Source organism: Streptomyces sp. NPDC001020 (assembly GCF_053599115.1).
Window position 1 is genome coordinate 108,991 of record NZ_JBSFLQ010000009.1, and the last position, 112,064, is coordinate 221,054.

Here is a 112,064-nt window from a genome sequence, read left to right on the forward strand (position 1 = left end):
CAAGGCGCGCCGCACGCCGAAGCAGTGATCCGCTTCCGTACAGCACGGCGGCCCGGCACCCCCCGAGCGGGTGCCGGGCCGCCCTGTGCGGGAACCGTGCGTCAGCGCACGAACACGCTCGCCTGGCTCGCCAGGTCCAGGAAGTACTGCGGTGCCACGCCGAGCGCCAGCGTGACCACCACTCCCGCCCCGATCGCCGTCAACGTCAGCGGCGAGGGAACCGCCACCGTCGGCCCCTCGGGGCTCGGCTCGCTGAAGAACATCAGGACGATCACTCGGATGTAGAAGAACGCGGCGATCGCCGACGAGATCGCACCGATCACGACCAGCGGAATCGCCCCGCCCTCCGCCGCCGCCTTGAACACCGCGAACTTCCCGGCGAAGCCGGAGGTCAGCGGGATACCCGCGAAGGCCAGCAGGAACACCGCGAACACGGCCGCCACCAGAGGGGACCTGCGCCCGAGCCCTGCCCACTTGGAAAGGTGGGTCGCCTCGCCGCCCGCGTCGCGGACCAGGGTCACCACGGCGAAGGCGCCGATCGTCACGAACGAGTACGCGGCCAGGTAGAACAGGACCGAGGACACGCCGTTGCGGGTGGTCGCGATGACACCCGCGAGGATGAACCCGGCGTGCGCGATCGACGAGTACGCCAGCAGCCGCTTGATGTCGGTCTGCGTGATCGCGACGATCGCGCCGCCCAGCATGGTGACGATCGCGACGGCCCACATCACCGGCCGCCAGTCCCAGCGCATGCCCGGCAGGACCACGTACAGCAGCCGCAGCAGCGCGCCGAACGCTGCCACCTTGGTCGCCGCCGCCATGAAGCCGGTCACCGGGGTCGGAGCGCCCTGGTACACGTCCGGCGTCCACATGTGGAACGGCACCGCGGCCACCTTGAACAGCAGGCCCATCACGATCATCGCGGCGCCGATGAGGAGCAGCACGTCGTTGCCCATGGTGTTGGCGAGGGCCGGGTCGACGTTCGTGACCGTGCCGTCGACGACCTGCGCGATGGTCGCGTACGACACCGAGCCTGCGTACCCGTACAACAGTGCGATGCCGAACAGCGTGAACGCGGAGGCGAACGCGCCGAGCAGGAAGTACTTGACCGCGGCCTCCTGCGAGATGAGCCGCTTGCGGCGGGCCAGGGCGCACAGCAGGTACAGCGGCAGCGAGAAGACTTCCAGGGCGACGAAGAGGGTCAGCAGATCGTTCGCCGACGGGAAGACGAGCATGCCGCCGACCGCGAACAGCAGCAGCGGGAACGCCTCGGTCGTCGTGAACCCGGCCTTCACGGCGGCCTTCTCGCCCTCGCTGCCCGGCACGGACGCGGCCTGCGCGGCGAACGAGTCGACCCGGTTTCCGTGCGCCGCCGGGTCGAGGCGCCGTTCGGCGAAGGTGAACACGCCGAGCAGACCGGCCAGCAGGATCGTCCCTTGCAGGAACAGGGACGGTCCGTCGACCGCGAGCGCGCCCATCGCGGCGATGTGCGCCTTCGTGGTGCCGTACCCGCCCGCCGCGAGGGCCACCACCGCGGCGAACGCGGCGGCGAGAGCGACGACCGAGACAAACACCTGGGCGTAGTAGCGGGACTTGCGGGGGACGAACGCCTCGATCAGCACCCCGACGAGCGCGGCACCGATGACGATCAGCGTCGGCGACAATTGGCCGTATTCGATCTTCGGGGCCTGGAACTTCGAGATCGGATCGACCGCGGTTGTCCACAGGCTGTGGACGGCTGTTGTACTCATTTGGCCGCCTCCACCGCGGGCTTGGGATCGGTTTGGTGTACGTCGGACATGGTGTGCTGGACCGCCGGGTTGACGATGTCGGCGACCGGCTTCGGGTAGACACCCAGGAAGATCAACAACGCGATCAGCGGGGCGACGACCAGGAGTTCACGTACCCGCAGGTCCGGCATCTCGGCGACGTCCGCCTTCACCGGGCCCGTCATCGTCCGCTGGTAGAGGACGAGGGTGTAGAGAGCAGCGAGCACGATGCCGAGGGTGGCGATGACGCCGATCGCCGGGTGTCGCGTGAACGTTCCGACCAGGACCAGGAACTCACTGACGAACGGCGCGAGCCCCGGCAGCGACAGGGTGGCCAGGCCGCCGATCAGGAACGTGCCGGCCAGCACCGGCGCGACCTTCTGCACGCCTCCGTAGTCCGCGATCAGACGCGAACCGCGGCGCGAGATCAGGAAGCCCGCCACCAGCATCAGGGCGGCGGTCGAGATCCCGTGGTTGACCATGTAGAGCGTCGCACCGGACTGGCCCTGGCTGGTCATCGCGAAGATGCCCAGGATGATGAAGCCGAAGTGGGAGATGGACGCGTACGCCACCAACCGCTTGATGTCCCGCTGGCCGACCGCGAGCAGTGCCCCGTAGATGATGCTGATGAGCGCCAGGACGAGGATGACGGGCGTCGCCCACTTGCTCGCCTCCGGGAACAGTTGGAGGCAGAAGCGGAGCATCGCGAACGTGCCCACCTTGTCGACGACCGCCGTGATCAGCACGGCGACCGGGGCGGTGGCCTCCCCCATGGCGTTGGGCAGCCAGGTGTGCAGCGGCCACAGGGGCGCCTTCACCGCGAAGGCGAAGAAGAAGCCGAGGAACAGCCAACGTTCGGTGCTGGTCGCCATGTGGAGCGAGCCGTTCGCCCGCGCCTGCACGATCTCCGGGAGTGAGAAGTTCCCCGCCTGCACGTACAGGCCGATCACCGCGGCCAGCATGATCAGGCCGCCGGCCAGGTTGTAGAGGAGGAACTTCACGGCCGCGTACGACCGTTGCGTGGACGCCGCCTTCTCGCCGTGCTCGTGAGCGTGGTCCCCGAAGCCGCCGATGAGGAAGTACATCGGGATGAGCATGGCCTCGAAGAAGATGTAGAAGACGAAGACGTCGGTGGCCTCGAAGGAGATGATCACCATCGCCTCGACGGCCAGGATCAGAGCGAAGAAGCCCTGCGTCGGCCGCCAGCGCCGACTCCCGGTTTCCATCGGCTCGGCATCGTTCCAGCCCGCCAGGATCACGAACGGGATCAGCAGCGCGGTCAGGGCGACGAGCGCCACCGCGATGCCGTCCACGCCCAGCTCGTACCGCACCCCGAAGTCCTTGATCCAGGCATGGGACTCGGTGAGCTGGTAGCGGGCACCTCCCGGCTCGAAGCGGACCGCGGTCACCGCCGCGAGGACGAGGGTCGCGAGCGAGACGACCAACGCAAGCCATTTGGCGGTGGTGCGCCGGGCGGCCGGTACGGCGGCCGTGGCGATCGCCCCCACGGCCGGGAGCGCCGCCGTCGCTGTCAGCAGAGGAAAGGACATCGCTATCAGACCGCCCTCATCAGCAGGGTCAGGGCGACGAGCACCGCCGCGCCGCCGAACATCGAGACCGCGTACGACCGCGCAAAGCCGTTCTGCAGCCTGCGGAGCCGTCCGGACAGGCCGCCGAACGAAGCCGCCGTGCCGTTGACGACGCCGTCGACCAGGGTGTGGTCGACATACACGAGGGAGCGCGTGAGGTGCTCTCCGCCACGGACGAGGACGACGTGGTTGAAGTCGTCCTGGAGAAGGTCGCGGCGGGCCGCCCGGGTGAGCAGCGATCCGCGCGGGGCGACGGCCGGCACGGGACGGCGGCCGTACTGGGCGTAGGCGATGCCCGCCCCCACGACGAGCAGCACCAGGGTGGCGACCGTGACCGTCAGGGCGCTGACCGGCGAGTTGCCCTCCGAGTGCCCGGTGACGGGCTCCAGCCAGTTCATGAAGCGGTCGCCGATCGAGAAGAACCCGCCCGCGAACACCGACCCGACGGCGAGCACGATCATCGGGATCGTCATCACCCGGGGCGACTCGTGCGGGTGCGGCTCGTTGCCGTGCTCGTCGGGCTGCCAGCGCTTCTCACCGAAGAACGTCATGATCATCACGCGCGTCATGTAGTACGCCGTGATGGCCGCGCCCAGCAGGGCGGCGCCGCCGAGGATCCATCCCTCGGTACCCCCCTTGGCGAACGCCGCCTCGATGATCTTGTCCTTGGAGAAGAAGCCGGACAGGCCCGGGAAGCCGACGATGGCGAGGTAGCCGAGGCCGAAGGTCACGAAGGTGACGGGCATGTACGGCCTGAGGCCGCCGTACCTGCGCATGTCGACCTCGTCGTTCATGCCGTGCATGACCGAACCGGCGCCGAGGAACAGCCCGGCCTTGAAGAAGCCGTGCGTCACCAGGTGCATGATCGCGAAGACGTAGCCGATGGGGCCGAGGCCCGCGGCGAGCACCATGTAGCCGATCTGCGACATGGTCGAGCCGGCCAGCGCCTTCTTGATGTCGTCCTTCGCGCAACCGACGATCGCACCGAAGAGGAGCGTGACGGCGCCGACCACGGTGACGACCAACTGTGCGTCGGGCGCCGCGTTGAAGATCACCCCGGAGCGGACGATCAGATACACACCCGCGGTCACCATGGTCGCGGCGTGGATGAGGGCCGAGACCGGGGTCGGACCTTCCATGGCGTCCCCGAGCCAGGACTGCAGCGGCACCTGGGCGGACTTGCCGCACGCGGCCAGCAGCAGCATCAGCCCGATGGCGGTGAGCTTGCCCTCACTCGCACTGTCCGCGCTGTGGAAGACCGGCCCGAAGGCGAAGGTCCCGAACGTCGTGAACATCAGCATGATCGCGATGGACAGGCCCATGTCGCCGACACGGTTGACGAGGAATGCCTTCTTCGCGGCGGTCGCGGCACTGGGCTTGTGCTGCCAGAAGCCGATCAGCAGGTACGAGGCGAGACCGACGCCCTCCCAGCCGACGTACAGCAGCAGGTAGTTGTCGGCGAGGACGAGCAGCAGCATCGCCGCGAGGAACAGGTTCAGATAGCCGAAGAAGCGGCGTCGGCGCTCGTCGTGCTCCATGTACCCGACCGAGTACAGGTGGATGAGCGAGCCGACGCCGGTGATCAGCAGGACGAACGTCATCGACAACTGGTCGAGCCGGAAGGTGACGTCGGCCTGGAAGCCGGCCACCGGGATCCAGCTGAACAGGTGCTGGGTCACGGCGCGCTGGCCGGCGGCCTTGCCGAGCATGTCGGCGAAGAGGACGACACCGAGCACGAAGGAGGCACCGGCCAGCACCGTGCCGAGCCAGTGGCCGACCGCGTCCAGCCTTCTGCCGCCGCACAGCAGGACGGCCGCTCCGAGCAGGGGCGCCGCGATCAGCAGCGCAATCAGGTTCTCCACGATTCAGCGACCCCTCACAGCTTCATCAGGCTGGCGTCGTCGACCGAGGCCGAGTGGCGGGTACGGAACAGCGACACGATGATCGCGAGCCCGACCACGACCTCCGCGGCGGCGACGACCATCGTGAAGAAGGCGATGATCTGACCGTCGAGGTTGCCGTGCATCCGGGAGAAGGTGACGAACGCGAGGTTGCAGGCGTTGAGCATGAGCTCGATGCACATGAACACCACGATCGCGTTCCGTCGGATCAGCACGCCGGTCGCGCCGATCGTGAACAACAGGGCCGCGAGATACAGGTAGTTGACCGGGTTCACTTCGACGCCTCCTCGGTCCTCTTGCGCGTCGGCCGCTCGTCCTCGGCCCGCTCCAGGCGCTCGGTGGCGCGCTGTTCCAGGGCCTTGAGGTCGCTGAGGGCCTCGTGCGAGACGTCGCGGATCTGACCGCGGTCCCGCAGCGTCTTGTTGACGGTCAGCTCGGACGGGGTGCCGTCCGGGAGGAGGCCCGCGATGTCCACCGCGTTGTGCCGGGCGTAGACACCGGGCGCCGGCAGCGGCGGTACGTGCTCGCCCTCTCGTACGCGCTGCTCGGACAGCTCGCGCTGGGTCCGGGCGCGCTCGGTGCGCTCGCGGTGGGTGAGCACCATGGCGCCGACCGCGGCCGTGATGAGCAGGGCGCCGGTGATCTCGAAGGCGAACACGTACTTGGTGAAGATGAGAGCGGCCAAGCCCGGCACATTGCCGTTGGCGTTCGCCTTGCCGGTTCCGGCGAAGTCCTTCAGGGACGCGTTGGCGATTCCCGCGAACAGCAGGACGCCGAAGCCGACCCCGCACAGCAGGGCCAGCCAGCGCTGGCCCTTGATGGTCTCCCGCAGGGAGTCCGCCGCGGTGACGCCGACGAGCATCACCACGAACAGGAACAGCATCATGATCGCGCCGGTGTAGACGACGATCTGCACGATCCCGAGGAAGTAGGCCCCGTTGGCGAGGTAGAACACCGCCAGGACGATCATGGTGCCGGCCAGGCAGAGCGCGCTGTGCACGGCCTTCTTCATGAAGACGGTGCACAGGGCGCCGATCACCGCCACGGTGGCGAGGACCCAGAACTGGAAGGCCTCCCCGGTGGAAGTGGTGTAGGCGGCGAGCTGCGTGTTCATGCGTCAGCCCCCTGTTCTTCGGCCGCGCCCGCAGGGCCTGCCGTGTGATGCTGTTCGCCCTTGGAGACGGCGTCCTGGCGCACCGTGCCGGGCGCGGCCTCCGTCACCAGGCCCCGGTAGTAGTCCTGCTCGTCCATCCCCGGGTAGATGGCGTGGGGGGTGTCGACCATGCCCTCTTCGAGGCCGGCGAGCAGCTGTTCCTTGGTGTAGATGAGGTTGGCTCGGCTGGAGTCCGCCAGCTCGAACTCGTTCGTCATCGTCAGTGCGCGCGTGGGGCACGCCTCGATGCACAGGCCGCACAGGATGCAGCGGGCGTAGTTGATCTGGTACACCCTCCCGTACCGCTCGCCCGGGGAGTAGCGCTCCTCTTCCGTGTTGTCCGCGCCCTCCACGTAGATCGCGTCGGCGGGGCAGGCCCAGGCGCACAGCTCACAGCCGACGCATTTCTCCAGGCCGTCCGGATGGCGGTTGAGCTGGTGCCGGCCGTGGAACCGCGGAGCTGTGGTCTTCTTCTGCTCCGGGTACTGCTCGGTCAGCCGCTTCTTGAACATGGCCCTGAAGGTCACGCCGAAGCCGGCCACGGGGTTCTGGAAACCGGGCTTGGTCTCCTTCGGCTCCTCAGCCATCGGACGCCTCCTTTCCATCCGAAGTTCCGTCACTCACAGTGTCCGTGCCGCCACTGACAATCAGCTCCCGCTCCCGTCGCGAGCGGCGTCGCGGGACCGACGGAGGCGTCTGTCCCGGCAGCGGCGGTACCGGGAAGCCACCCGCCATCGGGTCGAAGGCAGCGGTCTCCTCGGCGGGATGCGCGTCCTCCTTCACCTTCGCGCCGCGGAACATGTCGACGAGGAACGACAGCAGCAGCACCACCAGGACGCCGCCGCCGAGGTACACGACCAGATCGCTGAAGCCGTAGTTCTCGTTGCGCAGCGCACGCACGGTCGCGACGAGCATCAGCCAGACCACGGACACCGGGATGAGGACCTTCCAGCCGAGCTTCATCAGCTGGTCGTAGCGGACGCGCGGGAGCGTGCCGCGCAGCCAGATGAAGAAGAACAGCAGCAACTGGACCTTGATGACGAACCAGAGCATCGGCCACCAGCCGTGGTTCGCGCCCTCCCAGGCGGTGCTGATCGGCCACGGGGCCCGCCAGCCGCCCAGGAAGAGCGTGGTCGACACGGCGGAGACCGTCACCATGTTCACGTACTCGGCGAGCATGAACATCGCGAACTTGATCGACGAGTACTCGGTGTTGAAGCCGCCGACCAGGTCACCTTCGGACTCCGGCATGTCGAAGGGTGCGCGGTTGGTCTCGCCGACCATCGTCACGATGTAGATCACGAAGGAGACCGGCAGCAGCACGATGTACCAGCGGTCGTGCTGCTGCTCGACGATCGTCGACGTCGACATCGACCCCGAGTAGAGGAACACGGAGGCGAAGGCGGCGCCCATGGCGATCTCGTACGAGATCATCTGCGCGCAGGAGCGCAGACCGCCGAGGAGCGGATAGGTGGATCCGGAGCTCCAACCCGCCAGCACGATGCCGTAGATGCCGACCGAGGCGACCGCGAGGATATAGAGCAACGCGATCGGCAGGTCGGTGAGCTGCATCGTCGTACGGTGGCCGAAGATCGAGATCTCGTTGCCGGCGGGCCCGAAGGGGATCACCGCGATCGCCATGAAGGCCGGGATGGCCGCGACGATCGGTGCGAGGACGTAGACCACCTTGTCCGCGCGCTTGACGATGACGTCTTCCTTGAGCATCAGCTTCACGCCGTCGGCGAGCGACTGGAGCATGCCCCAGGGACCGTGCCGGTTGGGGCCGATGCGCAGCTGCATCCAGGCGACGACCTTGCGCTCCCAGACGATGGAGAACAGCACGGTCACCATCAGGAAGGCGAAGCAGAAGACCGCCTTGATGACGACCAGCCACCAGGGGTCGTGGCCGAACATGGAGAGGTCTTCAGCGGCGAGGTACTGGCTCATGCCTTCGCCTCCTTGGGGGCCTCGGCGACGGATGCGGCCGGGCCGATGCGAACGAGGGCGCCGGGCAACGCACCCGTGTCGGATGTGACGCCGTCGCCCGTGGAGTTCAACGGGAGCCAGACCACGCGATCGGGCATCTCGGTGATCTGCAGCGGGAGTTCCACGGTGCCGGACGGGCCGCTCACGGACAGCCGTTCGCCGTCCCCGACGCCGACCTCGGCGGCGGTGGCGGCCGACAGACGCGCGCGAGCGGCGTGCCGCGTACCGGCGAGCGCGTCGTCGCCCTCCTGCAGGCGGCCCTGGTCGAGCAGCAGCCGGTGCCCGGCGAGCACCGCCTCCCCGGTGGCCGGGCGCGGCAGGTCGTCGGTGGTCGCCCGGGGGTCGGTCGCACGCGGCCCGTCCCAGGTCCCGAGCCGGTCCAGCTCCGCGCGCACAGTGCGCAGATCGGGCAGCCCCAGATGGATGTCCATCGCGTCGGCGAGCATCTGGAGCACACGCGCGTCGGTGGGTGGCAGGGGGCGGGTCATCTGGTCGGGCTTGAGCGCGGCTTCGAAGGTGCGGGCCCGTCCTTCCCAGTCGAGGAAGGCACCGGCCTTCTCGGCGACGGCCGCGACGGGCAGCACCACGTCCGCGTGTTCGGTGACTTCGCTGGGCCTCAGTTCGAGCGAGACCAGGAAGTCCACCGTGGAGAGTGCGGCACGCGCGCGTGCCGGATCGGGCAGGTCGGCGACCTCGACGCCCGCGACCACCAGCGCCCGCAGTTCGCCGCCGGCCGCGGCCTCGACGATCTGTGCCGTGTCGCGGCCGTAGCGGTGCGGGAGCGCCGCGACGCCCCAGGCGGCGGCGACCTCGTCCCGGGCGCGCGGGTCGGTGGCCGGGCGCCCGCCCGGCAGCAGTGAGGGCAGCGCACCCACCTCGATGGCGCCGCGCTCCCCGGCCCGGCGCGGAATCCAGACGAGCTCGGCGCCGGTCGCCACCGCGGTCCGTACGACGGCGGTGAGCCCGCCCGACACACCGGCGAAGCGTTCACCGACGACGATGACCGCGCCCTCGGTGCGCAGCGCCTCGGCCGCCCGTGCGCCGTCCTCACCCAGGCCCGTCTCGTTCGCCAGCGCGTCCAGCCACTCGGTCTCGGTACCGGGCGCGGCGGGCAGGAGTGTGCCGCCGGCCTTCGTCAGGCCCCGGGTGGCGTGCGTGGCGAGCGAGAAGACCCGCTGGCCGTGCCCCCGCCAGGCCTTGCGCAGCCGAAGGAAGACACCGGGTGCCTCCTCCTCGGCCTCGAACCCGACGAGCAGGACTGCGGGAGCCTTCTCCAGCGAGGTGTACGTGACGCCGTTGCCGTCGAGGTCGCGTCCGTGTCCGGCGACCCGGGCGGCCAGGAAGTCGGCCTCCTCGCTGCTGTGCACGCGTGCGCGGAAGTCGATGTCGTTGGTGTCGAGCGCCACGCGCGCGAACTTGCTGTACGCGTAGGCGTCCTCGACGGTGAGCCGTCCGCCGGTCAGCACACCGGACCGGCTGCGCGCGGCCAGCAGGCCCTGTGCCGCGGCCTGAAGGGCCTCGGGCCAGGAGGCGGGCTCCAGCTCACCGGACTCGCGCCGCACGAGCGGCCGGTCGAGCCGGTCCTTGAGCTGCGCGTACCGGAAGGCGAACCGCCCCTTGTCGCAGATCCACTCCTCGTTGACCTCGGGGTCGACGGCCGCGAGGCGCCGCATGACCTTGCCGCGACGGTGGTCCGTGCGGGTCGCGCAGCCGCCGGAGCAGTGCTCGCACACCGAAGGCGACGAGACGAGGTCGAAGGGGCGGGAGCGGAAGCGGTACGCCGCCGATGTGAGGGCGCCGACCGGGCAGATCTGGATGGTGTTCCCGGAGAAGTACGACTCGAAGGGGTCTCCCTCGCCGGTGCCGACCTGCTGGAGCGCGCCCCGCTCGAGCAGTTCGATCATCGGGTCGCCCGCGATCTGGTTGGAGAACCGGGTGCAGCGGGCGCACAGCACGCACCGCTCGCGGTCGAGCAGTACCTGCGTGGAGATCGAGACGGGCTTCTCGTATGTGCGCTTCTTGCCCTCGAAGCGGGACTCGGCATGGCCGTGCGACATGGCCTGGTTCTGCAACGGGCACTCGCCGCCCTTGTCACAGACCGGGCAGTCCAGCGGGTGGTTGATGAGCAGCAGCTCCATCACACCCTTCTGGGCCTTCTCGGCGACGGGCGAGGTGAGCTGGGTGCGCACCACCATGCCGTCCGTGCACGTGATGGTGCAGGATGCCATGGGCTTGCGCTGGCCCTCGACCTCGACGATGCACTGACGGCAGGCACCGGCCGGATCGAGCAGGGGGTGGTCGCAGAAGCGGGGGATCTCGATGCCGAGCTGTTCGGCGGCGCGGATGACCAGGGTGCCCTTGGGCACGCTGATCTCGATGCCGTCGATCGTCAGTGTGACGAGGTCCTCCGGCGGGGGGACCGCCTGACCGCTCCCGGCGGAAGCGTTGGTCGTCATGGTCATGCGTTCACCTCCGCGGGCTTGTCCGCCCAAACCGTGGACTTGGCCGGGTCGAAGGGGCAGCCTCGGCCCGTGATGTGCGCCTCGTACTCCGCGCGGAAGTACTTGAGGGAGGAGAAGATCGGTGAGGCGGCGCCGTCGCCGAGGGCGCAGAAGGACTTGCCGTTGATGTTGTCGGCGATGTCGGCGAGCTTGTCGAGGTCGGCCATCGTGCCCTTGCCGGCCTCGATGTCCCGCAGCAGCTGCACCAGCCAGTACGTCCCCTCGCGGCAGGGGGTGCACTTGCCGCAGGACTCATGGGCGTAGAACTCGGTCCAGCGGGTGACGGCGCGGACCACACAGGTCGTCTCGTCGAAGCACTGCAGGGCCTTGGTGCCGAGCATGGAACCGGCGGCGCCGACTCCCTCGTAGTCGAGCGGGACGTCGAGGTGCTCGTCGGTGAACATCGGTGTCGAGGAGCCGCCCGGTGTCCAGAACTTCAGTTGGTGGCCGGGCCGCATGCCGCCGCTCATGTCGAGGAGTTGACGCAGCGTTACGCCGAGCGGGGCCTCGTACTGTCCGGGGCTCGCGACATGGCCGCTGAGCGAGTAGAGCGTGAAGCCCGGGGACTTCTCGCTGCCCATCGACCGGAACCATTCCTTGCCCCGGTTCAGGATCGCGGGAACCGAGGCGATCGACTCGACGTTGTTCACAACAGTCGGGCACGCGTAGAGGCCCGCGACGGCAGGGAAGGGGGGACGCAGCCGCGGTTGACCACGGCGGCCTTCGAGCGAGTCCAGCAGTGCGGTCTCCTCACCGCAGATGTATGCGCCCGCGCCCGCGTGCACGGTGAGTTCGAGGTCGAGTCCGCTGCCCAGGATGTTCTCGCCGAGGTAGCCGGCCGAGTAGGCCTCGCGCACGGCCGAGTGCAACCGCCGCAGTACGGGGACCACTTCACCCCGCAGGTAGATGAAGGCATGCGACGACCTGATGGCGTAGCACGCGATGATGATGCCCTCGATGAGGCTGTGCGGGTTCGCGAAGAGGAGCGGAATGTCCTTGCACGTTCCGGGCTCCGACTCGTCGGCGTTGACAACCAGATAGTGAGGCTTGCCATCACCCTGCGGAATGAACTGCCACTTCATTCCGGTGGGGAATCCGGCGCCGCCGCGTCCGCGCAGTCCGGAGTCCTTGACGTACGCGATCACCTCGTCCGGCGACATGGCGAGGGCCTTGCGGAGCCCCTCGTACCCCTCGTGCCTCCGGTAGACGTCCAGCGTCCAGGACTGCTCCTCGTCCCAGAAGGCCGAAAGGACGGGTGTCAGCAGCTTCTCGGGGCTGCCCTCTGCCTCGCTCTCGAATCCGCGGGCGGTGCCCCCGTTCTCGGGTGCCAAGGTCATCACTGCCCCTCCTCGTCGACGGGCCCGGCCGGATGGTGGGGGTCGGAGGCCGATGTGTCCTGCGGCGCGTCGTGCGAGCTGAGATGCTCTGCCGGTGACGGCTCGTGCGGCGCCGCGTCCCGCGGCTCGTCGTGCGGCCCGCCGTCTCGCGGGTGCACCACGCGCGCGGCGGCGGTCTCCCCCTTGGCCAGCCGCAGTCCGACCAGCGAGGCCGGGCCCGCGCCGCCGGTCGCCTCGACGGCCCCGTCCCGTTCGTCGGGGAAGCCGGCCAGTATCCGGGCGGTCTCCTTGAAGGTGCACAAGGGGGCGCCGCGGGTGGGTTCGACCTGCCGTCCCGCGCGCAGGTCGTCCACCAGGCGCCTGACGCTCTCGGGGGTCTGGTTGTCGAAGAACTCCCAGTTGACCATCACGACCGGTGCGTAGTCGCAGGCCGCGTTGCACTCGATGTGCTCCAGGGTGACCTTGCCGTCGCCGGTGGTCTCGCCGTTGCCGACGCCCAGATGCTCCTGGAGGGTCGTGAAGATCGCGTCGCCGCCCATCACCGCGCACAGGGTGTTGGTGCAGACGCCCACCTGATAGTCGCCGGACGGCCCCCGGCGGTACATCGTGTAGAAGGTGGCGACCGCGGTGACCTCGGCCGTGGTCAGGTCCAGCATGTCAGCGCAGAACCGCATCCCGGTGCGTGTGACATGGCCTTCCTCCGACTGCACGAGATGCAGCATCGGCAGCAGGGCGGACCGCGAGTCCGGGTAGCGGCCGATGATCTCGCGCGCGTCTCGTTCGAGCCGCGCCCTGACGTCGTCCGGGTAGTCGGGTGCGGGCAGTTGGGGCATGCCCAGGCCGACGCCGCGATCCGAAGAACTGGTGGTCACCGGTCGACGCCTCCCATCACGGGGTCGATGGACGCGACGGCGACGATCACGTCGGCGACCTGGCCGCCCTCGCACATCGCCGCCATGGCCTGCAGGTTGGTGAAGGACGGGTCGCGGAAGTGGACCCGGTAGGGGCGGGTGCCGCCGTCGGACACGACGTGCACTCCGAGTTCGCCCTTGGGTGACTCGACGGCCGAGTACGCCTGTCCCGGCGGGACCCGGAAACCCTCGGTCACCAGCTTGAAGTGGTGGATCAGGGCCTCCATGGAGGTGCCCATGATCTTCTTGATGTGGTCGAGCGAGTTGCCGAGCCCGTCCGGTCCCAGGGCGAGCTGGGCGGGCCAGGCGATCTTCTTGTCGGCGACCATGACAGGACCGGGCTGCAGCCGGTCCAGGCACTGTTCGACGATCCTGAGCGACTGGCGCATCTCCTCCAGGCGAATGAGGAAGCGGCCGTAGGCGTCACAGGTGTCGGCGGTCGGGACGTCGAAGTCGTACGTCTCGTAGCCGCAGTAGGGCTGCGTCTTGCGCAGGTCGTGCGGCAGACCCGCCGAGCGCAGGATCGGGCCGGTGGCTCCGAGGGCCATGCAACCGACGAGGTCGAGATAGCCGATGTCCTGCATACGGCCCTTGAAGACGGGGTTCCCGGTGGCGAGCTTGTCGTACTCCGGGAGGTTCTTCTTCATCTTCTTCACGAACTCGCGGATCTGGTCCACCGCGCCGGGCGGCAGGTCCTGGGCGAGTCCGCCGGGGCGGATGTAGGCGTGGTTCATCCGCAGACCGGTGATCAGCTCGTAGAGGTCGAGGATCATCTCCCGGTCACGGAAGCCGTAGATCATGATCGTGGTGGCGCCGAGCTCCATGCCTCCGGTGGCGATGCACACCAGATGGGAGGACATCCGGTTCAGCTCCATCAGGAGCACGCGGATGAGCGTGGCCCGGTCCGGGACCTGCTCCTCGATGCCGAGGAGCTTCTCGACAGCGAGGCAGTACGCCGTCTCGTTGAAGAACGACGTCAGGTAGTCCATGCGCGTCACGAACGTGGTGCCCTGCGTCCACGTGCGGTATTCGAGGTTCTTCTCGATACCGGTGTGCAGGTAGCCGATGCCGCAGCGGGCCTCGGTGACGGTCTCGCCCTCGATCTCCAGGATGAGCCGGAGCACGCCGTGCGTGGAGGGGTGCTGCGGACCCATGTTGACGACGAGGCGCTCGTCGTCGGCTCGTGCCGCGGACTGGACGACCTCGTCCCAGTCGCCGCCGGTGACCGTGTAGACGGTGCCCTCGGTGGTCTCGCGCGAAGAACTCGGCGTCCCGAAGGGACCCGATGAGGGGTGGTGGCCGGGCGACGGGTGGGAGGAGGAAGGGGTCTGTGTGCTCATGAGTACGACCTCCGCTGGTCCGGAGCCGGGATCTGGGCGCCCTTGTACTCGACGGGGATGCCGCCGAGGGGGTAGTCCTTGCGCTGCGGATGGCCCGGCCAGTCGTCGGGCATCATGATCCGCGTCAGGGCCGGGTGACCGTCGAAGACCAGACCGAAGAAGTCGTATGTCTCGCGCTCGTGCCAGTCGTTCGTGGGATAGACGGAGACGAGCGACGGGATGCGCGGGTCCGCGTCGGGAGCGCTGACCTCGAGACGGATCAGCCGGTTGTGGGTGATCGACCGCAGGTGGTAGACGGCGTGCAGCTCTCGGCCCTTGTCGCCGGGGTAGTGCACTCCGCTCACGCCCGTGCACAGTTCGAAGCGGAGCGCCGGGTCGTCGCGCAGGGTCTGGGCGACGGCGACGAGGTACTCGCGCTCGATGTGGAAGGTCAGCTCGCGACGGTCGACGACGGTCTTCTCGATGGCGTTCTCGGGGACGATGCCCTGCTCCTCCAGGGCGCCCTCCAGTTCGTCGGCGACCTCGTCGAACCAGCCGCCGTAGGGGCGGGTGGCCGCGCCGGGGAGCCGGACGGAGCGGACCAGGCCGCCGTAACCGGAGGTGTCGCCGCCGTTGTTGGCGCCGAACATGCCGCGCTGGACGCGGATCTCCTCGCCGTGATCGCCACGCATGCCGGGGAGGTTGGCGGTGCTGAGGTCCTTCTCCGGGTTGACGCCGTTGCCGCCGTTCCCGTTCGCCGCGGCCCCGTTCACGCCGTTGCGCGGTGTGTTCGCGCCGTTGCTCTTCGCGTCACTCATCGCAGCAGCCCCTTCATCTCGATCGTCGGGAGGGCCTTGAGCGCCGCTTCCTCCGCCTCGCGGGCCGCCTCCTCGGCGTTGACGCCGAGCTTGGAGGTCTGGATCTTCTGGTGGAGCTTGAGGATCGCGTCCATCAGCATCTCCGGCCGTGGCGGGCAGCCGGGCAGATAGATGTCGACGGGGACGATGTGGTCGACGCCCTGGACGATCGCGTAGTTGTTGAACATGCCGCCCGAGGAGGCGCAGACCCCCATCGAGATCACCCACTTGGGGTCGGGCATCTGGTCATAGACCTGCCTGAGGACCGGCGCCATCTTCTGGCTGACCCGGCCGGCGACGATCATCAGGTCAGCCTGGCGGGGCGAGCCGCGGAAGACCTCCATGCCGAACCGCGCCAGGTCGTAGCGACCGGCGCCGGTGGTCATCATCTCGATGGCACAACAGGCCAGGCCGAAGGTCGCCGGGAAGACCGACGACTTGCGCACCCAGCCCGCGGCCTGCTCGACGGTGGTCAGAAGGAAACCACTCGGCAGCTTTTCTTCGAGTCCCATGACGTAAAGCCCCTCAGTCCCATTCCAGGCCGCCGCGCCGCCATACGTACGCGTACGCGACGAAGACGGTGAGCACGAAGAGCAGCATCTCCACGAGCCCGAAGATCCCGAGGGCGTCGAAGGTGACGGCCCACGGATAGAGGAAGACGATCTCGATGTCGAAGACGATGAAGAGCATCGCCGTCAGGTAGTACTTGATGGGGAAGCGCCCGCCACCGGCCGGCGTGGGGGTCGGCTCGATACCGCACTCGTAGGCCTCGAGCTTGGCCCGGTTGTACCGCTTCGGACCGATCAGCGTGGCCATGACCACGGAGAAGATCGCAAAGCCTGCCCCGAGGGCTCCCAGTACGAGGATGGGCGCATACGCGTTCACCGCTCCTCGCTCCTCTCAGTCGGCACTGACTGCTGGCGGTTGTTGAGCCCACAGCCGCCCCACCCGTCTCACGAGCCCCGCTCGCCCCAACGAAGATCGCTAACATGTGAAGCAGGTCACAAGCCCAACTGCCCCGCATCTTATGCCCGGCGGTATGTGATCTGCGACACGGGGGTCCTCACGTACTTTGTGATCTCTGCCACCCGACGAAGGATCATGAAGTCGGATGAGCGGTGACCTTCGTACGCGAAGCAGTCAAGTGATCACCAAGAGGTGACATTTTCGATCGTTGTCGCTGGTAGAGGCACCCTTGCCAATATCAAGAGGAGATCGCTCAAGGCAAATTAGCCCTGGACCCGATCACTTGATAAAGGGGCGCGTTCACACGTCGAGGGGAGCGACGGGGACGAAAGTGGACACGTGCACGCGTTCACGAGCAGGAGCGCCACCGCACGGACGACGGATGCGCGTCCGTCGGCGAGAGGCGGGTGCGCCCCCGCGCGGGACGCACGCGCCACGGTGACCGTTCCGTGACCTGCACCACATCCACATGAGGTCCCCATAAGACGGGCTTGGCCATGCATGCCCACGAGTGGTAGGTGCGGGGCAAATCGGGCGTAACAGCGAAACCCCATGATCACAGGCTTGATCACTAGTGTCCGCAATGCCCGTTACGGCGTCAATAAGGAGCGACACGCCCGGGGTTCGTGAGGCCTGTTGAGCAAGTGTGGCGCAGCCCACGTTTCTTGAAGGTATGGAGGAGCCCCTGATACCGCTAGTAGCCATGTCCCACACCGCTCACATACGCAACCACCGGAAGCCCCGCAACCGCAGCGCGTCGACGATCGCGATGCGGGCCGGAGTTGCCGGTGGCGTCCTCGGAACCCTGGCCGTGGCCGGCTCGTCGGCTTCGGCATACGCCGCCGAGCCGGTGACGCAGACCCTCGAACTGCCCACCCTCACGGCCGACCTGGCCACGCAGGTGGCCGAGTCCGCGGAGGCCACCCAGCAGGCCGCCGCCGACTACCAGCTGCAGACCGAGCGCGACGAGGCCGCCGCAAAGGCCGCGAAGCAGGCCAAGCTGGACCTTGCCCAGGCCAAGAAGAAGGCGGCGGAGGCCAAACGGCAGGCCGAGGCCGAGGCCAAGCGCAAGGCGGAGGCCGAGCGCAAGGCCGCCACGGCCGCGGCCTCCCGCAGCACGCAGCGCACCGTCCTCACCGACGCGGCGCCGGTCAGCGCCTCGACGAGCGGTGCCTCGTCCAGCACCGCGACGAAGAGCAGCGCCACCACCGGTTCGGCCGCCGCGGTCATTGCTTTCGCCAAGGCGCAGATCGGCGACGCGTACGTCTCCGGCGGCACCGGCCCCAACTCCTGGGACTGCTCCGGTCTCGTCCAGGCCGCGTTCAAGCAGGTCGGGGTGAGCCTGCCGCGTGTCTCGCAGGACCAGTCGACCGCCGGCACCCAGGTCTCGCTGAACAACCTGCAGCCCGGCGACATCCTCTACTGGGGCGGTGCGGGCAGCGCGTACCACGTGGCGATCTACGTCGGCGACGGCATGTTCGTCGGTGCGCAGAACCCCGCCAGCGGCGTCGTCGAGAAGCCGCTGTCGTACGACCCGCCGTCCGGCGCGGTCCGCGTGCTCTGAGACACAGGGACTTCACGCGCTCCACGGATGGGGCCGCCGTGCCGATCGGCATGGCGGCCCCATCCGTATACGGGGGTGCGGCGCCTGCGCGCGGCACCGCTCCGCGCCGAAGGACCCGCGTACGGCAGTGCGTTGACGCCACGTCATACCGACTCATCAGCCCCCGTCGCTCGACCGCCCACACGTACCCTCATGTCCCGCGCAATCACATCAAGGGAAACACGCGCGTCACCACCGCGACGGGCCGCGCCCCGTCCGGCCGGATCGTGGGCCGCTGCTCACGGTCCTGGTAGCGGGAGAGCGCACGGCGCACGGTGTCCGCGACGGCCGCCATCTCCTCCGGCGTGAGGTGGACGACGGCGCTGAACGCCTCGTCCCGCCGCCATTGCTCGGGGACCTGTTCCCGCTGCGCGAGCCACTGCTGGTAGCTCTCGTCCTCCAGGCCGCGCGCGAGCTCCCCGAAGCCCACGGGCTCCTGACTCCGGCCCCGCAGCCGCCACGGCTTGGCCCGCCCGCCGCTCACCGGCACCTCCTCGATGCGCCCGTACCGTGCCAACTGACGCAGATGGAAGGAGCACAGCCCCGAGCTGTAGCCGAGCCGGGCGGCGGCCTCCGTCGCGGTGACCGCGCCCACCTCGGCCAGCAGCTCCAGCAGGGCGGTGCGCACTTCGTGCTCGGGCAGCAGCGTCTCGGACACAGGGCTCACATTGTCTTCAGTCACTTTGCAAAGTCTGCTACTTTGCAAAGCCTGGAGCAAGCAGTGGTAGCGGACCGTCGCGGGCTTACGGCCCGCCACGGAAGTCAGGAGCAGCGATGCCGGGAGTGTTCGTACAGGGGAAGCCCGTCGCCTCGTACCCCGCACCGGCGCCGGAGGCGCGGCGCGGCACGGTGCGGCGGATCACCGAGGTGGGCGAGGAGGTGCTGCACCGGTCCTGCCGGGAGGTCACCGCGGCGGAGTTCGGCTCCCCCGACCTGGCCGCGCTCATCGACGACATGTTCCTGATGATGTACGTGGCCGACGGTTGCGGCCTGGCGGCGAACCAGGTCGGCGTGGACCTTCGCCTCTTCGTCTACGACTGCCCCGACGAGAACGGCAACCGCCACGTCGGCCACATCCTCAACCCGGTCGTGGACGAGCCGGACACCACGGACCGGCGCCTCCTCGACGAGCCCGAGGGCTGTCTGTCCGTGCCGGGCGCATGGCGGGAGGTGCCAAGGCCCGACCGTGCCGTGGTCCGGGGCCACGACAAGGACGGCACACCGCTCGTCATCGAGGGCACGGGCTACTTCGCCCGCTGCCTCCTCCACGAGACGGACCACCTGAACGGACAGCTGTACCTGGACCGGCTGTCCACACGCGACCGCAAGGACGCGCTCCGGCAGATGACGGAGCGCCGGGAGGAGGTGTTCGCGCGGCGCGCGGCGAAGGAGGCCGAACTCCAGCCGGGGCTCACGCCTTCGGGGCCACCTTCGACAGCCCGTTGATCAGCCGGTCCATCGCGTCGCCGCCCGTCGGGTCCGTCAGGTTGGCCAGCAGCTTGAGCGTGAACTTCATCAGCAGCGGATGCGTCAGGCCCCGCTGCGCCGCGATCTTCATCACCTTCGGGTTGCCGATGAGCTTCACGAAGCCACGGCCCAGCGTGTAGTAGCCCCCGTAGGTGTCCTTGAGGATCTTCGGGTAGTTCTGCAGGGCCAGTTCGCGCTGGGCCGGGGTCGCGCGGGCCTGGGCCTGGACGACGACGTCCGCGGCGATCCGGCCCGACTCCATGGCGTACGCGATGCCCTCGCCGTTGAACGGGTTCACCAGGCCACCCGCGTCGCCGACGAGCAACAGGCCCTTCGTGTAGTGCGGCTGGCGGTTGAAGGCCATGGGCAGGGCGGCGCCGCGGATCGGTCCGGTCATGTTCTCCGGCGTGTACCCCCAGTCCTCGGGCATCGAGGCGCACCAGGCCTTGAGGACCTCGCGCCAGTCCAGCTCCTTGAAGGAGGCCGAGGTGTTGAGGACGCCCAGGCCGACGTTGCTCGTGCCGTCCCCCATGCCGAAGATCCAGCCGTAGCCGGGCAGCAGTCGCTCCTGGCCGCCGCGCCGGTCCCACAGTTCCAGCCAGGACTCCAGGTAGTCGTCGTCGTGGCGCGGGGAGGTGAAGTACGTACGGACCGCGACGCCCATCGGGCGGTCCTCGCGGCGGTGCAGGCCCATCGCCAGCGACAGGCGCGAGGAGTTGCCGTCCGCGGCCACCACCAGCGGCGCGTGGAAGGTGACCTCGCGCTTCTCCTCGCCCAGTTTGGCGTGCACGCCCGTGATGCGGCCGGTGCGGTCGTCGACGATCGGCGCGCCCACGTTGCAGCGCTCGTACAGGCGGGCGCCCGCCTTCTGCGCCTGCCGGGCGAGCTGCTCGTCGAAGTCGTCGCGCTTACGGACGAGGCCGTAGTCCGGGTACGAGGCGAGATCCGGCCAGTCGAGCTGGAGCCGCACCCCGCCGCCGATGATGCGCAGGCCCTTGTTGCGCAGCCAGCCGGCCTCCTCGGAGATGTCGATGCCCATCCCGACGAGTTCCTTGACGGCGCGGGGCGTGAGGCCGTCGCCGCACACCTTCTCGCGCGGGAACGCGGTCTTCTCCAGGAGCAGCACGTCGAGCCCGGACTTCGCCAGGTAGTACGCGGTGGTGGAACCGGCTGGCCCGGCCCCGACGACGATCACATCGGCGGTGTGTTCGGTAAGGGGCTGGGGTTCGGTCACGGCGGGTTCTCCACGGGACTCGACGACGGCAAGGACGGGTCCAGCGGCCACGGCAGCGACAACAGCCGCGAAACCCACGGCGAAAACGGCGTGCTGACGAGCGCTGGACATGGGCAGTCTATTCAGCGGTACCGATCTCCTTGGCTGAAGGGCTGTCTCCCGTGAACCGAGCACTCCCCGATGTACGGCTGCGCGTTCCCACCGACGAGGACGCCGTCGCCTGGCACCGGGTCTTCGACGACCCCGAGGTCATGGAGTTCCACGGCGGCCGGGCCGCCGAGCTGTCCGTCTACGAGGAGCTGACCGCCCGCCAGCGCAGACATGACGCCGAGCGCGGCTTCTGTCTGTGGACCATGCTGGACGAGGCCGGCGAGGTCATCGGTTTCACGGGTGCGCAGCCGTGGCCGCGCGAGTGGGGCCCGAAGGGGGAGATCGAGATCGGCTGGCGGCTCGGCCGGGCGCACTGGGGCAAGGGGTACGTCACCGCGGCCGCGCTCACCACGCTGGAGCGGGTGCGGGCGGCGGGCCTGAGCAGCGTGGTGGCCATGGTCAACGCCCGCAACACCCGGTCGATCGCGGTCACCCAGCGGCTGGGCATGCGCCTCGCCGAGGTGTTCACCACCCCCGATTCACAGCAGAAGGGGCACTGCTACCGGCTCGAGCTGTGACGCTCGGTCACCTATTGCCACAGAATGACACGTAGCGCTTCCGGGTGACACCCTCCGCGGTTACCCTTCCTGGTACCGCTGGGGGTGACATCTGTGCCTATAACACCCAAAACGCATGAAGTGCGTGTGCCACGGTTGATCGGTCTGATGGCGGTGAACGCGCGTGAGGCCGCCGCGAAGCGGGGCGTCCTGCTCGCCGCGCCCGACCGGCCGGACTTCCATCGCACCGTCGTCGACCACGTCGTACGCCAGTACCCGCTGCCCGGCACCGAGGTGCCGCGCGGTGTCGTGGTCACCGTGTGGTTCGACCTCGGTGAGGGCGAGGGCGGCGGAGGCGCGGGGGTCCGCGAGCCGCGGCTGCCCGTTCCGCCACCGGGCGGAATGCACTGCCAACTCGACGAGCCGGTGGACCAGTTGCTCAGAGGCCGGACGGTCAGGGCTTCTTGAAGCCGCGGTGCAGCGCGACCACCCCGCCGGTCAGGTTGCGCCACGCCACCTTCGACCAGCCCGCCGTGCGCAGCCGCTCGGCGAGGCCCACCTGGTCGGGCCAGGCACGGATGGACTCGGCGAGGTAGACGTAAGCCTCCGGGTTGGACGACACCGCGCGGGCCACCGGCGGCAGCGCGCGCATCAGGTACTCGGAGTACACCGTCCGGAAGGGCGCCCAGGTCGGATGCGAGAACTCGCAGATCACGACCCGTCCGCCCGGCTTCGTCACCCGGTACAGCTCGCGCAGGGCCGCGTCCGTGTCCTGCACGTTCCGCAGCCCGAAGGAGATCGTCACCGCGTCGAAGACATCGTCCTTGAACGGCAGCCGCGTCGCGTCGCCCGCCGTGAACGGCATCCAGGCGTGCCGCTTCTTGCCGACCTGGAGCATGCCGAGGGAGAAGTCGCAGGGGACGACGTACGCGCCGGTGCGGGTGAAGGGGAGCGACGAGGTCGCCGTACCCGCCGCCAGGTCGAGGACCTTCTGCGCGGGGCGCGCGTCGACCGCTTTCGCGACCTCCTTGCGCCACAGTCGCGCCTGCCCGAGTGACAGCACGTCGTTCGTCAGGTCGTACCGTTCCGCCACGTCGTCGAACATCGAGGCGACATCGTGCGGCTGCTTGTCCAGGGATGCGCGGGTCACGGTCCCTATTGTGGCAGTACGGGCTGGGCGTGACGCAGGCGCCCGCCCGTACGCCGGTCGTCAGAACTTCGGCGGCCCGACCGCGCGCGTTCAGCGACGGCGGTGGACCAGTCGGCCCGTGACGACCGTAGCCACACAGGTACCGGCTCCCTGTTCGGTGAGTGCCGCCTCGTCCGGGACGTCGAAGACCGCGAACGTGGCGTCCGTCCCCTTCGACGGGAACGGCGACACCATCACCTCCGCCAGGGCCCGTCCGGCCAGCGGATCGAGGCCGGGCCGGCCCGTGGGGGCGCCGGACCGCTCCCGCACGCCCATCCCCGCCCGGTACACGGCGTCCCGCACCGCGGGGTGCCTCAGGTCGCCCGCCACGGCGACGGTTCCGTGCGCCAGCATCCGCTGCACGCCGCGCCGCGCGCTCGCGCCCCAGCGGGTGTCGGTCATGGGCAGCGCCGCCAGGGCCTCGCCCATGAGGGGTTCGGTGCCCAGTTCGTCGGCCTCGCGCGGGTCGGGATGGTAGGCCCGCTCCAGCAGTTCGGGTCCGTACGGGTTCACCAGCCCCGGCGTCAGCAGGCCGGGCCAGCGCCGGATGCGGGCGGCCGGATGTGCCGCCGCCAGTTCCTCCAGCGTGCCGACGGCAGCGCATGCCCGGCCGTCGACGAGCACCGCGCCACCGGCGACGGCCGGCCGCCGGGGGTCTTTCGTGATCAGGAGGTCGGCGGCGTGGATCGTCAGCATGGAGAGGTCAGTTGGAGGAGAGCAGCTTCAGTTCCGGATGCGCCGTCCCGCCCTCGATCGCCGTCGAGGAGATGTGGGACACGACCCGCTCGTCGACGGGGTCGTTCGCCGGGTCGTCGTGGACGACGAGGTGCTCGTACGTCGTGGCACGCTGGGCCGGGACCCGTCCCGCCCTGCGGATCAGGTCGATGATCTCCTGGCGGTTGGAGCGGTGCTTGGCACCGGCCGAGGAGACGACGTTCTCCTCCAGCATGATCGAGCCGAGGTCGTCCGCGCCGTAGTGCAGGGAAAGCTGGCCGATCTCCTTGCCGGTGGTCAGCCACGAGCCCTGGATGTGCTGGACGTTGTCGAGGAAGATGCGGGCGATCGCGATCATCCGCAGGTACTCGAAGATGGTCGCCTGGGTGCGGCCCTTCAGATGGTTGTTCTCGGGCTGGTAGGTGTACGGGATGAAGGCCCGGAAGCCGCCCGTGCGGTCCTGTACGTCACGGATCATCCGCAGGTGCTCGATGCGCTCGGCGTTGGTCTCGCCCGTGCCCATGAGCATGGTGGCCGTCGACTCGACGCCCAGCCGGTGCGAGATCTCCATGATCTCCAGCCAGCGCTCGCCGCTCTCCTTCAGCGGCGCGATGGCCTTGCGCGGCCGCTCGGGCAGCAACTCGGCGCCGGCACCGGCGAAGGAGTCGAGCCCGGCGGTGTGGATGCGCGTGATGGCCTCCTCCACCGAGACCCCGCTGATCCGGGCCATGTGCTCGACCTCGGAGGCCCCCAGGCTGTGGATGACCAGCTGCGGGAAGGCGTCCTTGATGGCGCGGAAGTGCTTCTCGTAGTACTCGACGCCGTAGTCCGGGTGGTGGCCGCCCTGGAACATGATCTGGGTGCCGCCGAGTTCGACGGTCTCGGCGCACCGGCGCAGGATGTCCTCGAGGTCGCGCGTCCAGCCCTTGGCGGTGTCCTTCGGGGCCGCGTAGAAGGCACAGAACCTGCAGGCCGTCACGCACACGTTCGTGTAGTTGATGTTGCGTTCGATGATGTACGTGGCGATGTGCTCGATGCCCGCGTACTTGCGGCGGCGTACGGCGTCGGCGGCGGCGCCCAGCGCGTGCAGCGGCGCGTCCCGGTACAGGACGAGCGCTTCTTCGGGAGTGATCCGCCCACCGGCGGCGGCGCGGTCGAGGACGGCTGTGACATCAATGGACGTGAGGTCGGCCTTCTCGGTCACCGGGCGTGCCTTTCGTGAGGGGAGGGAACAGGCGCGAAGCGCTTTCCGGACAAGGGTGGTGAGAGACGGGCGGGCGGACCGAACCAGCCTACGTCAGGGGTTTTGCGCGAAAGACGTCAGGCTGTCCGCGCGTGTGCCCGTGCCGGCGTCATGCGGCGTATGCCCCGGCGAGCAGCCCGACGAAGGCGCCCGTGATGAGGAACGGTCCGAAGGCGATCGCCGTGCGCCGCCCGGCCCGCCGCGCGAGGACGAGCCCGAGCCCGTACAGCCCGGCGAGGACGAATCCGGCGAAGGTCCCGAGCACCACGGTCCCCCAGCCGTACCAGCCGAGCACCGCCCCGATTCCCAGCGCGAGTTTGACGTCGCCGAAGCCCATGCCGTTCGGGTTGATGAGGAAGAGGAGGAAGTAGGTGCCGCCGAGTACGAGCGCGCCGAGGAACGCGGTGCCCCACTCCCCCGCGTGCTCGGGCACGAGCGCGGCCACCCCCAGCAGGGCGAGGGAGGCGGCGGCCAGTGGCAGGGTGAGGACGTCCGGCAGCCGCTGCACCCGGAAGTCCACCAGCGCCAGCAGCACGCCGAAGGGGGCGAGCAGCAACCAGACGCCCAGCTCGGGACGGGTTCCGGTGGCGAGTGCGAGGCTCGCGCAGACCAGGGCGGTGACCGTGCACACCAGCACGGTCCCGGGTCCGTACGCCTGCCCGTCCGCGCACCGCGCCCGCCCGACCCAGCCGCCGATGGGATGCCCGTCCGGACACCGGCCCCGCCACGGCTGCTCGGGCTCGACGGAGAGCCGGTACGCGGCCCGGGGCACCAGCACGCCGGCCGCCGCGCCCCACAGGGCGGCGGCGACGGCCGTCCAGAGGTCGAGGTCCACGGGCACAGCCTCTCTTCGACTAGCCCGCGGCGCTCGTGGCGGAGCGCCACGTCGGCAGCAGCTCGTCGAGGAGCGCCTCGGTACGCGGCGGCAGGCCCCGGGCTCCACTGCGCGCGACGAGGTCGGCGGCGACCTGCTGCAACCGCTCCGTGTCGCCCGTGGCGTGGGTCGCGCGCACCAGCTCGTTCCACAGCCGTTCGTCGGACGGAGCGGTACGCAGTGCCGCGTTCAGCGCCTCGATCGCCTTCTCCGCGCGGTCCTTCTCCAGGTGGAACTCGGCGAGGGCCAGCGCGATGTCGGCGACGAGCAACGGGAGTTGAGCGTCGATGATCTCGTGCGAGAGCCAGGAGTAGCGGTCCGCGGGCCGGTCGGCGAGGAGCGGCCCACGGACGAGCACCATCGCGTCGGTGAGCAGCCGCCCACGCACCGCGCGACTGGCCACGCCCTTGCCCTGGGTCGCCTCGTGGTACAGCGAGCGCAGCACGTCCAGGTCGGACACGACCGACTTGGCGAGCGTGAGCCGCCCGTTCTCGTCGGTGTGCAGCCGCGGTGTGCCGTCGGGGTCGGCGCCCAGCCAGCCGCTCAAGCGCTCGATCAAGGCGTCGCGCACGTCCTCGGTGACGCCCCTCGGCCACAGGGAAGACGCCAGCACCCGCGGATGCACTCCTTCCCGGTGCAGGAGCAGCAGCGCCAGCGCCTCACGCAGCAGCGGACCCCGCTCGCCGTCGGGCTCGTCCAGCCCGATGAGTTCGTACGCTCCCACGAGCCGCGCGTACACCGCCGGGCGTCCCTGTTCGCTGATGTCCACGAGGAACGGCGGGTCCGAGGGCCCGTCGGGGTCGTTCTCGGGGTCGGCCGCGGTGAACAGTTCGACGACCGCTCGCTGCTGCGCCACCGGCAGCAGCTGTGCGTCGAGTTCCAGTCCGAGCAGTGGCGCGAGCAGCCTGCCCTCGGCCGTGATCTCCATCTCCCAGGCAGCGCCGGGCAGTTCACCGGAGTCGGTGCCCACCAGATACCCGATCCCGAGCCTGCTCGCCTCCGAGGCGAGTTCGGCGAGCCGGGACGCCTCGTCGGCCGACGGCTCGGCCGCGAGCAGTACCAGGTGCGGGGCCCAACGGGTGTGCTGCGCAGGCCCGGTACGGCCGGTGAGCACCGAGTCGTGCCCCGCGGCGCCGAGCGCTCCGCGCCGCTGGCGGGTCTCAGCCTCCATCGTCTCGATCAACGCCTCGATGCCGTCCAGGTGACGCAGCCGGTTGGGCGCGAGCGGGGTGAGGTCCTCGCCGAACCCGACGAGCGTGATGGTCATGCGGTCGGACCAGCCGTTGGTCGCCAACTCGGCCGCGACGGAAGCGAAGACACCCGCACGGTCGCGTTCGACGCCGCGCAGGGACACGATTCCGGGAACCGCTTCGAGGTTGAGCAGCAGCCGGGCGCCGTCCATGGTCCCCAGGCTGACCAGCCCGGGGTAGGGGGCGGCGGTGTCGGCGTCCTCGTAGTGTTCGGCGTCGGCGCGCGTCAGCATCCAGAACGTCTGGTCCTGCCCGAGCTGCCAGGGCGCGGGCGGCTTCCCGGCGGGCTGGGCCAGCTGCAGTTGCAGGTCGCCGTTGCTGAGCCAGGCGGCGTACACCACGGGCAGCTCCCGCGACTCGGCGGCGAGGGAGGCGGCGAGTCCGCGCAGGGACCGGTCGAGTATGCGTACACCGTCCGGGTCGGCGCCCACGAGCAGCGCGTCCTGGACGTCCGCGGCAGCGCCGGTGGGCGTGGGCGGCTCCATGCCACGCCGCCCGCCGACCGCACCGAGCGCCGACTGCCACAGTGCCTGACGGCGCCGGCGGCCGAGGGCACCGAGGAGTCCGGCGGCGAGCAGAGGGGCGCCGATGAGGGCTTCGGGCAGGCCGAAGGAGTCACTGCCCGTCCCGGTCTCGTCGGTGGCGTGCGGCTGCTGCCGGTCCCCGGTGTCCTGGGCGGGCCGCTGCTGGTGGCGGGAGGCCTCGGAGGAGTGTCCGCCGCCGTCCCGGGCATGGCTGCCGCCCTGGGAGTGACTGCCACCGCCCTGGGCGTGATCCCCGGTCTTGGCGTAGTCGTCGATCTGCTGCCGCACTTCCGGGGACACCTTGGGCGCCTCGTCGGGCATCTCGACGAGTTCACCGCCATGAGCGTCGGCCGGCATCTCCATGATCCAGCCGGGCCGGATGAGGCTGGCCTCGGACAGCCGGGACCCGTCGGGCTGCACGCGGTCCTTGTTGAGCTGGTAGATCTCCTTGTACCGGCGCCCGTCACCGAGGTGCCGCTGCGCGATCTCCCAGAGCGAGTCGTGGTGGCGGCCCTCGGGGGGCTGGATCCGGTAGTACTTCGTGTCGTGCTCGCCCTTGCCGTCGTCGGCGTGGGAGGCGGCCTGCGAGGCCTGCTCGGCGAGGGCGGCGACGGTACGCGCGCTCTGCTCCTGCTGCTCCGCGAACAGTCCGGGGGTCTGCTGCGCCGAGGCGACGACGCCCTTCTGGTTCCCCTCCATGCTGTGCCCGAGCTGCGAGAGGCCCGGCGTGAGGCTCGCGGCCGTGGCACCGACGAGCAACAGAGCGGCGACGAGCTGCCGCGCGAGCAACTGGCTGGGCCCGGAGCCGGGGACGCGGCCCGGCAGCCCGACTCCGGACAGGGCGGCCTTCATCTCGACGAGCACGCAGGCGGTGAACTGGGCCCAGGCCAGCCAGACGATCACTGTCAGCACGTTCAGGAACGTCGTGACGGTGATCTCCTGCTGGAGCCAGTCCAGGCTCGGAGCCCCGTTCGGCAGGGGCCAGCCGACCCACACGGCCAGTGCGCCCGGCACGCCGACGACCAGCGTGAGCAGCGCGACGAAGGCGAGGAACGCCTTGACGAAGTCCCCGAACGTACGCCGCCGTATCCGCACCGGCTGCGGTGTCCGGTTCCTCGGGGCCGTTCCCGTCGAGCTTGACGAGCTTGAACTGCGGCGTCGCGGCATGGCGGGTGTCCTGGGTTGTGTGTGAAGTGCGTGCAGTAAGCAGGTGTACTGAGCCTACAGAGATCTTATGGACGGGGGCGACGATCCTTCAGGACACTGACAGCACAAGCCCTCCGGGCATTCGCCACAGCCGCGACATATACCTCAACCCCGCGCAACGATCCTTCACCGACGCATAGATGACTGTCAGTCACCCCTGATAACTTCGTTCGCCGCAGCACATGCCGAACCGTCAACACCCGGGGAGATCCACGTGGCCCGCCGCGCCCTGACCGCAACCGCCACCGCGCTCACCGCTACCGCGACCCTGCTGCTCACCGCCTGCGGCGGGGGTGGCGACGGGAAGTCGGAGGACATCAAGGGGGCGGGTACGGAGTCGGGGAAGCCTTCGGCTTCGGCTTCGCCCTCACAGGCGTCCAGCACCAAGCGCCCTGGGATCAAGCTCCCCGACAGCTTCAAAGCAGACTTCGAGGGTTGGTCGAACAGCGATCCCGAATTGCAGACCGCGCTGAACGACGGCAGGGAGCGACTCAGGGCGTCTTACGCGGCAATCGTTGCCGGAGACCCTGAGTTCAGCGCGTTGTCCTTCTACAGCGGAACTTCCGCGATGAGTACGGGCTCCGCATGGGTGAAGGGCTACAAGGGCCTGACAATCATCGGTTCGGTCAAGGTCTCCGATCCTCGGATCAGTTACATCGACCAAGCCAAGAAGCGCGCCACGCTCTTCTATTGCGTGGACGAGAGCAAGGGCTACAGCAAGGACCTCAAGACCGGCGAGACCGCTGGCACCCCGAAGGGTGAGTCCCCACGGGTCCAGTACCGGACGAGCCTCGGCAAGCAGGCCGACGGCGTCTGGAAGACCATGACGGTGGAGACCCAGCCGGGGGGCTGCTGACCATGAACACCACGCGCAGTACCAAGGTGGCATTGCTCATCTCGCTGACGCTGGGAGCCGCCCTGCTCCCGTTATCGGCGTCAGCACTCGGTAAGCCAGGACATGAAGGGGGGCCGACGGGACCCTCCGGCGGCGCCGACGACAAGAACATCTACGCTTCCGCCACCTACTCTCACATCAAGGTTCGTCAAGTGAGCGGCCCCACCGGCGGGAAGCGTGGCTCCCTCACCTCCGTGGACGTCAACTGGAAACCGCCTGCCTGCTGGTACGAGCCGGTTTTCACCGGCGAAGAGCTGAAAAAGTTCGTGGACAAGACAGACGGCAACGGGGACGTCGGCATCCATGAGTCCTGGTACGGCAAGGAGCTGTGGACGAACCACTACCAAGACGGCAAGCCCGAGACGAACTTCGACGACACGTCCAGCACCGCCGAAGGCTATAAGGACTACAACATCGGGAAAGACGGCTACTTCTGGCGCAGCGTCGCGCCGGACAAGTCCGACCCCAAGTCCTGGGACTGCGGCAAGATCATGTTCTGGCAGGACACCAACCAGGTACCCAAGGTCGCGCATGCGCCAACACCCAAGATGCTCGCCGATTACGCCTACAACCAGGTGCGGGTCCCCGACACAAAGATCGAGCTGAAGCCGACCGGAACATCCACGGTCAACCTGCCTACGTGGGTCTGGCTGGACAAGGGGACCTTCCAGGAGATCACGGTTCGCGCCGAACTCCCCCGCACGAACCTGTGGGCGGAAACAACAGCCAAGCCCATCGCCCTCCACCTGGACCCAGGCACAGACGACGCCGAGACATACCCGACCTCCGGAGAGTGCACGTTCAACGCGGACGACTCGATCGGCACCCCGTACAAGAAGGGCAGCGCGGGCAAGACCCCACCATGCGGCATCAGATACCTCCGCGCCACCAACGGCGCGCCGTACCACCTCAAGGCCTCGATCACCTGGAAGATCACCTGGCACGGCACCGGTGGCGCCAAGGGCGACCTTCCCGAGGGAACCTTCGAGACGACCCAGGACATGAACGTCCAGGAGATCCAGTCAGTCAACCGCTGAAGCGCCCAGGGCGGCTCCGGCCGCCCTCCCGCCTGGTCGACCTCATCAACGCGCTACGCCGCCACCAGATCACACCACACGTACTTGCCCTGGTTCCCCTCCCTGGCCAGCGGCTGCCAGCCCCACAGGTCGGCGCAGGCCCGGACCAGGGCGAGCCCGCGCCCCTCCTCCAGCTCGTCGAGCTGCTCCAGCGGCACCGGCGGTTTGAGCGGCGCCGGATCGCTGTCCCACGCCCCGATCCGCAGTACGCCCGCCGACCAACCCACACGCAGGGCAACGGGCCCCTTGGTGTGCCGTACAGCGTTGGAGACCAACTCCGTCGCCAGCAACTCGGCTGTGTCGACGAGGCGAATGAGGCCGTGCATCGTGAGGATCAGCCGGAGAGTACGGCGCGAGATGGTGACCGCACGGAGATCGTTCGGGATGTACAGGGTGTACTCCCAGGGTTCGTTTTCGGGCATGCGCCAGCTCCGTTCAGCGAGGGAAGAGGTTCGGGAGTGTGCGGCTTCGCGGGTGGTGGCCTTGTCGCAGCCGTCGTGGCAGGACGGAGCGGTGCGCTTCCGAGATCCCGGTGTGCCGCAGTGTGTGCGTCGCGTCACCGACCGTAGGGCATTAATTTCTGCCCCTGCAAGCGGTTGGCCTACTCTTACACCCGAACGTGGTGCGTACGGGCGGGCGTTGAAGACGGGAGAAAACATGGCACCCAGGAACCACCCCACCGCACGCCAGAGACGCCTGGGCACCGAACTACGCAGATTGCGGGAGTCCGCCGGCCTCAAGGCCCGCGATGCGGCAGAGTTCCTGAGCTCGACTTCGGCTCAGGTCAGTCAGGTGGAAGCAGGCATCGCAGGCGTCAGCGAGGAACGCATCCGCCGCCTGGCGGCCCATTACGCCTGTGGGGACGAGGCGTTGATCGATGCGCTGGTGGCGATGGGAGGCGAGCGCACGCGCGGCTGGTGGGACGAATACCGTGGAATCCTCCCTTCCGTGTTCCACGATGTCGCCGAGGTAGAGCACCATGCGACGTTCCTGCGAGAGGTGGTCACCAGCCACGTCCCCGGACTCCTGCAGACGCCGGACTACGCGCGCGCGGTCTTCGGTTACATGGTTCCCGAGTTGCCCGACAGCGAGTTGGGGCCTCGGGTCGAGCATCGCGTGAAACGCCGTGCCGTCTTCAGTCAGGAGCATCCGACGCCGTACGAGACCACCGTGCACGAGGCAGCTCTCCGCATCCTCGTGTCCGATCGACGGGTCGCCCGAAGTCAGCTCCTGCGGATCCTGCAGGAAATCGAGCGTGGACAAGTGACGGTACGTGTCATCCCCTTCGGAAGAGAGGGCTTTGCGGGCGCCGGGATCGAGATGATGTACGTAGGCGGTCCGCTCCCCCGGCTGGACACCGTCCTGCGTGACGCTCCGCACGGGACCGCCTTCATCGATGCCGAATCCCAGCTGGCACGCTTCCGCGCACTGCTCGACAAAGTGGAGAAAGCAGCTCTGGAGCCCGTGGCATCAAGGGACTTCATCCACCACATGACGAAGGAACTGTGAGGCGCCGGCATGGAGCAAGTGATCCGCTGGCAGAAGTCGTCGTACTCCGGGGGAGGCGACGGCAATACCTGCGTAGAGATCGCCAGCCACCGCGCCCGCATAGCCGTCCGCGACTCAAAGACCCCGACCCGAGCCAGCCTCTCCTTCCCGACCACGGCCTTCACCGCCTTCCTCGACGCACTCAAGTCGCCGGCCTCACATCACATCCGCTGATCAGTCACTGGCACCCGCGCCTTTGCGCTCTTCACCAACGTGGCTTCGTCGAGTGCGGCCAGCGTGCGCCAGACGGTGGAGTTCGGGGCCGCGAACGCGAACAACGGTCGCTGACATACGTGTGCCCCACGGCACTGTGTCGGACACGGCAGCGACGAGATGGGGTCGCAGCGGTGAGCCGCTCACCCCCCGTCGACTTCATCGCGGCACTCGGCCAGATATCCGTTCGCACTAGCGAAAGAAGCTGGCCTCTGGCTAGGGTCGACAGCTCAGCGCAAGTACCCCGAGGTCCGGAGACGTACATGCCCGTCCGCCCCATCACGCGCGCAGCCGCCGCCGTTGCGCTGCTCAGCGCGGTCGCCGCCTGCAGCTTCGGGTCTGGGCCCGGTGGCGGCCGCAAGCCCTCCGGGCAGACCTACCGTCAGGCCATGGACGCCATGTACCCCGACGCGCTGGCCGCGACAAAGGCGGCCGTGCCGGACATCGAGCCGGAGGAGGTTCCCGGCGGGCACAGTGACTGCGGCGGGCTGGACGTGTTGGACAGCAAGGACGCGAGCAAGGTGCGGGCTTCGGCTGCGGTGGTGGTGCCATTGCCCGCTACAGACCACAGGTCGTCCAAAGTCCTGGCTCAGGCGGTTGCCACCCAGTTGGTGAAGAGGGGCTGGCAGCGGGACAAGGACAGCGGCGACACACCACCCGGCCCGGACGACGACACGGTGAAGATCGACCTCAAGAAGCCCGGGGTGCACGGGCACATCGCAATCACGGCGACCGCCAGGCCAGAGGATGAGAACGACCCTTCCAAGGGGAAGTGGCACGAGGTGACGACAGACGCTCTCACCGACTGTCTACGCAACCCCGATTGGAAGGGCTGAGGCGCCGGACAACCGGCGCCGCCCGGGCCCGCGCCCACCACGCTCGACGCTATTTTTCCTTCTTGCCACGCTGCGTGGCCTCTTGCTCGACATTGGTGGCCATCGTCTCCAATTTCCCTTTACGGATTTGGAGTTCACCACGCACACGCTCCGCTGTGGGACCCTGCCACCGCTCGTCCGACTTGACGTGCTTGTCGGCCGCGATGTCGATGGGATCGTCGAGGAGATGCCGTACGTCGGCAGCGAGTTTGCATAGTTGGCCCGCTTCGTTTTCCGTCAACTTCGCCCCCCGTATGGCTGGACTGTTACGTAACCAGCACGACAATTTGCACGCCAGAACGTTACGCTACCCCGCCATGGGGATGGTTTACGCGGATCCTGACATGCTCGAGCGGCTCGCCAAGTCGATGGACAGCAAGGCTGGTTCGATTCCCGGACTGAAGACCCGGGCCTCCACTCTGGGCGTATCAAGCCAGGTTGCAGGACTGACGTCCATCGCCACCTATCTCGGCGAGGAAGCGCGTACTCTGCGCAAAAAAGCGGCCATCCTCAGAGCGCCGTCCGAGTCGCCCTTCGACTCACTGTCCCAGTTCGGGCTGCCTCCAGGGCTTGCCAAGAGGCCTCACGCGGGCGACAAGTTCGAGTCCGGCCTGAGGAAGGTTCTCGCGGAGCACAAAGGCGATGACCCCAAGGCTCGAGCCCAGGCCGTCAAGGATTACTTCGCCACGCTGAAGCCGGAGGAACAAGCGGCACTCACCGTAGTGAACCCGTCACTCGTCGGAAACCTCGACGGTGTGCCACCGAACGTGCGGTTCGCCGCGAACCGCATATCCATCCAGAACGAGTACGACAAGGAGAAGAAGTACCTCGACGGGCTCTCGAAGAACGACCCTGCCTACAAGCGCACGCAGTCGCGCGTCGATACGCTCCGGAGTTTCCTGAATCCGCGAGTGAGGACGGTCCGGGACCCGAAGACGCACCGGTTCGTCACAGAGGAAGTGCCCAGGCAGTTCCTGGTGTTCCAGCCGGATGCAGGCTCCACCGCGGACCCGAAGGCGACGCCGTTCGCCGACGGCAAGGTCACCGAGGTGGTGGGTGACCTGGAGACCGCCAAGAACGTCACTTTCCGGGTGCCTGGCATCACCAACCGTCTGGACAACTTCAACGGGTTCGGCAGCGGTGCCTACGAGGCTCTGCTGAAGAGCAGTTGTGCGCGGCTGGCCGAGCAGGGCTGGAAGGTCCTGCCTGAAGTGACGGACAGTGAGGACCGCTCGGCGCTGGTCGGCAAGCGCGGCCTGGTGAGTGGCCGACTGTACGCCTCGAACCAGGGTCTCACCTTCACGGGGGAGGTCGAGGCGTGAACGCCGAGAGGGTGGCGGGCCACGCTGCTGCCGGACCCACCGATGAGCAACTTATCGCCCTGGTCACGGAGTTCGAGGCCGTGGTCGAGGCAGTCGCGCCCGGTCGCATGATGATGCCGATGCCCACGCCCGAGCCCCGCGAGATCGTGAGCTTCGCCGCGGCCGACCCGGACGATCCTCGCTCGGGCGACGAACTCCTCGACATGATCGTGGCGTTGATGCGCGAGCGTGGCTGGACGGTGGACGAGTCGGACCGCAAGACGGGAGAGACCTCTGTCTATGCGGTGCGAGAGGGCCTGGGCGGCGGGTTCATCAACTGCGACAGCGGTCCGGTGTCGTTCGTTGGGTTCGCGGAGGGGTCGCGGTTGTACGCGGACCACGTCGCACCCGGGGCGCGGAGCTGAGGGACCGGTCCCGTCCGAGGTCATCCCGCCGCGGGAATGCCAGAGGGACGTTGACCGCGCCTCTCACGCCTCCCGCAACACCGCCAGTGCGAAGGCCAGCCGTCGGTCCAGCCAACTCACCTCGGGCCGATAGGTCCTGATGCCTTCCACGTGCCCGGACGTCAGCACCACGGATTCCTCCTGGCCCACCATCCGCCAGGTGACCGGCTTGGAGGTGTGGGACTTCCCCGCGTCCTCCGCTCCGAAGCTGAGGAGGGAGTCGATCACGCCCTCGACGACCTCGCCCGCCACGCGCCCCGCCGTCTCCTTGCCGCGCTTGGCGACGTCCTTGGCGCTTCCCCGTGCCCAGTGGTAGCGGGCCACGATGTCCGGGTGGCCGGGCTGCTGGAGCCACCAGCTGTGCTGGATAGTGCGCTTGGCGGCCGGTGTCCGGTGGGCGAGGCCCAGTTCCGCGCCCTGGGCGTCGGTCACCCGGTAGCGTGCGCCGCCCTTCTCCGGGGCGAGGGAGCACAGCAGGACGGTGGGCTCCCTCGCGTCGTACAGGTCGTACGACGGGGTCTCGTCCTCGCTGCCGTGGACCAGGACCGCGGGGGCGAAGTACCGCACCCCGTCGTGCATCGTCGCCACGCGTACGGCGCGCGGCCCGCGCAGGACCTTGCGGCGCAGCGTCGCCTGCCGCACGACATCGGTGACGACGAACCCTCCCGCTCTGTCCCACGGTATGGGTTCGATCTCCGGCTCTCGTTTTCCCCGTCCGAACATCGGCCTCAGCCCACCTCGTTCTGTGCGACCGCCTGCCCGTGCACCACCACGTTGCCCCCGTAGAACATGCCGGTGAACACCGGCGAGTACGTCAGCTGGACCTCGACCTGCACCTGCTGGGCGTCCGCCGCCACGCAGTGGGTCGCGGCGATGTCGGCGCCGGTCATCCTCATGGTGCGGGCGAAGGTCTTCACCCGGGTGTCGCAGTTCTGGTAATTGATCGGTGCGGGGCCACCCGTGTTGTCGTAGAGGGCGTCGCGGTCGATGTCCTGGGCGGCATAACGGGCCGCCTGTTCGGCGATGTCCGCCGCCCGCTCCCGCTTGGAGATGGACAGGCCGCCGTCGATGACGAAGGCCGCCAGCGTCAGGAAGACCAGGGCGAAGATGATGACCGCGCCGGCGCCCGACCCGCGGTCGTCCAGATGTGCCCTCCGAGTGGACCACCATGCGCTCACGCGGCTGATCACGCCGACCTCCGGTACGGGTCCAGCGGCGAACTGAAGCTCGACGACAGCCTCGTGGGAACGTTCAGGCCGAGCGTCGCCAGGCCGCGGACCTGGCAGCTCACCTCCACCGTGAACAAGGTGTCGGGGGCGAAGCCCTGGCTGGTCTGTCGCACGGACACCGGGCCCGAGCAGATGTCGCCGAGGTCGGCCTCCGCCGCCTTCCTCGCTTCCGATATCGCCGTGCCGTGGTTCTTCTGGATCGAACCCGCGCGGGCGGCGTCGCGCGCAGCGCCGTCCAAGGCTCCCCGTGCGTCGACGAGTTGTCCGAACGCCACCAGCACGAGGATGAAGAGGATGATCACCGGGGCGAGGATCACCACCTCGACCGTGGACAGTCCGCGGTCACTCTCCTCCTGCCGCGTCATGCGGTCCCCCAGCAGGGAGAGGGCCATCAGTTTCCGCCATCCTTCACGAACCGCTCCATCGGGCCCGCCGACCGCGCGTGCACGGTCAGTCCCAGTCCGGGGAACACCGTCGGAACCCGTGCCGAGATCTCCACGCCCACGGTGCCCGGATCCGGTTGCAGCGTTTTCACGTCGGGCGACAGCACCAGTCGCGGTCCCAGTTGCCGGATGTACGTGTTGGCGACGCCGCGCGCCTCGCCCTGCCAGGCACCCGGCCGCTGGTCCGCCGTGGCGCGCGCCTTGCGGGCACCCGCCTGGGCCGCCGCCTGGGCCACATGGTCGGCGAAGAAGTACAGGCCGAACTGCACCGTCGCGAAGATCATGAAGAAGAGCACCGGAGTGAGCAGCACGAACTCGATCGCGGTCATGCCGGAGTCACCGCGGGTGGAGGACGCCTTCCGCGCGGTCTCCACTCTGCGGCGCACCCATCCGCCCACACCCATGAGCATCCCCGTCACCCCGTTGTCCGTACGACGCTCAGCAGGTTCCTTCCGCGTTGGCGCCCTCGATGCAGCTGCCGACGTGGTCAGCGCCGCCCTTCAGTGCTTTGGTGATGATGGCCGCCACCGCACCCACGATGGCCACGACGACCGCGGAGATGATGACCCACTCGACCGCGGAGGCACCGCGGTCCAGCTCGCCGGAACGGGCCCGCTCCACGCGGCCTTGCAGGAAGGTGACGAGGAAGTCCACCGCCGGGATGCCGGTGTGGAAGTTCCGTCCGTTCATGGGAGTTGTCCTCTCAAGACAGTTGGATCTCAGGAAAGTCTGTTGTCAGCACGGCCTGTGGACGTGGGGGGCTCACACCTGGAACACACGGATCGCTGCCGGGTAGATCAGGAACACCAGGAAGCCGGCGCACAGCAGCAACTGGGCCACCAGCATGGACTGTGACTTCTCGCCCGCGCTGCCCTCGATCTCAGCGAGTTCGCGGTGCCGCATGGTCTCCGCGCGGGAGGCGAGGGACTCGCGGACCTTCGCGCCGTCGTCCGCGACCAGGGCGAGGGATGCGGAGAGGTCCTTGAGCTCCTCGATGCCGAGTTCCTCGCCGAGCTGGCCGAGTGCCTGCCACTGGCTGATGCCGGTGATACGGGCGTCGGACAGGGCGCTGCGGATGCGCTGGTTGGCCCAGCCGTCGGAGATCTCGGCCGCCGCCATCAGCGCCTCGGGGAGACCGCGGCCGCCCGCCAGGCTCATCGACACCAGATCCAGATAGGCGCCGATCACCCGCTTCAGGTCACGGCGCTTGTCGGCCGCGTCGCGCCGTACCTCCAGGTCCGGCAGGAAGAAGAACACCGCCGCGAACAGCAGCGCCATCCACACCGGAACGACCGGACTGTTGCTGAAGCCCAACGTCCAGACGACCGCGAACAGGAAGGGACCGAAGATCAGGCCCGTCACGCCCAGGAGGAACTTGGTCGCCAGGAACTTCTCCCAGCCGCGGCCCAGCACGGCCAGGTCCGCACGCAGCGAGCGCTGCTCCCAGCCGCGCTGCAGATAGAACTCGGCTACTCGGAAACCCACCTGGCTCCGGAAGGATCCGAAGCGGCCGTTGTCCTCTGCCCGGTGCGCCGACTCGTACGCCGCACCGCGCGCCCGCATCGCGTCGATCCGCGCGACCTGTGCGACCGCGCTTCCCTTCGACGGCATCAGAGCGCGCACGAGGGCGTAGACGCCCAGACCCAGGACCACACCGACCAGTACCGGCATCGTCAGGTTCATCGTCGTACCCCCTGTTCCGACGGGGCCGGTGTGCGCGGACGCACGAACTGGACCGCCGACTCGTCCCGTACCAGGAAGCGTTCGGGCGTCTCGATCGTGGACAGCTTGCGCAGCCACCAGAAACCGAGCGCGAACAGACCGCAGACACAGGCGAGGACGAGCTGGCCCATGGGGCTGCCGTACGGCGCCACGAACTCGCGGTTGAAGATGGAGAGACCCAGCACGAAGGCGACCGACACGGCAACGACGATCTGGACCGAGCGGCGAGTCGAGGACCGCTGGGCCATCACACGCTGACGCATGTCGACCTCCTCACGAGCCGACTTGGCCAGGGCGCCCAGGACCTGCCGCAGACCGGGGCCGCGCAGCCGGGCGTTGAGGATCAGCGCCGCGACGATGATGTCGGCGGATGCGTCGTCGATCTCGTCGGCGAGTACCTGGAGCGCGTCGGGCAGCGGCGTGCGGGCCCTCAAGCGGTCGACCAAGGCGTCCAGGTGGGGCCGCAGGACCGGGGCCGCCGCGCGGGCGGACGCCGGGATCGCCTGCTCCAGGCCGACCGCGCCCGCGATGGTGTCACGCAGCGACTCCGTCCAGGAGGCCAGCGCCTCCACGCGGCGCATGCCGGCCCGCTCCTGCGCGGCGCCGCCGAAGAGACGGTCCCAGAAGAAGACGAGGACACCGGCCGCGATACCGGCGACCGCCCAGCGCGTCAGCAGCAGGACGGCGAGTCCGACGCCGACCGCCAGCGAGCCGCGCTGGCCGGCGAACCGGATCAGCTCGCTCGCCCGGCGGCTCGCCTTCTGCTTCTCGTGCTCGGATTTGGCGGGCAGGCCGCGCACGGCGACGAGCAGCAACGCGATGCCGCCGCCCGCGGCGACGCCGCACCCGATCGAATACAGCACAGTGGTGGAGAACAGGCCGCCCATGGAGGTGAGCGAGCCGACCGCCGTGTAGGTCGCGTCTGCCGTGTATGCCGCGTCTGTCGTGGTCACCGCGTCACCCCCAGGACCCGGCGGGCCGGTAGCCGTGTGCGATCAGATCGTCCAGGCAGGCCACGGGCGCGTGCGGCACGACCCGGCCGTCGGGTGCCTCGGCGAACACCTCGCTGGACAGGACGCGGCCGTCGACACCGTTCACCTCACGAACGGAGGTGACCATGCGCTGGAGACGGCCGCCGCTGGTGTAGTTGTTGCGCCGCTGGATGAAGACGACGAAGTTCACCGCTCCCGCGATCAGCATCTGGCTGGCTTCGATGGGCAGCCGCTCCTGCGCCTGGAGGGCGTAGGTCGAGATGCGGTTGAAGACCTCGCTGGAGCTGTTGGCGTGGATCGTGGACAGTGACCCGTCGTTGCCCTGCGACATGGCGTTGAGCATGGTGACGATCTCGTCGCCGAGCACCTCACCGACGATGACCCGGGAGGGGTTCATACGCAGGGAGCGGCGGACGAGTTCGGCCATGCTGATCATGCCCTGCCCCTCGGAGTTGGGCAGCCGCTCCTCGAACGCGACGACGTTGGGATGGAGCTCGGGGAAGGTGTCGAGGCCGAGCTCCAGGGCGCGTTCCACGGTGATGAGGCGTTCCGACGCCGGGATCTCGTTGGCGAGGGCGCGCAGCAGCGTCGTCTTGCCGGCGTTCGTGGCGCCCGCGATCATGACGTTCTTACGGGCGCGGACCGCGCAGGCCAGGAAGTGGCCGACCTCCGGCGTCAACGTGCCGTTGCCGACGAGGTCCGAGATGAACACCTTGCCCATGCGGGCGCGGCGGATGGACAGCGCGGGCCGCCTGGTGACGTCCATGACGGCCGACAGTCGCGAGCCGTCCGGCAGCCTCAGGTCGAGCTGCGGGTTGGCGGAGTCGAAGGGGCGGGACGACAGGCCGGAGTAGGCGCCGAGCACCTGGATGAGCTCGATGAGCTCCTCGTCGGTTTCGGCGACCGGGTCGCTCTTGGTCTCGCGGCCGTCGGCGTACCCGACGAAGACCTGGTCGCAGCCGTTGATGTCGATGTTCTCGACCTGCGGGTCGTCCAGCAGGGGCTGTAGTCGGCCCACGCCGAACAGCGCGGCGTGCACGGCCGCCGCGTACTGTTCCTCGGTCTCCGCGTCCAGTGGAGTACGGCCCGCGTTGATCTCGGCGCGGGCGTACTCCTCCAGGATCTGGGCGATGACCGCGCGCGCGTACTGCCGTTCGTCCTCACTGGACATCGGCGTGACGCCGCTGACCTGGTCGAGTCGCCGCTGCTCGGCGATGCGGTCGCCGGCGTCCTGCCGGAACCGCTTGACCAGTTGGTGGTCGACCACCGTCATCGGCCGACCCCCGCGTGTCCGTCCATCTGGCCGTGCGTGGGTACGGCCCAGGCGGCGCCGTACTGCTGGTGGAGATCCACGGTGATCTTGCGGGCCGAACGGATCAGCAACGACTTGTCGAGACGCCCGCGCTTGCGGCCGGCCAACTGGTCGGCGCCGGCAGGGTCGTCGGCGATGGTGCCGACGACGCGGGCGCCGGTCTGGGCGTGCACCAGCATGTCGTTGACCTGACCGGCGAGCTTGCCGGCCTTGTTCGGGTCGGCGACCAGGACGACGCCGATCAGCGGGGTGGCGAGGCTTGCGGCGCCGCGCGAGCCGCCGTGCAGCTTGGTCGCGAGGGCCGCGGCGCGGTCGCGTACACGCGCGATGGCCTCGGGCTCGGTGCGGGAGATCAGCAGGACGAGCGCGGCGTGCGGGAAGAGCTCGACAGCAGGGGTGTCACCGCTGATGCGTCCGCAGTCGGCGATGACGTCGGCGGGCGCCTGCGGGGAGTCGGCGAGCGAGGCGAAGGCTCGGCCGAGGGTCGGCCACAGCCCGGCCAGACCGGCGGCCTGCTCGGCGACGCCAAGGCCGACGAGTACTTCGAGCCCGCCGCTCAACGGCTGTACGTGGTCCCAGAGTTGGTCGGGTACGAGACCACGCCGAGCGGTGGCGGCTATCGACAGCATGCCGGTGTTCGGGTTGAGCGGTCCGCCGTGCGCGGCGGCGCTGCGGTAGACGAGGTCGCCGCCGGCCGGGTCGGTCTCGGCGAGCAGGGCGCGGCGGGGCCAGACCGCGGCGAGGGCCACGGCGGCGGTGGTGACGCCGGGGGAACCCTTGTCGGCGGCGAGGGCGATGAGAGCCATGTGAGTTCTGCTCGCCTTTAGTTGCCGGAAACCAGCACGACGGCGACGTCGCCCGCGGCGGCGGCCTTGGCCAGGGCCGGGGCGTCGTTCTTGTCGACGGTCACCGTGATCTGCTTGTTTCCGCTGCTGAGGGCGTCACCGTTGTTCTCCGACGCCTTGGTGACACGCGCGTTGGCGACGATCGGCGTACCGCTGACACTGCCGGCGGAGGCATCGTTCCGGCTCGAGGACGAGGAGGAACCGCTGCTGCCGACGAGGTAAGCGGCAACGATGTCCCCCTCCTTGATGCTGGCCGGGTACTGCCCCTCCTTGAGGGAGAGACCGACGACGGCCTTGCCCTCGGGGAGGCTGCTCTTGCCGGCGAACATCTCACCGACGACGACAGTACCGGCGTAGATGGTGGACCTGGCCTTGAGCGACTTGAGGGCCCCGAGCTGGGACCACTTGACGTAGTGGATGCCCTCGTCGGCCGCGACCATCACGGAGGTCACCTTGCTGTTGTCGACGGACTCCCCGGGCTGGATGTCGCTGGTCACCTTCACGACTTCGATGCGGTCGCCGGCCTGCAGCACCAGCATGGTGGCGCCGAGCGCACCGACCAGGATGAGCAGCACCGCGAGTGCGGCCAGTGCGGGTTTGCGCTCGCGAGGCGGCGCGGGAAGCCGGTCACCGGCCGTCTGCTGAGCCGGAGCGGCGGAGCGACCGGCGCCCGCCCCCGTACGCTCTTGGATCTTCACGCAAGTGCTCCCCGTACGCCCACGACAGTGTTCCGCCAGATTCTGCAAGTCAGGACACCTCACCCCCGACCGTGCAGCTGGAACGCGCCGGACGCACCACCAGACTTGGGTGATTATCCGCCGCTTGGGTGAGTGTCAAGCCATCGCACCGTATCAGCCGCACATACGCCCCTCAAGGGACCTCTGACCCCCTGTTACGGCACCGGGAACACTGTTACTGCTCTGCAACGGGCGCCCGCTTCATACCAGTTCACCACGTAGTGAATACCGGCCCATGCCCACGTGGCCCCACCTCAGTTGCCGACCCCGGGACGTTGCCCACCACGAGCCAGACCAACCCGAACCCCCACTCCACACGGGGGGACCACGAGGCCTGCACAAGTTACTCACAGGCGGCGAATGCGGGCCCACGGTACGGGAAAGTCCCCGTCCGGTCCTCCCCTACGCGTGCCGGGCCCGCCGACCAGCACACTGAGCTTCGACTCGACGGCATCGCCACCCGATCTGCGACCGAGTCGCGCCCCGCACTGTGAACATCGAAGGAGGATTCGATCGTGAACGAACGGCGTCTGATGAGTGGCTTGATGACGGCCGCGGCAGAAGGAAAGGAGGAATATGCGGCCCGACCCGACTTCCCCGGGATGAAGAAATTCGCAGCCTTCGCTTACGTTGCGGATAAGTTTGGCTATCAATATGTGGGGCACGTGCCGGGTAGCGCCGCCATGAACAATCCATATTTCCTCTTCCGCCGCACGCCCGAGGCTCAAGAGCGCGCCGCCGCCGGGATGCCTGGCTGCCCTGACGCAGCTCGGGATGACATGCTTCCCGGGATGGTGCCGGGTCGCGGTCTTACTCCAGACCCCTCGGCGCAACCCGAAGTGGACCTACTGTATTCACGAATGATCGTGGACGCTTGCGGCAGGTACAATCCGCGAGTCCTGACCAACATCCTGATCCTCGCAGCCGTCATGGCCGTCTTCCTCGCCTTTCCCGGCTATACGGTAGGGCGAGTACTCATAGCGGCAGCAATCTGGGGTGCGTTTTTTGCCCTTTACCTTGTAGGCCTGGGCGTAACTCACCACAGACGGAAAAGGCATCTTGCCCACCTGGCCGCAGCAGGGGTGGAGTGGCCTTCGCCGACACACGGGTGAACGGCCGGTTATCACCACTGGCCACATCCTGCTCATGTGTGGACAACCCGTCCGGGAGAGACGGCTGTCGAGGCGGCCCGTCCGGGTCGGCAGCGTCGGTCCAGGCCACCTGCCAGGTGATCTAGACCTTGACCGGGTAGGTACCTCTGCCGGACGACCGGCGGTACGTGACGTTGCAGCCAGAAACGACCGGCCCGTCAACTGCCGGGTCGGAGATCATCAGATCGGCACCCGCGGCCTGCAGCGTCCCGACGGGAGATACTCCCATGCAGACACGATCAAAACATGGCGCATCACCACTTTAATGGACGTGAACCCACAATCACCCTTATCGCAGCCGTAGTTCAACCTGGTGGAACCTGGTCCACACCGATAGCGTCAGTGCTCTTGACTGACCACTTATCTCACGGGGAGTCCACTGTGAAGCGCCACACCATGCCCGTTGCTGTCGCGCTCGCCGCAACCACGACCTTGCTGCTGTCCGCGTGCGGTAGCAGTGACGGCAGCTCCAAGGACGCCGACAAAATCTCGGGCGTTGACGCGGGCGGCAACAAATCGTCGCCGCCACCGAGCGCCAGTGCTTCCGGTCCTACCGACAGGCCGGAGATCAAGTTCCCGGATGGCGTGGAAAACCGATTCGAGAACTGGAAGACCGGCGATCCGACCAAGGACGCGGTACTTTCTGACGTGACCCAGACGGTGAACGCGGTTGACGACGCGATCCTCAAGGGAGACACGAACTCGGCAACAGTCGCGTACTACCGGCAAGGCAAAGCACTTGTGAGCGCTCAGAAATGGATCCAGGCCTGGCTGGACGCAGGCCTCTCATGGACGGGTACCACGCGCTACTTCGCTCCGAACATCAAGTTCGCCGACAAGGAAACTGCCGCGGTCGTCTACTGCGCGGACGAGAGTAAGGCCTACAACAAAGACCGCAAGACCGGAAAGGTGGACAAGTCGCCTTCCGGCGAGAGTCCGTTTGTCACGTACAGCACGCAGTTGAAGAAGAACAGCAACGGTGTCTGGCAGACGACTGACGTAATGTCGAAGAGGGGGGACAAGACATGCGCTCACTGATGCGTGGCACGGTCACCGTGAGTACCCTCATTCTTGCTCTCGGCATGTTAGGCGGAACCGCGCAGGCCAAGGGGCCCGGAAAGTCAGAGGGTGAGATCGACACCAGCGGAAATAGGTCCGGGAGAACTCTCACATCCAGGATCACGTACACGGGCAGCGCTGGCGCAAACGGCGGCACCGGTGGTGCAGGACACGTCACGCCGGTGGGCAACTGGACCCCGCCTGCTTGCTGGTACGAGCCGCGCTCCGCGGAAGATTTTGCGAAGTACGTCGAGGACATGTACGAGGAGACAATCAATTATCCCGACCAGCATAGTTATGCGAAGACCTCCGTCGGGATGTTCCGGAACGACTACAAGGACGGGACGTACAAGAACTACAACCTGGAAAAAAAGGATGAGGGCAAGTGGTGGGTCGCTGTCCGCGACGAGGACCGTTGGGCGGAGCCTGAAGCCCAGCTCTGCAGCAAAGCCCCCTTTTGGGTGAAGAACACCGACACACCGCCGGTCAAGAATGCGGTGACGCCTCAGATCCTCGCGGAACTCGCCTACAACCGAATCGAGCTCCCAGCCACCGAGGCCACTCTCGCACCGGCCGGCACCACCAAGGTCAACCTCCCCACATGGGCCTGGCTCGACAAGGCCAAGTTCAAGGAGGTGTCCGTGACCGCCGCGCTCAATGTGGACGGGCTCAACATCCAGGCCACCACCACCGCCAAGCCGGTCTCCCTCACGTTGAAGCCAGGGACAGCAGACGCCGAAACCTTCCCCTCATCGGGTGAATGCGTGCTCAATGGCGACTCGATCGGCGAACCGTATGCCAAGGGCAAGGCCGACAGAACTCCGCCCTGTGGAGTCAAATTCCTTCGCTCCTCCGGCGAGGGAGCCTTCAGGCTCCAGGCAACCGTGACATGGGAGATCACCTGGACGGGCACCGGCAACCCCACCCCGACAGAGCTACCCAAGGGCACCTTTGGGAACACGCAGGACGTCAAGGTCCAGGAAATCCAGTCCGTCAACCGCTGACTGCAGCGTCAACCCAACTTCTGAAAGGCTCCGGGTTCGCGCGGCAGGTATGGTCCGCGAGTCATGACTAATATCCACCTCCTGCCGCCGCCTTACCCTGACCAGGGAGTCTTTCCCCAGACTGCCAAACGGCCTGCCGGGAAATCGGCGGGCCGTCGCAGATTCTGTGAGTCAGTTCAGCGGAATGTCAAAGTCCTTTGCGGAGACGGAAGTACCGTCGGACGTCTTTGCCGCAAGGCACTTGGACCGAAGCACAAGCTTCTTCGTGGTCCGTGATCCTCACCTGGGCACCGGGGTGCGGCCCCTCCTAGCGGGCGATCAGCCGCATGTCCTTGGGCTGGCCGCTCAGGACGTCACCGGTCAGTTGGCAACCCAGGCGCCGTCACGTTTTGGGGCCAGCACTCCGGAAGCAGCATGCAGACCCGAACGGATTCCCTTTCATGCAGCGCCTGTCGAGACGCCATCGCGCCCCAACATGAGTACGCCTACTCATGCAGTTCCAATGACCGCCTGAAACCCTCGTCACCGTGTTTGAACGCACACCGTGATCCGGCGCTCGTCACAGCCACCGCGATCGACCCCGGTGCCCCCGCCGGTCCGGTGTCGGCCAGGGCACATGTGCCTTCACCAAGTGCGTCGGCTGAAGCAATACGCATTTGAACCGTCCAGCATCTGACCCTAAATCGCCTATTACGAGGAGGCGACATTGATCCGCCACCGCCTGCCAGCTCTCACCGTGACCGCTGTGGTTGCAGCCCTGCCGATGGCCGCCTGCACCAACCATAATTCAGATCCTGCGAATAGTTCGCCGCAAGCCCAGACCATCCAGAGAATCAAGGCCACCACATCGAAAGAATTGCACGCGGCAATCAAGGCAGCGACTGCCAAGGCGGTCTACTCCAACGACGAATTCGGCAAAGAAAACAGCGCATCCGGATGCTCGAGCGAGCAGTCCTCCATACGCATCGCCGGATGGGACCCGGACGAAATGCAGTCCAACGAGGAACTTATCGCGAAGAGCACCGCATATCTCGAGAAGCGGGGGTGGAAGGTCTCCCCCTTAGCCACAGATAGCGATGACCAGGCGGCTCGGATAACCAAAACCGACGTCGCGGAGGGTTTACTAACCGCCGCCGACCAGGGCCTCACCTTTAAGGGCAAAACGGTCTGCACTACATCCTGACGCTCCGATACTCGCGCATCTCGACCGAGGCCGTCGCAATCACCGCTTTCGATGCATCGGACGCCAGGGCGCCCATGTGTCCGGTTTCGCGATGGTGTTGATCGGTCCGGGGCTCGCGGGCATGCCGCGGGCGCTGTTGAGGGCGCCGCCTTGAGCGACAAGGAGGCTGGCGTCAACCGAGTCAAGGAGTGCTCCAGGCACCCGAAGCGCATTTGTGACACCTTTGCCGAGCGGGCGAACCCGGCTGAGAGCTATGACGCTAGTGAGGCGTGTGAGCCTGCGGTGAAACCGGGTTGCTGGGCTGCCCGTTGTGCCGGCAAGCACCCAACGGCAGCGCCACGGCCCGGCCCATCCTCCACTGCCGCCTACGGCCCGGGGTCCACCCCACAGCCAGCAGCAGCGACGACTCGGGGGTTGCAACACCCCAAACATCCGAGGCTCCCGTGACTTTCCATGGACCACTCAGCGCACAACAACGCACCCGTAAAATCCCACAACGTCCTGAATTACCGTTGCTTAGACGCCACTTCATCTGGCGGAACCAGGTAGCTCACCGATACCGTCTGTACGCTTGGCTGAACTTTTGCCTCACGGGGGGTCCACTGTGAAGCACTGCACTGTGCCAATTACTGCCGCACTAGCCGCGGCCACGCTGCTGGAACCTGTGGTGGTGGAGACGGCAACCGCAAGCCCAGCGACAAGAAGGCAGAGAGCAGCCGGGGCGCCAAGGGCGCATCGAAGTCACCGAGCGCGAGACCACCAGGCAACTTCGAACGCCGCGACGACGCTCTACCCAAAGACGTCAAGGACGGCTCCGAAGGCTGGACGACTGGCGACGCAGTCAAGGACATCGCTCTCGGTGACGCGGCCCGTACCCAGACAGCCACCAGCTACCACGCCCGGCGACCTGCCCGACGGCAGCGGCGGAACCCACCAGGACGTCACCATCCAGGAGATCCAATCCAAGGATCACTGAGACCATTCCCGTTCGGCACCGGAGATCAAAAGAGAGAAAATGCTCTACGCAGAGAAGTCACCGAAGACCTGGTCCGCGATCTGCATTTCCGTATACCTGGTCGGCATGGGGTACATGGGGATCGACACGATTCCTGACGAGTTCGGCCTCTGGCTCGGCATGTGCGCGCTGTTCCTTCTTTTGCTGCTGCCCTGCCTGGTCGTCCCCTTCTCGAAGTTCATCTACAACCGCATCCAGATCGACACACAAACCCTGCGCGTCGGCCGCGAGCGCATCGCTCTCGCAGAAATCGAGCCTGCTTCCGTGCAGGCGGCGGCCTCTCAGACAGGTTCTCCGGCCGGCGCTCCCACCAGCTTCGGCCAAAGCAACGCCCGACTCGTGGGCGGCGGCTGGGCTGTCCCCATGGGCATGGCCAGTGTCGTGATCCGTACTCGGCAGGGCGAGCACCTTCGCATCGCCACCCGTGACCGCACAGCCTTCCTCGCCGCGTTGACTCAGGCGGCGACCAACAGCAGTTGGTCGTCGAACTGATCCAGACGCCTTCCGGAAACAAGCGCCCCCGCGCCAGCACCCAACTCTGCAAGAGAGACAGGACGCATGCCCTCATTCGACAGTGCACGAGGCCGGTTCAAGCTGGCTGACCGCCACATCGCCGTCTTCGCCCACCTACTGGACAAGGAAACACCGCCCGCCGAGCTGTACCACTCACTCGGTGAACTCCAGCAGATCGGCCTCGTCGGCCCCGAGGGTGAACTTTCCCCTCTGCTCCGCGAATTCCTGACCACCTTGGCGCGTCCCATGGTCGTGATCCAGGCCGAGGTAACCGGTCAGCAGGGTGTCCTTACCCATGGTCTCGTTGTGGGTCAGGATGCCGTCTTCTCTCACGATGCATGGCCTGGAGAAGAAGAGGCCGAGTACGTTCCGATCGAACCGCAGACCCTGGTCTGGGAAATGTCCCGCAAGGTCAAGCTGCAGCGCGTCGAGCTCGATGACTCAGAGCTCACGGCCGTCTCCGAGATCAGGGCGACGATGGGCGCGCTCGACGAGGTGTTCGCCGCGCTGGGGAGCGCGCCCGACGATATTTCCGCTGCCAAGACGGCTGCTCTCAGCGCGCTCGCCAAAGCGAGCGACCTCGCCGAACCCGAACTCTCCGCGCTCGTCGAGCTCGCGCTGTCTCTCGACTCTGCCTGGCGCATCACCGCTGCCTGGGAAGGCAAGAAGGGCGCCCAAGAGGTGCGGAGTATCGCAGTGTGGGACTGCGGTCGCCACGGCTACTGGCTGCGCACAGAGCCGCAGGAGCCGATCCAGGAAGGTCAAGTCGGTCCAGACAGCCCGCTGTTGGTCGTCCGTTCCAGCGCCGGCGAGGTCTGGGACAAACTCGCCGATCTTCTGCCGGACAAGGAGGATCTGGTTCGGGAGAGGGTCTAGTCGCCGCCCACTGTCGGCCATCGCGTTCCTCGGCCGTCAAGAAGCGAGGAGAGGGGGCGGGCTCCTGGCGGACTCCTGGAAAGCCCAGAGCCGACCAGACGGGTGTCTCGCCCCCGCAGCCTCGTTGGCCAGGCCCGCTGTTCCGTAAGGCGCCCACATCGCAACCATCGCGAGCCGGGCCACTCGGAAGTCGACATCACACGTGGCGACTTAAGGAGCTGACTCGGCAAGGACGAAACGGCCCCGAAACGCCACATAGGACGTCCGATAGGCACCACAGGCCTTCGGGGCCCAAAGCAAGCTCAACACATTTGAACGTTCTGAGGCGATAACCCAACCATTCAGACGTTCCGGTCGGACGCACAATTTGCGCGAAGTCACAGGGGACCAGAATGCGAAATGTCAATCCAGATGACCTGGACCAGCTCGCGAAGCTCTTGGACGGAAAAGGGGGCTTGACGGACAAGCTGAACGAGGCCTTCATACGCGCCTCCGCCCTTGGTGTATCCGACAAGCTGACCGCCATCAAGCCAATGCAGGCTTGGGCCAGAGACAACCCATCCGACATGCGTAAGCGTGCGGCCATCATACGGGAGGATGAGCTCTTCAAGCGAGGCGACCGGGAGACGTACAGCGACTGGCTGGCGCGCATCGAGTCGCACTATCTGGCAAAGATCCCCGGGCTCAAGGAGGTCGGCGAGAAAGACATCGAAACCTTCCTCAATAATGTAAGTGACGTTACGGGCGTGCTCAAAATTGGCGGCGTGACCCTGCTCTCGGGCACCGCCATGGGAAAGGTCCTCCTTCAGAATTCCTGGTACAACGGCGCACTTCGTACCGCTGTCGACTCCTCGTGGTGGGCCCGCGGCGGCGCCTTCCGCGCCCGGCTCGGGGGCGTTCTGAGCCGGATCCCGGCCGGTCAGTTGCGCTCCCTGAGCGCGCCAGGTAGTTGGCTCCCTGGTCAATTGGGGAACATGTTCTCCGGGAGCAGGCTCTACCAGAACGCCAGCCAGATCCCATTCATGGCGTCACGCCGGGCCGCCTGGCTGGGACAAGGCTGGGACGCGTTTCGTACGCTGCCGCTGGTGCGTTCCCCTCTGGTGACCAAGGGCATCAACTTCATGGTCGGATCCGACGCGCTGGCCATGCGGTACGGCGGAGCTACCCACTCAGGTGCACTTGTTTCCCGCGCCGGACAGGCGAGCCTGTACAAGGTCTTCCGCTCGGCCTCGTATTTCCAGAAGATCAACAATGCCCGCCCTGCCGTTATCGCCGCAGGCAAAACAGCCTCACCTCTCCTCAAAGGGCTGGGCACGGCGTCGAAGGCCGGCGGGTTCCTCCGCGTCGCCGGTGTCGGCGCCAGCGCCGTCGCGACCGGTGTCAGCATCGCCAACGTCGCCGCACAGGGGAACCCGGTCGAGGCCTTCAAGAAGAAGGGCGCCGGGTATGTGGCGGACGTGGCGGAGGTCGGATTCAACGCATCCCTCACCGCCGCGATGGTCGCGCCGAACCCGGTCACCATCGGCCTGGCCGTCGGCACCGGCCTGGTCTACGGCGGAGCCAAAGTCGTCGAGCATTGGGACGACATCAAGGCAGGTACAGGGAAGGCGGTCGACTGGGTCGGCGACAAGGCGTCGAAGGTTGGAAAGGGTATTGCGAACGGCGCGAAGAGCGTTGCAAAGAAAGCCAACCCGATGAACTGGTTCTGATGAACGACGAGAAACTAGCTGCGGTAAGAGAGCAATGACAGAATTTCAGTTTGAGTTGAGGCCGTTCTTTCACAAGGTGGAGCACGGCCGAAAAGGCACTGTAGGGCCGTTCGGTGATGTGACCGTTGAAGCTGAACGAAAGAAGCCGTCTGTCAAGGCAGGTAGTAGGCAGCTCGAAGTGCGTCTTTACGGCGATCAAATGCCGGAGGTCGTGTACCGAACAGTCGGCCCAGGCCGGCCGACGCTGAAGAACGCCCGCCTCACCATCGACGGCAACCCCGCCCAACTCGACTTCAACACCAAGGCCCTCCGCAGCGCAGCGCGCGCGCTGAAGCTGACCTACCAGGGGCGCTCTTACGAGTACTCGGTTGCCGGCTTCGAAAAAGGCGCCACCCTCAGACGCTCCGACGTCCTGATCACGCTCACCCGCGGGAAGAATTCTGCCGGCAAAGGGATGAGCAGCTTCGGCACCGCAATCGGAGACGTGGATGCTGTCGATCTTGCCCTGGCCATTGTCTTCGAAGAGGTCGACACTATGGAGCTTACCCCTTCAGGAGCGGTCTCCGGGGCCCTGAACAGGCTACTCAACCCGCGTTCGAACGAACCTTCTGCAGATTAGCTGGAACAGACCAAGGCCAGTTCTGCGATCGCTGGAAAATTCATGAATTGCCGGACGAGCACTCTCTGAAGGAGCACCCATGGCTAACCCGGATGTAGCGGAGTTGACTGAACGCGCTACCAAGCTCCGCAGCCTGGCGGATCACATCGCAGGCATGACAAATACCCCGCACACGTTCGTCACAGTCACCATGAAGAAATGGGCCGGACCTCACTCGGACCGCATCCGTGGCGAGTTGAAGACATGGCGCACAAAGTGCGACACCGTCGCCGAAGCTCTTCGTAAGGAGGCCCACGCTTGCGACCAGTCCGCAAAGGATCTCAAGAACCCCAAACCCTGACCCTCGGGCTCACGCGGACGAACAAAGGCGGTGGAGCCCCTGAACCGGTTGCGACCATCCCATGCTCAGGAACCAGTCGGTGTCGCCATGAGGCGCCCATGGACGGGCAGCCGTTGCGCCGGGCGTCTGGTCACGGAGGACGGCGGCCTCACCTCAAGTGACGTCATAGAGATCGGCAGCGACGCACTGTGCGTGGCCGCGATGGAGTACCGCGCCCATGTAGTTCTGGAGCGTGCGGGCGACGACGAGAAGAGGGAACCCCGTGCTCAGGCCGGCGAGTAGGTATGGCATCGCGGACGTCGCCGCGGCGCTGTTGCTGTCGGGATACGGCGCGTCCGGCGACGGCCTCACCGGCCCGTGACAAGGGGCCCGTCTGCGCGGGCAAGCAAGGGCACGCGATCGGCAGCCTTCAACGGATCCCGCCCAAGCGGCACTCCTGGCCTATCGACCGGCCTCAATCGGAGATCGTCGGCCAGAACGAGTGGGCCAGCGGCGACACGAAGGAAGTCACTGGGTGGGCAGTCGGTCTTGTTGTAGTGCAGAAGCGATAGAGGGAGTCGTCGATGGTCTTCGGTAAACGTAAGGCGCAGGAGCAGGAGCCTCCTGTACCCGCCGCCGACTGGAGGGGCGTTCGCCGCTTCACCATCGGAAGGACCGAGCGATCAGTCATCCACGGAAAGAAGTCTCAGCTCGGGCGGCTCGCGGTGCGGGTTCCCAAACAGGCGAAGGACGTTCGGACCTATGCGCCCTGCGCCTATTTCCGGACCGACTCACCCACGAACCCAGTGCATGAGCCCACGCTCTACGAGGACGTAACGGCCCAGCGTGTTCTCTGCTCCGTGGACGGTCCCATCGACGTCGGCAAGGAGGTGCACCGTACCGTTCGGGACGGTGCAGGGCAGGTGATCGGCACGATCCGTCGCATTCCTTCCTCGAACAAGTTGGTTCACCATACCTGGCGCATAGACCAGCCGGGACATCCCGAGATCGCCGGCCGCAACAAATGGTCCCTCGCAAACAATGGTGCAAAGAGGCTGGCGCTACGCGGACTTGAGTCGACTCTCAATGTGATCCTGGAGGCAGCGGCGGACGGTGACACCCCGGCCTCGGAGGGCCGCACGCTGGAATGGAGAACTGAAGACGAGTTGGTGATGGTCTCCAAGGGCATTCCAGAGATCGACACCAGCATTGATGTTTCGATCACTGTGGGGTGGCTGGATCGCCGCCTTGCTTTCGCCTTTGCCATGATCCCAGATTTTCCTATGACGTAGCTCGGTCGGGGTTTATGGACCAGCACTGACCTTGGACTTGCATGAGGGTCCGCCAACTCAGGCCTCTACGAGCCCGGCAGTACCAAACGCGAGTGTGACGACGATGTGACGTTCGAGGATGTTCCTCCCCCGCCAGCGGTGGCCCCACTCGTCCTCCCCTATGCTTCGGCGGCGACGTTCGGGATCAACTCGCTTGCATGAGTGGGGCATTGAGCGGCTGGGAGGGGACAGTACATGGGGGCCACGGAGGACAAGGACGCCGCCGACTTGAAGGCGCGGGCGGAACGACTACGTGGGTGTGCGCGGGACGCACGATCGCTTGCCCGCAGGCTCGGTCCGTATCTCGACGACGCGGTCAAGAAGGCCACACCGCGCGCCGCCCTCTTCCGTACCGGCGAGGACGACGGCGCGATCTGGCAGGGCCCGTTCGCCGACGAGTGCACCGCAAAGCTCCAGCAGCGCCGGGGCACGCTGAACAACATGGGCGGCGCGCTACTGGCCGACGCCACCCGTTGGGAGAACGAGGCCGACGAACTCGACAGGCAGGCCAAGGAGAAGGACAAGGCCAAGGCTGGAACGGGCGGCCACTGATGACATTCAGAGGGTTCGACGCCGCCAAGCTCACCCAACTCGCCCGCGACCTGGACTCGCTCGGCCAGAACTCCGGGAAGCTGCACACACAGCTCGCCGGCGTCCTGACCACCGCCCAGCAGAATCTGCCGCCGGGCCAGCCCGCCTCTCGTGACCCGAACCTTCAGGACATCGTCGGTGACCTGATCCCCATGCCCTTCTTCGGACGCTCGCGCCTGCCCGGCTTGCTCGGCGGAGAACTCGACGACATGCAGACGTCGATGAAGCGCCGCATCAAGCAGTTGGAGGCGGTACAGGAGCTGGAGAAGAAGGGCTATCCGGTCAGCGACAGCAGCGTCTTCCTGGACGAGAAGGCGCCCGATGCCAAGAAGATCGACGAAGCCCTGCGCCATCTGCAGGATCTGCAGGGCAAGGACTTCGGCGCCAACGGCAACCGCGACGACCTCGAGAAGGTCTCCGGCGAACTGGACGGACTGAGTGCGGCCGAACTGGACGCACTCGTCACGAAGGCGTCCCCCAAGGACCTCGCGTTCTACAACAAGCTGGTCACCGACACCAGCGACTCACCCTGGAGCCCGTTCGACGAAAACGGGCTGCCGGAGGACAAGCGCCGGGCCACACTCAGCCTGATGCTCTCCAAGATCAGCCCCGAGAATGTGCCGAAGTTCCAGGCGGCCTTCCCCGGTATGCAGCCGACGTTCACCAACACCGGCGCGTACGAGGACGGCGGCAACAACCAGAACGGCCAGTCCAACAGCGGTATTCACTGGGCGACACCGAGCGATCCGCTGTTCAAGGACGGCGTCTCGGCCGACGACGTCAACCAGCACCAGTTCGGTGACTGCTGGTACGTCGCCTCGCTGGCGGGCTTGGCTCAGAAGGACCCGAAGTTCGTCGAGGAAGGCATCAAGCAGAATCCGAACGGCACGGTCAGTGTCCGTGTCTGGGACAAGCAGGGCAATTACCAATGGGTCACCATGACCGCCGACCTGCCCACCGACCAGAACGGCAACCCGATCAGCACGTACGGCAACGGCGAGAGCTGGCCGGCGTACTACGAGAAGGCCTTCGCGATGGTCTACTCGGACGACGGCGACGGCGAGCGCGGCTACGGAGGGATAGAGGGGGACGACCCGAAAAAGTCCGCTCCCTACCTGACGGGGCACAAGGGCGAAGACATGACCACAGGCGGCTTCCTGGGCATCGGCGAGCACGACGACAAGAACCTGGACTCGTTGAAGAAGGCGTTCGACTCGGGAAAGGTGGTCACCGTCTCCACCCCGGACGACGAGAGCCTGGAGAAGGACCTCCCCTCGTCGGACTGGAAGAAGTCCTACTGCACCAACCACGCCTACTACGTCCGTGGCTTCACGGACGACGGCAAGGTCATCCTCGGTAACCCGTGGGGGTCCGACTACCCGCCGCTCACCGTGTCACAGGAACAGTTCAACAAGTACTTCCAGGGCCCAGAGGCGTTCGATGTCCCTTGACCAGCCACATGTGAAATACCCATTCGAGATCGCCGGCCGCTGGCCGCTGCGCTACCACCGTCCGTACACCGTCGAGCACGACGGGCAAGACCACCGGATCGTCGCGAGCATCTTCGCGCAGCCCGCGGTCCACGGCCAGATCAAGGTCAACTGCGAAGGGCGCCTGGTCGCGGAGTACGACGACCTCGTCCCGGGCGACGTCATCGAGATCACCGGCGATGCATGGCGCGTGGCCGCGGTCGAGTACCGCACCCGTATTGTCCTGGAGCGTGCGGGCGACGACGAGAAGGAGGTACCCGGTGCTCAGGCCGGCGAGTAGGTACGCCATCACGGGCGTCACCGCGGCACTGTTGCTGTCGGGATGCGGCGCGTCCGGCGACGGCGGCGGCGCCACCCCGGCGGCGGCACCGGCCCGCGACAAGGGGCCCCTCTGCGTGGGCAAGGCCCCGGCGGACGGGCTGCACGTCCTACGCGGCGGCGGGTTCAGGCTGCCGGGCGACGGTGGCGTGCAGTACGCCGCCGCACACGCCGACGGCACAACACGCACCGCCGTCCTTCGCGACGGGGCAGAGTACAAGTCGGGCCAGACCCAGCAGACCGTCCGGCCCGGACAGCCGATCACCGTCTCCGGGCACTCGTACACCGTTCGGCAGATCTGCTCCTACCGGGTCGTCCTGGAGCCGAAGGATGCGAAGGACAAGGCTGCACTCGCCGCAGCCCCCAAGTCCATGAAGTCGGCCGGCGGCAAGGCCGACAACGGCCTCTGCTTCACCACCAACACCGAGGTCCTGGCCGCCGCGTCGGCGGGCTTCCCGGCCAAGGGCGGCACCCTGTCGGTGCTCCGCAACGGCGGTGTGTGGAGCTTCCCGACCGGACTGTCCATCACCGTCCACTACATCAGCACCAAGACCGGGACGGCCCTTTTCCGCGGCAACTGCGCGGCCGTGATGGTGGCCGACTACGAGGACGTCCGGGTCGGCGACACGGTCGAGTTCGCGGGGGTGCTGTTCAAGGTGTCGGAGCTCACGGACAAGGCGGTACGGATGAGACGGACGAGCGAGTCCGACAAGTAGGCACGGGATCACGGGCGTTGACGCAGCGCTGCTTGTCCCAGCCGTCTCAGCACTGCTGCCCCCATATGCCCTCATCAGCGTCTCGTCCGGATCAACACCCCTTGGAAACAAGCGGTTTAGTCGTCGAGGGCGCTGGACGGGAACTACGTATGGTGCGGTAGCGTCCACTGTTGCAAACGGATAGTCCGCTTGCTTCTGACTACACGGGGAGGATCGCTATGGATCGCGGTGCAGATCTCTCACGGCTCCGGGACTTGTCCAAGACCTACTCGCGCAAGGCCCACGACCTGCAGATCCTGATCAAGGACCTGCAGACGGCCACGGCCGACAGCACGAGCTTCTGGAAGGGTCCCAAGGCCGACCGTTTCCGTGACGACTGGCAGCAGGTGAAGCCGACCTTCGAGAAGTGGGTCGACACGCTGAACGACGCCAGCAAGTCGGCGAACACCAGCGCCGACAACATCGAGCGCGCCACCTGATCTCAGGCGTACCGCGCGGGTGTCACAGCCTACCGGGGCACCGGATCCCAGACCGTCGAGGTCGGGATGCGGTGCCCCGTTGGCGTGAAAAGGGGGGCGCGGAGGGTCCCCCGGGCCTTGTCGTCTCTGATGCCCTGACGTTCAGGCTGCTTCGAGCCGGCTCCTCGCCTTCAGCAAGGCGCGTCTCCTGATGGTGAGGAAGGCCGCGCCGGCCAGCATGACGAGGGACAGCGCCAGGCTGACGAGCATCGGAAACGTCATGACTGGTGGGTTCTTCACCCACTCCGTCGTCAGCACTCGGGCGGGATCTCGAGGGTCGTAGGTCACGGATACAGCGGTACCGGGAACCAGGCCTTCAGGCCGTCGGCCTCCCCAGTCATCAAGCGAGGTCTCGATCTCGCCCTTGGGCCCATTGAATCGAACCTTCACGTTGCCGGCGTTGCCGTACTTATCTCTAGGCGAGGACGTGACCTCAGCCCAGACGGACACCCCGCGGGAGCGCAAGTCATTCACGAGTGTCTGGGAGGGGAGCCGGAAGAAGAGAGTCCCGCACGCCGTCACCACGCCCAGAGCGAAGAGCGCCAGGATCAGCCTCCGCTGCGGCACAGGCTGCCGCACATCGGTGAGCCGCCTACGGGTCTCGGCCAGGCGAGCTTTCTGTACGGCGGCTTTCGGGGGAAGCGTCCAGTCGTCCCTCCACCGCTTCTTCGTCTTCTTCTTTCCCATGGGTCCACTCTCGGCGCGCCCCGCCCGAACGGGCGGGGCGTCCACCCTCTTCTCCCTCTGTTCGTCGTATCCGTCGCTAGGCGATCAGCCGTTCATGACGGCCTGGATCGGCATGAACGCACCACCCGAAATGAACAGCCCACTGCCCGCCGGACCGCCCCCGCTGTTGGCCGGCAGGCGGATCCCGAACAGCTCGCCCTCCGACGGGCTCTGCGGGGTGAGGAGCAGGCCGTTGCGGGACTTGCGGGCCTCCACGGCGAAGCCTCGGTACTGGCCCGAGAGGCTGTCCGTCATGCCGGCGGCGATCAGACCGATGCCACCGTCGGCGCCCTTGCGGACCAGGGCTTCCAGGGCCTCGTCGAGGCGGGTGTCGTAGAGGAGTTCCGCGTCGTCGACGACCACGGCGTAGGAGCCTTCTCCGACTGCTCCCACCAGTTCCTCCAGGTCGTCCTCCCTGCTGTCCGCGTTGAGCACTCCAAGGACGTTGTCGCTGCCCTCCAGGTCGCGCAGCGGCGAGCGGCGTGGGGTGACGAGGACGACGGGGGTTCCGGACGCCAGCAGGGACTGCGTGGCGGCCATCAGCAAGGTCGAGCGGCCGGACTTCGGCGGGCCCGCGATGACGAAGCCCGGCCCGCTCTCTTCCAAGTCGACGCCGACAGGCTGCAGTTCGTCGCCACCCACGCCCAACAACGCCCACAGCGGCGACGGCGGTGCGAAGTCGGGGTCGAGGGCGAGCGCCTCGGTGGCCGTGATGCGGGACGGCAGGGCGTCCACGCGCATGGGACGGTGCCTCGCGGGCAGTCGGCCGTGACGTTCCGCGGCCTGCTCGGCGATGGCGCGCAGCGCACGCACCTGGGCCTGACCGGAAGGGTCCTCGTCGAGCAGGGCGATCTGCGTCTCGTCGACGCCGACGTCGGTGAGCCGCAGGGCGCGACCCGGCGCCATGCTCTTGGGCACCTCACGTGACTGGAGGCCGGCCGTGGAGTAGTCGTTCGTGTCGGCGAAGCGCATCACCAGGCGGTCCGCGAAGGCGGAGGCGACGTTACCGCTCAGGCCACTGCGATCAGCCGTCATGACCACCTTCAGGCCCACCGCGGATCCTTCACGGAAGAGACGCTGCATGGACTCGATCAGCTGACCGTAGTTGAAGCTCTCGAAGGTGGAGACGAAGCCCTCCCAGCTGTCGAGGAGCAGCACCATCCAGGGCAGCCGGTCCTCGGGGGCTGCGGCCGCGCGCTGTTCGGCGGCGCTGGACGCGCCTTCCATGGCGAGCAGTTGCTGGCGCCGGGCGACTTCCGCGAGCAGGCGGTCGATCAGGCGGCGTACCCGGTCGGGCTCGTCGCGGCTGACCACCGCCCCGACGTGCGGGAGGCGCATCAGTGGCAGCAGGGCGTTGGAGCCGCAGTCGATGCCGTAGACGTGCACGTCGTACGGGGATGTCGTGCGCGCCAGGGAACCCGCGAGGGTGCGCAACGCTGTCGAGCGGCCACAGCGCGCGCCGCCCAGCAACATGGTGTGCTCACCGTGCACCAGGTCCAGGACCAAGGGCTTGCGGCTCTGCTCGGCGGGCAGGTCGATCAGGCCGAACGGGATGGGGCGTACGTCCTGCGCCTCCTCCGCCGTGGTGTCGAACTCGGCCAGTTCGTCCAGCGTCACCCGCTGTCCGAGCGGCGCCAGCCACGGGCTGCGCTGCTCGCCGAAGCCCATCCGGTCGGAGCCGTCGCGGATGGCGTCCACGAGCACGGCGAGATCGGTGACCATCGTGCCGTCGTCCTCGGACTCCTGCCGTTTGGGCAGCGGGCGAGCGTAGGAGTCCCAGGAAAGGGGAACGAGTTCGGCCTTGGGGCCGCTCTGGCCGGTGGCGGGCCTGCGGCCACCGATGCGGGCGGACTGGACGCCGGTCAGGGACTGGGCCCCGGAGCGCACGTAGGCGCGACCGGGAGTGGACTTGGCGATCGCGCCGGAGTCGGGGGCGTCGATGACGTCCATCGACTCCGCGGCGTCCGTCACTCGCAGCGCGATGCGCAGGTTGGTGTTGGCGCGGATGTCCGCGCTGACCACGCCCGCGGGCCGCTGGGTCGCCAGGATCAGGTGAACGCCGAGGGAGCGGCCACGGCGGGCGATGTCGACGAGGCCCACGATGAAGTCGGGGAGTTCGGCGACGAGCGAGGCGAACTCGTCGATGACCAGGACGAGTCGGGGCATCGGCTCCAGCTCGGGGCGGAGCTTGCGGGTGTCGTTGTAGTCCTCGATGTCCTTGGCCGCGGCGTCGAAGAGGATCTTCTCGCGGTGGTGCAGTTCGGCCGCGAGTGAGGCGAGGGCGCGCTCGGTCAGGTGGGCGTCGAGGTCGCTGACCATGCCCACCGTGTGGGGCAGGCGGGCGCAGTCCATGAACGCGCTGCCGCCCTTGTAGTCGATGAGGACGTAGTTGAGCGCGTCCGGGCGGTTGGCGACGGCGAGCGAGGTGATGATCGTCTGCAACAGCTCGGACTTACCGGCACCCGTGGTACCCGCGACCAGCGCGTGCGGGCCATCGCGCCGGATGTCCAGGACGAACGGGCCGTCCGCGGCGATGCCGATGGGCGCGGCCGTCGTCGAGCCGCCCGCCTTCCAGATCCGCTCCACGTCGACGCCGGTCGGGTCCGGCATGCCCAACAGGTTCAGCAGTCGCGCGGAGGTCGGCAGCGCGCTGTCGGCGTCGTCCCGGCTGACGTCCCGCACGGGCGCGAGCGAGCGGGCGAGCAGTTCGCACCACTCCGCGTTGACCTGGTCGGCCAGGATGTCGCCGACGGACTCCAGGCCGTAGCCGCGCACCCGGACGTGGTGTGCGGTGTCCGGGGACCAGCTGACCACCGCCTTGCACTCCTCCGGCAGCAGTCGCTCGTCCTCGTCGATGCAAAGGGCCAGGATGCCGTACTGCGGTCCCTCGGTGAGGAGTTGGGGGACGCCTGGTACCCGGCGCAGCAGCCGGGCCCCGTCGAGGATCAGCAGGACGTTGGGGTCCGGGTACAGCTGGCCCGTCATCTTGCTCTGCTCGCGAGCCACCTTGCGTCGGGCGAGTTCGTTCAACAGCTCGTTCACCCGGCGGGTGATCCCCTCGGAGTCACAGCCGACCAGCGCGACACAGTCCTGCCCCTGGTCCGGGTTGGTGTGCGGAAGCCAGCGCACCCAGTGCCACTCGCCTCCGGCGGCCGGCGTGGCGGCGAGCGATACGAGCGAGAGGTCCCGCGGGCTGTGCAGGACGGCGGCCTGCACGCCGAGCCAGCGGGCGGTGGCGAGCGCCCGGACCCGGTCACCCGCGACGCCGACAACGCCGAGCTCGGCGAAGGGAAGGGTGACCGGCACGTCCGGCAGGACCGGGGGTTCGGGGCGGTCCTCGTCGTACGAGGTGCCGCCGCGTCCGTTGACCAGCTCGACATCGGAGGGGAGCCCGCCGACACCGATCCGTAGCTGCATGGCGTCCGGGTCGGTGAGCCGGCGCTCCCACAGGCGGCGGCGCGGCCCGGTGGCGAAGAGCAGGATCTCGGCCGGATCGGGGCTGTCCTCGCGGCGGGCGCGCTGCTCCTCCTTGCCGAGGGCGGCCAGTTCGGCCTGGTGAGCCGCCAGGTCCTTCTTGTACTGCTTGAGGGAGGTCTTGTGCTTCTTCTTGCCCTCGCGGTTCTCGCTCAGCCACTGGCCCAGCATCATCATCGGGCTCATCAGGCAGAAGAGCAGCATGTAGATCTGCTTGGTGACGAAGTACATGCCCAGGCCGAAGGCCAGCGGCATGAACGCCATGATGAACTGGAAGCGGGCCCGCTCTCCCTTCGTGGGCCGCACCGGTACCGCGAGCCGCCGCCGGGGCCGCAGTGGGGAGAGTCTGGGTGGGCGGTTGTAGGCGAGGCCGCCCTCGCTCATCGGGGACAGGTGCGCGTCCGGGCGGGCCACCTGGTCGAGGGCGAGAAGCGAGTCGCCGACGCGTACGACACCGCCGAGCGGCCATGCGGTCTTGTCCGTCACCGCCGCGTCGTCGAGCTGTACTTCGGCGCCGCCCTCCGGGCTGAGGGTGGTGTTGCCCTGAATGTCGATGGTCAGCCGGAGCGCCACCGGCGGCAGCGAGGTGTCCGGCAGGGCCAGCGAGCAGGTGCCGGCCGATCCGACGGTGGCCGCTCCGGCGTCCAGCCGGATCACTCGGCCGGCCGCGGGACCGCCGACGACCTTCAGCTCGTACTGGCCGACTGGTTCACCGCGGCGCAGCAGCGGGCCTATCGAGTCGTCCACGGTGACGCGCATGCCGTCCTGAAGGACGTTGGTCGCCGGTGCCGCCGGGTCGCAGTGCACTCCGTCCGCCCACAGTGAGGGTGCTCTCGTCGGCGCCGTGCCGTAGCCGGGCAGTGCGGCCAGGGCCGTGCCGGGCATCGGTACGACGTTTCCCGGCGCGCCGCCGGGTGGGGCGGCGGGGTGTCCGAGCGTGGCGGCCAGCGCCTCCGCGACATCACTGGCGGCGGCCGCGTCGTCCGTCGTGATCACGACGTCGTGCGGCTCACCCCCTTCGCCCACGACCGTGACCAGCGTCCGCATGGTGGTCATCCTCCCCGTTGGCCTCAGTGGCCACCCTCGTTGCCTCAGCCAATGGAGACTAGTGGTAGTCCCGGGTTCCGCGCTCAACCGCCCGGTCATCACACGGCAGGCACCCGCGTACGCCGCTCCAGAAGGACGGTGCCCCGGCGCGGGCACCAAGTCCCCGTACCACTCCCCTACTTGACCTTCGTCAGCCGAGCCACCGGATTCCCCGCCTCCGGGTTGTCCATCTCGAATTCGAGGTCGGCGCCCACGGGAGTCAGCCGTACGGCGTGCCTGCCCTTCGTGCACACGGCTCGGTTGGTCGCCTTGGCCACGCTCGTCGCGACGAGCTGTGTCTTGGTGGCCTTCTTCAGGGTGAGTACGTTCTCGCAGATGCCGCCGATCTGGTCGGTCTGCCGCATCGTGCCGAACTTCTCGCCCACGGCGGCCTGGTGGACGGTGACCCGGAACGTGCCCATCGGCAGCGTGCCGTTGAGACCCGTCGCGTCGCCTTCCCAGGTACCGAGGTAGGACCCGGGAATACCGCGGGCCTCGCTCTGGCCGGCCCCGTCCTCGGCCGAACTGCTGCTGGGCTGGGGGGAGTAGGCGCGGTCGGCGTGAGCCCCCTGGTCCGAGGAGCCGCGGTCGAACAGCCCGAGTACGAACGCCGATCCGACGGAGACCGCGGCCAGCGCCCCCGCGACCGCCAGCGCGACCGTGCAGCTCACCCGGCGGCCACGCCCGCCCGCTCCCGGCGCGGAGGTCGCGGCAACGCTCACGGAGAACTTCCCGGGCTCCCCGTCGGCGGGAGATACGGCGTCCGACGGCCACGCCTGCTGCCCGGGGGCGGAAGGCACCCCGGTTGTGTCCATACTGGGCGGCGGACCGAAAACTCCGGCCGGTGGTGGCCCGAACCTACCCGGAGCCGGAGCTGAAGCCGGAGCCGGAGCTGAAGCCGGAGCCGGAGTCGAATCCGGCGCAGGGCCGTCCTCGGTCGGCGGCGTGTCACCGGCAGGCGCCCCGGACGGCTCGCCCGCCGGCAATATGTCAGCCGGTGTCGCGGAACCATGCGCCTGCCAAGAGCCGTCCGCGGAGGATTGCGGCCCGGACGGCTCCTCCGTCGACACCCTGCTGAACCCCACCGGTCCCGACGGTGTCGCCTCCGTCGCCTCCAGGTTCAGCAGGTGTACGGCGCTTCGGCTGACCTGCTCCACCAGCGGTCCCGGCAGCCAGCCGCCCGCGACCAGACGGGCCGCGCCCTGCGGGGCGAGGCGGCGGGCCACCTGCTCCGGGGCGGGCCGCGCTGCCGGGTCCTTGGCCAGACACTCGGCCACCAGCTCCCGCAACCCGTCCTCCAGCGGGCCGAGTTCGGGTTCCTCGTGAACGACCTTGTACAGCAGTGCCGCGGACGAGTCGCCGGGGAAGGGGGGCTTTCCGGTCGCCGCGTACGCCAGCACCGCACCGAGTGAGAAGACATCGCCCGCTCCCGCGCCCGCATGCGCTCGCGCGGGGGCGTCCTCGGCGTCCTTGCCGAGGATCTGCTCGGGGGCCATGTAGCCGGGCGAGCCGACGGAGACGCCCGTGGCGGTCAGCGACACCGTGCCGTCGGTGGCCCGTGCGATGCCGAAGTCGATGAGGAGCGGGCCGTCCAGGGTCAGCAGGACGTTCGACGGCTTCACGTCCCGGTGGACCAGGCCCAGTCCGTGCACCACCGCGAGCGCCTCCGCGAGGCCCGCGCCCAAGGCCCGTACCGAATGCGCGGGCAGCGGGCCGCCGCCCGCGACGGCGGCGGCCAGTGAGGGACCGGCCGCGTACCCGGTCGCCACCCACGGCACCGGGGCCTCGGGGTCCGCGTCCAGGACGGGCGCGGTCCACGCGCCGCCGACCCGCCGCGCGGCCTCCACCTCGCGGCGGAAACGGGCACGGAACTCCTCGTCCAGCGCGAAGTGCGGATGCACGACCTTGACCGCGACCGTGCGCCCACCGGCACTGCGCCCCAGATAGACCCGGCCCATCCCGCCGGAGCCGAGCCGGCCGAGCAGCCGGTAGGGCCCCACGACGGTGGGTTCACCGGTCTCGAGCGGCTGCATGGCTTTCCCCCCGTTCCCCCGGTACGCCTCGCGTCCCCAGCAGGGTAGTGCCCGCCACCGCTGGAACTCCCCTACGGCTCCAGGAGCTTGACCTTCACGTCCGCCGGGAACCCGGTCGTCGGGCCGACCCGTCGGGCGAACTCCGCGACCGCCTCCAACTGGGGCCCGCCGAAGCGGAAGTCGAGCGTCGTGAAGTACCGCTCCAGGAGCCGCTCGTCGAAGGCCTCCCAGCGGGCCGCCTGCTCCGCGACCTTGCCGACCTCCTCCAGGGACAGGTCACGGGAGGCCAGGAAGGCCTCGTGCACCTTGCGGGTGACGACCGGCTCGCGCTCCAGGTAGTCGCGCCGGGCCGCCCACACCGCGAAGACGAACGGCAGGCCCGTCCACTCCTTCCACAGCGCGCCGAGGTCGTGCACGTCGAGGCCGTAGCGGGGTCCGTCGATCAGGTTGGCGCGCAGGGCGGCGTCACCGATCAGTACCGCCGCCTCGGCCTCCTGCATCATCACGCTGAGGTCGGGCGGGCAGGTGTAGTAGTCCGGCTTCACCCCGTACCGCTCGGAGAGCAGTAGCTGGGCGAGGCGTACGGACGTCCGTGAGGTGGAGCCCAGGGCGACCCGGGCGCCGTCGAGGCGGTCCAGCGGCACCTGGGAGACGATCACACAGGACATCACCGGGCCGTCGCAGCCGACGGCGATGTCCGGGAGAGCGACCAGCTCGTCGGCGTGCCTGAGGAACTCGACCAGGGTGACCGGTGCGATGTCCAGGTCGCCCTGCACCAGCTTCTCGCTGAGCTTCTCGGGGGTGTCCTTGGTGAGCTCGAAGTCCAGGAGCGTCCCGGTTCTCGCGAGCCCCCAGTACAGAGGCAGGCAGTTCAGGAACTGAATGTGGCCTACACGTGGCCGGGTGCGAGAATTGTCCACATCGCGAGACTAGACCCCATGCGGTACGGTGCTGGCCCCAGGGCCCCAGGCGGCTTGAGTAACCCCCGCGACCCCTGGTGTCAACCTCTACGACTACGATGGGACACCGGGACGTCAACCCGGCTCGCCGAACGTTCAGACATTCGAGCGACGTGATCTTGAGCTCTATTGCTTTCGGCTGCCCTCGTGCTAGGCTCGCCGCAAGTTGCAGTTTGGTTTCCTTGCAGTACAGAGCCTGCGGAGCATGTAACCGCGGGCTCTCGTCGTTTTCAGACATATGCAGTTGTGCGGCGTTCAGTTTTCACACTTGCAGGTTCTGGAGCAGGGCAACCCTTTGGGCCCAAGGAGGGCTTATGGCTACCGGAACCGTGAAGTGGTTCAACGCCGAAAAGGGCTTTGGTTTCATCGCCCAGGAAGGCGGCGGCCCCGACGTCTTCGTCCACTACTCCGCGATCAACGCGAACGGCTTCCGCTCGCTCGAGGAGAACCAGCAGGTGAGCTTCGACGTGACGCAGGGTCCGAAGGGCCCGCAGGCGGAGAACGTCACGGCCATCTGAGGTCTCGATCTCGGAGTTTCGGTCTTCGGTTCCAGGCCTTCGGCTCACAGGGGCTTTGAGCTCACTGAACCCGATGCTTTGATCCGGAACGGACAGCAGTACCCAAGGAGCCCCGCGCGCCATCCGGCGCAGGGGGCTCCTGCTTTTTTGACGCCTGCTCCTCCGCCTTCGCCTGCCCCTCCGCTCTCGTCTTCCTCCCCGGGCCTCGTGCCGCGCGAGGCGCACGGGTTCACACGTGCTGCATGATCAGCACGAACATGGTCCCGGGTGCCAGCGCCTCATAGGAATGTGGGACATCGCCGCGGTAGGCCATGTAGTCGCCGGGGCCGAGCTCCACCTCCTCGCCGCGCGGCCCCGCGAGGACCCGCCCCGCGCTCACCACCAGGTGCTCCATCGAGCCCGGGAGGTGCGGCTCCGAGTCGCGCACCGACCCCGGCTCCAGCCAGGCGTAGTAGATGTCCCGGCGGGCGCCCGGCGGGCTCGCGGAGAGCAGGGTCGCCGTATAGCTGGACTGCTCGGAGTGCACGGTCGGCCCCTCGCCCGCACGGATCACCTGCACCGGCGGGGCCGGCGGTTCGACGAGCGCGCTGAACGGCACGCCGAGCGCCACACCGAGCGCCCACAGCGTCTCCACGCTGGGGTTGCCGCTCGCTGCCTCAAGCTGGGACAGCGTGGACTTCGCGATGCCGGCACTCTTGGCCAGTTCGGAGAGGGAGAGCCCGGCGCGGGCGCGTTCGCGGCGCAGGGCTGCGGCGATCCAGTCGAGGGGAAGCCGGGCCGGAGGGGTGCTGTCATCGGTCATGCTGTTCGCTCCGTCGGTACGTTCGTTCGCCTTGACGAACGGGACTGTGTTGTCCATTGTAGGAAACATGCGTTCGCTCTACCGAACATCCGCTTCGGCCATTGACCCTTCTCTGCTCCGGGACGTGTCCCTCGTCTGTCTCGCCAGCGGTGTGGTCGGCGTGTCGTTCGGCGCGATCGCGGTCGCGGGCGGGTTGCCGGTATGGGTGCCGGTGGTGATGTCGCTCGTGGTGTACGCGGGCTCGGCGCAGTTCAGCACGGTGGGGATCCTGCTGGCCGGGGGCGGGCCGGTGGCCGCCGCGGCCACCGGCCTGCTGCTGAACACGCGCACGGCGGCCTTCAGCCTCGCCGTGGCGGACGTGCTGGGCGACCGGGGCCGCCTGGTCCGGTTCGCGGGGGCGCATCTGGTGACCGACGAGACGGTCGCCTTCGCCCTGGCCCAGCCGGACCCGGCGCGGCGCCGGGCGGCGTTCTGGCTCTCGGGCCTCGGGCTGTACGCGGCGTGGAACGTGTGCGTGCTCGGCGGAGCGCTGGCCGGCAGCGCGCTCGGCGACACGGACAGGTTCGGCCTGGACGCCGCCTTCCCCGCCGTCCTGGTGGCCCTGGTCCTGCCCGCCGTACGCGAGGACGCCGGCGTACGCCGGGCCGCGCTGACCGGCGGCGCGGTGGCACTGGCCGTGTCGCCGTTCGTGCCGGCCGGGATGCCGGTGCTGCTGGCTCTCGCGGGGCTGCTCGCTCTCGGGAGGCGGGCATGACGGCCACGGTCGCGGCGATCCTCGCGCTCGCCGTGGGCACGTACGCCTTCCGGCTGGTGGGCCCGTTGCTGCACGGCCGGGTCGAACTGCCGGACCACGTCCAGCGGTTGCTGTCGGCGGGCGCGATGGTACTGCTGGTCGCCCTGCTGGCCACGGGCGCGCTCACCGAGTCGGGCGGCTTCGCGGGGTGGGCGCGGCCGGCGGGGGTGCTGGCGGGCGGAGTCCTGGCGTGGCGCCGGGCGCCGTTCGTGGTCGTGGTCCTGGGCGCGGCGACGACCACGGCTCTCCTGCGGGCGGCCGGGGTGGGTTAGGGCGTGTTCTGAGTTGCCTGCCTGCCTGCGTCGCGTCGCAACGCAGGCAGGCAGGCAACTCAGGACCCCGCCGGGCCGGTCGGCGGCCGCACAGCCGCGCTACCAGGTCACGGGCAGCTCGATCGGGAAGCGGCGGATCGTTTCCGTGTCCCAGCGCACCTCCTCCGGCGCTACCGCCAGCCTCAGCCCCGGGAAGCGCTCCACCAACCGGCCGATGGCCACTTCCAGTTCCGCCATGGCCAGCGGTACGGCGATGCAGCGGTGTCCGCCCCAGCCGAACGTCATGTGCGGCGCGGAGGGTCGACCGGGGTCGATGACGTGCGGGTTCGGGTAGCGCTCCGGGTCGCGGTTCGCCGTCAGGTAGGAGACGTGGACGAAGTCGCCTGCCCGGATCCGTGCCCCGTCCATCTCCACGTCCTCCCGTGCCACCCGCGGGATGCCGACGCCCTTGCGGAAGGGGATGTAGCGAAGCAGTTCGTTCAGGACGTCCGTCAGGGACTCAGGGCGGCTCCTGAGGTGCTCCATCAGCTCGGGACGGGTCAGGAGGAGGTAGGCGATGTTGCTGATCTGGCAGGTGGCCGTGTCCTGGCCGCTCAACGTCAACGTCAGCGCCATGACCGCGAGTTCCTGGTCGTCGAACGTGTCGTCGCCCTCCCTGGCGGCGGCCAACGCGCTGATCAGGTCCTTCCCGGGAGAGCGCCGCCGTTGTTCGACCAGTTCGCCGAAGTACGCCCGCAGTTCGGCCTTGGCCGCCGCGGCGGTCTCGCGGGTGTCCGGGCCGGTGGCAAGGAGCTGGTGCACGTACTCCTGCATCCGAGGCCAGTCGTCCCGGGGGATGCTGAGCAGGTCGAAGATGGTCTGCCGGGGAAACGGGTCCGACAGATGGCGCACCAGATCCGCCGGCTGCCGCTGCGCGGCCATCTCGTCGAGCAGGGTGTCCGCGAGCCGGATGATCGTCTGCCGCATCTGGTCGACGTGCCGTGGGGTGAAGGCCTGCGACGCCAGGTGCCGCAGACGGCTGCTGTGCGGAGGGTCCATCACATTGATCGACTCCGGGGAGACGATGGGCTCCGGCGTCAGCCTCGGGTAGTCGGACCCGATGATCCCCGCCCGGCTGAACCGTTGGTCGGTGGTCACTTGGCGTACCCCGTCGAACCCGGTGACCAACCATGCGTCGGCGTCGCCGTACGGCAGGCGGATACGGGTGAGGGAATCGCGGGTCATGAGCGCCGCGAGCGAGGGATCGAACTCCAGCGCCTCGCTGAAGTCGAACGGGCACGTGATTGGTTCTCTGCCAGGGGTCATCGCGCGGTTCTCCTGTCGGTCCTCCGCCGTCATACGGGCCTCCTGGCGAGATGGAAGCACGCACGGCAGCGGACGCCCGCCAGCACCGCCCCCGCTTGGGGCCAGGTGGGCTAGTGCTGTGGCCGGAAAGGTTCACCGGCGCGGGAAACGCCCCGGTCGGGCCGCGACGCCCGTCGCGCGGCACCGCCCGCTCACCCCTGGTACAGCCCCTCCACTTCCGGTGCGAAGTCCCGCAGGACCGCCTCCCGGCGCAGCTTCATCGACGGGGTCAGGTGGCCGGACTCCTCCGTGAAGTCCACCGGGAGCACGGCGAAGCGGCGGATCGACTCGGGACGGGAGACGAGCTTGTTGGCCTCGTCCACCGCGCGTTGCAGGACCGCCTTCAACTCCTCGTCCCGCACCAGGAGTTCCGGCGGCAGCGGATCCTTGCCGTTCATCCGGCACCAGTGGGTGACGCCCTCCGGGTCCGGTGTGATGAGGGCGGTGACATAGGGGCGACCGTCGCCGAGGACCATGCACTGGGAGATCAGGGGGTGGGAGCGCAGCCGGTTCTCCAGGGGTGCGGGGGCTACGTTCTTTCCGCCCGTCGTGATCAGGATTTCCTTCTTCCGGCCGGTGATCGTCAGATAGCCCTCGTCGTCGAGGCGGCCGATGTCGCCCGTCGGGAACCAGCCGTCCGAGGCAGCCGGGATCACGCCGGCCGCGTGGTGGTCCCAGTAGCCGCGGAAGACCTGGCCGCCTGAGAGCAGCACCTCGCCGTCCTCGGCGATACGGACCCTGGTGCCGGGCAGGGGCCGGCCCACCGTGCCCAGGCGAGGCTTGAGCGGGGGCGTGATGGTGGCCGCACCCGTCGTCTCCGTCAGCCCGTAGCCTTCGAAGATCTCTATGCCCGCGCCCGTGTAGAACGCGGCGAGACGGCGGCCCAGCGGGGAGCCGCCACAGATGACGTGACGGACCCGGCCGCCGAGCGCGCCCCGGATCGGTCGGCAGACAAGGGGGTCGGAGAGAGCGCGGGCCGTCTTCAGGGCACGGTTCGGTCCGGGGCCCGTGCCGTGCCGGTGGGCTTCCAGCGCCTCACCGTAGCGGCGGGCCACGCTCGCCGCGCGGTCGAAGGACGGCGCCCGGCCGCCACGCTCGGCCGCCGCCCGCGTGTTGTTGTAGACCTTCTCCAGCACGTACGGGATGGCCAGCAGGAACGTCGGTCTGAAGCTCGCGAGGTCGGCCAGCAGGTCCGCCGCCTTCAGGCTCGGCGCGTGGCCCAGGCGTACCCGAGCGCGGACGCAGGCGACGGCCACCATACGGCCGAAGACATGGGACAGGGGCAGGAACAGAAGCGTCGACGGATCCTCACCCGGCTTCGGCTTGAACACCGGGTGGAGGAGTTCGATCGCGTTGTCCACCTCCGCCAGGAAGTTGCCGTGCGTCAGCGCGCAGCCCTTGGGGTGGCCCGTCGTGCCCGAGGTGTAGACGAGTGTGGCCAGCGTGTCCGGGCCCAGCATGTCCCGGCGTGCGGCGACCTGCTGGTCGGTGACCCGCTCTCCGGTCTTCGCCAGCCGCTCCACGTGCCCCTTCTCCATCACCCATACATGGCGCAGGTCGGGAAGGCGGGCGCGCTCGGGGCCGAGGGTCGCCTCCTGACCGGCCGTCTCGGTGACCAGGGCCACGGCGCCCGAGTCCTGGAGGATCCAACGGGTCTGGAAGACCGAGGAGGTGGGGTAGACGGGCACCGGTACCAGGCCCGCGGCCCAGGCGGCGAAGTCGAGCAGCGTCCACTCGTATGTCGTGCGCGCCATGACCGCGATCCGGTCGCCCGGCATCAGGCCCTCGGCGATCAGGCCCTTCGCCACCGTCAGGACCTGGTCGGCGAAATGCGCCGCCGTCACGTCCGTCCACCCGCCGTGGCCGTCGCGGCGGCTGAGCACCCGGTGGCCGGGCGCCGCGTCCGCGTTCTCGAACGGCAGGTCAGCGAGCGAGCCGTGGGTCACAGGCCGCGCCAGCGGGGGAACGTACGCCTCCCGCACCTCCCCGTTCAGCCGCCGTGTCTCCGGCTCCACGAGCACCGGCCCGCCGTCGTCGCCGGGACTGTCAGGGGCGGCGGGTGCGGGCGAGGACGAGAGGGACATGGGGCAGCTCCTGAGGCCTGCGGCGGTGCACCGCTTCGCCGCATGAGGTACGTGCCATGCGCTCCGGGACGTTCACCGGCGGGCGCGGCTCGGTGGGTGTCACCGCTGTTTCGGACCGCGATCGTACGGCGCCCGCGTGGCGAGTCTGTGCGGGTTCGGGGACGGGGATGTGCAGCCTGGGCGCGCCGCATCTCCCAGGCGCGCTCCGGGTGGGCGGTCGGGTGGGGTGATCCGGAGTTCCTCGCCCGCACGGCTCTTGCCCCGGGTGACTTCAAGCTCCTACGCCCACCGCGTGGCCGGTCAGGACCCTACTCGTGGTCGGGGGGCGACCAGGGGCGGCCCTCCATGAGGTCGCCGAGGCCCGCCCAGGCGAAGTTCATCAGGGTCGTGGCGGCCTGTCGGGCGGAGACGCCGGGGGTGGCGTTGGCCCAGGCGGCGAGGGACTCGGCGGCCCCGACCAGGGCCTCGGCGAGCCCGGCGGCCTCGCGCTCGGACAGGCGTGGGTCCCGGTGGTCCGCCACGGGGGCGTCTCCGTCACGCACGGCCGCCACGATGAGCTGTGTCACGAACGCGACGATCTCCTCGCGCATCGCGGCGACCTCGGAGGCGAAGGGTTCACCGTGCGTACGCGCCTGGAGGTGCAGGACCGCCCAGCCGTCCGGGTTGCGCGCGGTGTGCGTGAAGAACGCGCACAGACCGTTCCAGAGCTGGCGGTCGGCGGAGAGAGACGGCCGCACCCCGACCCGCACGGCCTCGGTGAGCGCCGCGGCCTCACGGCGGATGCAGGCGGTGAAGAGCTCTTCCTTGGAGTTCAGATACAGGTAGACCAACGGCTTGGACACACCGGCGAGTTCGGCGATCTCGTCCATGGACGCGGCCATGTACCCCCGCTGCCCGAAGGTCTTCACCGCGGCGTCGAGCATCTGCTGCTCACGGACCGCCCGCGGCATCCGCCTGCTCTTCACGGAACCCATGAAGGAGAGGGTAGTTGGACGCGGTCGCAGGCACCCCGACCCGCCGTGGCACCGGACGCCTCGACCACGCGCCCGGCCCCGTGTCGGGCTACGCCTGGGCCGCCGACGTCACTACGCCTGGCCCTGCGCCCTGACGGCGTCGTCCGCCTCGTCCTCCTGGCCGCGGTTCGCCTCGAGGTTGGCCTTCATGCGGTCGACCTTCCCCACGATCTGCACGGAGGCCCGGTCCCGCTCCTTGCGCAGCACCACGAAGCTGATCGGGGCCGAGATCACCAGGGCGAGCAGGATGATCCACAGGGCGTTGTTGGCGCCGATGCGCGCGCTGGGGGCGAGGCCCGAGTAGACGAGGCCCGAAACGACCACGAGGCAGCCCACGAAGATACCGAAGCGCATCAGCGTGTAGCGGAGCATCTCAAACCACTCTTCCGTTCCGTGAGGGTCTCCCCGGTTCGAGCGATGCCGCGAACCCGGGGGGATGTCCCAAAGGTCACTGTCCAGTGAAGCACGACCCGGGCCTCGATCTTGCAGGGGGGTTGAGCCCGGCCGGGTCATCCCAGCGGCAGCAGCATCGTGATGTCGTCGCGGTCGTCCCCGTTCGCCACCCGGATCGCGTCGGGCACCCGGCCGACCTCCTTGTAGCCGCAGGAGCCGTAGAACCGTTCCAGGCCGTGGCCGCCCCGGCAGGTGAGCCGTATCGCCTCGATGCCCTCGAAGCAGCGGGCCGCGTCCGCCGCGGCGGCCATCAGGTCCCGGCCGTAGCCCTTGCCCTGGTAACGCGGATGCACCATCACCGTGTAGAGCCACAGCCAGTGCGCCGCCATCCGGTCCGCGTTGAAGCTGAGGAAGGCGGTGGCGGCCACTCTTCGTCGCTCGTCGTACCCGACGAGCAGCCGGGCGCGTCCCTCGCTCATCGTCGCCAACTGCCTGACGAGGCTCGGGCGTATCTCCTCGCGCGTGACCGGCGGCACGAAGCCCACGGCCCCGCCCGCATTGGACACCTCGGTCCACAGATCGAGGAGGTCGTCGCGGAGGGCAGGGGTGATGGACGGGTCAAGCTCAAATGTAAGGGACATAGAGCGAGAGTATCTATTACATCGACGAGAGCTCAAACTCTCGATGCCGCCGGCACACAAAACGACAGGCCCCGGCCGGAGCCGGGGCCTGTCGGGGCCTGTCGGGGTTATGGGCTGCGGGACGCAGCTCAGAGGCGCATGGGCTGCGGGGCGTCCCGTCGCGCGGGGTCCGGGCCCTCGTACTCCCGGATGATCTCGTAGCGCGTGTTGCGTTCCACCGGCCTGAAGCCCGCGTCACGGATCAGGTCGAGCAGGTCCTCACGGGTCAGCTTGTTCGGGGTGCCGTAGTTGTCCGCGTCATGCGTGATCTTGTACTCGACGACCGAGCCGTCCATGTCGTCGGCACCGTGCTGCAGGGCCAGTTGCGCGGTCTGCACGCCGTGCATCACCCAGAAGACCTTGACGTGCGGAACGTTGTCGAAGAGCAGCCGCGACACCGCGAAGGTCTTCAGGGCCTCCGCGCCGGTCGCCATCGTGGTACGCGCCTGAAGGCGGTTGCGGATCTTCCCGTCCTTCATGTCCACGAAGTCGTGCTGGTAGCGCAGCGGGATGAAGACCTGGAAGCCGCCGGTCTCGTCCTGGAGTTCACGCAGCCGCAGCACGTGGTCCACGCGGTGGCGCGGCTCCTCGATGTGCCCGTACAGCATGGTGCACGGGGTCTTCAGACCCTTTTCGTGCGCCAGGCGGTGGATGCGCGACCAGTCCTCCCAGTGGGTCTTGTGGTCGACGATGTGCTGCCGGACCTCCCAGTCGAAGATCTCGGCGCCACCGCCGGTCAGCGACTCCAGGCCCGCGTCGATCAGTTCGTCGAGGATCTCGGAGGCCGACAGGCCCGAGATCGTCTCGAAGTGGTGGATCTCCGTTGCCGTGAACGCCTTCAGTGAGACGCCCGGCAGGGCCGCCTTCAACTCCCGCAGCGAGCGCGGGTAGTAGCGCCACGGCAGGTTCGGGTGCAGGCCGTTGACGATGTGCAGTTCGGTGAGGTTCTCCGACTCCATCGCCGTGGCGAGCCGGACCGCCTCCTCGATGCGCATCGTGTACGCGTCCTTCTCGCCCGGCTTGCGCTGGAAGGAGCAGTAGGCGCAGGACGCGGTGCACACGTTCGTCATATTGAGGTGACGGTTGACGTTGAAGTGGACGACGTCACCGTTCTTGCGGGTCCGCACCTCATGCGCGAGGCCGCCCAGCCAGGCCAGGTCGTCCGACTCGTACAGCGCGATACCGTCCTCGCGGGTCAGCCGCTCACCGGAGCGGACCTTGTCCTCCAGCTCGCGCTTGAGCCCGACATCCATGCCCTTACCTCTCCCTGCCGACAACTTCGACAACCGTACTCCCCCACCCTTGTGCGGCCCGTGCCGCCATACGGCGCCGCGCCTACTCCGACTCCGGCAGCTCGCCGACCCGGTTCTCCCACTTCGTGGAGAGCACGATCGTCGTCCGCGTACGGGAGACGCCCTGGGTTCCCGACAGCCGACGGATGGTCTTCTCCAGGTCGTCCACGTCGTTCGCGCGTACCTTGAGCATGAACGAGTCGTCGCCGGCGATGAACCAGCAGTCCTCGATCTCCTGAAGGCTCTTCAGACGGTGCGCCACGTCCTCGTGGTCCGCGGCGTCGGAGAGCGAGATGCCGATGAGGGCGGTCACGCCGAGGCCGAGTGAGGCAGCGTCGACGGTGGCACGGTAGCCCGTGATGACACCGGCCGCCTCCAGGCGGTTGATGCGGTCGGTGACGCTGGGCCCGGAGAGGCCGACGAGCCGGCCGAGTTCGGCATAGGAGGCCCTGCCGTTTTCACGCAGGGCCTGGATGAGCTGCCTGTCAACCGCGTCCATAGATCCGAAGCCTTTCATTGTTCGGCGTTCCCGCGAGTCTATGTATAGAACTTAAGGAGCACAGGGTCCGTCCCCTGTGAATCTTTTATGCGATCGGCGACGAGCCATGGTTTGGGCCCGTCGCCGTGAAACGCTGCCCCCACCCGTCACGCGCCTATGCGTCGGCCCGAGAGCCACCCCCGAGCTCACCCTTCCAACGGCGGTACAGCCCGTGCGGCACTCCCGCCGCGTCCAGCGCCCGCCCCGCGACGAAGTCCACCAGGTCCTGGATGTGCGTCGCCCCCGCGTAGAACGCCGGGGAGGCCGGCAGCACGACCGCGCCCGCCGCGTCCAGCGCCACCAGTTGCCGGAGCGTCTGCCCGCTGAGCGGGGTCTCCCGCACGGCGACGACGAGCCGCCGTCCCTCCTTGAGCGTGACGCTCGCGGCCCGCTGCAACAGGTCTTTGGACAGCCCGAGCGCGACCCCTGCCACACAGGCCGTGGAAGCGGGCACGATCAGCATCCCCTTCGCGGGGTACGACCCCGAGGACGGCCCGGCGGCCAGGTCGCCCGCACTCCAGTACCGCACACGGTCGCCGTCGATGTCCGCCTCGAACGTCCCCGGCTTGCCGTCGGCGCCCCGCTCCAGCCACTCCCGCAGGTCGTCCCGCCAGTGCGCGTCCCGGAAGGAGATTCCGGTCTCGTCGAGCAGTGTGAGCCGCGAGGCACGGGAGACGACGAGGTCGACGCTCTCCCCCGCAGCGAGGAGCCCGCGCAGCACGGCAGCGGCATACGGGGTGCCGGAAGCGCCGGACACCCCTACGATCCAAGGCGTACGCGGCTTCTCTCCTGGCTTGACTGGGTTCACGGCACCGAGCCTATCCGGCCTCCCGGAACGGGGACCGGCCAAGGGTCGGGATGCTGAGGGACCGCCTGTTCCGCCGCCGACGGGCCGGGTCAGGACTGGTGGCGCGCGTTCGGGTCGACCGGGAGGTGGGCGGTCGTGAGGGTCAGCTTCCCGAGCGGGGAGTCGACGGTCACATCGGGGCCGTAGGGGAGGGTGTCGCGGCCTAGGTAGCCGTCGGGGCCGGGGTTCCACATCGTCACGACGTGGCCCTTGAGCGGGTCGAAGATCAGGTAGTTGGAGATGCCTCGAGAGGCATACCAGCGGGGCTTCACTTCGTAGTCACGGCGGATGCTGCCCTGGGAGACCACCTCGACGACCAACTCGATGAGATCGGGCGAGTACGCGCCTTCGTTCTTCTGCACCTCCGCCGCAGGAATGACCGCCAGGTCGGGGCAGAACTCGTTGTCCTCGTCGAAGGGGAAGGCGACGTCGCTGGCGAACCCCCAGTCCGGGGCCACCTGCGCCGCCAGCAGGTTCCACACCTGCCGAATGGTCTCCGCATGGTGCGGCTTGACCGGACTCATCATGATGTTGCCCTCGACAATCTCCATCCGATAGCCGGGGAACATGTCCTCGAACCGGCTGAGCTGCGAGTGCAGGTGTTCCATGCCCGAGACGGTCATGACTGGCCTCCCTGGGGTCCTGCCCTCGATCGTAGGCGCACCGTACTCACACGGTCAGACCCCGAACCAGAAGGTCGAGCAGCGCACACACGAACAGGGCAATGCCGATGAACCCGTTGACACTGAAGAACGCGCGGTTGAGGCGGCTGAGGTCGTGGGGCCGCACGATCGAGTGCTCGTAGAGGAAGGCGCCCGCCGTGATCACCAGGCCCAGCCAGAAGAAGACGCCGGCTCCCGTGGCGACCGCGTACCACGCGAGCAACGCCGTCGTGATCGCGTGGCAGACGCGGGCGCCCCGGATCGCGGCCGGGATGCCGAAGCGGGCCGGCACCGACATGACCCCGATCTCGCGGTCCGTCTCCACGTCCTGGCAGGCGTAGATCAGGTCGAAACCGCCGATCCAGATACCGACGGCGAGACCCAGGATCACCGCCTCCCCGGACCACGCGCCGCTGATCGCCAGCCAGCCGCCGACCGGGCCCATCGCCTGGGCGATGCCGAGGATGGCCTGCGGGAAGTTCGTGAAGCGCTTGCCGTAGGGGTAGACCACCATCGGGATCACCGCGATGGGGGCGAGGGCGAGGCAGAGCGGATTGAGCAGGGCCGCGGCCCCCAGGAAGACAGCCAGGGCGATCAGGGCGCCGGTCCACGCATGGCGGACGGACATCGCGCCCGTGACCAGTTCGCGGTGCGCGGTCCTGGGGTTACGGGCGTCGATCTCCCGGTCGATGATCCGGTTGACCGCCATCGCGAAGGTGCGCAGGCCCACCATGCAGACGGTCACCAGCAGCAGCCGCGCCCAGTGGATGCTCTTGTCCCACTCGTACATCGCGGTGAGAGACGCGATGTACGCGAAGGGCAGGGCGAACACGGAGTGCTCGATCATCACCAGGCGCAGGAACGCCTTGGTGCGTCCCGGCTGCGGGATCGCGGCGGAAGCTGAACTCACAGCCCGTACTCCTTCCAGCGGCGGTCGACCTTCGCCGCCGTCTCCGGGTCGGACAGCACCATGTCGGGCCAGCCACCGTCCCGGGTGTAGCCCTCCTCGGGCCACTTCTTCGTCGCGTCGATACCCGCTTTGCCGCCCCAGAACTGCTGGTAGGAGGCGTGGTCGAGGTGGTCGACGGGGCCTTCGACGACCGTGAGGTCACGGGCGTAGTCCGTGTTGCCGAGGGCCCGCCAGGCGACCTCGTGCAGATCGTGCACGTCGCAGTCGGAGTCGACGACCACGATCAGCTTGGTCAGCGACATCATGTGCGCGCCCCAGATGGCGTGCATCACCTTCTGGGCGTGCTTGGGGTACTTCTTGTCGATCGAGACGATCGCGCAGTTGTGGAAGCCGCCCGACTCGGGCAGGTGGTAGTCCACGATGTCCGGCACGATGATCTTGAGGAGGGGGAGGAAGAAGCGTTCGGTGGCCCGGCCGAGGGGTCCGTCCTCCGTCGGGGGGCGGCCCACCACGATCGACTGGAGCAGGGGGCGGCGGCGCATGGTGACGCAGTCGATCTTCAGGGCGGGGAAGGGCTCCTGCGGCGTGTAGAAGCCGGTGTGGTCGCCGAAGGGGCCCTCGGGGAGCATCTCGCCGGGCTCCAGCCAGCCCTCCAGTACGACTTCGGCGTTGGCCGGGACCTGCAGCGGTACCGTCTTGCAGTCGACCATCTCGATCCGCTTGCCCGCGATGAACCCGGCGAAGAGGTACTCATCGATGTCGCCGGGGAGGGGCGCGGTGGAGGCGTACGTGACGGCGGGCGGGCATCCGAAGGCGATGGCGACCGGGAGCTTCTCGCCGCGCCTGGCCGCCACCTGGTAGTGGTTGCGGCTGTCCTTGTGGATCTGCCAGTGCATGCCGATGGTGCGCCGGTCGTGGCGCTGGAGGCGGTACAGGCCGAGGTTGCGGATCCCGGTCTCCGGGTCCTTGGTGTGCGTGAGCCCGAGGTTGAAGAAGGAGCCGCCGTCCTGGGGCCAGGTGAAGAGGGCGGGCAGGGCGTCGAGGTCGACGTCGTCGCCCCGCAGGACGACCTCCTGCACCGGCGCGCCCGCCGACTTGACCTTCTTGGGCGGCACATGGGCCATCGTGCCGAGCTTCCCGAAGGCCTCGCGCATCCCGACGAACCCGTGCGGCAGTTCCGGCTTCAGCAGGCCACCGATCCGCTCGGAGATCTCCCCGTACGACTTCAGACCGAGGGCCTTCAGCAGGCGCCGGTCGGTCCCGAAGACGTTCATGGCGAGCGGCATGGCCGAACCGCGCACGTTCTCGAAGAGCAGCGCGGGCCCGCCGGACTTCTGCACCCGGTCGACGATCTCACCGACCTCGAGATGGGGGTCGACCTCCGCTTTGATGCGCTTGAGGTCTCCCTCGCGTTCCAGTGCCCGGAGCAGGGACCGAAGATCGTCGTAAGCCATGCGTCCCAGTATCGCCGAGGGGCCGCTTCGCCCCTGCGCCCACCCCTGCCTCACCCCTGCCGGGCCGACGGGGTCGCCGGCGGGATGGCGCGGCCGGCACGGGCTACCCTGACCCCGTCAGCGGGGCTGTCCGGCGCCCCGTCACCGTCTTCTGGGGGATCGCACGACCATGCTCAGGTATCTGCCCTTCCTGCTGGTCCTCGCGTTGTGGATCTACGCCTTCATCGACTGCCTGAACACCCCCGAGGAGCAGGTGCGAGGGCTGCCCAAGGTGGTCTGGGTCATCATCATCCTGCTCTTCGGCGAGGTGCTGATCGGACCGATCGCCTGGCTGGTCGCCGGCAAGGCGCGCCAGGCCCCGGTGAACGGCTCCACGCCGTCCGAGTGGCATCGCAACCAGCGCACGACCTGGGTCGCGCCCGACGACAACCCCGAGTTCCTGAAGTCGCTGAAGGAAGAGAACAAGAAGGACGAGTCGCTCCTGAAGGACTGGGAGGCCGACCTGCGCCGCCGCGAGGAGGAGCTGCGACGCCGGGAGCGGGGCGAGGAGCCTTCGGCCGACTGAGTCCCGAGCGGTACCGGACGCGGAGCTTGACGCGGGCCACCCGGAGTCCCGGGCGGCCCGCAGTCCGTGTCGTCAGGAGATGCGGATGCTCGACCAGTTCGTGGCCTTGCCGACCTGCGAGCGCTTGCCGAGGCCGCCCTTGCCGTCGCCCCGGTTCAGCCAGGCACGGCCGCTCTTGTCGAGCGAGATCACGTCGGCCCGGCCGTCCCCGGACAGGTCCAGCCCGCCGACCACGTCCTTGTAGGTCGCCCCCCAGTCCTTGAAGACCAGCGCCCGGGGTTTGAAGGTGCCCTTGCCGGTCCCGTCGAACCGCCACAGCTTCTTCGCCCCGTCGAGGCCCAGCAGATCCATCCTGCCGTCGCCGTTGAGGTCCCCGGCGGCGATCAGCTTCTTGTAGCCGCCGAAGCCGGACCCGACGAGCGTACGGGCCTTGAAACCGCCCTTGCCGTTGTTGGCGTACAGATACAGCTTCCCGGTCGCTGCGGACCGGGTCAGCAGGTCGGGACGGCCGTCGCCGGTCACATCGCCGGGCGAGACGACCGCGTTGTAGCCGCTCCAGTCCGCGGAGACCTTCACGGAGGACGTCTTCTGGTCCGGCAGCCCACCGCAGACCGGTGTGAAGATGCGGGCCTCACCCTTCGGGGAGCGGACGAACACGTCGTTGCAGCCGTCGCCGTCGAGGTCGCCGTAGGGCAGCACCTGCGTGCCCGCCGGCCAGGTGGTCGCGCGCTTCTGGGCGGTCAGCTCGGTCGCGCCGCCCGCGTACACCTTCAGCCCGCTGCTGCTCCAGCCGAAGAGGTCGGCCTTGCCGTCGTCCGTGTAGTCACGCCACTTGGGCAGCGCCCGGCTGGTGGTGGTGACCTGGTAGGTCCCGTCCAGAACGTAGGAGTTCGACTGGGTCAGCAGGTACTCGTCCCAGAGCACCACGGGGCGTCCCAGCGCGTCGGAGGCCATCTTGGGCGCGCCGGTGGCCTGGGCGCCGGTCGCGCTCAGCCGCCGCGCCGGGGACCAGGTGCCGCCCTTGAAGACGGCGGCCATCACGTACTCCTTGCCCGAGTAGCCCGCCCGCCACGTCACCGTGACCGTGCCGCCCGAGGTGGCGACCGCGCCGACCGCGTGCACCTTGGTCGTGGCGAACGGCTGCTTGTACGGCAGCCAGGCGCCGGTGGCCGCCGAGCGCACCGCGTACCAGGGGTCCCACGAGCCGGGTCCCCCGCCTGCAACGAAGAGGTCGCCGCCCGGCAGGTAGACGGGCGCCGTCATCCCGTTGGTGCTGCCGGAGGTGGCGGCGGTCCGCGGGGTGCTCCATGTCGTGGCGCCGGCGGACCGGCGCGTGTGCATGACGTGCCCGGCCTCGTTGTAGAACACGTCGAAGCCGCCCTGCGGACTGGCGAAGACCTTCGGCTGTGCCAGGTTCACACCCGGCACCGGGAAGTCCTTGACCGCGGTCCAGCCGGCCGCGCCGGGGGCCTTCTCCAGGGCGACGATGGCCTGGCTCGCCGACCACTTCCACACCAGCAGGGCGGTGCCGTCCTTGGCGATCGCCAGCTCCATGCCGGAGATGTCCCGACTGCCGGACGGCGGCTGCGTGTTGAGGTCGGCCGGAGCGGTCCACTCGGCCCCCGGGCCGGCCTTCTCGGCGGCCCTCACGACACCGTTGACCGTCCACACGACGATCAGCCGGCCGTCGGAGGTCGCCGCCATGTGGTGGTAGCCGTGCTCGGGGACCTCGGCGATGTACTCGGGCTCGGAGAAGGCGGTCGCGCCAGGCGCGAGGGTGGCCACCCTCAGCCAGTAGTTGTAGTGGTCGTCAGGGCGCTTGGCCCGCCAGACAAGGCGCACCGAGCCGTCGCTGAGCGAGACCAGCTCGGTGTTGTACCCGCCGGCGTCCGGCCAGGTCTGCGGGGCCAGCCAGCGGGTGCTGCCGGCGGGCCGGATCCGGGTGCCATTGGCGAGGGAGACGAGGGTGCCGTTCTTCGCCGACACGAGGGCGCTCAAGCTGCCCGGGGCGTGCGCGGTGCGGGTGCCCCACGGGCCCGGCGCACGCTTGTCGGCGGTGGTCGTGGCGGTGGTGGCGGTGGCCGCGGCTGTGGCAGTGGTCTGGGCAGCGGCCGGAGCCACTGCCGCCAGGGTCAGGACGGGCGTGAGCGCGATGCCGAGCACCGCACGGAAATGCGAAATCATGGAATGCCCCCCCGGGCAGGGCGTATCCGGTGGCCCGAATTCGCCGGACTGTTCGAACAAGTCAGGCGCAGCGTATATCAGCCAAGATCGACCCGGGCAGAGCAGGATGCCCTCACTCCACCGGCGGGGTAAGGGGCGTCGCTCGAGGAGGAGTTGTGGCACCCGGAGCGGGACGAGGACCTACGGCCTACTGAGCCCCACGTAAGCGCTAGACGAGCCCGGCGACGAACGCGGACCAGGCCCGGCACGAGACCAACAGCACTGGGCCATCAGGGTTCTTGCTGTCGCGGACGGGGACGGTGGCGGGGAAACCGGGGGCGATTTCGATGCAGTTGCCGCCGTTGTTTCCGCTGTAGCTGCTCTTGATCCAAGTCGCCATGCCGAGGTCGTGCCTGTCCATGATGCTCGCACCCCTTCAACGCGCTTCTGATCCGAGCGGCCGACTCGTGGGCTGACAGGGCGTCTGCCCTGAGCACATCATAGGTCTGGCTGTGGCGTGTGTACGTCTCCGGATCGTCGCTGAAATGGCCACGCTCCAGCGACTCCGAGTACACCCAGCGGCGTCCGTTCGGTAGATCGATCAAGGACATTGAGGTATTGGGCCGGACGACGCCAAGGAGGTCTGCCGGTACGACTTGTACACGGATGTTGGAACGCTGCACGACGTCCAGCAGATGCTCAAACTGGTCCCGCATGACGTCAGGGCTCCCGACCGCACTGCACAGACAGCTTTCGTCCAGTACGGCGACATATAGCGGGCCACCATCGGTGAGAAAGCGCTGCTGCCGACTCAGGCGTGCTCGAACGCGCTCCTCCACATCATCACCACTCGCGATCTGGGAGAAGAGCGCCCGCGCGTAGCCCTCGGTCTGCAACAGGCCGGGGACGACCAACTCTTGATACTCACGTAAGGCCACCGCCTCCGCGTCCATGTCAGCCCGGCGCTGGAACCAATCCGGATGCTCCACCTGCGGATACCAGTCGATCCGCCCCCACAGCCGCAGCAACACCCCACCCGTACCCAGCAGTTCGTCGCACTTCTTCGCGAACGTGTCCTGTGGCACCCGTGTTCCCGCCTCCACGCGGGCCACGTGCGAGCGGTCGCACGGGATCTCGCGCGACAGCCCCTCCTGTGTGAGCAGGGCCGCCTCACGGAAGTGCCGCAGCACCTCGCCGAACACCGCGGCGGTGCTGGCCCCCGAGCCGGCCTCGGCGTTGCGTCGGCTCACAGCGCCCCCCTCTGTGACAGTGCGCCAGTCGCACGCGGCGGGCATTGAATCGCCCCGCTTCACTCCGCGACGCTTGACACACTCAGAGTAATGAACGGGAGTGTGTGTGGAAGCGGAAACGGACAGGCCGACGGTCGTCGAACCCGGCACGCTCGTCTACGACCCGCAGACCGGCGAGGTCGGCGAGTACCGGGACAAGGCGGGCCCCTACGCGATACTGCGCCCCGTGGGCGGCGGCCGGGAGTGGGAGGCCGATCCGCTGCTGATCCGCCCGGCCACGCAGGAGGAACGGCTCAGTGCCGGGGTGAAGGCGGCCAACCGGCAGTCGAGGCAGGCACGGTGACCGGACGCAGCGCATACGACGACCAGAGTGTGCCGCCCGTACCCGTACCCGGCTGTCCGGTCTGCGCGGGCCTCGCCTCACGGCGGGACGAGGCCCGTGCCAGGCGTGACGGCAGCGCGGAGACCGACGCGGCTGTACTGCTGCGCCGGCACCAGCGGCAGGAGCACGGGGGCGCCTCGGTCCGCGACGCGGTCATGGAGCCGCCTGGTGGGTGAGCAGGCGCCCGTCCACGTCCTCACCCGTCGCTGTGTGTCAGCGCCCGGCTTCCGGGTCGGCGAGCGAGACGGTGACGATCTCCTGGATGCGCTGGAGGTCGGAGCCCGCCCCCGTCGGGTTCAGGGAGTACACCACCCGGTGACCGAGGCTTCGGGTGGCGAAGAACCCGTTGTCCCAGCCGGGACGGGAACCGGTCTTGCCCCATGCGTACTCGCCGCTCGGGAGCTTGTAGCGCATCAGGCCGCCGACGCTGAAACAGGCATGCTTGCCGAAGCAACTCGTGTTGTCGGCGGCACTCTTCACCCTGGGCACGTGGAACGCCAGCTTCTGCTCGGCGGGCGGGAGCAGGCGGCCCCGGAACAGCGCCGTGATGAAGCGGTCGAGGTCGGCGGCGGTGGAGATCATGCCGCCCTCGACCCACGGGTAGGGGCTCTGCTCGGACACGTCCTGCCCGTCCACGAAGACCTGCGCATGGGGCGAGGGAATCGTCGGGTCATCGGCGGCGGGCAGGCTCGTGTGACTCAGGTGCAGTGGCCCAAGGATCCGGCGCTCCAGCTCCTCGGCGAAGGAGTGACCGGTGACCTCCTCGACGATCAGGCCGAGGACGAAGGAGTTGAGCCCGTTGTACTGCTGCTCGGGGTGGCGGGCGGGCGGCGTGTCGGAGGCCGCGGCGAACGACTCGCGCAGGAAGTCCCGGGGGCTCACGGACTTGAGCCACCATCCGGGCCCGTCGGCCGGGCCCGGAGTCGCGGCGGGTTTGGGCAGGCCACTCGTGTGGTCGAGGAGCTGGCGTACGGTGACGCGGTCGTAAGCGGCGGGCATCAGCCCGGGGACATACCGTCGCGCTGGTGCGTCCACGTCGATCCGGCGCTCGGCGACGAGTTGAAGCACCACCGTGTTGGTGAACACCTTGGTGACACTGCCGATCCGGAAATACGCGTCAGCGGTGACCGGACCGGCAGTAGCCCCCACGCCGTCCCGCCTGACCAGCGCGCCCGCCACGACGTCGTCCGGTAACTGGTCGAGGATGTCCTGGACGGTGGACCTCGCGGGAACCGGGGCGGTGGACGCGACACCGGCGGCGGTCGCGGGCAGCGCCGCGCCTGCGGTGAGAGCGGCGGCCAGGGCAAGGGCGGTGACGGCAAGGCGGCTACGCATCAAGGTTTCTCCAGAGCTGCGCCGACGGACTTCGTATCGACGTCAACTCTGCTGCGTACAGCGGCTGTCACCCATCAGTGATCACCCTGACCTGACCCTGAGCCGCCCCCTCAGGGCGAGTGAGGAGACGCCCCGGCTACGTGCGCGTCCAACGCTGCGACGCCTTCCCGGACTCGCACGGCGGGGTCGACACACCGCCGCCCACGGAACTCGTGGCGAGGCAGCCGCCGGGTTGATCGACCGTACGGCGTTTTCTGGAACTTGCCTCCGAAGGATCCGAGGGAAGAGCCCGCTCCTGTCCGAGGGGGCTCACCGGGTGCCGCTTCCCACATACGCGAGAAGGCGCTCGAACCGCTCCCGCCAGCCCGGGTCCCGCCCCTCCTCGCTCTCGTGCGTGAAACGCACCGTCGTCCCCTCAGGCCATCCCGGCTCCAGGTGGAAGCGGATGCGGCCACGGCCCTCCACCGTGTACTCGGCGACCCGCTCCACATCCCATGCCGTGATCCGGCCCCGGGCGGTGCCGTCGGGCAGGCGGAGCGCCACCGCGCCGCCGAGCCGTGGTTCGAACGGCTCGGCGGCGGCCAGCCACTCCCCCAGGCCCGCGGAGGTGGCCAGTGCGGGCCAGACCTCCTCCACGGCCCCGGGCAGACGCAGCAGGTAGTGCCGTACGTGCACATCCCCTCGACGCTCGGTGGTGCCCTCTTCGATGGGATTGCTCATGACACCAGCCTCGCGCGCGAACGGGGGATCCGCACTCCTTACGGGCCCTCGTGCCTCTTGTCGCCGACGGCCCGGCGCAGTACGGCTGCGTTACCCGTGACCTGGGCCTTTCTTCCCGTCAGCGAGGCCCGTCGTCCGTCCGTACGACAAAGGCCGGTTCCGGTGACATGGGTCACCGGGACCGGCCTTCGGTGTGCGGGACTTTCTCCCCGGGTCGTTACACGCCCGCGTACGAGTGCTTGCCGCTCACGAAGATGTTCACGCCGTAGTAGTTGAACAGGTAGCAGGCGAAGGCGATGAGCGCGATGTACGCCGCCTTCCGGCCCTTCCAGCCGGCGGTGGAGCGGGCGTGCAGGTAGCAGGCGTAGGCGACCCAGGTGATGAAGGACCAGGTCTCCTTCGGGTCCCAGCCCCAGTAGCGGCCCCAGGCGTCACCGGCCCAGATGGCGCCCGCGATGATCGTGAAGGTCCACAGCGGGAAGACGGCGGCGTTGACGCGGTAGGCGAACTTGTCGAGCGTGGCCGAGGCGGGCAGCCGCTCCAGGACGGAGCTCGCGAAGCGGCCGGGCGTGCCGCCGTCGGCCAGCTTGTTCTCGTACGAGTCCTTGAAGAGGTAGGCGAGGGTGGCGACCGCGCCGACGTAGAGGACCGCACCGCAGAAGATCGCGGTGGAGACGTGGATGTACAGCCAGTACGAGTGCAGGGCGGGGACCAGCTGGTCGCTGGCGGTGTACAGGACGGTGACGGCGAGGCCGAGGTCGAGCAGGACGGTGGTGATGAGGAAGAGGCCGATCCACCGCACGTTCTTCTTCAGCGCGAGCAGCGCGAGGTACACGCCGACGGCCGCTGTGGAGAAGGTGAGGTTGAACTCGTACATGTTGCCCCACGGCGCCCGCTGCACGGAGGCCGCGCGGGTGATGACGCCGGCGAGTTCGACGAGGAAGGCCAGCACGGTCAGCGACACGGCGATCCGGCCGTAGAGGTCGCCCTGCTCGTCACCGCCGTGGGCACCGGGGCCGTCCGGCACGTCACGGGCGCCGGCCGCGGCGCGGGTGACGACCTTCGGCCGCTCCAGCACCGCGGTGCCCCCGGCCTGCTTGACGGCGACGGCGGGCGCCTCGGCCTTGCGGGGTGCCTCGGCGGTGAGAGCGCTGGCCGTACGGGCGACCTTGCTACGGCTGCCGAACAGCCATTCGGCGATGTACGCGAAGAAGGCCAGGGTGTAGACGGCCATCGAGGAGTAGATCAGCGTGTTGCTGAGGTTCGCGAGATGTTCGTTGGTGGCGGTGGCGAGGGTCACTTCTTCTGAGCCCCTTCAGCGGCAGGTACGGGGGGTGCGGCGTCCGGCTCCCGATCGGGGTCGGTGTCTGGATCGTCGTTCTTCGTGGGTGCCCGGTCGTGGACGAGCGCGGCCAGGTCGCCGAGTTCCTCGGGCAGCTTCGCGGACTCACTGCGGCCGAGGCCCGCCATCTCGACCACGGTGACGCCGTCGGCACCGGTCGTGGCACGCACCCAGACGCGACGGCGCTGGATGAACAGGGAGCCGGCCAGGCCGAAGACCGCGATGATCGCGCCGCCGAGCGCCCAACCGGTGCCCGGCTCCTGCACGACCTGGAAGCCGGCCCACTCCTTGATGTCCTTGTCGAAGGTGATCGAGCCGGCGCCGTCCGGCAGCGTCATGGTCTCGCCGGGCAGCAGCCGGGCCTTGAGGATCTCGCCCTTGGCGTCCTTGAACTGCTTCAGCTTCTTGGTGTTGAGCTGGTAGACGTTCTGCGGGATGCCCGCGTTGACGCCCAGGTCCCCGTGGTACGCGTTCAGCGCGAGCGCCGGATTGTCGAGCGCGGGGAACTGGGAGAACATCGTGCCCTGGCCGGCGCCGGCGAAGGTCGGCACGAAGATCGCGCGGAAGCCGAGCTGCTCCTGCTCTCCCTTGGCGTTCCGGTAGCCGTCCCGCACCTGGATCGCGCCCTGCGAGGTGACGTTGGAGTCGAGGGGCAGCAGCGGCACGGCGTCGTGGAAGACGACCTTGCCCTTGCCGTCGCGGACGGTGACCGTGGGCGCGTAGCCGTGGCTGACGAGGTAGACCTTGGCGTCGCCGATGTGCAGCGGGTGGTTGACCCTGATGACCTTCTTCTTGTCCTTGCCGTAGGCGCCCTCGCTGTAGGTGACGTTCGCCTGGAACGTGCGCGCGGTGCCCTTGTTCGGGCCGCTGCGCGCGTATGTACCGGTGAACTTGTCCAGCTTGAAGCTGAACGGCACCAGGTCGTCGGCGCTGAAGAGGTTGCCGGACTTGATGTCGTCGTACTGGATGACGGTGTTGGCGAAGCCGTCGCCCTCGACGATCAGCTTGTTGCCCTCGGACTTGTAGAGCTGGCCCCAGCCGAAGGCGATCAGTAGCACGATCAGGGCGATGTGGAAGGCCAGGTTGCCCGCCTCGCGCAGATAGCCCTTCTCGGCCGCGACGGCGTCCCCCGCCACATGCGCACGGAAGCGCCGCTGCTTGAGGACCTTGAGCGCGGCTTCGCGGACCTGCTCGGGGTCGGCGTCGGTGCGCCAGGTCGCGTACGCGGGCAGCCGGGTCAGCCGCTTGGGCGCGCCCGGCGGGCGGCCCCTGAGCTGGCCGACGAATTGCCAGGTGCGGGGCACGATGCAGCCGATGAGCGAGACGAACAGCAGGATGTAGATCGCGGAGAACCACACCGAGCTGTAGACGTGGAACAGCCCGAGCTTGTCGTAGATGGGGCCCAGCGTCTTGTGGGCGGCCATGAAGTCCTGGACCTTGAGCGCGTCGACGCCGGTCTGCGGGATCAGCGAGCCGGGGATCGCGCCGAGCGACAGCAGGAAGAGCAGGAGGAGCGCGATCCGCATGGAGGTCAGCTGCCGCCAGAACCAGCGGACCCAGCCGATGACCTCGCGTACGGTCCAGGCGATCCAGCCCTTGGCGCCGGGGGCCCGGGAGCCGCCGAAGGAACCGGGCATGGCCGTCTCGGCGGGGGCGGTGGACAACTGCGAGCCGGCCTCGCCGAGGCCGCCGTCAGAGGTGGTGTCCGTCGTCTCGCTGTGCACGTCGGTGCTCCGTGTGTCGCTCATTGGGTCAGATCCCCGGCGTGTAGCCGTTGGACCAGCTCTGCATCTGCTGTACGAGGCTGTCCCAGGCACCGGTCAGCAGCAGCAGACCGGTCACGATCATCATCGTGCCGCCGATGCGCATCACCCAGGCGTAGTGGCGCTTGATCCACCCGAAGGCGCCGAGGGCCTTGCGGAAGGCGACCGCGGCGAGCACGAAGGGCACACCGAGGCCGAGGCAGTAGGCGATGGTCAGGAGGGCGCCACGGCCCGCGCTGCCCTGGTCGGAGGAGAGCACCATCACGGAGGCCAGGGTCGGGCCGATGCAGGGCGTCCAGCCGATCCCGAACAGCGCGCCCAGCAGAGGCGCGCCCACGAGGCCGGCGGTCGGCCGCTGGTGGAAGCGGAACTCGCGCTGGGTGAGCCAGGGCATCAGCCCCATGAAGAACACACCCATGAGGATCATGAGCACGCCGAGCACCTTGGACAGGACGTCCTTGTGTTCCTGGAGCGTCTGGCCGAAGAACCCGAACAGCGCCCCGCCGGAGACGAACACGGCCGTGAAGCCGAGCACGAAGAGGGAGGCACCCGCGACCATCCGCCCGCGCCGGGCCTCGGCCAGATCGGTGCCGGTGACACCGGTGACGTACGAGAGGTAGCCGGGGACGAGCGGCAGCACGCACGGCGAGAAGAAGGAGACGAGACCACCGAGGAGGGCCACCGGCAGGGCGACCAGCAGCGCCCCGTTGAGGACGGTCTGGTTCTGGCCGGCGACCGCGGCGAGCGTGGACACTGCGGTCACGTCACTTCTCCGCGACTACGGGGTCGAGCATCTCGCGCAGCTTTTCCTCGCTGAGGGCCTGCAGCGTGCGTGCGGCGATCTTCCCGTCCCGGTCGATGATCAACGTGGAGGGGATCGCCTGGGGGTTGAGCGTGCCCTTCTTGAAGCGGAGCATCAGCTTCCCGGTCGGGTCGTACAGGCTCGGGTAGCTGACCCCGAACTCCTTCTCGAAGGCGAGGGCCGGTCCCTTGCTGGTGTCGCGGGTGTTGATGCCCACGAACTGGACGCCCTTGCTCTCGACGTCCTTGGCGACCTTGACGAAGTTCGGCGCCTCGGCGCGGCACGGCGGGCACCAGGAGCCCCAGACGTTGACGACGACGACCTTGCCCTTGAAGTCGGCGACATCGAACTTGTCGCCCTCGAGCGTCGTGCCGGACAGGTCGGGGGCGGCGTCCCGCTCGCCCTTCTTGACGGTCGAGATGCCGTCCTTGCCGGTGATGAAGTTGGTGTTGCCGGAGCCCCCGGAGACGCCGCCCGAACCACAGGCGGACAACACGAGTGCCGCAACGGCGGCCGCTGTGGTGGCAAGGGCGGCGCGTCGGCGGCTACGGGTGCGGTTCAGGCGCTGCGGGGCGCGGCAGTCGGCACTCATGTGAAAAGTTTCGCATGTCCGTTCCGGGGATCTTGCGCGCCCCCCGTACGGGCGGAAACCCGCATTTCAGGCAGCCTTCGACGGGTCTCCCGAAGCCCCGTTGCCGGTGTCCGAGAAGAACTCCTTCCAGCCGCCCGTCGGCCGCTGCCCCACGTCCAGGGACTGCAGCTTGCGGACCACCTCGGGCCGCTGGACGTCGAGCCAGTCCGTGAACTGGCGGAAGGAGACGAGCCGTATGTCGCCGCCCTTCTCCTTCTTGCGCGCGATGTGCTTGAACGCTGCTTCCACGGCATCCATGTAGATGCCGCCGTTCCACTGCTCGAAGTGGTTGCCTATGAAGAAAGGTGCCCGATTCGTCCCATATGCCCGCTCAAATCCCGCTATGTAGGCGTTCGTTGCCTGTGTGCGCCAGCCCGGGTAGTTGTGCGCGGGTGCCTGCGTCGTGGCGATCGACTGGTTGGCGAGGATGTTGTAGTCCATCGACAGCACCTCGAACCGGTGCCCGGGGAAGGGGATCTGCTGCAGCGGGAAGTCCCACAGCCCCTGCCGCTTCTGCGGCCAGGTCTGCCGGCCGCCCGGCGAGGAGGCGTCGTAGCGCCAGCCCAGCTCGCGGGCCGTGGGCAGCAGGTTGTCCTGGCCGAGGAGACAGGGCGTACGTCCGCCGACCAGTTCCTTGTCGTAGTCGAAGGGAAGCGGCGGCAGGTCCGTGAACCCGGTGTTGGTGCGCCACTGCTTGACGAAGGACTTGGCCTGCTCGATCTCGCTGCGCCACTGCTTCGGCGTCCAGCGCTCGACCGAGCCGAAGCCGGAGCAGAAATGGCCGTTGAAGTGAGTGCCGATCTCGTGGCCTTCCAGCCAGGCACGGCGGACGTTCTGCAGCGTGGAACGGACGTGGTCGTCCGTCAGGTAACCGATGTCGGAGGCGCCCGGCAGGTTGTTCGGCGGCAGATACTTGCGCTTCTTCGACTCCGGCAGCACATAGAGCCCGGAGAGGAAAAATGTCATGTGCCCGCCGTGCTCCTTCGCCAAATCGAGAAAGCGCGGGAAGAGGCCGTTGCCGACCTCTCCGGCGCCGTCCCAGGAAAAGACCACGAACTGCGGCGGAGTCTCACCGGGCTCCAACGGCACCGGCTTCCCCGGCTGGTTCGGCTGCGCGCCGGTGTCAGCGGTGGACCCGTCACCAAGGGGACGCACGGGGACCGTGCGACTGCTGGAGCTGCCGGAACCGCCCTTGCCGGAACCGCCGCCGGACTTCGTACCGCCCTGCTGGGATCCGCATGCGGCCAGCCCCATCGCCGCTGCCGCACCCGCGCCGAGTCCGATCACTCCCCGTCGGCCGATGCGCCGCATTCCATCCCCATTTCATCGCGCCCTCTTGGTGGTCACTCGATAAGAGGGTGCGATGAAGAGGGTGGTTCCGCCAAACCCGCCGGTAGCGCAGGACTTTACGAAGACACGCTTCCTCGGCGGGGTCCAATACGCCTGTTGATGAAGCGCATACGCTGTGCAAGACGTACGACATCGCCGTCGGGTACGGCACGGGAGACCGACATCACACCGGTGCGGTCACGCGCCGAACGCCTTTTCCTTTCCCTTCACCGGCTTGGCGCCCGCGAGGAGATGAGCCGGGACCAGGTCCCGGGCGGGCTCGGAGTACCCCACGGACACGATCTTGTCGCCCTGGTACGTGAACGTGGTCAGGGAGGCGAGCGTGCACTGCCGCTTGCGCGGGTCGTGCCACAGTCGCCGCCTCTCCACGAAGCTGCGCACGATCCAGATCGGCAGTTGGTGGCTGACACACACGGCCTCGTGTCCGCGGGCGGCATCCTTGGCGGCGTCCAGCGCGGCCATCATCCGTACGACCTGCTCCAGGTACGGCTCGCCCCAGGACGGCTTGAACGGGTTGACGAGGTGCTTCCAGTTCTCGGGCCGCCGCAGCGCGCCGTCGCCGACGCCGAAGGTCTTGCCCTGGAAGACGTTGTCGGCCTCGATGAGCCGCTCGTCGGTGGCGATGTCGAGCCCGTGCGCCTTGGCGATCGGGGTGGCCGTCTCCTGCGCCCGCTCCAGCGGAGAGGAGACGACATGGGTGATGTCCCGGGAGGCGAGGTGCTCCCCGACCCGCTCGGCCATCTGCCGCCCCAGCTCGGAGAGGTGGTACCCGGGCAGCCGCCCGTAGAGGATCCCCTCGGGGTTGTCGACCTCGCCGTGGCGCATCAGGTGGACGACGGTGATGTCACTCATGCTGCCGTGGCCTCCGCTGCTGCACGGGCCGCCGCCGGAAGGGCGTCGGCGATCCTCTGGAGTGCCCGCTCGTCGTGGGCGGTGGAGACGAACCAGGACTCGAACGACGAGGGCGGCAGATAGACGCCCTGCGAGAGAAGCGAGTGGAAGAACGCCGTGAACCGGAAGGACTCCTGGCTCTTGGCGTCCTCGTAGTTGTGGACCGGCCGGTCGGTGAAGAACACGGAGAACATGTTGGAGGCGCTCTGCAGCCGGTGGGCGACGCCCTCCTTGGTGAGCGCGTCCTTGACGAGCGTCTGGATCTCGGCGGACACCGCGTTCACCTTCTCGTACGCGGCGTCGTCGAGGAGCCGCAACTGGGCGAGCCCGGCGGCGGTGGCGATCGGGTTCCCGGAGAGGGTGCCGGCCTGGTAGACGGGCCCGGCCGGGGCGAGGTGCGCCATGACGTCCGCGCGCCCGCCGAAGGCGGCCGCGGGGAACCCGCCGCCCATGACCTTGCCGAAGGTCATCAGGTCGGGCACGACCCCGTCGACGCCGTACCAGCCGGCCTTGCTGGTCCGGAATCCGGTCATGACCTCGTCGGAGATGTACAGGGCGCCGTTCTCACGGCAGAGGTCCTTCAGCCCCTGGTTGAACCCGGGCAGCGGCGGCACGACACCCATGTTGCCGGGCGAGGCCTCGGTGATCACACAGGCGATCTCGCCGGGGTGGGCGGCGAAGGCGGCGCGAACGGCGTCGAGGTCGTTGTAGGGCAGGACGACGGTGTCGCCGGCCTGGGCGCCGGTGACACCAGGGGTGTCGGGCAGCGCGAAGGTGGCCACACCGCTGCCTGCCGCGGCGAGCAGCGAGTCGACGTGCCCGTGGTAACACCCGGCGAACTTGATCACTTTGGACCGCCGGGTGAACCCGCGGGCGAGTCGGATCGCCGACATGGTGGCTTCGGTCCCGCTGGAGACGAGCCGCACCTGCTCGACCGGCTCGATACGGGCGACGATCTCCTCGGCGAGCGCGACCTCGCCCTCACCGGGCGTTCCGAAGGAGGTACCGCGGGAAACGGCCGCCTGGACGGCGGCGATCACCTCCGGGTGGGAGTGCCCGAGGATCAACGGTCCCCAGGAACAAACAAGATCAACATATTCACGTCCATCGGCGTCAGTCAGATACGGACCGCTGCCGGACACCATGAACCGGGGCGTACCGCCCACGGCGCGGAAGGCGCGCACCGGAGAGTTCACGCCGCCGGGCGTGACGACCGCCGCGCGCTCGAAAAGAGTCTGCGAAACTGGGGCTTCGTACGGATAGCTCACACAAGCCATGGTGTCAGAGGCCGCGACGAACCTGCGGGCAGGTGTTTCCACGCACGTTTCGGCGAGCGGCCGCGGGGGAGGTCACTGACACGATGATCAGGTCGCGCGGCGGGGGCCACGCGTCCTAGAACAGCAGTCGGGTGGAGATATGCATCGCGGTGGCGGACTGGGCGAGGGGACCGATGATCTGGGTCCTCGGCGTGCCCGGCGGGGAAGGCACCGGCGCGACGCGGAGGAGAACGAGACACGTCAGGCCCAGGGGCCACAGGCGCACGAACCCTACGGTTCACGCGGCTCACAGGTCCCGCAGAGTTCGCAGAACTCTCAACCGCCCTCTCAGAGCTCACAGAACTCTCAGGACTCACCGGGTGGACCTGAGAGAATCGACCGGTCGACGCGGAGGGACCGTAGCAACCGGACGGTCGACCGATTCGGGACAGGGAGCGGGAATGGTGGTCGGGTGGGGGTGACCTACAAGTACTTCGGCGCGCCGGACGGCGCCACGGCGGCCCGCGTCCCGATCTCGATGCGCCCCGAGGAACTCGGCGGCGACGAACTCGGCATGGGCGGGATGTTCACCAAGATCAAGCCGGAGACGATGGCGGCGATGGTCCTCACCGGCATCGAGGGCGTCCCGCTGCATCGGGTCCCGCCGTTGGAACTGGTGGTCCTGCACCCCGACTACGCGGTGGTCAAACTCCCGATGACGGTCGTGGACCCCTTGCGCGGCATCGGCGAGGAGACGGTGGGCGCGGCGGCGTTCATCTGGTCGACGGTGCCGGACCGGGGCGGGCCGCGGGATGCGTTCAACGTGTACCAACTGCTGCACGAATGGCAGGACTTCAGCCATCGGTTGCATGAGGCGGGGCATCAGGCTTACTGCCTGGTTTGGCCCTGACCCGGGGTTCGTGGGGACGGGCGGGTCTTTCGGGCTGGAGAAGGGCCTTCCTCCAGGGAGAGCCCTTCTCCCGTCGACTCGCTCCACTCACATCCGGGACGGCTTCTTCTTGTTGAAGAGCCAGGTGTCGAAGAGCTCTGTCAGGTCCTTCCCGGACTTGCTCTCGCACAGGGCGACGAACTGCCGGGTGTCGGCGTTGCCGTGCCGGTGCTGTCGCGTCCAGGTACGGAGTATGTCGAAGAAGGTCTCGTCGCCGACGGCCCTGCGCACCTTGTGTACGACCATGGCGCCACGTCCGTAGACGGGCGGATCGGACACACGCCCTCCGCTGGGCGGACAGGCGGGCGGGAAGGCCCAGATGCCCTGGCTCTCGGCGTCCGCTCCGTCGTAGAAGTCCTCGAAGATCTCGTCGGTGTTCCTGTCGCCCTGCTTCTCCTCCCAGAGCCACTCCGCGTAGGTGGCCAGCCCCTCGCTGAGCCACGTGTCCTTCCACTCGCGCGGGGTCACGGAGTTGCCGAACCACTGGTGCGCCAGCTCGTGCACGAGCAGCGCTTCGTCCGGAGCTTCGGCGAAGTAGGGCTTGGTCTGGGTCTCCAAGGCGTAGTCGAGCCCGGGCAGGTGGTCGATGATGGCACCGGTCGAGGAGAAGGGGTAGGGGCCGAAGCGTTCGCCTGCCCAGTCGACGATCTCGGGCACCAGGCCCACGACAGCGGTGGCGTCTTCGGACTCGTCGGGGTCGACGGCGACGTAGACGGGCAGGCGGTCGCGTGTCCGGCCCTTGTGGATCTCGAAGTAGCCGACGGAGACGTGCGCGAGGTAGCTGGCCATGGGCTCCTCGGTGCGCCAGTGCCGGGTCACCGTCTCCCCGTTGTTCTCCTCCTTGATCAGCTTGCCGTTGCTCACCACGTCGTAGAATTCGCCTTCCGCGTCCTTGGGCACAGTGACCGTGATGTCGTACGTGGCCTTGTCCGATGGGTGGTGGTTGCCCGGGAACCAGGTCATGGAGCCGCTCGGCTGACCCAGAGCGGTCGAGCCGTCATCGGTCTCGATCCAGCCTTCGAGACCTCCGTCGTCGCCCTCGATCGTGCGTGGGGTGCCGTCGTAAGTGACGACTGTCTTGAAGACCTCGCCGTTCCTCAACGCCTTCTCCGGTGTGACGAGCAACTCGTCTCCCTTCCGGGAGACTTGGGCCTTCGCTCCCTGCACTGTGGCGGTGCGCACCCGTAGTCCTGACAAGTCGAGGTCGAAGCGGCTCAGGTCCTGGGTGGCCCGCGCCGTGATGACTGCCGTGCCCTTCAGGTGGTTGGTCTCCGGCACGTAATCCAGCGTCAGCCCGTAATGCGCCACGTCGTAGCCACCATTGCCGAGCATGGGGAACAGTCGGTCACCCACCCCGGCGGCGCCGGGCCTCGCGGTCGGGGCGACACCGTCCCCTGGTGTGCAGCCGGTGCAGGACGTCGTCATGGCCAGGAGCAGTACCGCAGCCGGAGCCCAACCGGACAGCGAGCCCGAGACCGCCGACCAAGGCCGACGGCCCGTCGCCGTGCGAGGTTTCATCCAATGTCTCCCATCGTTTGCAGCACGCGAGACGTCAGAGACCCCGCATCGTCCAACGGTTGTCTCCAGATCAGCAAACAGTCCTTCCGACGGGGCCGCGCTCATGACCCATGACCGGTGTGCGCGCAGACCGGACCGGCCACCGGTCTTCGGCTCCGCGCGGGGGAGAGTGCGGCGCAAAAACGCCGGTCCTGCGCGGCGCTGATCAGCTTGCCGACGTCGCCTGCCACACCACACGCGCAGAAAACGCCGTACCGATAAGGCCTCTTCTCCAGGGTTTTCGGTCACACATGGGCCCCGCAATAGTGATCCTTTTCCGGCACTCGACGAGCGGTAGATTCCCGCTGGAATTCCACTGGAGTACGAACTTGGTGATGACGCCGCAATTCGGAGCGTCCGACATTCCCCCCAGAAGGGGGGACGCCGCAGGGGCTCAGCCCGGGTGACCAGCAAAGACCATCGATTGAATATCGGTATGCAGGCCGCTGGGGCGGGATCTTCTCATGAATCCACGCGAGACCGGTTCACCGACACCGAACGCCGAGCACGACATTTCGGACTTGACTTCGGTCTATGCCCCTACTGAGATCGGTGCGTCATCAATGAAACGGATCACCGGTAAGGAAACAACAGCCGGGTGCGAGCGCCCGCTGCAGCAACGCCCTCGCGTAATCACCCTTACCCAGTTTCCAGGGAGGACTCCATGCTCAACCGACGCACCGTGCTCAGTTCCGGCGTGGCCGCGGCCGGTGTCGGGCTCACAGGCACCACGCTGGTTCCATTACTCACCGCGCACGGCGCGCAGGCGGACACACAACCCACCGCCACGGCAGTCGCACCGGAACCGTTCCGCGTCCCCCTGCCTGCCCTGCCGGTGCTCTCCCCGGTCTCCACCGCCGGCGGCACCGATGTCTACGACGTGACCATGCGCCCCACCGTCAAGGAGATCCTCCCGGGCCTGCAGACGCAGGTCCTGACATACGACGGTCACTTCCCCGGCCCCGTGATCAAGGCACGCAGCCGGCGCCCGGTGGTCGTCCGGCAGCGCAACCTGCTCGACATGCCCACCGCGGTCCACCTGCACGGCGCGTCACTGTCACACGACGACGACGGCTACCCCATGGACACCATCGCTCCACAGGGCACGCGCACCTACGCGTACCCCAACCGCCAGTCGCACGCGTCCCTGTGGTTCCACGATCACGCCCACCACATGGAGGCCGAGCACGTCTACCGCGGGCTGTCGGGCTCCTACCTGCTCACCGACGACATCGAGCAGAGCCTGCCGCTGCCCTCCGGCGCCTACGACGTTCCCATCGCCCTGCGCGATGCGAACTTCGGCGCCGACGGTCAACTCGTCTACGTCATGGGGGACCGTTCCCGCACCACCCTCCTCGCCAACGGCGCCGCCTACCCGTACCTGGAGGTCGCCGCCCGCAAGTACCGCTTCCGGCTGCTGAACGCGTCCAACACCCGTTCTTTCGAACTGCGCCTGGCCGATGGCGGGCCGATCGTGCAGATCGGCTCCGACGGCGGCCTGCTGCCGCGCCCTCACACCACCGAGTCCGTCTTCCTGTCGGCCGGTGAACGCGCCGACGTCGTCATCGACTTCTCGCGCTACCGCGTCGGCACCCAACTGGTGCTGCAGAACACGACCGGCTCGGGCCCCGCCGAACTCATCGGCCAGGTCATGCGATTCGACGTCACACGCACCGCCTACGACCCCAGCAGGATCCCCGCCGTACTACGCAGCCTGCCGCCTCTGCCGACGCCCACCGGTGAGCGCTCCATCGCCCTGCAGATGGACGAGGGAGGCGCCACACCACCCCAGGGCTACGTCGACGGCAAGGTCTACGACCCCAACCGTGTCGACTCCGTCATACGGTACGGCGCCAGCGAGGTCTGGACCGTCACCAACCTCAACCAGGTGATACCCCACAACTTCCACATGCACCTGGTGCAGTTCCGGGTCCTGGAACGCAACGGACAGAGCCCGGGTCCCGCCGAAGCAGGCCTGAAGGACACCGTCTCCCTCAAGCCTGGCGAGACGGTCAAGCTGCAGGCGACGTTCGACACCTTCCGTGGCCTGTACGTCTACCACTGTCACATGCTGGACCACTCGGCGATGGGCATGATGGCCACCATGAAGATCGCCTAGACGAGAGCTGCGAGGGCGCGGTTTCGCGGCCGATGGAGGGTGCCGGGGCCGGGGCCTCTCCGGTTGGCACCCGCACCCTCCCCGAGCCGTCAGGCCGCCAGAGCGGCGGGCCTCTCCGCCTCGTCCAGCAGGCCCATCAGGGTGGCGCGGGCTCGGGCCACGCGGGAGCGGACCGTGCCGATCGGGCAGTCGCTGACCTCGGCCGCCTCCGCATAGGGCAGGCCGAGCAGCTGGGTGAGGATGAACGCCTCCCGGCGGTCGTCCGGCAGCGAAGCCAGCAGATCCAGCAGTGCGACGCCGTCGTCGAAGCCCGGCAGGTCGCACGGCTGGGTCAGCTCGACGGCCAACTGCCAGTCCGGTGCGTCGGACAGGCGCGGGCGGGCGGCGGCGTACCGATAGCTGTCGATCACCGCACGGCGGGCGATGGACAGCAGCCAGGCTCGGGCCGAGGAACGCCCCTCGAACCGGTGCAGGCTGCCGAGCGCCCGCAGGAACGTGTCCTGTGCCAGATCGTCCACAGCCTGGGGATCGCCGCAGAGGTGGGCGACATACCGCTGGACGTCGCGGTGCAGGGCACCCACGAACTGCTCGACCGCATCCGGGTCACCGCCTCGGGCGGCCAGCGCCCATGCGGTGATCGATTCGTCGAGCGCTGCCTTTGTGTCGCTCCTTCTGTCGCGCGTTTTGTCGCTTTCGGCGCGTGAGGTGGGCAGGGCAGAGATAACCACCTGGTGTCCTTCTCGGGTCAACCGTGATCCGGACCAGTGGCGCGCGAAAGCGCGCGGCCCGGTGATGTGGGGAGACGGCCCTACGACGATGTGGCGTTACGACGCCCGCGCGGTCGTACGGCCGTGGCCCGAGGCGCAGTTGGGCAGCCTCGGGAAACCAGCTGTCCTCAGACGACAGCCGTTCCCGCAGGCGGGCCCCGAGAAGTGATCGCGTGGACGAGAAAGAGGCGACGCGGCGCCCGGCCCGAGCGGCGGCGTCGGGGGTGGACCCGCGGGCGGTCCGGGGTGACGGGCAGAGCGAGCAGCAACCGCAGCGGCGCCACCAGCCATCCGGCCACGGCACGCAGGATCCGGAAGGCGGCCTTCTCACCGTGGGCCAGCCACAGGCCGCACAGCAGCGCGGCGAGCAGGTGGGCGGCGAGCATGGCGAACGACGACGAGCCGCCGTCCACGGAAGGCCCCACAGCGTCCATGTGGCTCATGCCCATGTGGTTCATGCCCATGTGGTTCATGCCCATGTGGTTCATGCCCATGTGGCTCATGCCGGTGGAACCCGTCCGCATCGAGCCCATGTCCATGGCACCCATGTCGCTCATGCGCGTGGAGGCCGAACCGCCGGATGCCGACTGGGCCCAGGAGAACGCCTCGTGCAGCACCGTCTGGGCGGCGACCACGACCACCACGATCAACGGCAGCCCGCGCTCACGTCCCGCCAGACACCAGCCCGCGGCACCGGTCACGGTCACACCGGCTGCCAGCGCCCACACGGGCACGTCGCTCCCGGACATCAGGACGTGGCCCAGGGCGGCGAGCAGCACGCATACGGCCGCGAACACCGCGGCCCGTATCGTGCGAGCACACCACCCTGCAGTCATGGCACTTCATCCTCGCATCCGGGTTCCGGCCGTCATGCGGGGGTCCGCCAATGCTGCCCAGGGAGGCGCTCCGGCCCGGTCACAAAGCTTCAGCCACGTGACGCACAGCGAGGGCCGACCCTCTTCAGGGCCGGCCCTCTGGATGGTGGTGCGGCTACTTCGCCGTCACGGCGGTCACTTCACCGTCACCGTCACAGGCTGCGACACCACGTCCCCGGCCCTGACCCTGAGCTGCTCCTGGCCCTTGTTGTCCAGGCGGGTGATCAGGTCGTAGATGCTGCCCTGCTTGATGGTGGTGCGGATGTCGTTCGCCAGCGGCATCCACTTGCCGCCGTAGTAGCGCTCGAGCACCACGGGGCTGCCTATCTTCAGGCCGTCGGCGCGTCCCGAGAACGTCACCCTGTCGCCGGCCCTCACGTCGGACTTGTTGGCCTTGGTGGTGATGGAGGCGCGGTGCGGGCACATCTTGTGGTGCGGGCACATCGGCGTCATCGTCGCCTTCGGCTCCGTCGTCACCTTGGGCTTGGGGTTCGGCTCGGCGGCGAACGCGCCGGCCGTTCCGGCCGTCAGCAGTGCCGTGGACAGCACACCGACGGCGAACACACGGGTGGAGCGGGTGCGGAGTGAGGATTTCACGTTGGACTCCTGTGCTGAGACAGTTCCCCCACTACGGACTCCCCCAGCGATCGCACCATCGAGATTTGCACGTAACCGATCGGGCGGCGACCCGGATTTCACCGCTTTGCCACGAAGTCATCAGACATATCGGTGACCGCCTGTCATCGAAGCAGGTGAGAAGAACATCCGTATGACCCAGTTATTACCTTCGCCCCTGGATTCGTTCCGACAGCGCGAACGTCTGAACGCTCCGCACAGGACGCTCCACACCGGATGACCGTGCGCGCCCGAACCCGCCCCCCGCCGCCACGACACCGCACGGTCGTCGTCCACAAGCTCCCCTGATCACTACTCCCTGCCTACGCTGGTAACCCGAACCGTTCCCAGAGCCGTATGCCAGGGGAGCAAGCCGATGGCCGCCACGGAGCGCGCCCGCCCGAACCGGTTGCGGGCGTGGATGCTGGAGGGGCTGTCCGACATGGGCAAGGGCACCCCCCAGGACCCGCACGCCGCGCACGAACACCCGCACAAGGGCCAGCGCTGGTGGCGGGTGATGTGCCTGACCGGTGTCGACTACTTCTCCACCCTCGGCTACCAGCCCGGCATCGCCGCCCTCGCCGCGGGTCTGCTCTCGCCCCTCGCCACCATCGTCCTCGTCATCGTCACCCTCGCCGGCGCCCTGCCCGTCTACCGCCGCGTCGCCAAGGAGAGCCCGCACGGCCAGGGCTCCATCGCCATGCTCGAACGCCTGCTCTCCTTCTGGAAGGGCAAGCTCTTCGTCCTGACCCTCCTCGGCTTCGCCGCCACCGACTTCCTGATCACCATCACCCTCTCCGCCGCCGACGCCTCCACCCACCTCGTCCAGAACCCCCATCTCACCAGCACCCTCCAGGGCCACCAGATGCTCATCACCCTGTTTCTGGTAGCCCTGCTCGGCGCGGTCTTCCTCAAGGGCTTCCTCGAGGCCATCGGTGTCGCCGTCGCCCTGGTCGGGGTCTACCTGGCCCTCAACGCCGTCGTCGTGGTCGTGGGTCTGTGGCACGTGCTCACCGCCGAGCATGTGATCACCGACTGGACCGGCTCCCTGAGCACCCAGCACGGCAACGTCTTCGTCATGATCGGCGTCGCCCTGATCGTCTTCCCCAAGCTCGCCCTCGGCCTGTCCGGTTTCGAGACCGGCGTCGCCGTCATGCCGCATGTGCAGGGCGACCCCGGTGACACCGAGGAGAAGCCCACGGGCCGGATCAGGGACGCCAGGAAGCTGCTGACGACCGCCGCCGTCATCATGAGCGGCTTCCTCATCACCACCAGCTTCATCACCACCCTCCTCATCCCCGCACCGGCGTTCAAGACGGGCGGCCCGGCCAACGGACGCGCGCTGGCGTACCTGGCGCACCTATACCTAGGCAGTGGCTTCGGCACCGTCTACGACATCTCGACGATCGCGATCCTGTGGTTCGCGGGTGCCTCCGCCATGGCCGGGCTGCTCAACCTGATGCCCCGCTATCTGCCCCGCTACGGCATGGCCCCGCACTGGGCCGGCGCCGTACGCCCCATGGTCATCGTCTTCACCCTGATCGCCTTCCTGGTCACCTGGATCTTCAACGCCGACGTCGATGCCCAGGGCGGCGCCTACGCCACCGGTGTCCTCGTGCTGATCAGCTCCGCCGCCATCGCGGTGACCGTCGCCGCCCGCCGGGCCGGGCAGAGGAGATGGACGGTCGTCTTCGCCGTCATCTCCGCCGTGTTCCTCTACACCACAGTCGTCAATGTCATCGAACGGCCGGACGGTGTGAAGATCGGCGCCTGCTTCATCGCCGGGATCATCCTCGTCTCGCTGCTGTCCCGGCTCGCCCGCTCCTTCGAGCTGCGGGTGACCAGCGTGACCCTGGACGGCATGGCGGAACGGTTCGTCCGCGACATCGCCAGTCGGCGGATACAGTTCATCGCCAACGAGCCCGACAGCCGTGACCTGGCCGAATACCGCGACAAGATCGAGCAGATCCGCGCCGACAACGACGTCACGCCGCAGGAGGACTTCGTCTTCGTCGAGGTCACGATCCGCGACGCCTCGGAGTTCGAGGCGGGACTGACCGTATGCGGCGAGGTCCTGCACGGCCGCTACCGCGTGCTCACCCTGGAGTCGTCCTCCATCCCCAACGCGCTCGCCGCGCTGCTGCTCCACGTCCGCGACACCACCGGCAGCATCCCGCACATCTACTTCGAATGGACCGAGGGCAATCCGTTCGCGAACTTCCTGCGTTTCTTCCTCTTCGGGCAGGGCGAGGTGGCCCCGGTGACGCGGGAGATCCTGCGCGAGGCGGAGCCCCAGCGCGACCGGCGGCCACGCGTCCACGTCGGCTGAGGACACTCACCCACCGGACTCGCTCACGGCCGGCGTTCCCCCGCCGACCGTGAACCCGATGACCGCTCCGCCGCCCTCGCGCGGGTACACGAACGGCGCGCCCCCGTGTGAGGTCGCCACCTCCCGCACGATCGACAGGCCAAGGCCCGAGCCCGGCAGGCTCCTGGCGTCCGCGGCCCGGTAGAAGCGGTCGAAGACGCGCACGAGGTCGCCCTCGTCGATACCCGGCCCGCGGTCGAGGACCTGCACAAGCACGCTGCCCAGCGGCGGACCGGTGTCCGGCTCGTCGGAGTCGTCCGGCTGAGGCGGGTGCTCAGGGCCCGTGACGGCGATCTCGATCGGCGCGTTGCCGTCTCGGTCGAACTTCGACGCGTTCTCCAGCAGGTTGGACACCGCCCGCTGCAGGGCCGAGACGCGTCCGTCGACCGTCGTGTCACCGGTGACGCGGACGACGATCTCGCGGCCCGTGCGGCGGCGCGCGATCGTCGCCGCGTCCTCGGCGACGTCGGCGAGCGTCAGCCGCTGCACCGGTTCCGCGTCGGACTGGCCGGCCGCCAGGTCGACCAGCTCGTTGACCAGGTCGGTCAGCTCCCGGGACTCCTGGGCGAGGTCGGCGACCAGTTCCTCGCGGGCCGCCGGCGGCAACTCGTCGATCCGGCGCAGCAACGAGATGTTGGTACGCAGGGACGTCAGCGGTGTACGGAGTTCGTGGCCGGCGTCCTGCACCAGGCGGCGCTGGTCCTCCTCCGACTGGGCCAGCCGCCCCAGCATGCGGTCGAAGGAGCGGCCGAGGCGGGCCACCTCGTCGTTGCCGGTGACCGGGACCTGGATGCCGAGCCGCCGGGTGCGCGCCACGTCCTCGGCCGCACCGGCCAGCTGCACCAGTCGGCCGGTGATCCGTCGTGCCAGCCACCAGCCGAACAGCCCGGCCGCCACCACCACCGCGCCCATCAGCAGGGCCGTGCGCCGCTGGAGGCTGCGCAGCAGGTCCTCGGTGCTGCTGAGTTCCTGGGCGACCTGCACCGCCCCATGGCCGCGGCCGAGCCCGACGGTGGCCACCCGGTAGACATCGCCGCTGACATCGACGCTCTTGTGCTCCACCAGCTCGCCCGCCGTGACGGTGGCGGCGACGCGCCGGTCGTCGGCGCCGACGGGCAGGACCGGGTGGGAGTGGCCGACGACCGCCCCGCCCGGGCCGAGCACCTGTACGACCGTGCGACTGGGCCGGATGATGTCGTCGCGCGGGGAGTCGTGGTTCTCGCTGGAGTAGGCGAAGTCCTCCGGCGTCAGCCGCTTCTGGCTGACCTGGTCCCGCAGATCGGCCACGACCTGCGCGAACACGGTCTGCTGGTCCACGCGGACCAGGCGCGCGGCGGCGTCGTAGCTGAGGAAGCCGACGAGGACGGTGACACCGGCGGCCACGGCCGCGAAGGACACGGTGAAGGTGGTCCGCAGCGACGATATCCGCCGCAGCCGGGACCGCAGCCGCAGCCGGGACCGGAGCCCGTCCGGCAGCCGCCGCCACAGCCCCAGCCAGATCCCGGCGTCGGCGGCCGGTCCGATCGCGGGAGGCACTAGTCCTCCCTCAGCACATACCCCACGCCACGCACCGTGTGGATGAGCGCCGGGGCCCCCGGTTCGTCGAGCTTGCGCCGCAGGTAACCCACGTAGACGGCGAGGTTCTTGGAGCCGGGCCCGAAGTCGTAGCCCCAGATACGGTCGTAGATGGTGGCGTGATCAAGGACGATGCCGGCGTTGCGGGCGAGCAGTTCCAGCAGGTCGAACTCGGTCCGGGTGAGCTCCAGCTCGCGCGCGCCGCGCCAGGCGCGGCGCGCCTGGACGTCCATGCGCAGCCCGGCGACGGACACCTGGCCGGTGGGGATCTTCTCCTCTTCCTTCTCCTTGGGTGCGTCGGGGGCGGAGCCGCCGGTGCGCCGCAGCAGGGCCCTCAGCCGGGCGAACACCTCCTCGACGTCGAAAGGCTTCAGCACGTAGTCGTCGGCGCCCGCGTCCAGGCCCGCGATCCGGTCGGCGGTCTCGACCAGTGCGGTGAGCATCAGGATCGGGGTGCGGTCGCCCTCGGCGCGCAGCACGCGGCACACCTGGAGGCCGTCGATGCCGGGCATCATCACATCGAGAACGAGCACGTCGGGCTGGGTGCGATGGGCCTGGGCGAGGGCCTCCACCCCGTCGGCCACGGCGGTCACCGTGTAACCCTCCAGCGTCAGCGCGCGTTCCAGGGCATGACGGATGGCACGGTCGTCCTCGGCGAGCAGCACGGTCTGGGTCACCGCTCCAGTCTGCCAAGGCCCCGGCGGTACTCGACCGGATGCGTCGAGCCCCGGAGGGCTTCTTACCCGCCTCTCACCGCTCGGAACGCGGTGACTTACCTGGTCGGGCCAGGGTGTCGTCACGAGCCGCGTCCCCGCCCGAGGACGGGGCACGAAGAGCCATCGAGGCGGACCGGGACGGGGCGATCGCGGGCACCGGCCGACGAGTTGGGGCTCGTCGCCGGGGGCGCCGATCGCCCTCCCGGTCCCGCCGCCTCCCCGTGGAGCGCCGCGACGACCCCGTGGACGTCCGCGGGGCGCCCAACGGACGTGTGTTTTACGACACGGAAGCCGCCCGGCCGGTCCTGGAACCCCCGGGATCCGGTCGGCGCGGGAGGGATGGGCCGGAACGGTACGACGACGGCGGCGGCCCATCCCTCACCCACGCCCAGGGCCGCACCGGACCGTACGGTCCGCACCGCCACTGGTGCGACCCGACGCCGGACGGCCGAGGCGGACGCAGCGCCGCCGTCATTGTCAGTGCCCGCTCGTACGATCCGTCCATGGCTGCCCCACGCCGAGACACACGAGGCATCGTCGACGCCGCGGAACTCCTCTCGCGCGTCGCCTTCCGTCGCCATGAGCCGGCCGAGCCCCTGCGCCCCTATCTGGAGCACTACTGGCTGATGGACTGGGACCTGTCACAGCCGCACGCGTCCCATGTCGTACCGCACCCGTCGGTGAACATCGTCTTCCAGCGCTACGAGGGCCGGCCGCCCTTCGGTGAACTCTCGGGCATCGGTCTGAAGCTGTTCACACAGAAGCTGGAGGGCAGGGGCCGGGTGTGCGGGATCCAGTTCCGTCCAGGCGGCTTCCGCCCCTTCGCGCCCGGCTCTCCGGTGACGGACTGGACGGACCGCCGTGTCCCCCTGTCCGAGTTCTACCCGGACGTGGACCCGGCGGCGGTCCTCACCCCCGACGACGAACGCGCCCGTGTGGCCGCCCTGGACGCCTTCCTGCTGAGCCTCGCCCCCCGCCCGGACCCGCAGGCCGAGCTCGCGACAACCCTCGTCGACCGTATCCGCACGGACCGCACGATCCGCCGCGTCGCCGACTTCGCACGGGCGGAGGGCATGTCCGTACGCCTCCTGCAGCGCCTGTTCGCCGCGTACGTGGGGGTGGGGCCGAAGTGGGTCATCCTGCGCTATCGCATCCACGAGGTACTGGAGCACGCGGAGTCCGACCAGGCCGTGGACTGGGCGGGCCTGGCGGCGGACCTCGGCTACGCCGACCAGGCCCATCTGGTGCGGGACTTCACGACGACGGTGGGGGTACCGCCGACGGCGTACACGCCCCGTGCGCAGCGGCCGTCCGCCTGAGCGGATGCCATGTGCCCGACGTGGCAGGCGCCGCCGGGCAGGTGAGGTGGTGCGGGCGGTGACGGTGGCAGCCCTCCTCGGGCGCGCCGCGAGCAGCGTGCGAAGGTGGCCGCATGCTGATCCTTCGCTCCGCCGCCCTCTTCGTCGTCGCCGCGCTGTTCGAGATCGGCGGCGCCTGGCTCGTGTGGCAGGGCGTGCGCGAACACCGCGGCTGGGTGTGGGTCGGCGCGGGCGTGATGGCCCTCGGCGTCTACGGCTTCGTCGCCACCCTCCAGCCGGACGCGCACTTCGGCCGCATCCTCGCCGCGTACGGTGGCGTCTTCGTGGCCGGGTCGCTGGCCTGGGGCATGGTGGCGGACGGCTACCGCCCCGACCGCTGGGACGTGACCGGCGCGCTGATCTGCCTCGCCGGAATGGCCGTGATCATGTGGGCGCCGCGGGGGAACTGACCACTCTCAGGCACCCGACCGGCCACGCCTCGGGCACTCCACCGGGCCCTCACCGCGGGCGCCTATCCTGGGCGGAAGTCGCTCGCCGGCCCGTAGGGACACCCGTGCGAACGCCCCATTGGCAACATCCCGTACCGACGACCCAGTACCAACGCCCCGCACCCAAAGCCCTGTACCAGCCGATCCGTGTGCCCGTCCGCACGAGCCTGCCGAGGAGCAGCCCATGACCGCCGCCGCACCTTCCGCCGCCTCCCGCATCGCTGTCGTCACCGGCGCGAGCAGCGGAATCGGCGCCGCGACGGCCCGCCGGCTCGCCGCCGCGGGCTACCGCGTCGTCCTCACCGCCCGCCGCAAGGACCGCATCGAGGCGCTCGCGGAAGAACTGACCACCGCGGGCCACTCGGCGACGGCATACGCACTGGACGTCACCGAGCGCGGGGCGGTCGACGAGTTCGCCACCGCCTTCCAGACCATCGCTGTCCTGGTCAACAACGCGGGCGGCGCGCTCGGCGCGGACCCGGTCGCGACCGGCGACCCCGACGACTGGCGCCGGATGTACGAGACGAACGTGCTCGGCACCCTGAACGTCACCCAGGCCCTGCTGCCCGCGCTGACGACGAGCGGCGACGGCACGGTGGTGGTGGTCTCCTCCACCGCGGGCCACGGAACGTACGAGGGCGGCGCGGGCTATGTCGCCGCCAAGCACGCCGAGCACGTCCTCGCGGAGACCCTCCGCCTGGAGATCGTCGGTACCCCGGTCCGGGTGATCGAGGTCGCCCCCGGCATGGTGAAGACGGACGAGTTCGCGCTGACCCGCTTCGCCGGTGACCAGGAGAAGGCGGCGAAGGTGTACGAGGGCGTCGCCGAGCCCCTGACGGCGGACGACGTGGCCGAGACGATCAGTTGGGCGGTCACCCGCCCCAGCCACGTCAACATCGACCTCCTGGTGGTCCGCCCGCGTGCGCAGGCGTCGAACACAAAGGTCCACCGGCAGAGGTGAGCCCCGGCCGACCCGGCCGAGGGGCCCGTCCCGGGAAGGCCCCCGGTTCCGGCCGGGGGCCTGCCGCGTCAGCCCTTCACGCAGACGACCTGCTTCAGCTTCGCCACGACCTCGACGAGGTCACGCTGCTGGTCGATGACCTTCTCGATCGGCTTGTACGCGCTCGGGATCTCGTCCACGACGCCGGAGTCCTTGCGGCACTCCACGCCCCGCGTCTGGTCCTGAAGGTCCTTCGCCGTGAAACGGCGCTTCGCCGCGTTGCGGCTCATGCGCCGGCCCGCGCCGTGCGACGCCGAGTTGAACGCCTTCTCGTTGCCGAGGCCCTTCACGATGTACGAACCCGTGCCCATGGAGCCCGGGATGATGCCGTACTCGCCCGAGCCGGCCCGGATCGCGCCCTTGCGGGTCACGAGCAGATCCATGCCCTCGTACCGCTCCTCCGCCACATAGTTGTGGTGGCAGGAGATCTCCGACTCGAAGGTCGGCTTCGCCTTCTTGAACTCCTTGCGGACCACGTCCTTGAGGAGCGCCATCATCAGCGTGCGGTTGTACTTGGCGTACTCCTGCGCCCAGTACAGGTCGTTGCGGTACGCCGCCATCTGCGGGGTGTTCGCCACGAAGACGGCGAGGTCACGGTCGATCAGGCCCTGGTTGTGCGGGAGCTTCTGGGCCACGCCGATGTGGTACTCGGCCAGTTCCTTGCCGATGTTCCGGGACCCGGAGTGCAGCATCAGCCAGACGGCACCGGTGGTGTCCGTGCAGACCTCGATGAAGTGGTTCCCGGAACCGAGGCTTCCCATCTGCTTGGTCGCGCGCTCCGCGCGGAACTTCACCGCCTCCGCAACCCCGTCGAACCGCCCCCAGAAGTCGTCCCACCCGGACGTCGCCAGCCCGTGCAACCGCCCCGGGTCGACCGGACTGTCATGCATCCCGCGCCCCACCGGAATCGCCTGCTCGATCTTCGACCGCAGCCGCGACAGATCCCCGGGCAGATCGTTCGCCGTGAGCGACGTGCGGACCGCGGACATCCCGCAGCCGATGTCGACCCCGACCGCCGCCGGACACACCGCGTCCCGCATCGCGATGACCGAACCGACCGTCGCCCCCTTGCCGTAGTGGACGTCCGGCATGACCGCGAGGCCCTTGATCCACGGCAGCGTCGCCACGTTCTGCAACTGCTGCATCGCGGCGCCCTCGATTGTCGCCGGGTCCGTCCACATCCGGATCGGGACCTTCGCCCCCTGCATCTCTACGTACGACATATCTCCTCGATTCCCCCGAAGAACAACAGAAGCCTCAAAACGCAAAAACCGGAGCCAAGGTCGACGTAAAGGACAACGGACCGGCGTCCACGGCAGTGCGTGCGATACACATTGTGTCCAGGGCCCCGCCCCGCGCGGCAACCGAATAACCAGCGAACACAGCGCACAGAACCGTCGAGAGGATCCCCACCGTGCAGCGGAAGGCGTACGTACCAGGCGCTGCCATGCTCCTCGCGGCACTGCTGACCGCCTGCACCAGCGGCTCCGGTGGCGACAGCCCGGCGGACGGTTCCGGGTCCGGCGGCTCCGCCGCGAGCGCGGCCGCCGAACCCGGCAAGTACCGCACCCTCGCCGACGCGTGCAGCTCCGTGAGCCACGGCGCGCTCGACTCGCTCCTGCCCGGTATCAAGCAGATAGCCGACCAGGAACAGCGCGACAAGGCCTACGGAGGCCAAGCCGAGCTCACCTACGACAACGACCGGCGCTCCGGCTGCCGTTGGAAGACCGAGTCGGCCGACGCATCCGACCATCTGTACGTCGACTTCGAGCGGGTGGTGTCGTACGACACCACGGTCAGCGACGACGACCGGGCCCAGCAGGTCTTCGCCGACAAGGCGAAGACCGCGAACATCACCCTGCCCAGCGCCGACTCCAGCGAGGACTCCGATTCCGGCTCCCCCTCCCCGGACGCCTCCGCCTCCGGCAGCCCGAGCGCGACCACCACACCCTCCGGCTCCCCGGCCGCCCCCACCTCCGGAAGCCCGTCCGTCACCGGCACCTCTACGGACCTCGAACCCCGCGCCCTCGACGACCTCGGCGACGAGGCGTTCCTGAACGACCAGCCGGGCACCGCCCAGCAGCGCACCGTGACTGTGGCGTTTCGCACGTCCAACGTGATCGTGACCATCGAGTACGACGAGCAGTCGGCACCCGCGAAAACAGCTCCGAGCAGCCAGGTCATGCAGGAAAAGGCCCAGAAACTGGCCCAACGGCTCGCCGGTTCACTCGGCTGACGCACCCCCGCGCAACCCCCCGCCCGGAAGACCGGACCTCACGACGCACGCGTCACCACCGCGTACCGTGACCCCTCGGACCCGATCCGACCGCACGATCCACGAGCGTCATGAGTGAAGGAACCATGCACCGACCTGCACAGCGAGACACGGGGATACCTCCCACGCCCTCTGGGCAGTGGGGGAGAGACCAGCACGCCCAGGGCGAGCAGCAGCCGGGCCGGCGGGGCCCACGCCTTCGCCGCCTCCTCGTCTGCGCGGCCGCCGTCCCGGCCGTGCTCGTCGCCGCCGGCTGCTCCTCCGACTCCGGTTCCGGCTCGGACGGCGACGCCAAGAAGCAGACCTCCAGCCCGCAGGCCTCGAAGAGCGCCTCGGCGAACACCGTGCAGCCCGCCGCGTACGGGAAACTGCCGGCGCCCTGCTCCGTCCTGTCCGGCAAGACCCTGAGCGACCTCGTACCGAAGGGGGCGAAGTCCGGCAAGGAAGGAACGTCGGACGATACGGGGAAGCGGTCGAGCTGCTCGTGGAACAGCCTGGAGAACAACGGCGTCAAGGGCTCCCAGTACCGCTGGCTCAACGTCTCCCTGCTGCGTTTCGAGTCGGACGCCACACTCGGCGAGGGCAACAAGCTCGCGCACGAGTACTACACCAAGCAGGTGCGGGACACGAAGGCCGTGGAGGGCGCGACGAACGCCAAGTCGGAGCCGGTCGCGGGGGTGGGCGACGAGGCGACGGCAGTGCGCTACGACCTGAAGAAGAAGGAAGGCGCCTTCAAGCAGCAGACGATCGTGACGCGCGTGGAGAACGTCGTCGTCACCCTCGACTACAACGGCGCGGGCCTGGCGGGCGACAAGACGCCGAACGCCGACGACCTGGCAAAGGCCGCCGAAAAGGCCGTCAAGGAGACGGTGTCGGCCGTCTCCGCGGCGAACAAGGAAAGCGGCAAGGCGAGCGGCTCCCCCTCACAGGAGGCGTCGAAGGGCGCGTCCTCGCCCGCAGCGAAGTCCGGGAAGAGCTGACCGGGCCCAACTCATAACTTCATCAGGGAAGTTGCCGGAGCCCGGTCCTGTCACGGACCGGGCTCCGGCCACTGCGGCCACACGTTCGCCACATGTGTGTGCCACTCTGTTGCGCGCAACAACACGTTCTGGAAGGGGATTTAAAGGTGGCCGCGCCACTGCAGCTCACACGAATACACCGGGTTCTGATCGGCGTGGTCGTCACCGGCGCCGTCATCATCGCCGGGATCGGCTTCGCGGGTTCGTACGCGGCCGTTCGTGAGCTGGCCATCAAAAAGGGCTTCGGGAACTTCAGCTACGTCTTCCCGATCGGCATCGACGCCGGCATCTGTGTGCTGCTGGGCCTGGACCTGCTGCTGACCTGGATCCGCATCCCCTTCCCCCTGCTGCGTCAGACGGCGTGGCTGCTGACGGCGGCGACGATCGCGTTCAACGGCGCGGCGGCCTGGCCCGACCCGCTGGGCGTGGGCATGCACGCGGTGATCCCGGTCCTGTTCGTGGTCGCCGTCGAGGCGGCCCGGCACGCGATCGGCCGGATCGCGGACATCACCGCGGACAAGCACATGGAGGGCGTCCGCGTAACCCGCTGGCTGCTCTCCCCGATCCCCACCTTTCTGCTCTGGCGCCGTATGAAGCTGTGGGAGCTGCGCTCCTACGAACAGGTGATCAAACTGGAGCAGGAACGTCTCGTCTACCAGGCGCGGCTGCATTCCCGCTTCGGCCGGGCCTGGCGGCGCAAGGCCCCGGTGGAGTCGCTGATGCCGCTGAGGCTCGCGCGGTACGGCGTCCCGCTGGCGGAGACGGCCCCGGCGGGTCTGGCGGCGGCCGGAATCGAACCGGCCCTGATACCGCCGGCGCCCCCGGTGGAGGTGACCGTGGCCGGTCCGGCCGCCGAGACGGCGCCCGCCCCGCAGAACGCGGCGCCTGCCGGGGAGCAGCGCCCCGAGTTGGAGGGCGGGCCGAACCCCGGGCACCCCGAGGACGTTCAGGCCCCCGCCTCTGTACCGGCCCCCGACCACAACCCTTGGTTCAAGTCCCCGCAGCAGGTCGAGTACCACGGCGGCTACGACCCGGCGTACGAACCAGAGCCTCCCCACGACCTCGATGAAGAGCACTGGCAGTGGTACGAGGAGCAGCAGTTCCAGGAGCAGGGGCTCCAGGACGAGCAGTACCGGGAGCACCAGGAGCAGCCGCAGGAACCCCCCGTCCAGGAGCCCACCGGGGAGGAGACCGGCAGCTTCCCCATCCCGGCGGGCCCGAACCGCACCCGCCAGCTCGGTGAGGGTGCCGGCACGGAACCGGGCGAGGAGGACTACTACCAGGTCTTCCGCCAGTCGATCAACGGCAGCCTGCCCACGCCCCGTGAGTTCAGCGACAGCGTCGAGGCGACGTACAACATCTCCCTCGGCGACGCCGCCGCCAAGCGCATGGTGACCCGCTTCTCCAAGCGCTTCAACACGGAGCTGCAGGAGGACCACATCGCCTGACCACAGGCGAGTACGACGAGGGGGCGCCCGGTGAACACCGGGCGCCCCCTCGTCGTACTCAAGTGGTTCTCCTACTACTCCCCGAGCAGGGTCCGTACCCGGTCCTGCCCCACCGCGAGCAGCAGGGTGGGCAGCCGCGGCCCGGTGTCGCGGCCGACGAGCAGGTGGTAGAGGAGCGCGAAGAACGTCCGCTGGGCGGTCTTGATCTCCGGCGGCAGTTCCTTGGGCGTGGCGTCGGCGGCGAAGCCGGCCTGGACCTTGGGCACGCCGTACACGAGGTGGGTGAGCCCGTCCAGGGACCAGTTCTCCGCCAGCCCGTCGAGCAGCAGCCGCAGCGACT

113 protein-coding genes (2 of these 113 only partly in view) are annotated in these 112,064 nt (G+C 68.5%); 43 read left to right on the forward strand and 70 right to left on the reverse strand.

The window, feature by feature from the left end:
• Positions 1-28, forward strand: the 3' end of a protein-coding gene (locus ACWDEX_RS11085) for a Uma2 family endonuclease (protein WP_450462963.1). It extends 575 nt beyond the left edge of the window; the window shows 28 of its 603 coding nt (coding positions 576-603); its start codon lies off the left edge, out of view; its stop codon occupies positions 26-28.
• Positions 29-101: 73 nt separating this feature from the next.
• On the opposite strand, the gene nuoN is transcribed toward ACWDEX_RS11085, so the two are convergent.
• The 14 genes from nuoN to ACWDEX_RS11155 are packed head-to-tail and all read right to left on the reverse strand — an operon-like array spanning position 102 to position 16,208.
• On the reverse strand, positions 102-1,751 hold the full coding sequence (gene nuoN, locus ACWDEX_RS11090; RefSeq protein ID WP_450462964.1) for an NADH-quinone oxidoreductase subunit NuoN: 1,650 nt from the start codon (positions 1,749-1,751) through the stop codon (positions 102-104).
• A complete protein-coding gene (locus ACWDEX_RS11095; protein ID WP_450462965.1) occupies positions 1,748-3,319 on the reverse strand; it encodes an NADH-quinone oxidoreductase subunit M in 1,572 nt (523 codons plus the stop codon). Before ACWDEX_RS11095 ends, nuoN begins: the two co-directional genes overlap by 4 nt.
• A 5-nt stretch (positions 3,320-3,324) precedes the next feature.
• Complete coding sequence (gene nuoL / locus ACWDEX_RS11100; protein ID WP_450462966.1) at positions 3,325-5,220, reverse strand: NADH-quinone oxidoreductase subunit L; 1,896 nt, start codon at positions 5,218-5,220, stop codon at positions 3,325-3,327.
• 14 nt (positions 5,221-5,234) lie between these two features.
• Complete coding sequence (nuoK, locus tag ACWDEX_RS11105) at positions 5,235-5,534, reverse strand: NADH-quinone oxidoreductase subunit NuoK (RefSeq protein WP_023547474.1); 300 nt, start codon at positions 5,532-5,534, stop codon at positions 5,235-5,237.
• Positions 5,531-6,373, reverse strand: a complete 843-nt coding sequence (locus ACWDEX_RS11110) for an NADH-quinone oxidoreductase subunit J (protein ID WP_450462967.1) — start codon at positions 6,371-6,373, stop codon at positions 5,531-5,533. The genes nuoK and ACWDEX_RS11110 overlap by 4 nt, the downstream gene beginning before the upstream one ends.
• Positions 6,370-6,999: an NADH-quinone oxidoreductase subunit NuoI gene (nuoI, locus tag ACWDEX_RS11115; RefSeq protein WP_450462968.1), complete on the reverse strand. Its 630-nt coding sequence runs from the start codon at positions 6,997-6,999 to the stop codon at positions 6,370-6,372. Before nuoI ends, ACWDEX_RS11110 begins: the two co-directional genes overlap by 4 nt.
• Positions 6,992-8,359 carry an NADH-quinone oxidoreductase subunit NuoH gene (gene nuoH, locus ACWDEX_RS11120; protein ID WP_450462969.1) on the reverse strand — a complete coding sequence of 456 codons (1,368 nt, stop codon included), beginning with the start codon at positions 8,357-8,359 and terminating at the stop codon, positions 6,992-6,994. The genes nuoI and nuoH overlap by 8 nt, the downstream gene beginning before the upstream one ends.
• Positions 8,356-10,860, reverse strand: coding sequence for an NADH-quinone oxidoreductase subunit G (locus ACWDEX_RS11125; RefSeq protein WP_450462970.1), 2,505 nt, complete (start codon positions 10,858-10,860; stop codon positions 8,356-8,358). Before ACWDEX_RS11125 ends, nuoH begins: the two co-directional genes overlap by 4 nt.
• Positions 10,857-12,239 (reverse strand): NADH-quinone oxidoreductase subunit NuoF, encoded by a 1,383-nt coding sequence (nuoF, locus tag ACWDEX_RS11130; protein ID WP_450462971.1) that lies wholly within the window; start codon positions 12,237-12,239, stop codon positions 10,857-10,859. The genes ACWDEX_RS11125 and nuoF overlap by 4 nt, the downstream gene beginning before the upstream one ends.
• Positions 12,236-13,108 carry an NADH-quinone oxidoreductase subunit NuoE gene (gene nuoE, locus ACWDEX_RS11135; RefSeq protein ID WP_450462972.1) on the reverse strand — a complete coding sequence of 291 codons (873 nt, stop codon included), beginning with the start codon at positions 13,106-13,108 and terminating at the stop codon, positions 12,236-12,238. The genes nuoF and nuoE overlap by 4 nt, the downstream gene beginning before the upstream one ends.
• Positions 13,105-14,487 (reverse strand): NADH-quinone oxidoreductase subunit D, encoded by a 1,383-nt coding sequence (locus tag ACWDEX_RS11140; RefSeq protein ID WP_450462973.1) that lies wholly within the window; start codon positions 14,485-14,487, stop codon positions 13,105-13,107. The genes nuoE and ACWDEX_RS11140 overlap by 4 nt, the downstream gene beginning before the upstream one ends.
• The gene (locus tag ACWDEX_RS11145; RefSeq protein WP_450462974.1) at positions 14,484-15,284 is read right to left on the reverse strand and encodes an NADH-quinone oxidoreductase subunit C; all 801 of its coding nucleotides are present in this window, start codon (positions 15,282-15,284) and stop codon (positions 14,484-14,486) included. The genes ACWDEX_RS11140 and ACWDEX_RS11145 overlap by 4 nt, the downstream gene beginning before the upstream one ends.
• Positions 15,281-15,835, reverse strand: a complete 555-nt coding sequence (locus ACWDEX_RS11150; RefSeq protein WP_355779461.1) for a NuoB/complex I 20 kDa subunit family protein — start codon at positions 15,833-15,835, stop codon at positions 15,281-15,283. The genes ACWDEX_RS11145 and ACWDEX_RS11150 overlap by 4 nt, the downstream gene beginning before the upstream one ends.
• A gap of 13 nt (positions 15,836-15,848) precedes the next feature.
• On the reverse strand, positions 15,849-16,208 hold the full coding sequence (locus ACWDEX_RS11155) for an NADH-quinone oxidoreductase subunit A (RefSeq protein WP_003992243.1): 360 nt from the start codon (positions 16,206-16,208) through the stop codon (positions 15,849-15,851).
• 784 nt (positions 16,209-16,992) lie between these two features.
• Between ACWDEX_RS11155 and ACWDEX_RS11160 the strand changes: the two genes are divergently transcribed.
• Positions 16,993-17,853, forward strand: coding sequence for a C40 family peptidase (locus ACWDEX_RS11160; protein ID WP_450462975.1), 861 nt, complete (start codon positions 16,993-16,995; stop codon positions 17,851-17,853).
• Between the two features lie 205 nt (positions 17,854-18,058).
• Here ACWDEX_RS11160 and ACWDEX_RS11165 read toward each other — a convergent pair whose 3' ends face one another.
• Positions 18,059-18,574 (reverse strand): helix-turn-helix domain-containing protein, encoded by a 516-nt coding sequence (locus ACWDEX_RS11165; RefSeq protein ID WP_450462976.1) that lies wholly within the window; start codon positions 18,572-18,574, stop codon positions 18,059-18,061.
• 92 nt (positions 18,575-18,666) lie between these two features.
• Between ACWDEX_RS11165 and def the strand changes: the two genes are divergently transcribed.
• Positions 18,667-19,338: a peptide deformylase gene (gene def / locus ACWDEX_RS11170; RefSeq protein WP_450462977.1), complete on the forward strand. Its 672-nt coding sequence runs from the start codon at positions 18,667-18,669 to the stop codon at positions 19,336-19,338.
• Here the strand turns inward: def and ACWDEX_RS11175 are convergent.
• Complete coding sequence (locus ACWDEX_RS11175; protein WP_450463089.1) at positions 19,304-20,593, reverse strand: geranylgeranyl reductase family protein; 1,290 nt, start codon at positions 20,591-20,593, stop codon at positions 19,304-19,306. The genes def and ACWDEX_RS11175 overlap by 35 nt on opposite strands.
• A gap of 161 nt (positions 20,594-20,754) precedes the next feature.
• Here ACWDEX_RS11175 and ACWDEX_RS11180 point away from each other — a divergent pair, with 161 nt between their 5' ends.
• Positions 20,755-21,261, forward strand: a complete 507-nt coding sequence (locus ACWDEX_RS11180; RefSeq protein ID WP_450462978.1) for a GNAT family N-acetyltransferase — start codon at positions 20,755-20,757, stop codon at positions 21,259-21,261.
• A 93-nt stretch (positions 21,262-21,354) separates the two neighbouring features.
• A complete protein-coding gene (locus ACWDEX_RS11185; protein WP_450462979.1) occupies positions 21,355-21,708 on the forward strand; it encodes a PASTA domain-containing protein in 354 nt (117 codons plus the stop codon).
• On the opposite strand, the gene ACWDEX_RS11190 is transcribed toward ACWDEX_RS11185, so the two are convergent.
• The 5 genes from ACWDEX_RS11190 to ACWDEX_RS11210 all read right to left on the reverse strand — a co-directional run bounded on the left by ACWDEX_RS11190 (position 21,695) and on the right by ACWDEX_RS11210 (position 28,201).
• Entirely contained in the window at positions 21,695-22,390 is a 696-nt protein-coding gene (locus ACWDEX_RS11190) for a demethylmenaquinone methyltransferase (RefSeq protein WP_450462980.1), read from the reverse strand. The two genes, ACWDEX_RS11185 and ACWDEX_RS11190, sit on opposite strands and share 14 nt — an antisense overlap.
• A gap of 90 nt (positions 22,391-22,480) precedes the next feature.
• The gene (locus ACWDEX_RS11195; RefSeq protein WP_450462981.1) at positions 22,481-23,125 is read right to left on the reverse strand and encodes a hypothetical protein; all 645 of its coding nucleotides are present in this window, start codon (positions 23,123-23,125) and stop codon (positions 22,481-22,483) included.
• Positions 23,126-23,132: 7 nt separating this feature from the next.
• The gene (gene mqnC, locus ACWDEX_RS11200) at positions 23,133-24,347 is read right to left on the reverse strand and encodes a cyclic dehypoxanthinyl futalosine synthase (RefSeq protein WP_450462982.1); all 1,215 of its coding nucleotides are present in this window, start codon (positions 24,345-24,347) and stop codon (positions 23,133-23,135) included.
• 148 nt (positions 24,348-24,495) lie between these two features.
• Entirely contained in the window at positions 24,496-25,221 is a 726-nt protein-coding gene (locus tag ACWDEX_RS11205) for a prepilin peptidase (protein ID WP_450462983.1), read from the reverse strand.
• Between the two features lie 19 nt (positions 25,222-25,240).
• Positions 25,241-28,201, reverse strand: coding sequence for a BTAD domain-containing putative transcriptional regulator (locus tag ACWDEX_RS11210; protein WP_450462984.1), 2,961 nt, complete (start codon positions 28,199-28,201; stop codon positions 25,241-25,243).
• 253 nt (positions 28,202-28,454) lie between these two features.
• On the opposite strand from ACWDEX_RS11210, the gene ACWDEX_RS11215 reads away from it, so the two are divergent.
• Complete coding sequence (locus ACWDEX_RS11215) at positions 28,455-29,096, forward strand: hypothetical protein (RefSeq protein ID WP_450462985.1); 642 nt, start codon at positions 28,455-28,457, stop codon at positions 29,094-29,096.
• 2 nt (positions 29,097-29,098) lie between these two features.
• On the forward strand, positions 29,099-30,172 hold the full coding sequence (locus tag ACWDEX_RS11220; protein WP_450462986.1) for a hypothetical protein: 1,074 nt from the start codon (positions 29,099-29,101) through the stop codon (positions 30,170-30,172).
• 53 nt (positions 30,173-30,225) lie between these two features.
• Here the strand turns inward: ACWDEX_RS11220 and ACWDEX_RS11225 are convergent, their stop codons facing one another.
• On the reverse strand, positions 30,226-30,633 hold the full coding sequence (locus ACWDEX_RS11225; RefSeq protein ID WP_450462987.1) for an ATP-binding protein: 408 nt from the start codon (positions 30,631-30,633) through the stop codon (positions 30,226-30,228).
• Between the two features lie 235 nt (positions 30,634-30,868).
• On the opposite strand from ACWDEX_RS11225, the gene ACWDEX_RS11230 reads away from it, so the two are divergent.
• The 3 genes from ACWDEX_RS11230 to ACWDEX_RS11240 all read left to right on the forward strand — a co-directional run bounded on the left by ACWDEX_RS11230 (position 30,869) and on the right by ACWDEX_RS11240 (position 32,808).
• Positions 30,869-31,720, forward strand: a complete 852-nt coding sequence (locus ACWDEX_RS11230; protein WP_450463090.1) for a helix-turn-helix domain-containing protein — start codon at positions 30,869-30,871, stop codon at positions 31,718-31,720.
• A gap of 9 nt (positions 31,721-31,729) precedes the next feature.
• Complete coding sequence (locus ACWDEX_RS11235; protein WP_450462988.1) at positions 31,730-31,933, forward strand: DUF397 domain-containing protein; 204 nt, start codon at positions 31,730-31,732, stop codon at positions 31,931-31,933.
• 302 nt (positions 31,934-32,235) lie between these two features.
• Entirely contained in the window at positions 32,236-32,808 is a 573-nt protein-coding gene (locus ACWDEX_RS11240) for a hypothetical protein (protein WP_450462989.1), read from the forward strand.
• Positions 32,809-32,857: 49 nt separating this feature from the next.
• Here the strand turns inward: ACWDEX_RS11240 and ACWDEX_RS11245 are convergent, their stop codons facing one another.
• Positions 32,858-33,088 (reverse strand): hypothetical protein, encoded by a 231-nt coding sequence (locus ACWDEX_RS11245; RefSeq protein WP_450462990.1) that lies wholly within the window; start codon positions 33,086-33,088, stop codon positions 32,858-32,860.
• A 76-nt stretch (positions 33,089-33,164) separates the two neighbouring features.
• Here ACWDEX_RS11245 and ACWDEX_RS11250 point away from each other — a divergent pair, with 76 nt between their 5' ends.
• Together ACWDEX_RS11250 and ACWDEX_RS11255 are read left to right on the forward strand one after the other, a co-directional pair.
• Positions 33,165-34,169 carry a hypothetical protein gene (locus ACWDEX_RS11250; protein WP_450462991.1) on the forward strand — a complete coding sequence of 335 codons (1,005 nt, stop codon included), beginning with the start codon at positions 33,165-33,167 and terminating at the stop codon, positions 34,167-34,169.
• Entirely contained in the window at positions 34,166-34,573 is a 408-nt protein-coding gene (locus ACWDEX_RS11255) for a hypothetical protein (RefSeq protein ID WP_450462992.1), read from the forward strand. Before ACWDEX_RS11250 ends, ACWDEX_RS11255 begins: the two co-directional genes overlap by 4 nt.
• Positions 34,574-34,636: 63 nt before the next feature.
• Here the strand turns inward: ACWDEX_RS11255 and ACWDEX_RS11260 are convergent, their stop codons facing one another.
• From ACWDEX_RS11260 to ACWDEX_RS11305, 10 genes are all read right to left on the reverse strand, one after another.
• Complete coding sequence (locus ACWDEX_RS11260; protein ID WP_450462993.1) at positions 34,637-35,335, reverse strand: hypothetical protein; 699 nt, start codon at positions 35,333-35,335, stop codon at positions 34,637-34,639.
• Positions 35,336-35,340: 5 nt separating this feature from the next.
• The gene (locus ACWDEX_RS11265) at positions 35,341-35,802 is read right to left on the reverse strand and encodes a TadE/TadG family type IV pilus assembly protein (protein WP_450462994.1); all 462 of its coding nucleotides are present in this window, start codon (positions 35,800-35,802) and stop codon (positions 35,341-35,343) included.
• Positions 35,799-36,233, reverse strand: a complete 435-nt coding sequence (locus ACWDEX_RS11270) for a TadE/TadG family type IV pilus assembly protein (protein WP_450462995.1) — start codon at positions 36,231-36,233, stop codon at positions 35,799-35,801. Before ACWDEX_RS11270 ends, ACWDEX_RS11265 begins: the two co-directional genes overlap by 4 nt.
• Positions 36,233-36,688: a TadE family protein gene (locus tag ACWDEX_RS11275; protein ID WP_450463091.1), complete on the reverse strand. Its 456-nt coding sequence runs from the start codon at positions 36,686-36,688 to the stop codon at positions 36,233-36,235. The genes ACWDEX_RS11270 and ACWDEX_RS11275 overlap by 1 nt, the downstream gene beginning before the upstream one ends.
• Before the next feature lie 34 nt (positions 36,689-36,722).
• The gene (locus ACWDEX_RS11280; protein ID WP_450462996.1) at positions 36,723-36,974 is read right to left on the reverse strand and encodes a hypothetical protein; all 252 of its coding nucleotides are present in this window, start codon (positions 36,972-36,974) and stop codon (positions 36,723-36,725) included.
• 72 nt (positions 36,975-37,046) lie between these two features.
• The gene (locus ACWDEX_RS11285; protein WP_450462997.1) at positions 37,047-37,967 is read right to left on the reverse strand and encodes a type II secretion system F family protein; all 921 of its coding nucleotides are present in this window, start codon (positions 37,965-37,967) and stop codon (positions 37,047-37,049) included.
• A complete protein-coding gene (locus ACWDEX_RS11290) occupies positions 37,964-38,893 on the reverse strand; it encodes a type II secretion system F family protein (protein ID WP_450463092.1) in 930 nt (309 codons plus the stop codon). Before ACWDEX_RS11290 ends, ACWDEX_RS11285 begins: the two co-directional genes overlap by 4 nt.
• A gap of 70 nt (positions 38,894-38,963) precedes the next feature.
• Positions 38,964-40,271 carry a CpaF family protein gene (locus tag ACWDEX_RS11295; RefSeq protein ID WP_450462998.1) on the reverse strand — a complete coding sequence of 436 codons (1,308 nt, stop codon included), beginning with the start codon at positions 40,269-40,271 and terminating at the stop codon, positions 38,964-38,966.
• A complete protein-coding gene (locus ACWDEX_RS11300; protein WP_450462999.1) occupies positions 40,268-41,116 on the reverse strand; it encodes a hypothetical protein in 849 nt (282 codons plus the stop codon). The genes ACWDEX_RS11295 and ACWDEX_RS11300 overlap by 4 nt, the downstream gene beginning before the upstream one ends.
• A 17-nt stretch (positions 41,117-41,133) precedes the next feature.
• Positions 41,134-41,853, reverse strand: coding sequence for a hypothetical protein (locus ACWDEX_RS11305; protein WP_450463000.1), 720 nt, complete (start codon positions 41,851-41,853; stop codon positions 41,134-41,136).
• A gap of 554 nt (positions 41,854-42,407) precedes the next feature.
• On the opposite strand from ACWDEX_RS11305, the gene ACWDEX_RS11310 reads away from it, so the two are divergent.
• From ACWDEX_RS11310 to ACWDEX_RS11385, 16 genes are all read left to right on the forward strand, one after another.
• Positions 42,408-43,004 carry a hypothetical protein gene (locus ACWDEX_RS11310; RefSeq protein ID WP_450463001.1) on the forward strand — a complete coding sequence of 199 codons (597 nt, stop codon included), beginning with the start codon at positions 42,408-42,410 and terminating at the stop codon, positions 43,002-43,004.
• A 420-nt stretch (positions 43,005-43,424) separates the two neighbouring features.
• Complete coding sequence (locus tag ACWDEX_RS11315) at positions 43,425-44,081, forward strand: hypothetical protein (protein ID WP_450463002.1); 657 nt, start codon at positions 43,425-43,427, stop codon at positions 44,079-44,081.
• Positions 44,069-45,106: a hypothetical protein gene (locus ACWDEX_RS11320; protein ID WP_450463003.1), complete on the forward strand. Its 1,038-nt coding sequence runs from the start codon at positions 44,069-44,071 to the stop codon at positions 45,104-45,106. The genes ACWDEX_RS11315 and ACWDEX_RS11320 overlap by 13 nt, the downstream gene beginning before the upstream one ends.
• 706 nt (positions 45,107-45,812) lie before the next feature.
• A complete protein-coding gene (locus tag ACWDEX_RS11325; RefSeq protein ID WP_450463004.1) occupies positions 45,813-46,289 on the forward strand; it encodes a hypothetical protein in 477 nt (158 codons plus the stop codon).
• Positions 46,290-47,304: 1,015 nt separating this feature from the next.
• Positions 47,305-47,796: a hypothetical protein gene (locus tag ACWDEX_RS11330; RefSeq protein WP_450463005.1), complete on the forward strand. Its 492-nt coding sequence runs from the start codon at positions 47,305-47,307 to the stop codon at positions 47,794-47,796.
• Positions 47,797-47,862: 66 nt separating this feature from the next.
• Complete coding sequence (locus ACWDEX_RS11335; protein ID WP_450463006.1) at positions 47,863-48,693, forward strand: hypothetical protein; 831 nt, start codon at positions 47,863-47,865, stop codon at positions 48,691-48,693.
• 392 nt (positions 48,694-49,085) lie between these two features.
• Entirely contained in the window at positions 49,086-50,402 is a 1,317-nt protein-coding gene (locus ACWDEX_RS11340; RefSeq protein WP_450463007.1) for a PE-PGRS family protein, read from the forward strand.
• 34 nt (positions 50,403-50,436) lie between these two features.
• Positions 50,437-51,021 (forward strand): hypothetical protein, encoded by a 585-nt coding sequence (locus ACWDEX_RS11345; RefSeq protein WP_450463008.1) that lies wholly within the window; start codon positions 50,437-50,439, stop codon positions 51,019-51,021.
• 79 nt (positions 51,022-51,100) lie between these two features.
• Complete coding sequence (locus ACWDEX_RS11350; protein WP_450463009.1) at positions 51,101-51,361, forward strand: WXG100 family type VII secretion target; 261 nt, start codon at positions 51,101-51,103, stop codon at positions 51,359-51,361.
• A gap of 87 nt (positions 51,362-51,448) precedes the next feature.
• Positions 51,449-51,643, forward strand: a complete 195-nt coding sequence (locus tag ACWDEX_RS11355; protein ID WP_450463010.1) for a hypothetical protein — start codon at positions 51,449-51,451, stop codon at positions 51,641-51,643.
• Between the two features lie 281 nt (positions 51,644-51,924).
• The gene (locus ACWDEX_RS11360) at positions 51,925-52,632 is read left to right on the forward strand and encodes a hypothetical protein (RefSeq protein ID WP_450463011.1); all 708 of its coding nucleotides are present in this window, start codon (positions 51,925-51,927) and stop codon (positions 52,630-52,632) included.
• 234 nt (positions 52,633-52,866) lie between these two features.
• On the forward strand, positions 52,867-53,223 hold the full coding sequence (locus ACWDEX_RS11365; protein WP_450463012.1) for a hypothetical protein: 357 nt from the start codon (positions 52,867-52,869) through the stop codon (positions 53,221-53,223).
• A complete protein-coding gene (locus ACWDEX_RS11370; protein WP_450463013.1) occupies positions 53,223-54,713 on the forward strand; it encodes a C2 family cysteine protease in 1,491 nt (496 codons plus the stop codon). The genes ACWDEX_RS11365 and ACWDEX_RS11370 overlap by 1 nt, the downstream gene beginning before the upstream one ends.
• A gap of 10 nt (positions 54,714-54,723) precedes the next feature.
• On the forward strand, positions 54,724-55,032 hold the full coding sequence (locus ACWDEX_RS11375; RefSeq protein WP_450463014.1) for a hypothetical protein: 309 nt from the start codon (positions 54,724-54,726) through the stop codon (positions 55,030-55,032).
• A complete protein-coding gene (locus ACWDEX_RS11380; RefSeq protein WP_450463015.1) occupies positions 55,013-55,786 on the forward strand; it encodes a hypothetical protein in 774 nt (257 codons plus the stop codon). Before ACWDEX_RS11375 ends, ACWDEX_RS11380 begins: the two co-directional genes overlap by 20 nt.
• A gap of 218 nt (positions 55,787-56,004) precedes the next feature.
• A complete protein-coding gene (locus tag ACWDEX_RS11385) occupies positions 56,005-56,265 on the forward strand; it encodes a WXG100 family type VII secretion target (RefSeq protein ID WP_450463016.1) in 261 nt (86 codons plus the stop codon).
• A gap of 141 nt (positions 56,266-56,406) precedes the next feature.
• Here ACWDEX_RS11385 and ACWDEX_RS11390 read toward each other — a convergent pair whose 3' ends face one another.
• From ACWDEX_RS11390 to ACWDEX_RS11405, 4 genes are all read right to left on the reverse strand, one after another.
• Positions 56,407-56,991: a hypothetical protein gene (locus ACWDEX_RS11390; protein ID WP_450463017.1), complete on the reverse strand. Its 585-nt coding sequence runs from the start codon at positions 56,989-56,991 to the stop codon at positions 56,407-56,409.
• An 84-nt stretch (positions 56,992-57,075) separates the two neighbouring features.
• Entirely contained in the window at positions 57,076-61,551 is a 4,476-nt protein-coding gene (locus tag ACWDEX_RS11395) for an FtsK/SpoIIIE domain-containing protein (protein ID WP_450463018.1), read from the reverse strand.
• Between the two features lie 176 nt (positions 61,552-61,727).
• Entirely contained in the window at positions 61,728-63,623 is a 1,896-nt protein-coding gene (locus ACWDEX_RS11400) for a protein kinase domain-containing protein (RefSeq protein ID WP_450463019.1), read from the reverse strand.
• Between the two features lie 71 nt (positions 63,624-63,694).
• The gene (locus ACWDEX_RS11405) at positions 63,695-64,543 is read right to left on the reverse strand and encodes a menaquinone biosynthetic enzyme MqnA/MqnD family protein (RefSeq protein ID WP_450463020.1); all 849 of its coding nucleotides are present in this window, start codon (positions 64,541-64,543) and stop codon (positions 63,695-63,697) included.
• 353 nt (positions 64,544-64,896) lie between these two features.
• On the opposite strand from ACWDEX_RS11405, the gene ACWDEX_RS11410 reads away from it, so the two are divergent.
• Positions 64,897-65,100, forward strand: coding sequence for a cold-shock protein (locus ACWDEX_RS11410; RefSeq protein ID WP_043442843.1), 204 nt, complete (start codon positions 64,897-64,899; stop codon positions 65,098-65,100).
• Positions 65,101-65,329: 229 nt separating this feature from the next.
• On the opposite strand, the gene ACWDEX_RS11415 is transcribed toward ACWDEX_RS11410, so the two are convergent.
• Positions 65,330-65,902 carry a helix-turn-helix domain-containing protein gene (locus ACWDEX_RS11415; protein ID WP_450463021.1) on the reverse strand — a complete coding sequence of 191 codons (573 nt, stop codon included), beginning with the start codon at positions 65,900-65,902 and terminating at the stop codon, positions 65,330-65,332.
• A gap of 67 nt (positions 65,903-65,969) precedes the next feature.
• Here ACWDEX_RS11415 and ACWDEX_RS11420 point away from each other — a divergent pair, with 67 nt between their 5' ends.
• Entirely contained in the window at positions 65,970-66,656 is a 687-nt protein-coding gene (locus ACWDEX_RS11420) for an AzlC family ABC transporter permease (protein WP_450463022.1), read from the forward strand.
• The gene (locus ACWDEX_RS11425; RefSeq protein WP_450463023.1) at positions 66,653-66,967 is read left to right on the forward strand and encodes an AzlD domain-containing protein; all 315 of its coding nucleotides are present in this window, start codon (positions 66,653-66,655) and stop codon (positions 66,965-66,967) included. The genes ACWDEX_RS11420 and ACWDEX_RS11425 overlap by 4 nt, the downstream gene beginning before the upstream one ends.
• Positions 66,968-67,066: 99 nt before the next feature.
• Here ACWDEX_RS11425 and ACWDEX_RS11430 read toward each other — a convergent pair whose 3' ends face one another.
• From ACWDEX_RS11430 to ACWDEX_RS11480, 11 genes are all read right to left on the reverse strand, one after another.
• Positions 67,067-68,305: a cytochrome P450 gene (locus ACWDEX_RS11430; protein WP_450463024.1), complete on the reverse strand. Its 1,239-nt coding sequence runs from the start codon at positions 68,303-68,305 to the stop codon at positions 67,067-67,069.
• Positions 68,306-68,463: 158 nt separating this feature from the next.
• Entirely contained in the window at positions 68,464-70,395 is a 1,932-nt protein-coding gene (locus ACWDEX_RS11435; RefSeq protein WP_450463025.1) for an AMP-dependent synthetase/ligase, read from the reverse strand.
• 308 nt (positions 70,396-70,703) lie between these two features.
• Positions 70,704-71,369 carry a TetR/AcrR family transcriptional regulator gene (locus ACWDEX_RS11440; protein WP_450463026.1) on the reverse strand — a complete coding sequence of 222 codons (666 nt, stop codon included), beginning with the start codon at positions 71,367-71,369 and terminating at the stop codon, positions 70,704-70,706.
• Between the two features lie 111 nt (positions 71,370-71,480).
• The gene (locus ACWDEX_RS11445) at positions 71,481-71,780 is read right to left on the reverse strand and encodes a DUF4229 domain-containing protein (protein ID WP_450463027.1); all 300 of its coding nucleotides are present in this window, start codon (positions 71,778-71,780) and stop codon (positions 71,481-71,483) included.
• A 137-nt stretch (positions 71,781-71,917) separates the two neighbouring features.
• Positions 71,918-72,442 carry an N-acetyltransferase family protein gene (locus ACWDEX_RS11450; RefSeq protein ID WP_450463028.1) on the reverse strand — a complete coding sequence of 175 codons (525 nt, stop codon included), beginning with the start codon at positions 72,440-72,442 and terminating at the stop codon, positions 71,918-71,920.
• A 128-nt stretch (positions 72,443-72,570) separates the two neighbouring features.
• The gene (gene mqnE / locus ACWDEX_RS11455; protein ID WP_450463029.1) at positions 72,571-73,734 is read right to left on the reverse strand and encodes an aminofutalosine synthase MqnE; all 1,164 of its coding nucleotides are present in this window, start codon (positions 73,732-73,734) and stop codon (positions 72,571-72,573) included.
• Positions 73,735-73,816: 82 nt separating this feature from the next.
• Positions 73,817-74,272: an Lrp/AsnC family transcriptional regulator gene (locus ACWDEX_RS11460; protein ID WP_450463030.1), complete on the reverse strand. Its 456-nt coding sequence runs from the start codon at positions 74,270-74,272 to the stop codon at positions 73,817-73,819.
• A 154-nt stretch (positions 74,273-74,426) separates the two neighbouring features.
• Positions 74,427-75,119, reverse strand: a complete 693-nt coding sequence (locus tag ACWDEX_RS11465; RefSeq protein ID WP_450463031.1) for a UbiX family flavin prenyltransferase — start codon at positions 75,117-75,119, stop codon at positions 74,427-74,429.
• 89 nt (positions 75,120-75,208) lie between these two features.
• Entirely contained in the window at positions 75,209-75,781 is a 573-nt protein-coding gene (locus ACWDEX_RS11470) for a Uma2 family endonuclease (protein ID WP_450463032.1), read from the reverse strand.
• A gap of 46 nt (positions 75,782-75,827) precedes the next feature.
• The gene (gene mqnP, locus ACWDEX_RS11475) at positions 75,828-76,730 is read right to left on the reverse strand and encodes a menaquinone biosynthesis prenyltransferase MqnP (protein ID WP_450463033.1); all 903 of its coding nucleotides are present in this window, start codon (positions 76,728-76,730) and stop codon (positions 75,828-75,830) included.
• Entirely contained in the window at positions 76,727-78,184 is a 1,458-nt protein-coding gene (locus ACWDEX_RS11480) for a menaquinone biosynthesis decarboxylase (RefSeq protein ID WP_450463034.1), read from the reverse strand. Before ACWDEX_RS11480 ends, mqnP begins: the two co-directional genes overlap by 4 nt.
• A 169-nt stretch (positions 78,185-78,353) precedes the next feature.
• Here ACWDEX_RS11480 and ACWDEX_RS11485 point away from each other — a divergent pair, with 169 nt between their 5' ends.
• The gene (locus tag ACWDEX_RS11485; protein WP_450463035.1) at positions 78,354-78,749 is read left to right on the forward strand and encodes a PLD nuclease N-terminal domain-containing protein; all 396 of its coding nucleotides are present in this window, start codon (positions 78,354-78,356) and stop codon (positions 78,747-78,749) included.
• A 72-nt stretch (positions 78,750-78,821) separates the two neighbouring features.
• Here the strand turns inward: ACWDEX_RS11485 and ACWDEX_RS11490 are convergent, their stop codons facing one another.
• From ACWDEX_RS11490 to ACWDEX_RS11500, 3 genes are all read right to left on the reverse strand, one after another.
• Complete coding sequence (locus tag ACWDEX_RS11490) at positions 78,822-80,933, reverse strand: FG-GAP repeat domain-containing protein (protein ID WP_450463036.1); 2,112 nt, start codon at positions 80,931-80,933, stop codon at positions 78,822-78,824.
• Between the two features lie 208 nt (positions 80,934-81,141).
• Positions 81,142-81,255: a DUF397 domain-containing protein gene (locus ACWDEX_RS11495; protein WP_450463093.1), complete on the reverse strand. Its 114-nt coding sequence runs from the start codon at positions 81,253-81,255 to the stop codon at positions 81,142-81,144.
• Positions 81,203-82,162 (reverse strand): helix-turn-helix domain-containing protein, encoded by a 960-nt coding sequence (locus ACWDEX_RS11500; protein WP_450463037.1) that lies wholly within the window; start codon positions 82,160-82,162, stop codon positions 81,203-81,205. Before ACWDEX_RS11500 ends, ACWDEX_RS11495 begins: the two co-directional genes overlap by 53 nt.
• A 106-nt stretch (positions 82,163-82,268) precedes the next feature.
• Between ACWDEX_RS11500 and ACWDEX_RS11505 the strand changes: the two genes are divergently transcribed.
• Together ACWDEX_RS11505 and ACWDEX_RS11510 are read left to right on the forward strand one after the other, a co-directional pair.
• Positions 82,269-82,505 (forward strand): hypothetical protein, encoded by a 237-nt coding sequence (locus ACWDEX_RS11505; protein WP_450463038.1) that lies wholly within the window; start codon positions 82,269-82,271, stop codon positions 82,503-82,505.
• On the forward strand, positions 82,502-82,720 hold the full coding sequence (locus ACWDEX_RS11510; protein WP_450463039.1) for a hypothetical protein: 219 nt from the start codon (positions 82,502-82,504) through the stop codon (positions 82,718-82,720). Before ACWDEX_RS11505 ends, ACWDEX_RS11510 begins: the two co-directional genes overlap by 4 nt.
• Positions 82,721-82,757: 37 nt before the next feature.
• On the opposite strand, the gene ACWDEX_RS11515 is transcribed toward ACWDEX_RS11510, so the two are convergent.
• The 10 genes from ACWDEX_RS11515 to ACWDEX_RS11560 all read right to left on the reverse strand — a co-directional run bounded on the left by ACWDEX_RS11515 (position 82,758) and on the right by ACWDEX_RS11560 (position 92,920).
• Complete coding sequence (locus ACWDEX_RS11515; RefSeq protein ID WP_450463040.1) at positions 82,758-83,879, reverse strand: serine hydrolase domain-containing protein; 1,122 nt, start codon at positions 83,877-83,879, stop codon at positions 82,758-82,760.
• A 309-nt stretch (positions 83,880-84,188) separates the two neighbouring features.
• Positions 84,189-84,599 carry an SRPBCC domain-containing protein gene (locus tag ACWDEX_RS11520; protein WP_450463041.1) on the reverse strand — a complete coding sequence of 137 codons (411 nt, stop codon included), beginning with the start codon at positions 84,597-84,599 and terminating at the stop codon, positions 84,189-84,191.
• 217 nt (positions 84,600-84,816) lie between these two features.
• Positions 84,817-85,899, reverse strand: coding sequence for a c-type cytochrome biogenesis protein CcsB (ccsB, locus tag ACWDEX_RS11525; protein WP_450463042.1), 1,083 nt, complete (start codon positions 85,897-85,899; stop codon positions 84,817-84,819).
• Complete coding sequence (resB, locus tag ACWDEX_RS11530; protein ID WP_450463043.1) at positions 85,896-87,689, reverse strand: cytochrome c biogenesis protein ResB; 1,794 nt, start codon at positions 87,687-87,689, stop codon at positions 85,896-85,898. The genes ccsB and resB overlap by 4 nt, the downstream gene beginning before the upstream one ends.
• A gap of 4 nt (positions 87,690-87,693) precedes the next feature.
• Complete coding sequence (locus ACWDEX_RS11535) at positions 87,694-88,467, reverse strand: cytochrome c biogenesis CcdA family protein (protein ID WP_450463044.1); 774 nt, start codon at positions 88,465-88,467, stop codon at positions 87,694-87,696.
• Position 88,468: 1 nt separating this feature from the next.
• Positions 88,469-89,098 carry a TlpA family protein disulfide reductase gene (locus ACWDEX_RS11540; protein WP_450463045.1) on the reverse strand — a complete coding sequence of 210 codons (630 nt, stop codon included), beginning with the start codon at positions 89,096-89,098 and terminating at the stop codon, positions 88,469-88,471.
• Positions 89,099-89,164: 66 nt separating this feature from the next.
• Positions 89,165-90,448, reverse strand: a complete 1,284-nt coding sequence (locus tag ACWDEX_RS11545) for a hypothetical protein (protein WP_450463046.1) — start codon at positions 90,446-90,448, stop codon at positions 89,165-89,167.
• A 216-nt stretch (positions 90,449-90,664) separates the two neighbouring features.
• On the reverse strand, positions 90,665-91,339 hold the full coding sequence (locus ACWDEX_RS11550; protein WP_450463047.1) for a histidine phosphatase family protein: 675 nt from the start codon (positions 91,337-91,339) through the stop codon (positions 90,665-90,667).
• Positions 91,336-92,655 carry a glutamate-1-semialdehyde 2,1-aminomutase gene (hemL, locus tag ACWDEX_RS11555; RefSeq protein ID WP_450463048.1) on the reverse strand — a complete coding sequence of 440 codons (1,320 nt, stop codon included), beginning with the start codon at positions 92,653-92,655 and terminating at the stop codon, positions 91,336-91,338. Before hemL ends, ACWDEX_RS11550 begins: the two co-directional genes overlap by 4 nt.
• Before the next feature lie 115 nt (positions 92,656-92,770).
• Positions 92,771-92,920: a hypothetical protein gene (locus tag ACWDEX_RS11560; protein WP_450463049.1), complete on the reverse strand. Its 150-nt coding sequence runs from the start codon at positions 92,918-92,920 to the stop codon at positions 92,771-92,773.
• Positions 92,921-93,106: 186 nt separating this feature from the next.
• On the opposite strand from ACWDEX_RS11560, the gene ACWDEX_RS11565 reads away from it, so the two are divergent.
• Positions 93,107-93,544 (forward strand): hypothetical protein, encoded by a 438-nt coding sequence (locus ACWDEX_RS11565; RefSeq protein ID WP_450463050.1) that lies wholly within the window; start codon positions 93,107-93,109, stop codon positions 93,542-93,544.
• An 87-nt stretch (positions 93,545-93,631) separates the two neighbouring features.
• Here the strand turns inward: ACWDEX_RS11565 and ACWDEX_RS11570 are convergent, their stop codons facing one another.
• Positions 93,632-95,101, reverse strand: a complete 1,470-nt coding sequence (locus ACWDEX_RS11570; protein ID WP_450463051.1) for a M1 family metallopeptidase — start codon at positions 95,099-95,101, stop codon at positions 93,632-93,634.
• Positions 95,102-95,804: 703 nt separating this feature from the next.
• Between ACWDEX_RS11570 and ACWDEX_RS11575 the strand changes: the two genes are divergently transcribed.
• Positions 95,805-97,259 carry a multicopper oxidase family protein gene (locus tag ACWDEX_RS11575; protein ID WP_450463052.1) on the forward strand — a complete coding sequence of 485 codons (1,455 nt, stop codon included), beginning with the start codon at positions 95,805-95,807 and terminating at the stop codon, positions 97,257-97,259.
• An 89-nt stretch (positions 97,260-97,348) separates the two neighbouring features.
• Here the strand turns inward: ACWDEX_RS11575 and ACWDEX_RS11580 are convergent, their stop codons facing one another.
• The 3 genes from ACWDEX_RS11580 to ACWDEX_RS11590 form a co-directional block, all read right to left on the reverse strand.
• Positions 97,349-97,987: a sigma-70 family RNA polymerase sigma factor gene (locus ACWDEX_RS11580; RefSeq protein ID WP_450463053.1), complete on the reverse strand. Its 639-nt coding sequence runs from the start codon at positions 97,985-97,987 to the stop codon at positions 97,349-97,351.
• A 167-nt stretch (positions 97,988-98,154) separates the two neighbouring features.
• Entirely contained in the window at positions 98,155-98,862 is a 708-nt protein-coding gene (locus ACWDEX_RS11585) for a hypothetical protein (protein ID WP_450463054.1), read from the reverse strand.
• Positions 98,863-99,036: 174 nt separating this feature from the next.
• A complete protein-coding gene (locus ACWDEX_RS11590) occupies positions 99,037-99,498 on the reverse strand; it encodes a hypothetical protein (RefSeq protein ID WP_450463055.1) in 462 nt (153 codons plus the stop codon).
• A gap of 394 nt (positions 99,499-99,892) precedes the next feature.
• Between ACWDEX_RS11590 and ACWDEX_RS11595 the strand changes: the two genes are divergently transcribed.
• Positions 99,893-101,845 carry an amino acid transporter gene (locus ACWDEX_RS11595; protein ID WP_450463056.1) on the forward strand — a complete coding sequence of 651 codons (1,953 nt, stop codon included), beginning with the start codon at positions 99,893-99,895 and terminating at the stop codon, positions 101,843-101,845.
• Positions 101,846-101,851: 6 nt separating this feature from the next.
• Here the strand turns inward: ACWDEX_RS11595 and ACWDEX_RS11600 are convergent, their stop codons facing one another.
• Positions 101,852-103,360 carry a HAMP domain-containing sensor histidine kinase gene (locus ACWDEX_RS11600; RefSeq protein ID WP_450463094.1) on the reverse strand — a complete coding sequence of 503 codons (1,509 nt, stop codon included), beginning with the start codon at positions 103,358-103,360 and terminating at the stop codon, positions 101,852-101,854.
• Between the two features lie 59 nt (positions 103,361-103,419).
• Entirely contained in the window at positions 103,420-104,136 is a 717-nt protein-coding gene (locus ACWDEX_RS11605) for a response regulator transcription factor (RefSeq protein WP_450463057.1), read from the reverse strand.
• A gap of 542 nt (positions 104,137-104,678) precedes the next feature.
• Between ACWDEX_RS11605 and ACWDEX_RS11610 the strand changes: the two genes are divergently transcribed.
• The 3 genes from ACWDEX_RS11610 to ACWDEX_RS11620 all read left to right on the forward strand — a co-directional run bounded on the left by ACWDEX_RS11610 (position 104,679) and on the right by ACWDEX_RS11620 (position 106,943).
• Complete coding sequence (locus ACWDEX_RS11610) at positions 104,679-105,494, forward strand: AraC family transcriptional regulator (protein WP_450463058.1); 816 nt, start codon at positions 104,679-104,681, stop codon at positions 105,492-105,494.
• Between the two features lie 113 nt (positions 105,495-105,607).
• Positions 105,608-105,943, forward strand: a complete 336-nt coding sequence (locus tag ACWDEX_RS11615) for a YnfA family protein (RefSeq protein WP_450463059.1) — start codon at positions 105,608-105,610, stop codon at positions 105,941-105,943.
• A gap of 223 nt (positions 105,944-106,166) precedes the next feature.
• Positions 106,167-106,943 carry an SDR family NAD(P)-dependent oxidoreductase gene (locus tag ACWDEX_RS11620; protein WP_450463060.1) on the forward strand — a complete coding sequence of 259 codons (777 nt, stop codon included), beginning with the start codon at positions 106,167-106,169 and terminating at the stop codon, positions 106,941-106,943.
• Positions 106,944-107,011: 68 nt separating this feature from the next.
• Here ACWDEX_RS11620 and ACWDEX_RS11625 read toward each other — a convergent pair whose 3' ends face one another.
• Positions 107,012-108,205: an RtcB family protein gene (locus ACWDEX_RS11625; RefSeq protein ID WP_450463061.1), complete on the reverse strand. Its 1,194-nt coding sequence runs from the start codon at positions 108,203-108,205 to the stop codon at positions 107,012-107,014.
• A gap of 191 nt (positions 108,206-108,396) precedes the next feature.
• Between ACWDEX_RS11625 and ACWDEX_RS11630 the strand changes: the two genes are divergently transcribed.
• From ACWDEX_RS11630 to ACWDEX_RS11640, 3 genes are all read left to right on the forward strand, one after another.
• Complete coding sequence (locus tag ACWDEX_RS11630; RefSeq protein WP_450463062.1) at positions 108,397-109,218, forward strand: DUF3558 domain-containing protein; 822 nt, start codon at positions 108,397-108,399, stop codon at positions 109,216-109,218.
• 125 nt (positions 109,219-109,343) lie between these two features.
• Positions 109,344-110,237 (forward strand): DUF3558 family protein, encoded by an 894-nt coding sequence (locus tag ACWDEX_RS11635; protein WP_450463063.1) that lies wholly within the window; start codon positions 109,344-109,346, stop codon positions 110,235-110,237.
• Between the two features lie 146 nt (positions 110,238-110,383).
• Positions 110,384-111,724 (forward strand): DUF2637 domain-containing protein, encoded by a 1,341-nt coding sequence (locus tag ACWDEX_RS11640; RefSeq protein ID WP_450463064.1) that lies wholly within the window; start codon positions 110,384-110,386, stop codon positions 111,722-111,724.
• A gap of 74 nt (positions 111,725-111,798) precedes the next feature.
• On the opposite strand, the gene lysS is transcribed toward ACWDEX_RS11640, so the two are convergent.
• Positions 111,799-112,064: the end of a lysine--tRNA ligase gene (gene lysS, locus ACWDEX_RS11645; protein WP_450463065.1), read on the reverse strand. The gene runs 1,477 nt beyond the window's last position; the window shows 266 of its 1,743 coding nt (coding positions 1,478-1,743); its start codon lies beyond the right edge, outside the window; its stop codon occupies positions 111,799-111,801.

Excerpts from the sequence above, each read along its gene's own strand:
- nuoN (WP_450462964.1), bottom strand. The coding sequence starts at position 1,751 with ATGAGTACAACAGCCGTCCACAGCCTGTGGACAACCGCGGTCGATCCG.
- ACWDEX_RS11095 (WP_450462965.1), bottom strand. The coding sequence starts at position 3,319 with ATGTCCTTTCCTCTGCTGACAGCGACGGCGGCGCTCCCGGCCGTGGGG.
- ACWDEX_RS11110 (WP_450462967.1), bottom strand. The coding sequence starts at position 6,373 with ATGAACACGCAGCTCGCCGCCTACACCACTTCCACCGGGGAGGCCTTC.
- nuoI (WP_450462968.1), bottom strand. The coding sequence starts at position 6,999 with ATGGCTGAGGAGCCGAAGGAGACCAAGCCCGGTTTCCAGAACCCCGTG.
- nuoH (WP_450462969.1), bottom strand. The coding sequence starts at position 8,359 with ATGAGCCAGTACCTCGCCGCTGAAGACCTCTCCATGTTCGGCCACGAC.
- ACWDEX_RS11125 (WP_450462970.1), bottom strand. The coding sequence starts at position 10,860 with ATGACCATGACGACCAACGCTTCCGCCGGGAGCGGTCAGGCGGTCCCC.
- ACWDEX_RS11140 (WP_450462973.1), bottom strand. The coding sequence starts at position 14,487 with ATGAGCACACAGACCCCTTCCTCCTCCCACCCGTCGCCCGGCCACCAC.
- ACWDEX_RS11145 (WP_450462974.1), bottom strand. The coding sequence starts at position 15,284 with ATGAGTGACGCGAAGAGCAACGGCGCGAACACACCGCGCAACGGCGTG.
- ACWDEX_RS11150 (WP_355779461.1), bottom strand. The coding sequence starts at position 15,835 with ATGGGACTCGAAGAAAAGCTGCCGAGTGGTTTCCTTCTGACCACCGTC.
- ACWDEX_RS11160 (WP_450462975.1), top strand. The coding sequence starts at position 16,993 with ATGTCCCACACCGCTCACATACGCAACCACCGGAAGCCCCGCAACCGC.
- def (WP_450462977.1), top strand. The coding sequence starts at position 18,667 with ATGCCGGGAGTGTTCGTACAGGGGAAGCCCGTCGCCTCGTACCCCGCA.
- ACWDEX_RS11195 (WP_450462981.1), bottom strand. The coding sequence starts at position 23,125 with ATGCTGACGATCCACGCCGCCGACCTCCTGATCACGAAAGACCCCCGG.
- ACWDEX_RS11210 (WP_450462984.1), bottom strand. The coding sequence starts at position 28,201 with ATGCCGCGACGCCGCAGTTCAAGCTCGTCAAGCTCGACGGGAACGGCC.
- ACWDEX_RS11220 (WP_450462986.1), top strand. The coding sequence starts at position 29,099 with ATGAACACCACGCGCAGTACCAAGGTGGCATTGCTCATCTCGCTGACG.
- ACWDEX_RS11225 (WP_450462987.1), bottom strand. The coding sequence starts at position 30,633 with ATGCCCGAAAACGAACCCTGGGAGTACACCCTGTACATCCCGAACGAT.
- ACWDEX_RS11230 (WP_450463090.1), top strand. The coding sequence starts at position 30,869 with ATGGCACCCAGGAACCACCCCACCGCACGCCAGAGACGCCTGGGCACC.
- ACWDEX_RS11235 (WP_450462988.1), top strand. The coding sequence starts at position 31,730 with ATGGAGCAAGTGATCCGCTGGCAGAAGTCGTCGTACTCCGGGGGAGGC.
- ACWDEX_RS11240 (WP_450462989.1), top strand. The coding sequence starts at position 32,236 with ATGCCCGTCCGCCCCATCACGCGCGCAGCCGCCGCCGTTGCGCTGCTC.
- ACWDEX_RS11250 (WP_450462991.1), top strand. The coding sequence starts at position 33,165 with ATGGGGATGGTTTACGCGGATCCTGACATGCTCGAGCGGCTCGCCAAG.
- ACWDEX_RS11260 (WP_450462993.1), bottom strand. The coding sequence starts at position 35,335 with ATGTTCGGACGGGGAAAACGAGAGCCGGAGATCGAACCCATACCGTGG.
- ACWDEX_RS11270 (WP_450462995.1), bottom strand. The coding sequence starts at position 36,233 with ATGGCCCTCTCCCTGCTGGGGGACCGCATGACGCGGCAGGAGGAGAGT.
- ACWDEX_RS11275 (WP_450463091.1), bottom strand. The coding sequence starts at position 36,688 with ATGGGTGTGGGCGGATGGGTGCGCCGCAGAGTGGAGACCGCGCGGAAG.
- ACWDEX_RS11280 (WP_450462996.1), bottom strand. The coding sequence starts at position 36,974 with ATGAACGGACGGAACTTCCACACCGGCATCCCGGCGGTGGACTTCCTC.
- ACWDEX_RS11285 (WP_450462997.1), bottom strand. The coding sequence starts at position 37,967 with ATGAACCTGACGATGCCGGTACTGGTCGGTGTGGTCCTGGGTCTGGGC.
- ACWDEX_RS11290 (WP_450463092.1), bottom strand. The coding sequence starts at position 38,893 with ATGGGCGGCCTGTTCTCCACCACTGTGCTGTATTCGATCGGGTGCGGC.
- ACWDEX_RS11295 (WP_450462998.1), bottom strand. The coding sequence starts at position 40,271 with ATGACGGTGGTCGACCACCAACTGGTCAAGCGGTTCCGGCAGGACGCC.
- ACWDEX_RS11300 (WP_450462999.1), bottom strand. The coding sequence starts at position 41,116 with ATGGCTCTCATCGCCCTCGCCGCCGACAAGGGTTCCCCCGGCGTCACC.
- ACWDEX_RS11320 (WP_450463003.1), top strand. The coding sequence starts at position 44,069 with ATGCGCTCACTGATGCGTGGCACGGTCACCGTGAGTACCCTCATTCTT.
- ACWDEX_RS11330 (WP_450463005.1), top strand. The coding sequence starts at position 47,305 with ATGCTCTACGCAGAGAAGTCACCGAAGACCTGGTCCGCGATCTGCATT.
- ACWDEX_RS11335 (WP_450463006.1), top strand. The coding sequence starts at position 47,863 with ATGCCCTCATTCGACAGTGCACGAGGCCGGTTCAAGCTGGCTGACCGC.
- ACWDEX_RS11340 (WP_450463007.1), top strand. The coding sequence starts at position 49,086 with ATGCGAAATGTCAATCCAGATGACCTGGACCAGCTCGCGAAGCTCTTG.
- ACWDEX_RS11345 (WP_450463008.1), top strand. The coding sequence starts at position 50,437 with ATGACAGAATTTCAGTTTGAGTTGAGGCCGTTCTTTCACAAGGTGGAG.
- ACWDEX_RS11350 (WP_450463009.1), top strand. The coding sequence starts at position 51,101 with ATGGCTAACCCGGATGTAGCGGAGTTGACTGAACGCGCTACCAAGCTC.
- ACWDEX_RS11355 (WP_450463010.1), top strand. The coding sequence starts at position 51,449 with ATGAGGCGCCCATGGACGGGCAGCCGTTGCGCCGGGCGTCTGGTCACG.
- ACWDEX_RS11360 (WP_450463011.1), top strand. The coding sequence starts at position 51,925 with ATGGTCTTCGGTAAACGTAAGGCGCAGGAGCAGGAGCCTCCTGTACCC.
- ACWDEX_RS11365 (WP_450463012.1), top strand. The coding sequence starts at position 52,867 with ATGGGGGCCACGGAGGACAAGGACGCCGCCGACTTGAAGGCGCGGGCG.
- ACWDEX_RS11370 (WP_450463013.1), top strand. The coding sequence starts at position 53,223 with ATGACATTCAGAGGGTTCGACGCCGCCAAGCTCACCCAACTCGCCCGC.
- ACWDEX_RS11385 (WP_450463016.1), top strand. The coding sequence starts at position 56,005 with ATGGATCGCGGTGCAGATCTCTCACGGCTCCGGGACTTGTCCAAGACC.
- ACWDEX_RS11390 (WP_450463017.1), bottom strand. The coding sequence starts at position 56,991 with ATGGGAAAGAAGAAGACGAAGAAGCGGTGGAGGGACGACTGGACGCTT.
- ACWDEX_RS11395 (WP_450463018.1), bottom strand. The coding sequence starts at position 61,551 with ATGCGGACGCTGGTCACGGTCGTGGGCGAAGGGGGTGAGCCGCACGAC.
- ACWDEX_RS11400 (WP_450463019.1), bottom strand. The coding sequence starts at position 63,623 with ATGCAGCCGCTCGAGACCGGTGAACCCACCGTCGTGGGGCCCTACCGG.
- ACWDEX_RS11410 (WP_043442843.1), top strand. The coding sequence starts at position 64,897 with ATGGCTACCGGAACCGTGAAGTGGTTCAACGCCGAAAAGGGCTTTGGT.
- ACWDEX_RS11415 (WP_450463021.1), bottom strand. The coding sequence starts at position 65,902 with ATGACCGATGACAGCACCCCTCCGGCCCGGCTTCCCCTCGACTGGATC.
- ACWDEX_RS11420 (WP_450463022.1), top strand. The coding sequence starts at position 65,970 with ATGCGTTCGCTCTACCGAACATCCGCTTCGGCCATTGACCCTTCTCTG.
- ACWDEX_RS11425 (WP_450463023.1), top strand. The coding sequence starts at position 66,653 with ATGACGGCCACGGTCGCGGCGATCCTCGCGCTCGCCGTGGGCACGTAC.
- ACWDEX_RS11430 (WP_450463024.1), bottom strand. The coding sequence starts at position 68,305 with ATGACGGCGGAGGACCGACAGGAGAACCGCGCGATGACCCCTGGCAGA.
- ACWDEX_RS11435 (WP_450463025.1), bottom strand. The coding sequence starts at position 70,395 with ATGTCCCTCTCGTCCTCGCCCGCACCCGCCGCCCCTGACAGTCCCGGC.
- ACWDEX_RS11440 (WP_450463026.1), bottom strand. The coding sequence starts at position 71,369 with ATGGGTTCCGTGAAGAGCAGGCGGATGCCGCGGGCGGTCCGTGAGCAG.
- ACWDEX_RS11445 (WP_450463027.1), bottom strand. The coding sequence starts at position 71,780 with ATGCTCCGCTACACGCTGATGCGCTTCGGTATCTTCGTGGGCTGCCTC.
- ACWDEX_RS11450 (WP_450463028.1), bottom strand. The coding sequence starts at position 72,442 with ATGTCCCTTACATTTGAGCTTGACCCGTCCATCACCCCTGCCCTCCGC.
- mqnE (WP_450463029.1), bottom strand. The coding sequence starts at position 73,734 with ATGGATGTCGGGCTCAAGCGCGAGCTGGAGGACAAGGTCCGCTCCGGT.
- ACWDEX_RS11460 (WP_450463030.1), bottom strand. The coding sequence starts at position 74,272 with ATGGACGCGGTTGACAGGCAGCTCATCCAGGCCCTGCGTGAAAACGGC.
- ACWDEX_RS11470 (WP_450463032.1), bottom strand. The coding sequence starts at position 75,781 with ATGACCGTCTCGGGCATGGAACACCTGCACTCGCAGCTCAGCCGGTTC.
- ACWDEX_RS11480 (WP_450463034.1), bottom strand. The coding sequence starts at position 78,184 with ATGGCTTACGACGATCTTCGGTCCCTGCTCCGGGCACTGGAACGCGAG.
- ACWDEX_RS11485 (WP_450463035.1), top strand. The coding sequence starts at position 78,354 with ATGCTCAGGTATCTGCCCTTCCTGCTGGTCCTCGCGTTGTGGATCTAC.
- ACWDEX_RS11490 (WP_450463036.1), bottom strand. The coding sequence starts at position 80,933 with ATGATTTCGCATTTCCGTGCGGTGCTCGGCATCGCGCTCACGCCCGTC.
- ACWDEX_RS11515 (WP_450463040.1), bottom strand. The coding sequence starts at position 83,879 with ATGCGTAGCCGCCTTGCCGTCACCGCCCTTGCCCTGGCCGCCGCTCTC.
- ACWDEX_RS11520 (WP_450463041.1), bottom strand. The coding sequence starts at position 84,599 with ATGAGCAATCCCATCGAAGAGGGCACCACCGAGCGTCGAGGGGATGTG.
- resB (WP_450463043.1), bottom strand. The coding sequence starts at position 87,689 with ATGAGCGACACACGGAGCACCGACGTGCACAGCGAGACGACGGACACC.
- ACWDEX_RS11540 (WP_450463045.1), bottom strand. The coding sequence starts at position 89,098 with ATGAGTGCCGACTGCCGCGCCCCGCAGCGCCTGAACCGCACCCGTAGC.
- ACWDEX_RS11545 (WP_450463046.1), bottom strand. The coding sequence starts at position 90,448 with ATGCGGCGCATCGGCCGACGGGGAGTGATCGGACTCGGCGCGGGTGCG.
- ACWDEX_RS11550 (WP_450463047.1), bottom strand. The coding sequence starts at position 91,339 with ATGAGTGACATCACCGTCGTCCACCTGATGCGCCACGGCGAGGTCGAC.
- hemL (WP_450463048.1), bottom strand. The coding sequence starts at position 92,655 with ATGGCTTGTGTGAGCTATCCGTACGAAGCCCCAGTTTCGCAGACTCTT.
- ACWDEX_RS11570 (WP_450463051.1), bottom strand. The coding sequence starts at position 95,101 with ATGAAACCTCGCACGGCGACGGGCCGTCGGCCTTGGTCGGCGGTCTCG.
- ACWDEX_RS11575 (WP_450463052.1), top strand. The coding sequence starts at position 95,805 with ATGCTCAACCGACGCACCGTGCTCAGTTCCGGCGTGGCCGCGGCCGGT.
- ACWDEX_RS11585 (WP_450463054.1), bottom strand. The coding sequence starts at position 98,862 with ATGACTGCAGGGTGGTGTGCTCGCACGATACGGGCCGCGGTGTTCGCG.
- ACWDEX_RS11595 (WP_450463056.1), top strand. The coding sequence starts at position 99,893 with ATGGCCGCCACGGAGCGCGCCCGCCCGAACCGGTTGCGGGCGTGGATG.
- ACWDEX_RS11610 (WP_450463058.1), top strand. The coding sequence starts at position 104,679 with ATGGCTGCCCCACGCCGAGACACACGAGGCATCGTCGACGCCGCGGAA.
- ACWDEX_RS11615 (WP_450463059.1), top strand. The coding sequence starts at position 105,608 with ATGCTGATCCTTCGCTCCGCCGCCCTCTTCGTCGTCGCCGCGCTGTTC.
- ACWDEX_RS11620 (WP_450463060.1), top strand. The coding sequence starts at position 106,167 with ATGACCGCCGCCGCACCTTCCGCCGCCTCCCGCATCGCTGTCGTCACC.
- ACWDEX_RS11625 (WP_450463061.1), bottom strand. The coding sequence starts at position 108,205 with ATGTCGTACGTAGAGATGCAGGGGGCGAAGGTCCCGATCCGGATGTGG.
- ACWDEX_RS11635 (WP_450463063.1), top strand. The coding sequence starts at position 109,344 with ATGCACCGACCTGCACAGCGAGACACGGGGATACCTCCCACGCCCTCT.